Here is a 115,343-nt window from a genome sequence, read left to right as displayed (position 1 = left end):
GATTATAATGAAAATAAAGAAAAAGATAAAGGAATAGAAATAATAGTGGCTATGCATGGGGAAGGAACAGCAAGTAGTATGGTAAGAGCTGTTAAAGATATTTTAGGAGAAGGGAATATATATGCCTTTGATATGAAGCTTAATAAAAGCTATAAGGAGTGTGTAGAAGAATTCAAGGAAACTATAAAAGATATAAGTAATAAGGAAGGAATACTTCTCTTTACTGATATGGGATCTCTTAATTCCTTTGATAAAATAGTTAAGGAAACTCTTAATATAACAGTTAAATCCATATCTATGGTTACTACATTAATGGTACTTGAGGCGGTTCAAAAGATAAATATTGGATTCTCTCTTATAGAAGTATATAATTCCATAATGGATATGAGCTCCTATAATTTTAAAAGAAGTGGAACTGAAAGTATTAATAAAATCAATAATGCAATAATAGTTGGAACTGGTTATAATGAAGGCACTGATAAGAGCAGTAAAAGATTAATAAAAGATAAATTATCTTCCTATATAGAAGATATAGAACTTATATTCCTTCCATATAAGACAAAGGAAGACTTAACCATGAATGTAAAGGGGCTTAATAAGGACAATAATATTATAGCTTTAGTAAATGATTTTCCATTAGAATCAGAAGAAAGTATAGATTATATAAATAAAAATGAGTTAGTATCTTCTGAAAAAATGGAAAAATTAAAAACCTTAATAAGAATAAATAAGGGCTATTATGATATGTTAGATGGGTTAAGATCTTCATTAAAATATACTAGCTGTTATGAGGTATTAGAAGATACTAAGAAGGTAATAGATAAAATACTTAGGAGACTTAATATACAAAAGCAATATGATATGTATATAGGTTTTACTATGCATATGGCATTTATGATAGATGGACTTGTGGGGAATATTAGAAAAAGTGAAGTTTTTAAAAACCATAAGTTAAAAAACTTTAGTAAGGAAGTAACTATAATAGCAGAAGAACTAAAAGGTTTAGAAAGAAAATATAGTATAACAATAGACATAAATGAATGTTACGGAATCTTATATATTCTTTATGATGATATTTAGAATTGTGTTTTAATAGAGGGTAATATTTGTAGAAGCTGTACTAAAAGATAAGTGGACATATCTTTTAGTACAGCTTTTTATATTTATATATATTTTTTACTAAGATATGTTTTATATATCTTTTGTGTAAATACGTATATTTTTCTTTGTTTATTAGTTTATCTGTTTTATAAAAAACTATTTTTTTATAAATACTAGTAGCTATAATATTGTCATAAGAACCTATGAGTTTTATTGAGTAGGCTTCTCTAATGGTTTAGATTCAATATATCAAACTTAACTTTATTTAGAATTTTATATAAAGATGAATACAAGAGATGATACTCAGTATTTTGATTTAATTGCATTATCATATTCATATTTAAAAGCTATTTAAACACATAGGATAAAGTGTTTAAATAGCTTTTGAATAGGTTAAACACATTGAAATTAATTAAACAGATTTTTAGTATTAAATATTAAGTCCAGGAAGCATAAGGGTTAGAAGGGTTAAAATAAACTTGGCACAGTAGTTGCTATATATATTATCAAAAGAGAGGGGGAGCTAATATGAATATACTTTTAGTTTGTGCAAATGGAGCATCTACAGGGGTTTTAGTGAGAAAGATGAAAACATTTACTGAGGAGCATGAAAAGCTAAAACATAAGGAAATAAATATAGATGCAACATCTATTGAAAGTTTAAGAAACTATCTTCAATCTCATAAAATAGATGTGGTTTTAGTAGCACCACAAATAAGATTTAAGGAAGATGAAGTTAAGGAAATTTGTTCTGAATATCCTATAGGAGTTGGAGTAATTGATACCCAGCATTATGGAAGAATGGATGCAGCCTCTGTATTAAAACAAGCAATTAATTTATTTAAAAGTAAATAATAAGGAATTAATAGGATAGATATAAAAGAAAATGAGAGGAGAATAACTTATGAAAAACAAATTTATACAAGACCCTTGGGCAAGAATAAAAACTCGTAATGGACTAAATGGAGATGAGGTTATATCTTCCCTTCAAAAATCAATAAGAAGAGGTATGGAAGAAAAGGCATGTGAGTTTGCTTTTGAAATGTATATAACATCCCCAGAGATGGAAGAAAAATTATGGAGAAGATTAATTACTATATCTGTGGAGGATATAGGTATGGGAGACCCTAATGCAGCTATACTTGTTAATAGTTTAAATCAGATGAGAAAAGAATTCCCTTATGCTGATGGAGACAGACCTATATACTTTATACATGCTATTAGATATCTTTGCCAATGTGAAAAGGATAGATCAAGTGATTTATTAAAGAACATTGTTAGTAAAGGATTTGCTATGGGATATGTACCAGAAATACCTGATATAGCATTAGACAAGCATACAGTTAGAGGAGCAGCTATGGGACGTGATTCTTTCCACTTCTTAAATGAGGCAAGTATAGTAGTACCTCAAAAGAACGTAGACAATGATTATAAAGAGCGTTATGGAAAGATTTTAGAGGAATATGATAAGGACAATGTGGCAGAGTCTACCTTTAAATTTAATCCATGGCAGTATTAAAGTCCTATATGATTTTTAATTCTAGGTGGAATATTGAAATTAAAACTTTATTCCACCAAAGGATTACGATAACTATTTCTTAATTATATATAAAACCAAGAGATAGAAAAAATTTTATTTTATAAAGGAGGGAATAACATGAGTAGCAAAAGTAATGGTTTTCAAGAGACGCTTAAAAAATATTTAGTACCAATAGCTAATAAAGTAGAAAGACAGCCTCACCTTCAAGCAATAAAGGAAGGTATGATGAGTATAGTTCCTATAATTATAGTAGGTTCCCTATGTTTACTATCCATAGCTATTATGAATATGTTACCTAATGGGGGAGCCAAGGACTTTATAGGAAGCAATTTAGATAAATTTATGTTACCTTTTAATTTCACCATGGGAATAATATCACTTTATGCAGCATTCTTTATAGCAGAATCCCTGGCTAAAAAATATAAGTTAAATTCTTTAGAGGTAGCTATAACAGCAGTAATTATTCAATTTATATTAGGAGCAGAGGTTGTAGATGGAGCTATTAAAACAGGATATTTAGATGCTCAAGGACTATTTGTAAGTATAATAGTTGCAATTTTAGTAGTAGAAATCACAAGATTTATGAATAGAAAGGGAATTGTATTAAAACTACCTAAGGAAGTTCCAAGTGTGGTAAGTAAGAGTTTTAATAACTTAATTCCAATGATATTTTGTGTAATATTATTTTCAGGGCTAGCAGTACTTGCTAAAGGGGTTACTGGGGATCCAGTTCCTAAAATAATAATGTCAGTACTTGCACCAGCTATAAATAGTTTAGATAGTGTATTTGCAGTAATTATAATATTATTAATAACTCAGTTATTATGGTTCTTTGGATTACATGGAGCTGCAATAACTTCAAGCATATGGATGCCAATTGCAGCAAAATATATTTCAGAAAATGCTTCTAACATAGCTGCAGGAGGACAAGCTACTCATATATTTACCATAGGATTTTATTATAGTTTCCTACAGGTAACAGGATCAGGTATAACCCTAGGTCTTGTAATACTTATGATGAGAAGTAAGTGTAAGAGCTTAAATAGTGTGGGAAAGGTATCTATAATACCATCAATATTTGGGATAAATGAACCAGTTATTTTTGGTGCCCCATTAGTTATGAATCCATATATGTTTATACCATTTGTATTTGGACCAGTACTTGTAGGAGCTTTAGACTTTTTAGCATTCTCCAGTGGACTTGTGGGTAAACCAATCATAGAGCCACCTGGATTTATGCCAGCAGGAGTAGGAGCATTTTTACTTACATTAGATTGGAAGGCAGTAGTTTTATGCCTTGGTAGTATAGTACTTATGACATTAATATACTATCCTTTCTTTAAAATAATGGAGAGAGAAGAACTTAAGAAAGAAGCAGAAGCTTCAGCAGTAATAAATGATGAGGATTTTGATTTTTAATATTATGAGGTGATTGTTATGGAAATAAATAAAGTAATGAATGAAAAATTAGAAGAACAAGTTTTTTCAATAATATCTCAAGCTGGAGACGCCAAAAGTGACGTAATGTATGCTTTAAGAAAAATCAAAAATAGAGATTATAAATCAGCAAGAGACCTTCTAAGTGGAGCATCAAATAAGCTTCAAGAAGCATCAGAAGTGCATATGGAGCTATTAAGTTCAGCTATGTCAGGAGAAGAGTCTACTACTAATTTTTTAGTAGTACATGCTGAAGATCATTTTACTAATGCCTCTTTTGCTCACTCTTTAATTAGTGAGTTAATAGATATATTTGAGGAAATTGATACAAGAAAATAATGGCAAAGGAAGTGGTTTGCAATGAAGAAGTATAATGTAACCATAATAGGAGGAGGAAGTGGATATACTCCAGGAGTAGTAAATAGTCTACTTGAAAAGAGAGAGAGCCTTCCTATAAACAAAATAACTCTTATGGATAACGATGAAAAGAGACTTCACATCATTGGAGACTTCATGGATATCTTGATTAAAGAAAGAGCGCCAGAAGTTCAACTAGTATTAACAACAGACAGGAAAGAAGCTTTTGAAGGTATGGATTTCCTTCTAGCACAGATAAGATCAGGTGGATTAAAAATGAGAAGCCTTGATGAAAAAATACCTATGAAACATGGGGTAGTAGGGCAAGAAACATGTGGACCAGGAGGATTTGCCTTTGCAATGAGGGAAATACCTGAAATGGTGTCTATAGCTAAAGATGTATTAAAATATGCACCAGAGGCTTGGATATTAAACTATAGTAATCCTACTGCAATTATAGCAGAGGCTATAAAAAGAGAGGTGCCAGAAGTTAAAAACATATGTATATGTGATGTTCCACCATGGCAACAAAGAGATATGGCATTTATGCTAGGGGGAGAGCCTAAAGATTTTGAATATAGGTATTTTGGACTTAATCATCTAGGTTGGTTTACCCATATGTATGATAAAGAGGGGAAGAACAGGCTTCCAGAGTTAATTAATATGATAAAGGAAACAGGACTACAATCTAAAACCTATACTGATCCTTATTGGGAAAAAACAGCTAAGAGATTAAGACAATTTGTAGGACATTTTGAAGATTCTCTTCCAACTAACTATCTTCAGTATTATTACTACCCAGATGAGATGTTTAATGAGGAAGATCCTAATTATACAAGGGCTGATTACTGTATTGATCACAGGGAGAAGGAAACTTTTGACCTTTGCATAGAGGGAGTTAAAAAAGGAACTGCCAAGGGAAATGATCTTACAGACACAATACATGGGGATTTTATAGTAGATATTGCGTCAGCTATAGCTAATAATACCAATGAAAAGTTTATACTTAATGTACCCAACAATGGAGTTATAGAGAATTTTTCTAAGGATTCTATAGTTGAATCCATGGCAATTGTTAATGCTACAGGATATGAACCCATATCAGTAGGAGAGATACCAATATTTCAAAAGGGACTTATGGAAGTTGTTAATGCTTACGAGAAGTTAACAGTTGAGGCAGCTTTAGAGGGCTCTTATGAAAAAGCTTTAAAAGCTTTAACCTTGAATCCGATTGTGCCATCTACACATGTGGCTAAGAAAATATTAGATGATTATATTAAAGTAAATGAAGGATATTTTCCAAAGCTAAGTTAATTAATAGTGTAAGAATCTTTATATATTTAAAGATGAAATAAAATATAATAGTAAGAATTAATTTAAAGAATATTCTCTGTTAAGTAAGGTAAAAGGTATACTTGATACTTACTTAATGGGGAATATTTTTTATTAACATACTAATTCTAGGCTTTTAATGAGGTTTTCATATTCATGATAGAGATAAAAATAAGTTAACTAGTAGAATTGAAACCAATATTTTTTTAAAACTTAACTATACTTATAAGATAAAAATTTAGAGGTCTTAAGTATTTAACTTGCATAATTATTTCTTCTTATTTAGATTAATTTTTCATAAGAATTCTTTAGAAAAGACCTTGCCTTAGAATCATAGGAATATATTATAGTGAAGGTAAAAAAAGAAGATAAAAATAAGAAGAGAGAGAAAAATAGATATATTCCCCTAAATACTATCCCTCTATTTTTTGCAAAAACTACGTTCCTAATTTATAATTAATAAGGCTACATATTGGGTGCTTGAAAACAATAACACACAATATATTGTATTAATAACCTTAGGTTATACTATGGTCATTTAGGTATAGTGTTAAAGTATACTTTATGAGTATAGATTTACTTTTTTAATAAAAATTAGAGTCTTTATAAGTTGATATTTACATATTAATTTCTTAGTACATAATATTTTATTTGATGGATAGGAGCTTGTAATATCCACATCCGCGTGTAAGATGGGGGATAATAGTTACTACGCCACTAGATTAAGTAATCTAACCTTCAGTTGATTGAAAGAACATTAGCTTAAGGAAAATTCGTTCCATATAGAGTACTTTAAAAGCGTAGAAATATTTATATAAATGTCTATAGTTCTACAGTAATGACTAAAGGTAAAAATAGAATTAAATAATGAATTAATATTATATAATAAATATCTTAATAAATAGTAAACATAGAATTCATATAAGGGAAAATACATATTAGAGGATAATGAAGGGAGCAATAACTGTGGAAAGCTTAAAGATATCAATGGAAAACTTAATGGAAATATGCCAGTTTGCATGTAATGAAATATATTCAAATAATGAGGATTATAATCCATTAAAATTACATAAAGCTTTAGAAAATATAACTAGAGAATCCATGAATGAAAATGAACTTATAGATGCAGTGATACAAAGTGCTTTAGAACTTACCACAGCAGTAGAACCAAAGTGGGAGTATGCTGCAAGTAAGTTATTTATATATAACCTTTATAAAGAGGTAGGAAAAAATAGAGGTGTAGATAAGAAGGATTATGGATATAGTAGTTTCTATAGCTTAATAAATGAATTAACAGATAAGAATTTATACGGTAAGTATATTCTTGAAAATTATTCAGAAGAAGAAATAGAAGAGTTAAATAGCTACTTAAAGCCAGAGAGAGATTATTTATTTTCTTATAGCGGGATAAATCTTGTATGCAAAAGGTATTTAATACAAAATGGAGATAGAAAAACTTTAGAGCTTCCTCAACAAATGTTTATGGGAATATCCATGCATCTTGCTTTAGCAGAAAAGAAAGAAAATAGATTATACTGGGCAAAGAGATTCTATGATGCCTTAAGTACATTAAAGGCAACTATGGCAACACCAACTATGTCTAATGCAAGAAAACCTTTCTGTCAGCTTAGTTCATGCTTTATAGATACAGTAGGAGATAGTCTACAAGGTATTTATAAGAGTCTTGATAACTTTGCAAAGGTATCAAAATATGGTGGCGGAATGGGAATCTACATGGGAAAGGTTCGTGGACTAGGTTCTGATATAAGAAGCTTTAAGGGAGCCTCAGGTGGAGTTATACCTTGGGTAAAGCTATTTAATGATACAGCTATTGCAGTGGATCAATTAGGAATGAGAACAGGAAGTGTTTCCATATGGCTTGATGCTTGGCATAAGGATTTACCAGAATTCCTTCAATTAAAAACTAATAATGGAGATGACCGTAAGAAGGCTCATGATGTCTTCCCAGGAATATGTTACCCAGATTTATTCTGGAAGATGGCTGAAAATGATATAGAAGGAACATGGAATATGATGTGTCCTCATGAAATTAAGAAGATTAAGGGATATGAGTTATGTGACTTCTACGGAGAAGAATGGGAGAAAAGATATTTTGAGTGTTTAGAAGATCCAAGGATAGAAAAAAGAGAAATGAAGATTAAGGATCTTATAAGACTTATAATAAAGAGTGTAGCAGAAACAGGAACTCCTTTTGCATTTAATAGAGATACAGTAAATAAGACTAATCCTAATAAGCATAAAGGGATGATATACTCTTCTAACCTTTGTACAGAAATCATGCAAAATATGAGTGAAATAGAATTTATACAGGAAGAAATAATAGATGAAAATGGTGATGTTATAATAGTTGAAAAGACAAAGCCAGGAGATTTTGTAGTTTGTAACCTTTCATCTATAGTTCTTGGGCGTGTTAATGTTTTAGATGATGAAGAACTAGAAACCTTAGTTGAAACTCAAATAAGAGCTATGGACAATGTTATAGATTTAAACTTCTATGCTCTTAAGTATTCAGAGCTTACTAACAGAAGATATAGATCCATAGGTCTTGGTACTAGTGGATATCACCATATGTTATATAACAACAATATAGATTGGGAAAGTGAAGAGCATGTAGAGTTTGTTGATAAGCTTTATGAGAGAATAAACTTTTATGCAATAAAGGCTAGTAATAAAATAGCTAAAGAAAAGGGAAGCTATGAATACTTTGAAGGATCAGATTGGGATAATGGAGATTACTTTAATATAAGAGGATATAATTCACCTAAGTGGAATGAACTTAAAAAACAGGTTCATGAAGGTGGAATGAGAAATGCCTATCTTCTAGCTATAGCTCCTAATGGCTCAACAGCAACTATTGCTGGAACTACAGAAGGAATAGATCCTATAATGGAGAGATTCTATTTAGAGGAGAAGAGAGGAATAATTACTCCAAAGACAGCTCCAGATTTATGTTTCGAAAAATATGACCTATATAAATCTGCTTATTCTATAGATCAAAATTGGTCCATAAAAGCAGGTGGAGCTCGTCAAAAGCATATAGATCAAGCTCAATCCTTTAACTTATACATAACCACAGAGTTTACTATGAGACAAATATTAAATCTTTACGTAAACGCATGGAAAAATGGAGTAAAGAGCATTTACTATGTTCGTTCAAAATCTTTAACTGTGGAAGAGTGTGAAAGCTGTTCTATATAGTAATAAAAATAATTGCTATTTTAGGAGGAATAATATGTTAAATAAAAAACCCCTATTTAATGAAAATGGAGATACAGAAATCTCTAAGAAAAAAATGATTAATGGAAATACTACAAATCTTAATGATTTTAATAATATGAAATATTCTTGGGCATCAGATTGGTATAGACAGGCAATGAATAACTTCTGGATACCAGAGGAGATAAACTTATCCCAAGACTTAAAGGATTATAAGGCATTAACAGATGATGAGAGAGTAGCCTATGATAAGATATTATCTTTCTTAATATTCTTAGATAGTATACAAACAGCTAATCTTTCTAATATAAATGATTATATAACTGCTAGTGAGGTTAACCTATGCTTAACCATACAAGCTTATCAAGAAGCTATACACTCTCAATCCTACAGTTATATGCTGGATACTATATGTCCTCCTCATAAGAGAAATGAAATACTATACCAGTGGAAGGATGACAATCTACTTCTTGAGAGAAATAAGTTTATAGGAGACTTATATAATAATTTCCTAGAGGACTCAAATCCTAAGAATTTGCTTAAAACATTAATGGCAAACTACATATTAGAGGGAATATATTTCTACTCAGGATTTATGTTCTTCTATAATCTTGAGAGAAATTCTAAGATGCCAGGTTCAGTTCAAGAGATAAGATATATAAATAGAGATGAAAATACTCATCTATGGCTATTTAGAAGCATAATTAGAGAACTTAGAGTGGAAGAACCAGATCTATTTAAGGGTGATATGATAAAAGAGCTAAGAGAGATGATGAGGGATGGAGTAGAGAACGAGATTAAGTGGGGTCATTATGTAATAGGAGATAAGATCCAAGGGCTTAATAAAAAAGGAATAAGTGATTACATAAAGTATCTTGGAGATTTAAGACTAAAGCATCTTGATATGGAGCCTTTATATGGGGTAACAGAAAACCCTCTTCCATGGGTAGACATATATGCAGATGCTAATCAGGTTAAGACTGATTTCTTTGAGGCAAAATCTACAGCTTATGCTAAATCAGCTATCCTTGTAGATGATCTTTAATTTAATGAAATTTATTATTAGTATTTTTATATAATACTAAAGAGGTATTACAAAGAAGAATGTAGCTTTGTAATACCTCTTTATTTATTATTAATTATATATTTTAATCTGAGAGTTTGTTAACAGTATATATAGGGTTCCTCAATATAAAATTAACTTATACATGTTATTCATTTATTGATAAATCAGCTTTTTAAGGAATGAATAAGTTAAGAATATAGGAGTTTCCTAAATCAAATACAAAGTATTATTTCTATTTATTATATCTATTATTAAAATTAATAGAATACTTCTAACCCTTAGTATAACTGCATAATATATCTATATATTTTAATAATATTAGTTTTTTAAAGTTTAAGATTATATCTTTTTGGTGGATCTTTTTAATCTAACATCTGGCTCAGAAGGTAGCCTAAATAAAGGAACAAATCTATCTAAGCCTGTTAATGTTAAAAATAGTATGGATACCACAGCTATCATTGACATAAAATTAAACTTTACAAGATCTAAAGGAACAAATTTATGAAGAGGATAAACAGCACTGGCAATGCCTGTAAAGAAGGCAACATAAACGTGCCAAGGTATAAGTAGGGCACCGAAGACTCCAAGAGCATCGCTCATAGTTGCGTTTCTAAGTCTTAACTTATATAAATCCTCCTCAGAACCTTCTACATTTTCATCTGTAAGTTCCTTAATTATTGGACCTACAGTTACTATTTGAGCCATTTCATCTGACAGGGCTATATTTCCAAGAAGGCAAAGAATACCATTTAAGAAAGAAAGCTGACGTACATTTCTTGCAAGACCTGAGAAAAACTTAGAAATTGGGGCAAAGGCATTCATCTTAGCCATAATTCCCCCAAAAGCACCAACCCACATCATCATAACGATTACCCAAGAACCAGCATCAGCAAAACCAGTTTGAACTAGAGTTAAAAATGAAGAAAGACTATCAACTGTACCTGCAAATAATCCTAAAATAAAAGAAGAAATGATTCCTACAAGGAGACATAATAGGGTTTGAACACCCCTAAAGGCACATATGATAACTAATATTAATGGAATAACCATATAATAAGGAACACCTGATTTTACTTGATTTAAGAGTTCAATAGCCGCAGGTTTTTCTACTGCTAAGGTTTCAAAGGCTTCTTTAGGAATGGAGTTTATGGCATCAGCAGCATTGCCGACGGTAGTGGGAAGTCCCATATAAAGACTAACAAGATAAAAGGTTATAGCGGATAATACAAGACACATTAAAGACCAAACACCTTGATGGCGTATTCTGTGCATAACTTCTACTTTTTGAATACCAGAGCTTACTATGGTGGTGTCAGAGATAAGTCCTATGTTATCCCCAAAACATGCCCCACCAGCAATGGCAGCAGTAGTTAAAAGAATATTACCATCAACTATGTGATTAAGCCATAAAAAGATAGGAGCACAAGCTGCAAAAGTTCCCCAGCTTGTACCAGTTGCCACAGAAAGAATTCCTGTAACTATTATACCGGTAACTGCAATGGTTCTAGCGCTTAATCCTAGGTTTAAAGAAATATTTATTATGGAGGCTCCAACCCCGGTGGTCATAAAAGCACTAGCCATAGCATAGGCAAGCATTAGAATAAAAAATACTATTTGCATTTCTTTTACATTAGTTATAGCAGCATCAAAAACGTCTTTAGATTTTAACCTATCCAGTACCATTGCAACTAGAGCTGCATATATGGTGGCTATAGGGGCTGCCGTTAAAGCATTAACTTTAAGTATCATTAGTGTTGCCAGTAGCATAACTGGCGAGAGTTTAATGAAACCCTTTACAAAATTCATTATATACCTCCTCAAAATATTTAATATTAAAGAAATTATACACTAAAGATTACATGAATTAAATGAATAATATGTTAAAAATAAACTTATAATAAAGAATATTACTGCTCACATACTTTATTAATATATGCTGCAATAAAGAAGATTTACTTTATAATTCTAGTATATATTAGGATATGATTAATTTATATATTAGGTTAATTTTAACATAATGTAAATTTACTCAAAAATATAAGACAAATTTAGTGATTATATTACATAATTATTAGTGATGAAAAAATATGTTAGAAACTTATAGTAAATAGTTGAAATATATGTATTGATATTACAGGGATTCTGTTTAAAATTTAAAATAATAATATAATATTTATGAAATATAGTAATAGTTAATAAAATTTGTAAAATAATAAATTAATATGATATAATTTACTAATAAGGATACAAAAGAAACAAAATGGATTTAACATGGATTTAAGTTGGAAATAGGATGAAACCTAAATGATAAAAATTTTTACTAATTATAAAGTGTACATAAATTTGGATTAGCTATTTAGAATTAGTATACTAATTTTTAACTTGGCTATGGTTAATAATGGAAAGTTTAAATGAAAATTGAAATTTGATTTATGTGTAATATAAATATTTTAAAATTATTTATAAGAATGGGTTATGGTGAAACTTTTTAATGGGGGAATATAAAAGAAGAGGGAAATAAGATGGAATTATATAAGGAATATATAAACTGCATCCAAGGAAGAGACCTATTTAAGTTATTAAAGGGTGAGAATTTTAATGAAGACTATAATAAAAATAGTAATATTATGTTCTTAGTAAAGAATGTAGAATTCTATGAAGATTTAAACCTTAAGTCAGAAATATATAAAAATACAGTTCATAGGGATGTGTTAAGAAATAGGATAAACTATGATATACTAGGTTCAAATATGAGATACATATTTAAGGAGGTCAATTTATATTTAAATAATAATATATATAAATATAATAATAAGAGGAATTTAAATAGAAGAATTTCAGAAATAGTAGGACACATTATAAAATTAAATGGCTGTGGATTAATTTCACAAATAAGTGGAAAATTTATAGTTAAGTTTTTAAGGGGAATAAAATTAGAATTTGCTTCTTTAGCATTGGCTTATGCAATGATAAAAACAGGAGAAAATATATATTCCTTTGTAAACGGAATTATAGACTACCATTGCTTTGTTGAAAATCTACATAAATATATATTATATGATATAGCTCCTGTTTATATAAAAATAGGTATCAAAATAAATAGGGATTTAGATATAGAGGAGCTTTCCAGTATAATAAGCTATACTATGTACTATTATGTATATGCATGGTGTAAAGAGATGCTAAGAGATGAGAGTATTAGAAGCCATGAGGAAAACATAGTAAGGATAATATATTCAGAGGTAGTAAAGGCCTTGAAAAATCAAAGACAGCTTATGGAGAAAGCATTAAAGGGAAGCAGTGAGCAGTGTGATAATATAATGAAAACTTTTATAATAGATATGGATAAGGCAATTACAAGAAATAATTATGATAAAGCTATAGCTATTCTTGAGAGAATGGCTATGGATATAGCAAGGGATCCAGTTTAATATAGCTGGGTCTTTTAGTTTATAAGTTAAGTTTTTATAGGGTTTTTACATAAACACTTAACTTATCTCTTAAAAATATCCTTGATTTATCTTTCTTTGGATAGATGTATAAATTAAGTTTAAAACTTAAAACCCTATAGAAGACTTAAGTTTTAAAATATTATAGTGACTTTTGGAATAGGTCTAATTTTAAAATTAAACAAAGTTTTTAAAATTATTTAGTAAATATAGTAAGGTTCCGTATAGCTAATAAGTGAAAGGAGTTGATGAATATGGCAAATTCAACAATATCAAAAAGCTTATTAAGTTTAAAGGTGATAGTAGGTAAGGATGAAAAAGGAAAGGATAAGTTTAAAAAGGTAAGGATAGGGTTTTTAGAAGATGGAGCAGATGACAGTAAAATTTATGAGGTTTCTAAGGAAATAGAAAAGTTCCTATCATATCCACTGGGAGAGATAGTAAAAGAGAATACTTATAGTATTGAGAAGTAGGGTTAGGTTAATAGTTATTAAAAAAATATTTAAGGAGGGGTTTTCATGGATAATAGAACTTTAGTTTTAACTTTTATAAATTTATTAGGAAAGAAGGTAAGGGTTAATATATCCCCAGTAAGGGAAAATATTTTAAAAGATGAAGTTACAGCACTTATGGACAAGATAATTACTACTAATGTTTTAACTTTTCAGGGAGTAGGACTTAAGGAAAAGGTTGAGGCACAAATAGTTGATAAATCAGTAGAAAAAATAGATTATAGTTTTTAAAAAGTGATGACTAATTAGTAAAGATCTATTACAGTTGGTGTCTCAACTATAATATTAAATACGGCCCTAAATCCTAAGAATAAAACAGAGGTTTTTAGGGAAAAGACTTTATAGAATTTAAATGAAATATAAGAAAAATAAATATACCTAGGGAATTAACCCTAGGTATATTTTATTTATTAGATTTAGTTTTTTCTTTACTCTTAGTATACTCATCATAAGACTTAACAGTAGATTTATCTATTTTAGGTAATGCTATAGCCTTATCATTATAGTAAATTAAATTAGAATCCATAGTTACCTTCATTTCAAATTTATCGTATGACATAACCACAGAAATATCTGTACTCTTTATTATATCATCCTTGTTAATATAAAAAGTTATATTAACATCACCAAAGGTAAGCTTGGATAAGAAAGAAGCAAGTTCTTCTTTAGTTTTAAAGTCACCTTCTAAGGTTCCCTTAAACATTTCTATTAAGTCATCTCGAGCATCCTTACCAGGAATAGTAACATTTACAGTTTTAAAATTTAACTTTGTATCTTCTATAGATTTTGTTTTATCTTCAAACTTTAAATCTTTACTCTCATTAAGTATAGCATAAGCCTTTTTTATAAGCTTGCTACTAGAAAAAGTACCGTTTCCTGAGTATACATCTCCAACTATTGCTGAATAGTTAGCTGTATTAGTTATATCTAAGAAGTTTTTAGAATCACTAGGCTTAAATAAAAGAGTAGTTTCATCCATATATACTTCAGATTTTAAGGATGGCATATCTTTTGAAGTATTACTAATATATAGGTTCTTTCCTTTATTTGTAGTTGTAAGCTCTGTAGTTAACTTAGTAGTTTTTGGATCTTTATTATCTTTCTTTGTATCCATAGTTATGTAAGTCTTGCTGTAGAAACTCTCTAGAGACCCATTTTTATTTATTATATTCTGAAATGGACCTTTTTCACTTGTGGTAGTTTCAGAAGTTACTACCTTAGGTTCATCCTTTTTATTAGTACATCCAGCAAAAAGAATGACTCCTGCAAGGACAGGTACTGCGAATTTTAAAAGTTTATTCATTTTAGATATTACCTCCTAACCTTATATAAAAATAATATTACAAAATAAAATTAATTTCAACATTATCGTACTTATTTTAAGCTGACTTTATATATAATTCATTAATTTAAGAAATTATGGTAGAGTTTATTGTATTTTTTATGAGAATTCTACACATACTTTACAATAGTAGCCTTATATATTAAAAAGATAAGTATATTTTTATAGGTTTACTAAGAAAATTTTATGTGATAGAATTTTATTAAATTAAGATGAGAATAATTACTACTTAAGGAGAATTATTATGAATGAAACAGTTAAAAGTTTATTAAATCATAGATCTATAAGAAAATATAGCAGTAGGGATATAGAAGAGAAAGAGTTAAATTATATATTAGAAGCAGCTCAGTGGGCACCAAGTTCAATTCATGGTCAAGGGGTATCTATAATTGTTGTAAAAGACAAGGAGAATAAAGATAAGCTAGCCCATTTAGTGGGAGATCAAGGTTATGTAGCTGAGGCCCCAGTATTTTTAATATATTGTATGGACTTTAATAGAGCAGCTAAAGCCTGCGAAAAGAATGGCTTAGAGATAAAAATAATAACTAGTGAGGAAGCTAACTTAGTTGGGGCGGTAGATGTTGGTCTTGCCATGGGTAACTCAATAGTTGCAGCAGAATCTATGGGACTTGGAACAGTTCCTATAGGAGGGATAAGAAAAAATCCAATGGATGTTATAGAGATGCTAAACCTTCCTAAATACGTTTATCCTATATGTGGATTAGTAGTTGGATATCCAGAGGAAAATCCAGATCAAAAACCAAGAATGCCTAAAGAACTTGTTGTTCATAATGAAAAATATAAAGAGATAAAAAAAGAACAACTTGATTCCTATGATGATTTAATAAGTGATTATTTGAAAGAAAGAACAGGAGGAGCTGATAAGAGTCAGTGGTCTCAAAGAATAAGTGGAGTTTATAAGAGTATATACTACCCAAGGGTTAAAGAATCTCTTGAAAATCAAGGGTTTACGGGAAGAGAGTAAAATTAGAATTAATACAATAAAACCCTATGGTATTACTTAAGCTTAGTAATACCATAGGGTTTATTTTATTCTAAATAAAATACTATAGAAATTTATTAATGATAATATCTAGGGTTAAGTAATAGGCAGAAAAATTATTTTTTATTAGAAGTTTTCTATTTTATTAAGAAGTTTTTCTAAATATTAATGAATATTTACATTTGATGTTTACAAAAGAAATGTATCTAAATTATATTTTTAAGGTTGAAAGTAAAAATAATAGGTGTATTATTTTATATAATATACAGCACTTATTGGAAGCTAAATCCATATATATGAATATTATGATAAATAAAATATTACTAGAATAAACATATAGGATAATGGATTATTCTTAGAAATTAAAATTAATTAATTTAAAAAAGGAAGGTGTTAGTAAATGGAAAGTTGGTTATTATATGCTCTATTATCAGCTGTTATGGCAGCTTTAGTTGGGATTTTTGGTAAATTAGGATTGAAAGGAATAGATTCTAATACAGCCACAGCTATTAGAGCGGTTATAATGGCAGTTTTTTTAATGGTGGTGGTATTTGCTCAAGGAAAGTTTAATGAAATATCCACAGTACTTGCAAATAAAAAAGCTATGTCATTTGTTATACTTAGTGGAGTAGCAGGAGCTTTATCATGGCTTTTTTATTTCCTTGCATTAAAAAATGGAAAGGTATCTCAGGTTGCACCAGTGGACAAGCTAAGTGTAGTCTTTGGTATTATCTTAGCATTTATTTTCTTAGGAGAAAGATTAAGTAAAGGTGGTATTCTAGGAGCTATCTTCATATCAGTAGGAGTTCTTTTAATGGCAATATACTCTTAAAAACATAATAGTTTAGAAAAAAGTTATATGCTATATTTTAGTTATATAACTTTTTTTAAAAAAACTATTGAAAACAATATCACTTATTGTTATAATAAAAATACAAACAATGTACAAAAAAACGTACATTCATAGAAAAGAGGGAAATTTATGACCATAAGACAACAATTAATGCAAAAAAATGGACTTATGGCTATGAACCTAGCTAAGGAATTTCTAACCTTAGAAATAGGAGATAGAATAAGTACTGTTGCAAAATTTTCAGAGAAATATTCCAGTGCTAGAGGTACAGTTCAAGTAGCACTTAAAATTTTACAAGATATAGATTGTATAAGGCTTGACCCAAGAGGACACCTTGGAACTTATATTACCTATATAGATTATGTAAAGCTTTTAGAAGTTGCAGATATAAGTAATATAGTTGGGGTTATGCCACTTCCTTATTCAAGGATATATGAAGGCCTTGCTACAGGAATATATAATAGTAAGTTTTCTCAAAAATTTGCTTTGAATCTAGCTTATATGAGAGGGGCTTCTAATAGAATAAAAATGCTTAAGGATGGTAGGTACGACTTTGTTGTTATGTCAAAGCTTGCAGCTGAACATCATATAAAAGAATATAATGATGTGGAGATAGCAGTGGATTTTGGCAACATGAGTTTTGTTAAAGAGCATATTTTAATTTTTAATAGTAAAGAGGCAAAACACATAGAAGATGGAATGAAAGTAGGAATAGATTACTCTTCAATAGATCATAAGATTTTAACATTAAATCAATGTGAAGGGAAGAGAGTGGAGTTTAAGCCAGTACTCTATAGTCAACTATTAAATAATATTTTAAAAGGTGAAATAGATGCAGCAGTTTGGAACATAGATGACATTAAAGATAACAATATAGGTGTTAACTATAAGTCTATAGATAATGATATTTTTAAATATAAAGATACAGAAGCAGTAATTGTTGTAGATAATAAAAGACCTGAAATAGGAAAACTTCTAAAACAATTTATAAATGTTGAAGAAGTATTGAATGTACAAAATTCAGTAGTTCAGGGAAGGCTTATCCCTAACTACTAAAATTTTAGAATTAATGTACAAAATATTGTATATTGTATAATGGAGGGTAACATATGGATTTAAAAATGAGATTGGATATTTTAAAGGAAGCAGGTCAATTGTCGGAAGAGAATTATATAAACATTTTTAAGATAATTGAAGTTGTAGAAAGTGAATATAACACTCATCTCACAGAAGAAAACGGTTCAATGTTTGTAACTCATATGGTTATGGCACTATCTAGAATAGAAAGAGATGAAGCGGTGAGCCCCATGGATGAATTTTTAATAGAGGAAATAGTGAAGAATGAAAACTATGAAAAAGCTAGGGTAATTATTAAGAAAATAGAAGAAATAATAGAAGAAACCCTTCCAGATAATGAAGTGCCTTTTATAGGAATGCATTTATGTACTTTGTTTTCTAAATAATAAAAGCAACAGGTTAAAAGTCTTATAAGAGTTATAATTATTTATTTTAATTAATGATTATTCCATATATAGTTTTAATATTATTAATACTAGTAAGTGGATAAAGAAAAGTCTTATTAAAAGTATTTTAAGTATATAAAATAATAAAAGTTTAAAAATAAATTATTTTAAAGTTATAAGGAGGATATACATAATGGTAAGAATAGTTATTGGTGGACAAATAGATAAGGAAAAGGTAGCAGATATTACAAGAAAAATAGCAGGGGATAGGGCAGTGGTTACAGTTAAATCTGACCTTGAGGCAGCTATGGATGTAAAAACAGGAGCAGCAGATTATTACTTAGGTGCATGTAATACAGGTGGCGGTGGAGCCCTTGCTATGGCAATTGCAATGCTTACCATGAGTTTATGTGCAACTGTATCAATGCCAGGAAATATAAGATCAAATGAGGATATAGAAAAAGAGATAGAAGCAGGAAAGAAGGCCTTTGGATTTACTCCTCAGCATGCAGAACAAGTTATTCCTGTGATTTTAAATAAAATACTTTAAAAATAAAGTTTAGAGGGGATGGATAAAATGAAACTTGTAATAATGGGTCTTTTAGGTGCCCTAGCAGCAATCCTTGCAAATAAAGGAGTTGCAGTATTTAATGATGGTCTTAGACCTATAATTCCAGAATACCTAGAGGGAAGAATGGATAAAAAAGCTTTAGCAGCAACTTCCTTTGCTTTAAGTTTCGGACTTGTTATAGGGTTTGGTATACCAGTTTCTTTAGCGGCAACAATTATATTAGTTCATAGTATATTACTTGGAACTGACATTATAGGAACTTGGTCACCAAAAGGTACAAAAGGTCTTATAGTTGCAGGAGTAGTAGGAGCGGCTTATGGTATAGCTCTTGTCTTAGGACTTCAATTTATAGTAGATTTATTTGCAAAACTTCCAGTAAATTTCTTAGATAGTATGAAGCTTGTTGGATCACCAGTAATAGCAGCCTTTGCTATATTCCCAGCTTTAGTTGTAGCTTATCAATACGGACTTTTAAAAGGAGCTATAACTTTAGTAGTATCTTTTGTAGTTAGACAACTTGTGCTTTATTATGGAAAGTTTAATTTCAATGGAGCAACTATAAAGCTTGATCAAGAAGGTATGGCATTACTTGTAGGTATGATTATTATGTTATTCTTTGCCATAAGAGAAAAGCCAGATGAGAATGCACCTAAGGTAGACTTAGTATCAATCTTTGGAGAAAGAGTTAAAAAGATAAAGAAAAATCTTCCTATACTTGCAGTAATGGGTGGATTAGTGGCAGCAGCTACAAGTCTTTCACTACTTGCAGGAGACCCAATATCATTAAATCTTTTAAAAGAAGGTAAAAATATAGAAGCAGCTATGACAAGCTTTGCAAGAGGAATAGGATTCATTCCATTAGTTGCAACTACAGCAATAACCACAGGAGTATATACTCCAATAGGAATGACATTTATATTCGTAGTAGGATTACTAGTTAAGAGCCCGATTTTAGCCTTTGTTTTAGGAGCAGCAGTTATGTCTTTAGAGATATTACTTTTAGATGTACTTGCTAGAATGCTAGATAAATTCCCAGGAGTGAAAAAGTGTGGAGACAATATAAGAACTGCTATGAGTAGAGTTCTAGAAGTAGCACTTTTAATGGGTGGATTTATGGCAGCTGATGCTATGGCACCAGGACTTGGAATATTTGTAGTAATAGGAATATATGTACTTAACAAAACTTCTAAGAAACCAATAGTTGATATGGCAGTTGGACCAGTTGGAGCAATAGCAGTTGGAATACTTATAAATATACTTTATATTTTAGGATTATACTTACCTCCAAGATAATATAGAAGGAATCTTTCTTCAGATGGTGTTCTTTCCAATATTTGAAGGTTAGATGAGCTAATCTAGGGGCATAGCAACTTGTTATCCCTCACCTTTTAGAGGATGGGGGGTTACATCCCCAAGTCATAAGATAAAAATTAAAATGTTTATTTAATGTAATTTTAAAATAAACATAGATTATTCTTTGTTATACAAAATAACTTAATATTTTAACATATATTAAAAGCCTAAAAGTATGAATTTAAATGTTTAAAAGTTTGTCCCATTACCTTTTAGGTATTGGGACATTATGTTTAAACTTAATTATAAGGTTGAGTGAATAAAACAAAGTATCAGTTTATACTAGTTAATTTAGATAATAAGTTATTTTATGAAAAAGATTTATAAGATAACTTAAAAGGAACATTTTAAAAAGGTATTTGGAGAATATTCAATAGATAAGGTGGGGTAAACCTATTAAGGAGATGGTAATAATGAAGCTTTTAGATGGAATAACTTATTCACACGAACATGTAAAAATAGACCTCTCAGGAATAAAGAAAAACGAAGATTGTAGACTAGATACTTTTAATGAAACCATTGAAGAATTTAAGGAATTAAAATCTAAGGGAGTAGCTAATATTATTGAAGTTACAAATAGAGGAATAGGAAGAGATATAGAATATATAGACAAAGTAGCAAAAGAAAGTGGACTTAACATTCTTTGCTCAACAGGATATTACAAAGAACCTTTTCTTCCAAAGGAAGCTTATGATTTAGATGAAGTAGGTCTTTCAAGGATTATGATAGATGAAATTATAAATGGAATTGAAGGTAGCAATATAAAGGCATCAATTATAGGTGAAGTAGGAACCAGTGTAAATGTAATAACTCCTATGGAGGAGAAAATTTTTAAAGCATCATCAAGGGCTCATGTAGATACAGGGGCACCTATTATAACCCATACTTCTCTTGGAACTATGGGAATAGAGCAGCTTAAGATATTTGAAAGTTATGGTATTGATTTAGATAAGGTTATATTAAGTCATGTAGATCTAACTGGGGACTTAGATTATATATTAAGTCTTATTGATAGAGGATGCAATGTGGCCTTTGACACTATAGGAAAAGAAAATTATCAGCCAGATGGCCTTAGAATAGATTTACTTTATGAATTATGTAAGAGAGGATTAAGTGAAAAAATACTTATGTCCATGGATATAACAAGGAAATCTAACTTAAAGTCTAGAGGGGGTATAGGATATGCTTATGAGCTTGATGTATTCATACCTAGGCTTTTAGAAAGAGGAGTTAAACAGTTACACATAGATAATATGACTAAAAGTAATATAGTAAGAATTTTAAAGTAGTAGGAGTTGAAGAAAATATGAACACATTTCCATTGGAATCAATAAGTATTGAAGAAGCTATGGATTTTCAATTTACCCTTATAGATAAGGTGACGAAACAGTTTAAAGGATCAGATATACTATCCTTAGGTGATTTAGGAGTGGTTAAGGGGTTAAATAAGCCTTTAACTACAAAAAAGGTAGAGAAGGTAATAGCAGAGTTTTTTAATGCAGAAGAAGCAATGCTTGTTAGAGGAGCTGGAACAGGAGCTTTAAGATGGGGAATTATAAGTTTCTTAAAGCCGGGAGACACAATCCTTGTCCATGATGCTCCTATTTATCCAACTACAAAAACTACCTTAGAGACTATGGGTATAAATGTAGTCAATGCAGACTTTAATTCCTTAGATAATATAAAAGAAGTATTAAAAAGTACTAAGGTTCAAGGAGCTTTAGTTCAATATACAAGACAAAAGATAGAAGATAGTTATGATATGACAGAGGTTATAAACATAATAAAAGAATGTGATAAGGATATAAAAATAATAACTGATGATAATTATGCTGTGATGAAGGTTAAAAACATAGGAGTTCAATGTGGAGCAGATCTTTCAGCATTTTCATCCTTTAAGTTACTTGGACCAGAAGGTGTTGGGATTTTAGTTGGGAAAAAAGAATTAATAGATAAGGTTATCTCTTTAAATTATTCAGGAGGAAGCCAAGTACAAGGTTTTGAGGCAATGGAAGCATTAAGAGGTCTTGTTTATGCACCAGTTTCATTAGCAATACAAGCTAAAGTAAATGAGGAGCTAGTTACAAGATTAAATAATAAGGAAGTGGCAGGAGTTAAGAAAGCATTTTTAGCTAATGCACAATCCAAGGTTTTATTAGTGGAATTAGAAGAAGAAATTGCTGATAGAGTTTTAAGTGAAGCAGAAGCTTTAGGAGCGGCACCAAATCCAGTAGGAGCTGAATCAAAATACGAATTTGTACCAATGTTTTATAGGGTTTCTGGAACCTTTAGAGCAGCAGATAAAACTCTAGAAAAGAGAATGATTAGAATAAATCCAATGAGAAGTGGAGCAGATACTGTAATTAGAATATTAAAAGAGGCTATAGATAAAGCAATATAAGAAAGAGGTGAAACCATGTTCTTAGATATAACATTACAGAAAAATCCAAAGCTTATAGATGCAGCTATAAAACTTCATAGAGAAGGTAAGATACTACCTGATACCTATGTTATAGACATGGATGCTTTCTTATATAATGGAAAAATTATTAAAGAAGAAGCTGATAAATATGGAATAAAGCTTTATTTTATGACAAAGCAAGTAGGACGTAATCCTCTTCTTGGAAAAGAACTTATGAAACTTGGTTATGAAGGAGCAGTAGCAGTTGATTATAAAGAAGCTAAGGTTCTTTCAGATAATGGAGTGAAACTTGGTCATGTAGGACATTTAGTACAAATACCAAAGTCATCCTTAAAAGAATTAATTAGAAGAGGAATAGATTATATAACAGTATATTCAGTGGAAAAAGCTAAGGAAATAGATGAAGTAGCAAGGGATTTAAATATTACTCAGAAGATAATCCTTAGAGTAATTGATAGAAATGATATTCTTTATCCAGCACAGTATGGCGGATTTTACTTAGAATATCTTAAAGAAGCAGCAGAAGAAATAAATAAATTACCAAATATAAAAATAGATGGGGTTTGTTCTTTTCCTTGCTTTCTATACGATGAAGAGGCAAAAAGAATTAAGGAAACCCCTAATGTAAAAACAGTTTTAAAAGGAAAGGATATATTAGAAGATTATCTTAAAAGACCTTTAGGAGAAATAAACATGCCTTCTGCAACTTCAGTTGAAAATATGAAGTTAATAAGTGATTTTGGAGGAACTCATGGAGAGCCAGGCCATGGACTTACAGGAACAACGCCTTATGGTGCTTGTAATGATGACTGCGTGGAAATCCCCTCTATGGTTTATGTTACAGAAGTTTCCCATAACTTAGGAGAAGAAAGTTTTGTTTATGGTGGTGGTCATTATAGAAGATCACACATGGAAAATGTTTTAGTGGCTGATAAAAATCACAATAGAAAAAAACTAAAGGTAGAAGAGCCTTCTTTAGAATCTATAGACTATTATTTTACCTTAAAGGGTAACAGTGAAGTATCTAGTACTGCCATAATGGCTTTTAGAACTCAACTTTTTGTAACAAGAAGTAATGTGGCAATAGTAAAAGGAATTAAAGATAACAAACCAGAGTTAGTTGGAATATATGATGTATTTGGAAGGGAAGTATAACCTTTCAAAGAAAGGAGATACCAATGAAAAGATTTATTGTAATTGTACTTGATGGTTTTGGAATAGGATATATGGAGGATGCAAAGGTGGTAAGACCTAGTGATGTAGGTTCTAACACATTAAAACATATATTAGATAAAGTAGGAGGATTAAAACTTCCTAATTTAGAAGCTTTAGGGCTTATGAATGCCCTAGGAGAAGATTATAAGGAGATGAAAAAGTCCACCTTGGGAACCTTTGGTTCAGCTAATTTAACTCATTTTGGAGCTGATACCTTTTATGGTCATCAGGAAATCATGGGAACTAATCCTAAGATGCCAGTAAAGGAGCCTTTTACAAAAAATATAAATAAAGTAAAGGCAGCCTTAGAGGAAAAAGGTTATAAAGCTGAAATTCATAAGGGTAATGAAGCAGAATTTTTAGTTGTTAATGATGTATTAACTGTAGCTGATAATATAGAGGCGGATCTTGGACAAGCTTATAATATTACTTCTGCTTTAGATTATATAGACTTTAAAGAAGTACTTAAAATAGGGAAGATAGTAAGAGCTAATGTAAAAGTATCAAGGGTTATAACCTTTGGTGGAGAGGAGATAGATATAAATAATATCTTAAATGCTGTAGAGGAGAAACCAAATGGATTTATAGGAATAAATGCACCTAAATCAGGGGTATACGACAATGGATATCAATGCATACATCTAGGTTATGGAATAGACCCAGAGGTTCAGGCTCCAACTATTCTTGGAAGAGCAGGTATAGATGTAACTCTTCTTGGAAAGGTTGCAGATATTGTAAGTAATGACTTTGGAAAGAGTATATCCTGTGTAGATACTGAGGAGGTACTAAAGCTTACCTTAAAGGAAATGGATGAAATTAAAGAAGGATTTATATGTACTAACGTCCAAGAAACTGACCTAAGTGGTCATGGAGAAGATGCTTTTAAGTATGCAGAGAAGTTAAAAATTGCAGATAAATATATAGGTGAAATAAAGGACAAACTAAGTGAAGAAGATATACTATTAATTATGGCTGACCACGGTAATGATCCAACCATAGGACATAGTAGACATACTAGAGAAAGGGTTCCTCTTCTTATAACAGGACATAAAATAAAGAGTGGAATAGACCTAGGTACTAGGAGAACTTTATCTGATGTAGGGGCAACTGTACTCAATTACTTTAATAAAGAAGGTAATGAGAATGGAGAGAGTTTCTTAAAAGACATATTAAAGTAGGTATATATTGTAAATGCTCCCATAAAGTAGATAGAACCTAAAAATCTATTTAAATCTACTTTATGGGAGTATTTTATTATAGAAAACTTAAGTTAATTCATTGTGCTAGTTAAGTCTTTAAAGTAGTAAAAAATGTGTTTCTAAATTATAAAGTTCTGAAATTAAGAAACTAAAAGTTACTGGCTTAAAGATAATATGATTAAAGGAAGCTAAAAAGTTTTAAATAGTATATAATATTATTTAGTGAATATTATTCAATAATTATAGGGTTTTAAGTTTTAAACTTAATTTATACATCTATCCAAAGAAAGATAAATCAAGGATATTTTTAAGGGATAAGTTAAGTGTTTATGTAAAAACCCTATAACTTACTTTAACTAAAGATATTTTTGGTGTTAATGATAAAAGAATTTATTAGTACCACTGAAAATTTTAATTATACAAGGAGGCAAAATGACTACTTTATACTTAACAAGACATGGACAAACTATGTGGAATTTAGAGAAAAGACTTCAAGGAACACAAAATTCCCCATTAACTAAGGCGGGAATAATGCAGGCAGAGGATTTAAGAGATAGACTTAAAGATGTAGACATAGATGTAATATATACAAGTCCTTTGGAGAGAGCTTATAAAACTGCAGAGATAATAAGAGGGCATAAGGATATTCCTTTATTAACTCATAATGGCTTAAAGGAAATAAACTTTGGCGCATGGGAGGGGATGACCCTAGAGGAAATAGAAGGAGTAAAGGAATATAAGGAAGAGTATAAAAAGTTCTTTAATACACCTTCTAAATATACCCCTTTTCAAGGAGAAGTGGTGTTAGACTTTGTAAATAGAATACAACATGCAATTATAGATATAATAAATAATAATAAGGATAAAAAGGTATTAATAGTCACCCATGGAATGACATTAAAGTTCTTAATGACATTATTTAAAAATCTTAATATAGATGATATAGTTTCTCTACCAGTTATGGGGCAAGCTACCTTAACTCATATAGAAGTAGATAATAACCAATATAATATACTTCTAGAAGATGATAGGAGTCATTATAGACAAGAGTTTATAACTAAAGGATGGTAGTTACATATTAAGAAGTTCTAATCTTTAAATATTAGATTAGAACTTTTGATTAGTCTATATTATTATATAGAATATTGAGTACAAAATAGGGTAAACCTTAATATATAACATTAAAAATATAAATAATAAAATATAATAAAATGATTTTAATTCAGAATAAAATATAATATAATAAATTTATATGTTTTTAGTGAATGATGGGGATAATTCGACTAAATTATAAAGTTTAAAACATTTTTTACGATTATATGAGTATAAATTTTTTTAGTTTTGGAGTGGGATTTTTCATGGAAATATTAGAAGAGTTTAATAATTCAGACGATTTAGTATTGATTAGGTGTGTAATCAATAAGGATTGTGGTGATCACTTTAAAGGAAAGGATTACAACGGGAAAAATTATATAATAATGAAGACTGAAGCAACAAAAAGGTTCAAAAAAGGAACAGATGATACCTTTTATGCTATAAAAGAAGTTAAGGGATTAGTATTAAAAAAAGAAGTATATCACCCGATAACAACTAAAGAATATGAGAGTATAAGAAAAAATTTAGGAATATAAAAGATATTATACATAAAAATAATGATAAATTTGGTTCAGCTGAGGTATTTACTCCAGCTGAATTTTATTTTAATAATTTTTAATTTAAGATATATTGAGATTTTAGCATATCTATATAAAAATATACGATTATGCTTTCAATAATGTATAAAAACTATTAATTAATAATTTTTATACATTGTTTAAGGCAAGTTTTTTTATTAATAGAAGATAAAATATATAATAAAAACATAGATTATAGAGAATATTAAAATGTATAAACTCACTACATCTTTTAATTAATTTATGATCTATAATAAGACCCTTAATAAAATTAAAACATCCTACATATTAATTAAATACTAAGATCCTATATAGATAAGGCGGCAGATTTGTCGTCTTATTTATATAGGATCTTATAATAATTTTAAGTTTAGCTTATCCTAGGACTACAAGCTGGAATAGCCTATTTTATTAGGAAGCTTATATATGACAGCTGGTAGTCCTAAGATAAGTTCATAGAGGGTTAATTACCAGAAAATCTTGCCTTATCATATAATGATACAAGTTCTTTAAGTTTTCTAACAGACACAAGACATAGATATTTATTATTTATTTCAGCTGTGAAGTTTTTAATATTAATCTTAGATACATGGTCTATGTTAACTACAAAGGATCTATGACATCTAAAAAACTTTTCATCAAGTTTTAAAGAAAGGTTTTTTAAGCTATCATAAACTTCATATTCTTCATAGGGTGTATGTATAATTATTTTATGAGTATTTTCAATAGATTCTATATACAAGATATCTTTCATTTCTAAAGATAGAATTCTTTCCTTGGTACATATGTTTAATAATGACTTAGAAGGAAGAGTATTATAATAGGTGGATAGTTTTCTCTTAACAGAAAATAAACATTTTTTAAGACGATTCTTAACATCCATTTCTATCCCTTTTACTATAAAATCCATTACCTCTAAGTTATATAAAAATACATAATTCATTATTTCAGAATGTCCCGTCAGAAAAATTAAGGTTCCAAAGGGGTCCATATGTCTTATCTTTTCACCTAAATAAAATCCTAACTTTTCACTTTTTATATTTATGTCAATGACATATATGCTTTTAGAGTTTGGATGAATGCTAAGATAATTTTCAATATCCTCAACATCCTCAGTGGATAATTCAAGGTTGAAATCATCATCGAAGTTATTTTCAATTATTAACTCTTTTAAGGTATCTTCTATAAATTTTCTTTGAGTCTTGCTATCTTCAAGTAATATTATGTTATTCAAAACAAAACCTCCCTAGTTTACTTTAACTAAAATATAATATATATAAAAGTAGGAATAATGTCATTAATGATGTATTTTAAAATTATTAACTGATTTAAGGATAGGATACTATATTGTTATTAATATTTTGTAAATATAATATAGTATTAAATATACAGTACAATATTTAATTAATTAGAATAAATCATAACATTACCTATAAAAATATTTCACGGTTATGCAATCTTAAGTGTATAAGTATTATCATATATAGAAAAAATTACGACTAATATGTCGAAAATAAAATATATATAACTGGAGTGTTTATAATAAAAAATGTAAGTTAAAGGCTACCCACCACAACAGAATAAGTATTTTTTTATATCAGTTATGTATTTAAAATTCATTAACTGTAGTAATTAATAGTGATTTATTCAAAGCTTATAACTTATAAAAATCCTTATGTAATAAACAACCCAAATAACTTTTTTAGTAGTTTTATTAAACCATTTAATCAAACCCAAAAGTAATATTAAATAAATAGCATGGCATGTGCCATGCTATTTATTTTTGAAAAACTTTATATTTTATTATATACTATTAATGGGGATTTTTAAATAATAAAGATTATTAGTAAGTAAAATAATATATTTAAGTTTATAATATATTTGTGAGGTGAAGATTATGATAGCTATAATTTCTCCAGCTAAGACCTTGGAGTATGATAAAAAAGTATATACAGATATTTCTTTGGAACCACATTTTAAAAAGGAAAGTGAAGAGATTGCTCATATATTAAAGGGGTATAGCCCAGAGGATATAAGTAGCCTTATGAAGCTTAGTGAAAAACTTTCAGAACTTAATTTTTATAGGTTTCAAAAGTTTGGAATGAATGATAATGAAAGAAGACAAAGTCTTATTGTATTTTCAGGGGATGTTTATAAAGGTATTAATGTTATGGATTTTAAAGAAGAGGATTTTATTTTTGCAAAAGACCATTTAAGAATTCTTTCAGGAATATATGGGATACTAAATCCCTTAGATAATATAGAACCCTATAGGCTAGAAATGGGAACCAAGCTTAAAAACCCTAAAGGAAAAGATTTGTATGATTTTTGGAAAGAAAAATCTACAGCTTTTATGAGGGAGGAACTTAAGAATCATAAGGAAAAGATACTTTTAAATTTAGCTTCTGAAGAATACAGTAAATCCATAGATTTTAATAACTTAGGAAAAGATACTAAGGTTGTAAATGTTGCTTTTAAAGAGTTTAGAAATGGAAGTTATAAAATAATAGCCTTATATGCTAAAAGAGCAAGGGGACTTATGAGTAGATATATAATTAAGAATAAAATAGATAAGTTAGAGGACATAAAAGGCTTCAATGAGGAAGACTATAAGTTTAATGAAGAGCTTTCTTCAAAAAATACTTTAGTATTTACAAGATAAGTTTAACATTAAATATAGGACGTAATTATAAGGGTTAAAAAAGCTTTAAAACAATATTTAGAACATATTTAATAAAAATTAAATATTTAATTTTATATTATTATAAAGGCACCATGAATTTAATATTAAAATTCATGGTGCCTTTAAGCATATATATATATATTAGGATAAGGATTTGTGTACTTCTACTATTAATGATTTATAATTAAAGACAGATAATATAAAAATTCATTATAATTACATAATTTAGATTTAAGATATACATATTAAAAATAAGGACTAAAATTTATACATTAACTTTTGCTTTAGTTAACTTAAAGTCTTTAAGTCGGTGGATATTAGATTCTTGATTCTAAAACTCTATACTTTAAGAGCATAAATTTTTACTACTTTAAAGACTTAACTAATACTGTAGATTACAGTATTAAATGTAGCATAATTCCCTAATAGATAATTAAAAAACAATAATTATAAAGAAAAATATAAAAAACTATTGATATAAATTATCATTAGTGTTATATTATAAATATAAAGCACCCCCCAGGGGGGAGGAGGTAATAAAATGAGCGATGAAAGAAAAAAAGCTCTTCAAGCATTAAAGACTGCTAGAGGACAGATAGATGGAATAGTAAAAATGTTAGAGGATGATAGATATTGTATAGATGTATCAAATCAAATTATTGCAGCAGGGGCTCAGCTTAAAAGAGCAAATATGATAATTTTAGAAAATCATATGAATCATTGTGTTAAGGAAGCTTTTTTACATGAAAGTGGAGAGGAAAAGGTAAAAGAGCTTATGCAAGTATTAGACAAATTGATTTATAAGTAAATTAATAAATTCATAAGGGTTAAGGAGGTTTTTAGATGATTACAAGTACTTTTAAGATAGAAGGAATGACTTGTGCAGCTTGTGCTAAGGCAGTGGAACGTGTTAGTAAAAAGCTAGATGGGGTAGACAGTGCATCAGTAAATATAGCCACAGAAAAATTAACTATATCTTATGATGAAAAGAAGGTTAAAAAATTAGATATAGAAAAGGCTATAGAGAAAGGTGGATATAAGGCTATCTCAAATGATTTAACAAAAGTATTTAAAATAGAGGGTATGACCTGTGCAGCATGTACTCGTGCAGTAGAGAGGGCAGTTAAAAAATTAGAAGGGGTAAGTGAAGCTAGTGTTAATATAGCTACAGAAAAGCTTACTATAAGCTATGATCCTTCCAAGTTAACTGAGGTAAATATTAAGGAGTCAGTAGAAAAGGCTGGATATAAAGCTTTAACTGATGATATAACAAGGACTTTTAAGATAGAAGGAATGACATGTGCTTCTTGTGCTAAGGCAGTAGAAAGAGCAGTTAAGAAATTAGAAGGAGTAAGTGAGGCCAGTGTTAATATAGCCACAGAAAAGCTTACTATGTCCTATGATGGAAGTGTTTTAAGAGGGGCCGATATAAAAGCAGCAGTAGAAAAGGCAGGATATAAGGCTATAGAGAACACTAAAGAAGTCAATGATTCTCACCAAGATAAAAAGGCGGAAGAAAGTAGAGAACTTTGGAGACGATTTATTGTATCACTTATTTTTTCAGTACCATTATTGTATATAGCTATGGGTTCTATGATGGGACTTAGTGTACCAAGTTTTATAGACCCTAAGGTTAATGCTTTTAACTTTGCGATAGTACAAGTTATACTAACAATACCAGTAATGTATGAGGGAAGAAAATTCTTCAAGAGTGGATTTAAGGCCTTGATTGGAAAGAGCCCTAATATGGATTCCTTAGTATCTATAGGATCTATAGCAGCTTTTTTATATGGAATTTTTGCAATTGTTCAAATAGGAAAGGGATATCATCATTATACTCATGAACTATATTTTGAATCTGCAGCTACAATTCTTACATTAATAACCCTTGGTAAGTATTTAGAAAGTGTAACTAAGGGAAAAACTTCAGAGGCAATTAAAAAACTTATGGGGCTGGCACCTAAAAATGCCATAATAATAAAAGATGGTAAGGAAATATCTATACCTATAGATGAAGTTATGGTAGGAGATATTATAGTTGTAAAACCAGGAGAAAAGCTTCCAGTAGATGGAGAAATAGTTGAGGGACAAACTTCTATTGATGAATCTATGCTTACAGGAGAAAGTATTCCTGTAGATAAGAAGGCGGGAGATAAGGTAATAGGAGCTTCTATAAATAAAAATGGATATATAAAATATAAGGCAACAAAGGTAGGGGCCGATACAGCTCTTGCACAAATAATAAAACTTGTTGAAGAAGCGCAAGGGTCAAAGGCACCAATTGCAAAATTAGCAGATGTTATTTCAGGATATTTTGTGCCAGTAGTTATTGCTTTATCTATAATATCTTCTTTAGCTTGGTTTATAAGCGGTAAAGATCTAGTCTTTACATTAACTATATTTATTTCTGTTCTTGTTATAGCTTGTCCATGTGCATTAGGACTTGCTACTCCTACAGCTATAATGGTTGGTACAGGAAAGGGAGCAGAAAATGGAGTGCTTATTAAGAGCGGAGAAGCTTTAGAAACTGCTCATAAAATAGATACTATTATCTTTGATAAAACAGGTACTATAACAGAAGGTAAACCAAAGGTAACTAATATTATATCCCTAAAGGATGGAGAAAATGATGATATTTTACTTTCTTTATCAGCTAGTTTAGAGAAGGCTTCAGAGCATCCTCTTGGAGAGGCTATAGTAAAAGAAGCTGAAAATAGAAATATAGAATTTAAGAAGGTTGAAAGCTTCAACTCTATATCTGGTAAAGGTATAGAAGGAGTTATTGAAGGAAAGAACATTCTAATAGGTAACTTAAAGCTTATGGCAGAAAATAATATAGATATAGAAAAGGCTAAGGCTTTAAGTGATGAACTTGCATTAGAAGGTAAAACTCCAATGTTTATGGCAGTTAATGGAGAGTTATATGGAGTTATAGCAGTAGCTGATACTGTTAAAGCTAGCAGTAAAAAAGCTATTGATGCTCTTCATGGTATGGGAATTAAAGTAGTTATGCTTACAGGAGATAATAAGAATACAGCTAGAGCTATAGCAAAGGAAGTAGGAATTGATAAAGTTGTAGCTGAAGTTCTTCCAGAGAATAAGGCTGAAGAAGTTAAGGCTCTTCAAAATGAAGGAAGAATGGTTGCTATGGTAGGAGATGGAATAAATGATGCTCCAGCACTTGCAGCTTCCCACATAGGAATTGCCATAGGTTCAGGTACAGATGTTGCCATTGAATCAGCAGATATTGTTCTTATGAGAAGTGATTTGATGGATGTACCAACAGCTATAAAGCTAAGTAAGAAAACCATATTAAATATAAAGGAAAATCTGTTCTGGGCATTTGCTTATAATACCCTTGGAATACCAGTAGCTATGGGAGTATGGTATGCATTTGGTGGTAAGCTTTTAAATCCTATGATAGCAGCCCTTGCCATGAGTTTTAGTTCAGTATCAGTTCTTTTAAATGCTTTAAGACTTAAGAGATTTAAGGCATATAAATAGAAGGAATCTTCTTTCAGGCGGTGTTCTTTCCACCAACTGAAGGTTAGATAAGCTCATCTAGGGTTGAGGCAACTGTTATCCTACAGCTTCTATCCATCAGATAAAATATTAAAAATGTGCCATGACAAGGGGCATTGTACCTTGTACAGTATATATTTAAAGGAGAGATATTTATGAAAAAGGTAGTAATAGAAGGAATGAGCTGTAACCATTGTGTAGGACACGTTAAAAATGGTTTAATGGAAGTTGAAGGAGTAACTTCAGTAGAGGTGGATTTAGCTTCTAAGACAGCTACAATAGAGGGAGAAATCTCTGATGAAAAGATAAAAGAAGTTATAGATGAAGTAGGATATGAAGTTGTATCTATAAATTAATATAAAATTGTGGCTGTGGCACTAAAGAATCTACATACAATATATTGATTTGCAAATTTAAAATTAGCACAATATATTGTAATATTTATTCTTAGTGCCACAGCCCTAAAATTTTATCATAATGAGCTATGATAATTAATGATTTTAAAATTTTATAATCTAATAAAGATTATAAAAAAGAAATAGGGAACTATTGAGTTCCCTATTTCTTTTTATATACTCACTGAAACAGCGAGAGAATAATTAAATTTTAGGGGCGATGTATAATGCTATTATAGATTTTTATGTGTATTATACATCTACTTTTCCGTATAAAGAAGCTATGGTATCAAATTCTTCTCCATCTGTAATTTCACCATAATCATCTTCAGATATTCCAGGGTAATAATGAAGTATATATTTATCACTGTTATCCATAACATTTTGTATTACTATATACCTTTTTTCATCTACACAGTCTTCCATAGTAGCCATAACCTTATATCTATCTGTACGACCAGTTCTATTATTAGTAAGTTCTATATTAAAGTTTCCATGCTTTGTAACATTATATCTTTCATGGTCACAGTAGGCTATAAATGAACCAGGTCTACAGCCTTCACAAGAGGCAAAATTACATTGAGCAGTGCAGTTTAAACAGGTACATTTACTACAATTCTCTAACTGAATTAAGCTATCCTTATTATCTCTTTTAAAGCTTTCAACTAGGGGAGTAACCTTATCCCCTTTAAACATTGACATAAAGCCAGAGGATTTTTTTGCTTCTGATTCAGCTCCCTCTAAAACATCAATATATTTTTTTATTACAGGAAGTTTTACTGTGTATTTCCTGTTTTCTAAAACATCTTTATCTAGAAAAGGGCTTACATTATCTATAGCATAGCTTACATCTACAAATATTTTGCCATAATGGCTTTTTTCACTATTTATGAACTCTAAAGCTTTAGACATTACATATCACCTATTTATTTTCTTTATATTTTTCAAGCTCACTATCTAGCTGAGAAGCTGGTTTTTCACCGCCATTTTTATATTTTTCAAGTTCTGATTCTAAATCAAGATTATTTAATGCCTCAAATTCTTTCTCTAGGCTGTTATCTTCCCTAAGATCAGCAAGACCTTCAGCGGTAGATTCTTTTCTTTGAATCTTTCTTTCTATATCATCTATATTTATCTTATTAGATGAGGTCTGCACGTTAGCAAGAATTTCATTAACTTTCTTTGATGCTTCAGCGTTGTTATATCTAGCAGCAGCTTCATCTCTATAGGATCTAGTCTTTTCTATTTCTTCTTCAAGAGATCTTAGGTTTTTCTTTATGATTTCAGCCTTTTCTTTAGCCTCACCATGACTCTTATTTAAGCTTTCATAAGTTTTATCTGCCTCAAGCTTCTTAGCAAGAGCTTTTTTAGCTAAGTCTTCATTTCCTTTAGATAATGCAAACTTTACCTTTGAATCAAAGTCTTCTGATTCTTTCTTAGCAGCAGCCATTTTCTTCTCTATTTCATGAACATTACCAAGAATTTGTGCTGATGAAAGTTTCGCTTTACTTAAGCTATCTTCCATATCTCTTATCTTTTGATCAAGTAGTTCTATTGGATTCTCCATTTCATCTAAACTAGTGTTTACCTTTGCTCTAAACATATTTGATATTCTATTAAATACTCCCATTTTAAAATCCTCCTTAAATTTTGGCTATTTATATTTTCTATCTATAAATTTTTTTATAAGTTTTATTATTATAATGATTATTATTAATGTAATAATGAACCCGAAGATTCCACCTAAGAAGCTAGAAGATCCACGAGATGATCTAGGTCCTCCAAAGAGTCCTCCACCTCCACCAAAAGGAATTGGTATTGGTATAAAAGAGCGTTTCTCTTTCTTTTCGCTACTGGATGAGGATGAACCACTGGATCCGTTATTTTCAGTAGGCTTTGAGAAGCTACCTGACTTTGTTCCACCAGAAGATGAATCTCCTCCAGAAGGTTTATTAAAAGACCCTGATTTAAAACCACCACTGGATGATTTACTACTTGAATTATTAGTAGAAGACTTACTGCTGGATGATCCAGAAGAAGATTTACTACTAGATGAATTACTAAAAGATCCCGATTTAAAACCACTACTAGATGATTTACTTGAAGAAGATTTACTAGAGGAGCTGGATTTTGAGCTTCCAGAACTTTTAGCTCCTTTTGCCATAGCTACTTCAGTATTATTAATGTTTAGCGGAAAAAATTCTAAATCAATATAACTAGTTAAAGTAAAGATAAAGACTAAGAATAAGCTAAATAAAAAGCGCTTTTTATTTTTTATTATCATCACCCCCTAAAATATTAAATTAAAAATCAAATTAATATTACAGATAAGTTATCCATGAATTAATTATATGGTATATAACACCATTTATCAAAGTCTAAAATAAGCTGAATTAGCCTAAAAAGCATTATATTATTATAAATACCTCAATAGATAGTTTAATATCTCTCATTTACTAGATATATTAAACTTTTTAAACGGTATTAGATAACCTTTAATCCTGTATCTTGTTTTTACAACAATATAGACTAATAGTTCTAATATATACTTGTATTTATTTCTTAGCTTTCATTTATAGCTTTATTACCTTACTATAGAAGTTAAAGGCATATTTTACTCTAGACAAATAATAATATGTTATATATATAATATATTATTATGTTATATATATAAACATAAAAAGAGGTTATTTAAGAAAAACTTAAAGAACTAAGGAATTAAGTTGAAATTACTTAAGAGTCTTTTGTAAAATGAAAGTATAAAGTATTAAGGAGTGATATTATGACTAATGAAATGTCTATGGAAGAGCTTTTAAAAGATTATGATTTAAAAACTCTAAGGGAAGGAGAAATAATAAAGGGAAAGATTTTAAGTGTTACTTCAAATGAAGTAATAGTAAATATAAATTACATGAAAGATGGAATAATTCCAAAGAATGAGTATGTATATAATGAAGAGGAAGACCTTCAAAATATAGCTAAGGTGGATGATTCCATAGAAGTTATGATACTTAAACTAAATGATGGAGAAGGAAATTTAATACTCTCTAAGAAAAGAGTAGATGTTATAAATTCTTGGAAGGACTTAGGAAAGAACTTTAAAAGTAAGGAAACTTTAAAGGTAACTCCAAAGGAGGAAGTAAAGGGTGGCCTTATATTTTACATAGATAATATAAGGGTGTTCATACCTGCTTCTCAATGTTTTAATGAAAGAGGTAAGGATATTAAAACTCTTATAGGAAATGAAATAGAAGTTAGGATAATAGAATTTAATGAAAAAGACAAGAAGGTTGTGGCGTCTAGAAGAGTACTTTTAGAGGAAGAAAGAAAAGATAAAATAGAAGAGGTTTGGAAATCTTTAAATAAAGGTGAAAAGGTAAGGGGAAGAGTAAGTCGTCTTGTAAACTTTGGAGCTTTTGTAGATATTGGAGGATTAGAAGGACTTGTACACTTAAATGACTTAAGTTGGAAGAGGGTTGTAAAGCCTGAACAAGTGGTTAATCTAGGTGATGAGGTAGAAGTTTATATATTAGATTTTGATAAAGAAAAGAATAGAATATCTTTAGCTTTAAAGGATATATTAAATGATCCTTGGAATACTGCACAAGAAGATTTAAAAGTTAATGATGTAGTTGAGGGAACTATAGTTAAATTCATATCTGTTGGTGCTATTGTAGAGGTAAAGGATGGAATAGAAGGATTAGTTCACTTATCTGAAATAAGTGAAGAAAGAGTAGTTAAGCCTTCAGATGTTTTATCATTAAACCAAAAGGTAAATGTAAAGATATTAGACATAAATAAAGAAAATAAGAGGGTATCTTTAAGTATAAAGGATGCTATAGAAAGACCTAAGGAAGATTACTCAGAGTTCTTAGATAAAGAAGATGGAGTAGCACTTGGAGATATTTTTGGAGATAAATTAAAAAATCTATTTAAATAGACTTATGGGGATTTAATATAACTTTTTAACGTATACATGTGATTTATTCATTAATAAATCAGACTTTTAAGGTATGTATAAGTTAAGAACTCAAATAATAATCCTATAATATAGGGTTTTAAGTTTTAAAGTTAATTTATCCATCTGGCTAAAGCAAGACAAGTCAATGATATTTTTAATGGATAAGTTAAGAACTAAGATTAAAAGACTTTACTTGAAAATTAAGTAAAGTCTTTTGATTTTTTTAATTTATTTATAGATATATTTAATAAATTATTTATATCTATAGGAATAATCTATGGAAGTCTAGTAAAATCCATCTTAAATTGCTTTTATTTCCTAAAAAAAATGGTAAAATATATTTGTTAGACAATAAACGACATAGAGATGTGTTGTGAATAAAGGAGGGTGTCTATGGGGGCTTTAGAGATACCTGTTTTAATTTCTATTTGGAGTTCAGTTTTAATGTATTTAGTATTTATATACATAAATATGATAAAGAAGGATAAGTTCCTGGAATGGGGTAAAAAAATAATAATTTTTAGGATACTTGCTCATTTTATAACCATAGCTATTGTTTATGGATGGATAGAGGAAAACTCTACTTTTGTTTTCTTTAGAGGGGCTTTTAATATAGTTAGCTATAATATTCTTATATACTTAATTAATGAATTTTTTTATAAGGCTTTTCCAACATGGAAAAAAAATATCTTTTATATAATGTATATTTTGGCTTTTATGGCTTTAATAGTTCAAAGCAAGACACAGTGTTTAATAGATATAACTGTATTTATTATGGGAGTATTATTTTTATATGAAGGGCTTAGGTTAAGGAGAAGAAAAATAAGTTCTAATATAATTAAGAATTTTATAATAACACTTATTTTTGGAGGATTCTATTTTATAATATTTTCAATATTTGCATTGAATAAGAAATATTTACCCGTGCTTTATATATTAAGTATATCTTGTCAGGTTAAGTTTTTTATAGAGCTTGGGCTTTTAAGCTTAGAAAAAATGTACATAGATATTTTAGATTTAGAACAATCAGTTAAGCACAAGGAGTCTAGACTTCAGGATATAATATCAAGTCAGAGAGATATTATTTTTGAAGTAGATAGGTATGGAAAGTTTACCTTTGTTAGTGAAGCAGCAATTGAGATTTTAGGGTATAAGTCAGAAGATATGAGAGGAGAGCATATTGAAAACTTTATAGATATAGATTTTCAAAAGTATTTTTTTGCTGGAGATGAAAGATATTTTGATGTTGAGGTTATAGGAAAGTCTTGTAATAATGATAACATTAATCTTAGAATGAGTTTTAAAAATAAAATTGGGTATTATAATAGTTTTAATGGTGCAATAGGATCTATTAAGGATATAACTGAAAAGAATAGAATGGAAAAGGTAATTGAGGATGAAAAATATAAAATAGAGTTTTTCACAAATGTGTCTCATGATATTAAGACTCCATTAAATGTAATAAATAGCTCTATTCAAATGTTAGAGCAGAAAAACATCAAGGAGAGTAAGAGAGAAGAATATATAGGAATCATAAAAAATAATACTTTTAGACTTATTAAGCTTTTAAATAATCTTATAGATTTATCTAAAATAGAAAGTGGATACTATGATTTAAATAAACAACAAGGAAATATAGTTTATACTGTAGAAAATATTTGTGATTCTCTGATTCCATATATAAAGTCTAAAAATATAGATTTTATATTTGATACAGAGGAAGAAGAAATTATTACGATTTTTGATGAGGATGTTATAGAGAGGGTAATGCTAAACCTAATCTCTAATGCAGTTAAGTTTACAAATAATAACGGAAAGATAAAAGTTTATATAAAAAAGAAGAAAGAAAATGTGATAATAAGTGTAAAGGATAATGGTATTGGTATATCAGAAAGTAAGTTGGATACAATATTTGATAGATATGTTAAGGCTCATAACACTTGTGGACATTATGGAAATGGTGTAGGGTTATCTATAGTTAAATCCTTTGTAGAACTTCATAATGGAAGTATAAAGGTTAGTAGTAAAGAGAATAAAGGAACAAAATTTATTATAACTTTACCCATAATCCTAAGTTAGAATTATGGGTAAAGTTATTTTCTAATTATAATACTATAGGACTTATTTATCCTTGAATTCTTTAAATTCAGTTTTAAGGTGAAGAAATAAAGTTTTTAATTTTTAAATATAAAATTCTAAACCTATATTTATAGAATATCTATTTAATAGTTATATTTTATGTAATAAAAGTTAATTTATAAAATATTATATAGAGTGAAGGTCATATTTTATATTTTATAAATTTAATTATAATATCTTAAGAAAATGTTTACATAAATTTGATGCAAGTGATATAATTAGTTAGAGTTAAGAATAAAATAACACTATAAATGATGAAACACATATTAATATGTGTTATATTATTTGTTTAATTCTATATACTAATTGGGGTTTTTCTGTTATAATAAACTTGATTTAGAAGATAAACAGAATTTGATTATATATTATCATTTATTATTTAAGGAGTGAGAGGTATGGAAAATAGAATATTAGATAAAGTGAGTAGCCTTGAAGTTTTTAAGTATTTTGAGGATATCTCAAGAATCCCAAGGGGATCAGGAAATGAAAAAGAAATAAGTGATTATATGGTGAGCTTTGCTAAGGATTTAGGGCTTTTTGTTATCCAGGACGAGGCTTTAAACGTAATCATAAGAAAAGATGGAACTAAAGGATATGAGAATGGTCCAAGAGTCATATTACAAGGACACGTGGATATGGTGTGTGAAAAGAATATGGGGACAGACCATGATTTTCTAAAAGATCCTATAAAGCTTAGAGTTGATGGAGATTATATATATGCTACGGATACAACTTTAGGGGCAGATAATGGTATTGCAGTTGCTTATGCTATGGCAATTCTTGCTTCTAATGAAATTGAGCATCCACCTCTTGAAGTATTATTCACAACAGAAGAAGAAACTGGTATGGGTGGAGCTATAGGATTAAAAAGTGAGGATATAGAAGGTAAAGTTTTAATAAACATAGACTCAGAAGAAGAAGGAAAGCTTTTAGTAAGCTGTGCAGGAGGACTTAGAACCCATGTTAAGCTTCCTATAGAGCACATAGATTCACCTTTAAATGAAGGTACTGATTGCATTATAAAGGTTAGAGGATTAAAGGGCGGACACTCTGGAATGGATATAAACAAAGAAAGAGGAAATGCTAATAAGATAATGGGAAGATTCCTAAATAAATTAAATAGACGTATGGATGTTTATTTATTATCCTTAAATGGTGGAGCTAAAGATAATGCTATACCAAGAGAATGTGATGCAACTATTAAAATATATAGCAGTTCTCTGGAGTTATTAAAAGAGAGAGTTGCAATGTTTAATGAAATAATAAAGAATGAGCTGAACACATCAGACAATGGAGTGTACTTAGAAGTGGAAGTTTTAGATAAGGTAAGTGGTAAGTGTTTATCTAAGACATCTACAGAAAAGGTTATAAAGCTTCTTTATTTAATGCCAAATGGAATAGAAACTATGAGTATGGATATAAAAGATCTTGTTCAAAGTTCAACTAATGTGGGAGTCGTTAGAACTTTTGAAGATTATATAGAAATTAGTAGTGCAGTTAGAAGTTCTGTAGAGTCTTTAAAAAGAGATATAGTAGATAAAACAAAGGCTTTAGTAAGTCTTTTAGGAGCTACTGTTGAAGAAGTATCTGATTATCCAGAATGGCAATATGATAAGGACTCACAAATAAGAGATGTATTCATAAAGGTATATGAAGATATGCATGGAAAGAAACCAGAAATAGCGGCACTTCATGCAGGTCTTGAGTGTGGATTATTTAAGAAGAAGTTAGAAGATGTAGATATGATATCCTTTGGACCTAATCTTTATGATGTTCATACACCAAATGAGCATATGAGTATAGGATCAGTGGAAAGATGCTTTGAATATTTAGTTAATGTATTAAAAGAAATAAAGTAAGCTTCTTAATAGAGGATTACAATGTGTATATTATTCTTTTAATGACTTTAATATAAAGTTCTAAAGAGGATTAAAATTTAGATTAAGTATTAGAAGTAGTAGCTATTTCATAGTTATAGGAATAGTCAGATGAGATAAAAGGAAGGACGTATAATAGTTCTTCCTTTTATATTTATAAATAAATTAAGTTTTGCAATTAAGATTTAAATATAGGGTATTAAGTTTTAAACTTAATTTATACATCTACCCAAAGAAAGATAAATCAAGTATATTTTTAATGAATAAGTTAAGTGCTTATGTAAAAATTCTATATTATAATGGTTAAATTTATGTAAGAGAAAATATAGGTTTTATATGATTAATTTACAATAAGTAAAATTTTACTTATAATATACATAATAGACTCTTTGGAAGGAGGGAAATTATGAATTTATTAGATAAGCTTGAAAAAAAGTTTGGTAAGTTAGCTATAAAAAATCTTATGAGTTATATTATAGCTGCTAATGCCGTAATATATTTTCTAGTAGTATTTATGAATAGACAGGATATATTGAATTTACTATATTTAGATTGGAACTTAGTTATGAAAGGACAGGTTTGGAGATTAATTACCTTTGTGTTTATACCCAAATTCACAAGCCCGTTTTTTTATATAATTTCTCTTTATTTTTACTACTTAGCAGGTAATGGATTAGAGCAGTATTGGGGTTCTTTTAAATTTAACTTATTTTATTTTTGTGGAATTGTAGGCATAATGATATCTACATATTTAACTAATGGGGTGGGAGATTCTACATTTTTAAATTTATCTCTATTTTTAGCCTTTGCTAAAGTATATCCAGATTATAGTATACTGTTATTCTTTGTCCTTCCTATTAAGGTTAAATATATAGCTATATTTAATTGGGTGGTCATAGGATATAATTTTATATTTTTAACTAATCAGTATAGGGTATTAATAGTCTTCTGTCTTCTAAACTATTTTATATTCTTTGGACGTGGAATTATATATGGAATGAAGAATAAAAAGAGAAGATATGAATATAAGGCTAAGACTATTGAGGTGAATTTTAAGAATCATGTTCATAAATGTGAGATTTGTGGAATAACAGAAAAAGAAGATGAGTATATGGAATTCAGGTATTGTTCAAAATGTGAGGGATTACATGAGTATTGTATGAACCATATAAACAATCATGAACATAAAAATGAGGAATAGATAGTAGATTAATAGAAATATATTAATGATGTTTGAGAAAAAAGCTATGAGATTTATTGTTATAAATAAATTTCATAGCTTTTTTCTTAACACTAGAGTGTTTATGGAAAAATATTAATTTCATATTATTATATATTAAATTAGAAATATAGATAGTAAGTATAAATTTAATATACTTTATTGTAATAAATTAAAATCAGGTTAAATTAAATTTAAGTTAAAATTAATTTTATAGAAGAAAAAGCATTTGGGTTAAATTACCACTATTTTACTCATAGAAATTTAGGGTAAAATAATGAAATGTTTTACAATTTGTAATAAAATAAGGAAGGGGGAGATTAAGTATGGAAAATTTTACTGAAAGATTTAAGAATAGCTTAACTTTAAAGTTAATACTTACTATTTCAACAATACTTGTATTTTTATATAGTAATCTTATTAATCCTAAAGATATACATATAATTTTAGAGGGATTCACTTTAGTTGTAGGTGTAAGTGCTTTAATTATATGTATTAATACATATAAAATATCAAGTAATGAATTTTTTACATTTTTAGGATTTGGATATGGATGTGTTGTTATCTTTGAATTTTTCCACCTAATAACATTTAATGAAAATTCAATTATATTTACAATAGATGGAGATATAGCCTTAAGTTTTTGGTGTTCTGCCAGATATTTAGAAGCACTAACATTTATTTATGCTTTTAAGTTTATAGGAAGAAAAATTAATTGTAACAAGATTTTTGTAATATATTATGGAATTATTCTAGTAGACATATATTTGACTTTCAAAGGCATGTCTTTTTATTATATTTCAAAGAAAATCTTAAAAAATAATGTGTTTCAAGTCAATCAGTTAATTATATTTATATTATTTTTAATAGGTTTAATTTATATTATTAAGAATAGTAAGTTTTTTGATAAAAAGGATCTTATAATGATTAACATCTATATGATTACAAATATAATCTCTCAACTAATCCTTGTTTTAGGTAGTAAAAGGTTTGGAATCATAAATGATATACTTAATTTAATATCCACTATGTCTATTTATTATGTGATAATCAATCATTCCCTTACTAATCCTTTTAAAAATATTTTTAAAGGATTAAATGACAAGAATACAATGATGGCTTTAATAAATAAAGAACTTTATAGTAGAAATGAAGAGCTTAAAAAAGCAAAAAAGGACTTAGAAGAGAGTGCTGATAGATATAAGGAACTTTTAGGTTGTCTTCCAAATGCAGTTATAAGAATTAAGAATAATAATATAAATTATGTTAATAAACAAGCTTTAAATCTATTTGAAGCAAGCAGTTATGATGAAATTGTGGGTAAGCATATACATAATATAATTCACGAAGATTTTAAGGATATAGTGGATAAAAGAATGGAGATGTTAAATAAGGGACATGAATATCTTCCAATAGTTGAAGAGAAGATGGTTACCTTAAGAGGAAAGTCTATAGATGTAGAAGTTACATCTATAAAACATATTTATAATAATGAAATTTATATAATAGGGGTACTTAGAGATTTAACTTTTAGGAAGAGGATGGAAGAAACCCAGGGGAAGTTACTTAAAAGTCTTGCAGAGGAAAGAGTTAGACTTGAACTTTTTTCAAATATTTCTCACGAGATTAAAACGCCCATAAATGTTATATATAGTGCTCTTCAGCTTCAAAATATATATACAGATAATGAAGATACAGCTCAAATGAGAAAATACAATGGAGTAGTTAAGGTAAACTGTTTAAGACTTCTTAGGATGGTGGATAATCTTCTTGATAAAACCACCATAGAAACTAGATGTTATAAGCCTATAATAAGAAACTATGATATAGTTCCATTAGTTGAAGATATAGTTATGGAAGTATCTAATTATTTGAAGAAGTATAATATAGAAGTTATTTTTGATACTGAGGTAGAAGAAATAATAGTACCTTGCGATAAACATATGGTTGAGAGAATAATATTGAACTTATTATCTAATGCAGTAAAGTTTAATAAGGACAAGAGTAGGATAAAGGTAAATATTAAGAATAATGAAGATTCAATAAAGATATATGTAAAGGACAAGGGGATAGGTATACCAGTTGATAAGAGAAAAGAGATATTTAAAAATTTTAATAGGGTAGATAAATCTTTAAGAAGGAATGTAGAAGGAAATGGCATGGGACTTTCAATTGTTAAGGGTTTTGTGGAACTCTTAAATGGAAGGATAGAAGTTTCAAGTAATAAAAGCCTAGGAAGTGATTTTATAGTTACATTTTATAAAAATTATTTCTATGAAAGTATAGAAGGTAAAGTAGCTGTTATTGAAGATAGAAATCTTAAGGAAAAGGTAGAAATAGAGTTTTCTGATATATATCTTTAAGGAGTAGTATTAGTAAGTTATTTTATAATTCTAATATACATTTTTTAAGGAAAGATAATAGTTTTAAATTAATAAAAATTACTTTATCTATGGCTTCGATTAGATAAAAATTTTATTGACGAAATGTAATTAAGCTCATATTTATTTTATTAAAGATGAGTATCCTAAGTAGCATAGTTAAAATATATTAAAAGCCCTATGTAAATTAAATTACATAGGGCTTTTGTAAATCATAAGTTTTAATTCATTGAAATGTTAAAGGTACTTCAATAAATAGATTTTTCCCATTCTTTTAATAGGAGTATTTTTAAATTTTAGGATATATTACTCATATCTAAGAGATTCCACAGGATCAAGTTTTGCAGCCTTAGATGCAGGAAGTATTCCAGCTAATATAGATATAAGTACTGCAAAGCCTATGGTTCCAGCTATAAGCCAGATTGGAGTTGAGAACACTTGAGGTACATCAGTTATACCTTTAGAATTTAAATATATTTTAAGTACTACTTTTATTATTCCAACATTTATAGTACTAAAGAGTAATCCAAGAAGTCCACCTAAAAATCCTATAGCACCAGATTCAGTTAAGAATAATAGCTTTATATCAGTTTTAGAGGCACCTAAGGCTTTCATTATTCCTATAGAACGGGTTCTTTCATAGATTGCCATAGTCATTGTATTAATAACTCCAAGGGATGCAACAAAGATAATTATAACTCCAACCACTGAAAGAACACCTTGTATTACAGAGAATGTAGTTTTTATACCACTTATAAAACTTTGAATATTAGAAGTAGCATACCCCATATCCTCTATGGATTTAGACACATCTGTAACATCAGTAATGTTTTTAACATCTACATTTAAGGCTTCTACACCTTTTTCTTCAAAGTACTTATCATTTGCATTTAAGTAGTTTAAAAAGTCAGCAGCTACATCTAAAGAAACAATAATTTTATCCTTAAGAGGGAATTTTTCATCTATAACTCCAACTATAGTTACAGTTTTGTTTAGAGGATTAGCTTTAGGGGTATTATTATTTGTAACTACTTTAACAGAGTTCATAGGGATTTCAGAGTTATTATTAGGGCTCACAGGTTGAGCTGTAGCACCTAACTTAAGTTCCTTACCTATGGCATCCTTAGGATTTTCAACTCCTAGCTTTTTAAGATATTCAGCACCTATTATAGCTGAGTTTTTATCTTCTTTATTAAAGGCTCTACCTTCTTTTATTAACTTTAAAGAAGAATCCTTTTCTTTTAATTGTATGGATTCTATTTCTCCCTTAGTTAAAATTGAATATCTTGTATCTATACCTGTTAGAGTTGGATTTTTTCTAGTTTTGTCTCCAAGAGATATTGTATTTATTTTTACACTAGATTTTAATGAAATATCACTAACCTCATTCATTTTAGTAATCTTATCTACATTTTCATCACTTATTTTAGTAAATTTAGTCTTTGAAAGAGAAAATACACCATCCATTGCAGGGGCATCATCATCATCATCATTCTTAGCTTTTTTTTCTACTTCTTCTTTAGAGGAAGTATCTACCTTATTAGGGGATACAGATATTAGAGTTGCAGAAGTGCTCTCTTTTATAGTATTTATAATAAGATCACGAACTCCGACTCCAAGGCTTACCATAAGTATAATAAGCATAGTACCTATAGACACTGCAAAGGAAGTTAAAAAAGTTCTCATCTTCCTTCTTCTAAGATTTCCAAAAGCTGTTTTTATATAATCAATAAATCTCATTATACTTCCTCCTCTATAGCACCATCTTGAATTTCAATGACCCTATCTGCATAGGAGGCTTCCTCTGGATTATGGGTTACCATAACTATAGTATACCCTTGGCTTTTAAATCCCTGAAGTATGTCCATTATATTTTTACCACTTTTAGAATCTAGATTCCCAGTAGGCTCATCTGCAAGAATTATTTTAGGATTAGTAACTAGTGCTCTTGCAATACTAACTCTTTGGCGCTGTCCACCAGATAACTCAGTTGGTTTGTGTTTTCCTCTATCTGAAAGTTCCACAAGGGATAAGGAGTTTATCGCACGTTCTTTTCTTTCTTTTTCTGATGTACCAGAAAACATAAGAGGTAGCATAACATTTTCAAGGGCTGTAAGAGTAGGTTCTAAATTAAATGATTGAAATACAAATCCTATTTTATTATTTCTAAACCTAGACATTTGTTTATCATTATATTTACTAATATTCTCCCCATCTATAAAAACCTCTCCCTTTGTAGGGGTATCTAGTCCACCTATTATATTCATAAGAGTAGATTTACCTGAACCAGAAGGGCCAACTATGGCTACAAATTCACCCTTCTTTATGTTGACAGAAACATCATCAAGAACCTTAAGTTTTTCAGTTCCCATCTTATAAACTTTAAAAACATTTTTAATATCTATCATAATTCTTCCTCCTAAAAAATTGAACATAATATAAAGCCTTGAGAAAATTAACTCAAGACTTTATACATAACTCTTTAAATAAGTCCGTAGATGTTAATATATAAATATTAACATACTTAACTTAACTCATTCTTATAATATACTTAAAATAATCTTAAAAATATAAAAATTAGAAATAGATGGTTAAATTAAACCTATATAATTGAAAAATATATGGTGAATTCAGAACCTTTGTTAGTATCACAATTAAGTCCTATGGTTCCATTATGCTTTTCTATTATATCCTTAGTAATGGTAAGACCGAGACCGCTTCCTCCACTTTTAGAATTTCTAGATGAATCAACTCTTGTAAATGGTTGAAATATATCTTCTTTAAGTTCCTTTGGTATTCCTATACCATTATCTTTTATTTTAACTAAGAATTTATTTTCAGACTTATATGCTCTAATTAGTAAAGAGGTTCCAGGAGGGTTGTATTTTAATGAGTTTGATATTATATTACGAAAAGCTCTCATAAGGTGCTTTTCATCCACTTGTAAGTAAACGGACTCCTCAGGAATATCAAAATCATAAGTAAATCCTTTCTCCTCAAGTTCAGGTATATATTCCGCTATAATTTCTCTTAAAAACTCACACATATCTACTTTATTAAAAGTTAGCTTAAAATCATTGCTTTGAAGCTTTGAGAAATCAAATAAGTCTTGTATAAGACCATTAGCTCTTATACTATTGTTATTTATTATTAGAAGATACCTATCTATTTCTTCACTGCTTAAGTCATTTTGTTTAAGCAAAAGATCAGAATAACCAAGAATGCTAGAGAGAGGATTCTTTAAATCATGAGATATATCAAGGATGAGCCTTCTTCTCATCTCTTCAGATTTTATATTTAATCTTTCTTGTTCTTCAATTTTCTCTGCCATAGTGTTAAATGCATCCCTAAGCTCTCCAAATTCATTATTAGATTTTAAATAAATTCTAGTGGAATAATCTCCGTTAGATACCCTTTTTACACCCTCCATAAGAGCCTTTAAAGGTTTAATAAAAGCTCTAGAAGAAGTTTTAGAATAGATTATAAAAGATATTAAAAATACCAGTAAAGAAAGTGTAAGAGAGAAAATAACAAAGCTACGAGGCTTCATTCTTCTTTTAGGTTTTATTATAGGGCTTTGTTGATCCTTAGGTATACCTATAACTAGTAAGAAGTTTTTATCCTCATTATACTCAGTTTTATAAATATATTTAGAATCAAAACCATCATAATAATTACTTGAAAATACAATACTAAAGTCTTTAGTACTGTAGTTAGTTTTATCATTAGGCCTACTTCCTTTAGAATAAATAACATCACCTTTATCGTTTACTATATCCATGTAGCCACCTTTTTCAACAAGCTTAGATATGTCTATCTGTGTGTAATCATCCTTCATATAGGTAGAGGCATTGTCAACTAAATACTCATCATCCATATAAAGATAAGCTGCAATTATTATCAAAATAAAGGCCGTTATCATAAGGATAAATGTAGTTATTAAATAAGATAGAATATAGTTTCTAAATAGGAGATTTGATAACTTGCTTTTTTTATTTCTATTAAAGATAGACATATTAAGCCTTCTCCAATTTATATCCAATGCCTCTTATAGTTTTTAAGTATTTAGGGCTTCTTGGATTTTCTTCAATTTTATCTCTTAAGTGACTTATATGAACCATTATGGTATTATCATCTCCATAGTATGTATCCTGCCAAACAGTTTCATAAAGCTGTTTTTTAGTATATACCTTACCAGGGTTATCCATAAGGAGTTCTATTATCCTATATTCTTTTGCATTTAACTCAAGTGAATTATGATTTTTATAAACACTACAGCTATCTTTGTGTAATACTAAATCCCCTACAGTTATTTCAGAAGAGGTTTTAGCATTGCTATATTTATAATATCTCCTTAGTTGAGCTTGGACTCTAGCCATTAATTCTATTGGAGAAAATGGTTTTACTACATAATCATCAGCCCCAAGGCCAAGACCTAAGATTTTATCCCTATCCTCACCTCGAGCAGTAACAAATATTACTGGGATTTCAGAAACTTCTCTAATATGTTTTAATATTTGAAACCCATCCATATAAGGCATCATTACATCTAATATGGCAAGGTCAATATTATTATTCTGAAATAAATCTAAGGCTTCGGCACCATTAGATGCACTGAGAACATTGAAGCCTTCTTTTGAAAGATGAAGCTTAACTAAATCTCTTAAATCTTGTTCATCTTCTGCTATTAAAATATTCATGAAATAATCAGCCCCTTATTTATAAAATCAATTAAAATTATCATATCTTATTATATTATCACATAAAAACTTAATTAATATATATGATTAAAGAAACTTTTTTTATTTAGAGTAATTTATCTTTAAATGAGAAATTAATACATAGTGTAGCTTTAGTAATAAAATATAGGGATATTTAAAACATATTATTTCCATTAAAATTATAAAAATGAAGTTATTAAGTATTAAAAACCCAAAAATAAAAAAGAAATAACTAACAACACATAAATATGCATTATTAGTCATTTCTTTTTTACTTATAAGTAAGATTCTTAGTTTAAAGATTTAATCCAACATAAGATATCATTTATAACTTCAGTTTTATTTATTTCATTTAACATTTCATGTCTACCATCTTTATATAATTTGTAGTTTACATTTTTTATTTTAAGGTCCTTATACATATTGTATAAATTAATTATTCCTTTTCCCTCATAACCAACAGGATCTTTATCACCAGCAAATATAAATATAGGTAAATCCTTAGGTATGGTTTCTAAGGTTTCTTTTTTATGAATATCCTTAAGACCTCTCATAAAGTCATAGAAATAAGAAGAGGTAAAGGTTACTCCGCAATAAGGGTTAGCTAAATATTTATCAACTTCATGTTCATTCCTTGATAACCAATCAAAATTAGTACGAACAGGATCAAATTTTTTATTAAAACTGCCAAAGGATAATTTATCTATCATAGAGCTTCTATGAGTTCTTCCTTTAATTTTCATCTCTATATAGGAAAGAACTATACCAAAGTTAACAATTGAACTTTGTTTTCCATTAGTTCCGGATAAAATAACTCCATGAAGCTCATTTCCGTACATACTTATATACTTTTGGGATATAAAAGATCCCATGCTATGACCAAATAAAATTATAGGTAAATTAGGATGATTTGTCTTTATATATTCATTTACCTCTCTTAAGTTTTTAACCATAGCCTTAAAGTTATCATCATCATGCATATATCCTATATCATCTAAGGTTTCAGCAGTTTCACCATGACCTCTATGATCATGTCCATATACAATATAGCCGTTTTCTGCAAGGATTTTAGCAAATTCATCATATCTAAATATGTTTTCTGACATACCGTGAGAAAGCTGAATAATTCCTTTAGAATCTGTATGTTCTTTTTCCCATCTATAACAATTTAAGCTTACGCCTTCACTATCTGTAAATTTAAAGTTTTCGGTTTTAACCATAATGTCCTCCTCATGATATCTCTTATTTCATAATATTAACTTAAGTTAATTATAAAATTCATATGGATATAAAGCAAGAAAATTTATACTCGTTAGTATAAGTGTTGTAAGCTACAATATTTAATAATAGAAGAATTAATAAATAAAAGAACATAAGAAAACATCTATAAAAATATAATTATAGATGTTTTTTATTCTTTTAGTTAAGATAAAAGTTTAATTATATTATTCTTAATTTCTAAAGGTATGGAAGAAGTCAAAGCTTTTTCAAAGATATCTTTATTTTTAATACCATATCTTAAAAGTCCGTTTTCTACAATAGCCACCTTTTTTTCTCTATTATCCATTAAGCTATATAATATATACCAATCCTCTAAACTGGTTAAAGGGATTTTACAGTTATCAATGACTTTAAAATCTCTTATAGATGATTTATTAAACTTATATTCATAAGAAACTTTATCATAATTTATTATAAAACCTGACATTAAGTCTATATCGATTCCATGAACCATGTACTCATAGAAGTATTTAGTAGAATACTCCTTAATCCTAGGTCTTTCTATTTTATCCCCTAAGGATCTTAGTATAGAGTCAGCTTTTTCAGCATCTTTTAAATCTACAATTATATCAATATCATTGGGATTTTCAACTAAATTATAATGGTTTAACATCATAGAGGCTCCTAATGCCCAGATAATATTTTCCTCATTTAATTTTTCTCCAATAAGTTTTAGTGTTTTAAATAACATGAATAATCCCTCCAAAGCACAAGAAATTATAGAACTATAGATTTAATTTTATCATAAAAGAAACTTAGTTAATATGAACTTCTCTGCAATATATATTATTTATAGTTAAAGTATGTGGTTAAACTAGTTATGACTTTATAGATATTATTTTTAAAAGAATAATGGAGATGTAGTATAGGTATTATCATTAAAGATTTCAGTATAAAGGTTTTTATAAAAGCATAGTATTAATATGAATAAACTTAAAATCAATATTGCCTAGGAAATGAGGAGGATGGAAATGAAAAATATTTTTAAGGTAGATGGAAAATTTAATTTAGGAAGTCTTATAATAAGTATATTAATAGCAGAGGCTGTAGGTATTATTGCAGCATTTTTTACAAGAACAATGATACCTAAGTATATGGAACTAAGTAAGCCGTGGTTTTCTCCACCCCCATATGTATTTACAATAGTTTGGCCTATTTTATATCTTCTTATGGGAATAGCAGCATACAGAATATATCTTAAATATAAGGAAGGAGAAGGAGATAGGAGAGCATTAACTTTTTATGGAGTTCAGCTTTTACTTAATTTACTTTGGCCATTTCTTTTCTTTACATTTAGGCTATATGGACTTTCTTTTATTGAAATTATAGTATTACTTATTTTCATAATATTAACTACAATAGCATTCTTTAAAAAGGATAAGATAGCAGGTTTTTTAATGATACCATATATTTTGTGGGTATCCTTTGCTTCAGTAATAAACTTCTTTATATGGATGTTAAATGAGATGTAATATGATAAAAAAGGTACATATATTGCTATATATGTACCTTAATTAGAGAATATATAGATTTATTTCATATATTTAATAGAGCATAAATGTACCTTAATTAAAGCATATATATACTTGTCCCATATCTTTAAAAGAATATATAATTATATACATTGAGAGTATTATTTCAATAATAACTCATGAATGAAGGAATGTTTAAATTTTAGGAGAGATAGTAATATATTATAAGTGAAAAAAGCTTATATAAAATTATAGATAATAAATAAGACATACCTAAAATATAAGGTAATATTCTAAAAGATATGTTAAAGAAATGAGGATATAGTATGATTAAATCTATGGGGATAACAAAGGAAAATTGGGAACAATGTATAATGTTAAATCCAAATAAAATGGGTAAAGTTAATGTGGTTAATAAATTTGTTGATTCTGTAGCTTATTCTTTGGTTTGGGGTTTTATGGAAGGTCTCACGGCTAGAGCTATATATGATGATGAAATTCTTGTAGGATTCACAATGTATGGATTTTGTGAAGAAGTTTCAGATTATAAGATATATAGCGTATTAATAGATAAAAACCATCAAGGAAAAGGATATGGAAGAAGGGTTTTGGAACATTTAATAAATGATATTAAAAAAATTCCTGGTTGTAATGATATTTACTTAACCTTTAACCCAGAAAATCTAAGAGCAAAAGGGTTATATGAATCCCTAGGGTTTAAAAATACAGGAAAGAAATTTAGGCTTCCAGAGTTAGTTAGGAAAGATATATATGGAGAAGAGTATGATGATAAAAATGATGAATATCTATACTCATTAAATATTAGGTAGAGATATTATGATAGAATAAAAAGTCCAGAAACAAATGTTTCTGGACTTTAGCTCGTAATAGTTTAAAATTATTCATGTTATTTAAATATAAATTTTAAGATTAATTTGAATTTGTTAACTTAGAATTATTATTACTTTTTTGTTGCTTTTTTAGAATAATATAACTAAAAATCAAAGCAATCATATATAAAACAATAAAAATTCCAATGGCATAAATACTTGTAGGATAAGGAGAAATCACTTGTCTACATAATAAGGAACTTACAATAGAAGTTGGCATAAATAGTCCAATAGCTAAATTAGCGAAGCTTATTCCAAATGGTATTTTTGATTGAGAATATATCTTTCCAATAAAATAACCTGTAACACCAACAACTTGTATAATCATTCCACCAAAAATAGTTTCAGCAGATTGTTCTACATACCAACCACCAAATGAGCAAAATAAACCTATTGCTAAAAATGCAACAGAAGATATTAATAAAATTTGTGCAGTGAAAGGATTTTTGTTATTTTGAAGTGGAGTTTTATTTATACTACTATTTTGTTCATCTTTCAAAAGGTAATCTGTTGTTACATTAAAAACGTTACTTATTTGTACAATTTTTTCTAGCTCAGGGTTTGATTCTCCGAGCTCCCATTTTGAAACAGATTGTCTTGATACATTAATTTGTGTGGCAAGCTGTTCTTGTGACATAGATTTAGATTTTCTTAATAATTGTAGTTTTTCTCCAAGTGTCATAAAGACCACCTCCTGTTTTCTTGTTTTTAGTTTAGCATTTTCATCAGTTGCATTCTACCAATAGTATATTGAACTTTCGCAACTGACAGTTGCAGGTCTTATTTAAAGCTATTTTCGGATAATTATTATGCAAAAAATCTATTTGTATGACTACTCCATAAATTTTTATTTTTATATACTAAAGGTGCAGTATTAGGAAAAATAGATGAATATGCTTATTATAAAGATATTGAAGATAGAGATGAGGTTCAACTTATATGGTATTTAGATTTATAAAATTATATTAAATATAATATACAACATTTTTAAAGTATAAATTAAGGGAAGTCTCTGAAAAGAGGCTTCCCTTAATATTAGTTATATTATCAACATTATTCTAAAACATAGTCTAATTTTTTTTATTTCTTCTATATATAGCATTTTTATTATATTAACTATAATGAATTTCTTAAGCTTATTATGTTGCTACGGTACAGAAAAGTTAAGTTTTGCAAGGATAATTACTAGATATCATAGAATAATCTTTTATTAAGGAAGTAATCTTATTTAAATATTATAATTGATATTACAAATGTTTAGTAAAAAGGGGGATAAGTATGTTAATTAAAAATGGAAAAATCTATACCATGGCTGGAAAGGTCTATGAAAAGGGAGACATATTAATTGAGGATGGGAAGATAAAGGAGATTAGGGAAGAGATAAAGGGAAATTATGAAAAGGTTATAGATGCTAAGGGTGCAACTATAATTCCAGGTATGATAGATGCTCATTGTCATTTAGGATTATTTGAGGGAGGAAAAGGATTTGAAGGAAGCGATGGAAATGAGATGACAGATCCTATAACTCCTCATGTAAGAGCAATAGATGGAATTTATCCAATGGATGAATACTTTGAAAAGGCAGTAGAAGCAGGGGTAACCACTGTTATGACAGGACCAGGAAGTGCAAATGTTATAGGTGGACAATTCTTAGCTATGAAAACCTATGGAAGATCTGTAGATGATATGGCACTTTTAGAAGTAGGTGCAATGAAAATAGCCTTTGGAGAAAATCCAAAGAGGGTTTATAATAGCAAGGGAAAAATGCCTATGACAAGAATGGCAACAGCAGCTCTTTTAAGACAAACCTTAATAGAAGCTAAAAACTATAAGGCTAAAAAGGAAGCAGCAGAGAAAAAAGAAGAAGCTTTTGATATTAATATAAAGATGGAATCTCTAATTCCAGTTTTAGATAAAAAAATACCACTAAAGGCTCACTGTCATAGGGCCGATGATATATTAACAGCCATAAGAATAGCTAAGGAATTTGATTTGAAATTAACATTAGATCATTGTACAGAAGGACATTTAATACCAGAGTATGTAAAAGAGTCTAAGGCGCCTGCAATAGTTGGGCCAACTATGAGCTTTAATTCAAAGATAGAGCTTAATAATAAATCCTTTGAAACCCCAGCTGTTTTAATGAGAGAGGGAGTAAAGGTAGCCATAATGACAGATCACCCAGTTATAGAGATTCAATATCTTCCTATATGTGCAGGTCTTGCGGCTAAAAATGGGAATTTAACCTTTGAAGAGGCTCTATCTACTATAACTATAAACGCAGCAGAGATATTAGGTCTTTCTCATAGAGTAGGATCCCTTGAAGTAGGAAAAGATGCCGATATTGTAATAATAGATGGTAATCCTTTTGATTTATACAGAAATACATTATATACAATAATAAACGGAGAAGTGGTTTATAAAGGATAAGAGAGAAGTTTTGAAATACTTATTATAAAAAAGTATTTATCTGATGGCTATAAGCTTTAACACACCCATCTTCTAAAGATGGGGAATAACAGTTGCTACAACACTAGATGAGCTTATCTAACCTTCAGATGGTGGAAATAACACCATCTGAAGGAAGATTCGTTTTATAATTATACAAGGTTATAATAGATGGTCTCAACATATAGATTAAAAATATATTTGATCTATATGTATTTAGGAAGAGGTACAAATTAGTTTTAAGACTTGAGACTCTATAATAAGTTTTAGTAGGATGATGTTACTCTAGGGCTTGGAATACTTTTGGTTTCCCTGACTTAGGGTCTTTTAGTTTAAAGAGGTTATTTATAAAATAGGGTTTAACTATATAGGGTTCAAAGTTTAAAAATTAATTTATAAACCAGCTTAAAGAGATATAAATTAAGGATATTTTTAATGAATAATCTAATGCTTTATATTAAAACCCTATAACTGTTTATTAACATAAGCTTTTACTTTAGATAGATGTAAAAACATAAATTGTATTTTTATAATAAGGTAAAGTTAACTTAATTTTTTATAAGAACAAATATTTTAAAAGAATAGACTTAAAAAAGACTAAAATAAAAACAGCTTACAAATACTGAAACCATTGGGGATAGGTTTCCTATTATGAAAGCTGTTTATTATATGGAATTAAAAAAAATTAATTAGGGCCTCATTATAATTAAGCAAAACATAGTTTATATATTTATTTAAAATCAAAGTAAATACACCTACAGCAACAGCAAGAAGTCCAGAACCCATAAGAGCCTTGAAGTATACTTTGTATTTTGTGTTTTTTTGTATTTTCATAGCTTTTATAATATTAATTATTCCAAGACTTAAAAGTGCAGTAGCAGTGGAATAAGATGTAGCATTCCCGTTAAAAATATTAAAAACTATAAGGGCAGATAAGAATAAAATAGATGTTGAGAATAAAAGATTTAGAGTTTGATAAATGTAATTACTTTTACAACTTAAATTCATTTTTTAATACCTCCTTAAAAATCAAATAATATAATCCATATACTGGATTATATTATATATATTCTTCATTTTTATGTAAAATCCTCCTTTTTAATAAAAGAATTTATATTTAATAAAAAACAATAGTAATTAATAATGATTTTAAGTTAAATTAATTGTATAAGTGATAAAATGCCATATTTTTTTAGTAGCTATAATAATCATTAGATAGAAATTTTTGTGTTATATTTATCCTATGGATATTAACATTATTAATTTTTTTATGAAGATTGGAATAAAATTAGGGTTATTATAAAGTAAAACTTGAATTAGGTAAGGAAACATGGATATAATTATCTTTGAGAAAGTTTAGAAAAGGTGAGTGTATGAAAACTTTAATTTTAGCAGAAAAGCCATCTGTAGGTAGAAATATCGGTGACGCATTAAAGTGTAAAATTAGAAAAGATGGCTACTTAGAGGGGGAGGATTATATAATAACCTGGGCATTTGGTCATCTTCTTACCCTTTATGATTGTAAGGATTATGATAAAGTAATGGAAAAATGGGATATGAATAATTTTCCTTACATACCTAAGGAGTTTAAGTACAAGGTAAAGACTGTTTCAGGATACAATTCTAAGGCTGATACTGGAGCTAAAAAACAACTTAATATAATAAAGGCTTTAGTTGAGAGAAATGATGTGGAAAAGATAATAACAGCCACAGACTATGATAGAGAAGGGGAACTTATTTCCACTATAATATATAAATATATTAAGGTTAATAAACCTATATATAGAATACTTATAAATGAGTGGACGGAGGATGAAATAAAAAGAGGGTTAAATAATCTAAAGACTGATAAAGATATGGAGAATCTTCAATATGCTGGAGTTTCAAGACAATGGCTTGATTGGGTTATAGGTATAAACTTTACCACAGTGTCTACCCTTAAATATGCAAGGGGGAAGGGCAATGTTTTGAATATAGGTAGAGTTGTAATGCCGACCCTTAAAATGGTTTATGATAGGGAAAAGGAAATTGAAAAATTTAAATCAGAAAGATATTTCGAGCTTTATGTAACATTTAAAAGTCCTAATGGTAAATATAAGGGGAAGTTTTTTCATGAAAAATTAGAAAAGTTTCCGAAAAAGGAAAGTGTAGAAAAGCTTAAGGAAGAGATAGAAGGAAAGGAAGGGATTGTATTATCAGTTACGGAAGAATTAAAAAAAGAAGTTCCTCCAGTACTTTTTAATATGACTAACCTTCAAGGATATATGACTTCAAAACATAAAGGATGGACTGCTGATAAGGCATTAAAGGTAGCCCAAAGTCTTTATGAGAAAAAGCTTATAACCTACCCAAGAACCTCAAGTACTGCTCTTGAGGAGAGTTTAAAGGATAAGGCAAAAAAGGTTTTAGATGTACATAAGAAGGGATTAGATTGTGAAGAGGATATAAAGTTTTCAACTAGTAAAAGGATATTTAATAATGATAAGGTTGAAAGCCATAGTGCTATAATACCAACTTATATAATACCTAAAGCGTTAAATTTAGATGAAGTAAAGCTTTATGAGGCAATAAAAGAAAGATTTCTTGTTCAATTTATGGAGGCTGCTGAATTTAACATAACAGAGGTTATAACTAAAATACAGGGGGCGAACTTCCCAAGATTATTCAAGACTAAAGGTAAGGTAATGGTAAAAGAGGGATATCTTAAGCTTTCTTCAGAAAAGAAAAAGAAGGATGAGATACTTATACCTCTTGAGAAAGATATGGTAGTTAAAAATATTTCTTCTAAAATAGAAGAAAAGTCAACAAAGCCACCAGCCCATCACACAGAGAAAACTCTTCTTAAAGCAATGGAAACCTGTGGAAAGAACAGAACCTCAAAAGATGAGGATGATAAGGAAGAAGAGGCTACATTAGAAGTGCTTAAGGGGTACTCAATAGGTACAGCTGCTACAAGAGCAGAGATCATAAAGAAGTTAAAGGATGCTAAATATATAAAAAGTCAGGGTAAGTCATTGCTTATAACAGAAAAAGGTAATAAAATCATTGAGATTTTTCCAATAAAAGAGCTCTTAGACACAGACTATACAGGAAGAATGGAAAAAGCTTTATATGATATTGAGAAGGGTGAAATGGATAAAGATGTATTCCTAAATTATATATTCAAATTTACAAGAGGTGGAGTTGAAAAAATAAAAAGGGATAGATTTGTAACCATAGGAGTATCAGAGACTCAAAAGTTTTAAAGATATATAGGGTTTTAACATAAGTTATTAACTTATTATTTAAGAATATCCTTAATTTATCTCATGGCTAGGAGCTGTAACACCCCCATCCTCTAAAGGTTGGGGATAACAGTTGCAACAACCCTAAATGAGCTTATCTAACCTTCAGATGGCGGAAAGAACATCATCTTAAGGAAGATTCCTTCTATTTTGTTTTAGAGAGGAATAATTAATCTTTAAATCTAAAATCCTATATTATAGATATAGTGCTCCATGGCTATAAAGGAAAAAAATAATATTCCTTTATAGCCATGGTTTTTGTTTATAATATATTCCTTATATAGGGTTTTAAGTTTTAAAGCTGATCTATCCATCTAGGTAAATCAAGACAAGTTAATGATATTTTTAATGGATAAGTTAAGGGATTATATTAAAATCCTATATATAGTTAAAAAAATAATTATTATAAGAGAAAATATTCTAGTGTAGTTCAAATACATGGCATAAATTTTATAAAAATTAACTGATATATATTATAAAAATAGAAAAAATTATTAATATGCTTTAATACTGAGTCATAATAAAGGTTTTAAAATCAAGGGTTTATCTTATTAAGTGGGTTTAAGGTGAAAATATTTATATGATAATAATCTAAGTTTTACAATTGATAAAAATTAGATTATATATTGACAAAGTTTTCAGTAACATATATTATATAAATATGATAAATGATAAAGATTATCATTTTCAATGAAACATTTAAAGGTGTTAAATAAAGTGAAACTTAACTAAAATAGAATTTTTATTTTGGATAAGATGACTTAATTTAAATTAATAACCTTATAACTTCTATATCCAGGTTTAGGATAGGAATATTAGAATTGAAAGATAATTGATTAAGGTTTTAACCTTATTTAACCTACTAAGGATAAGATTTATACATTATGTGAGGAAATAAAGGAGTGAGAAATTCTTACTCTTATAAAAAACTTAACATATGGATAATTAAAAAAAACTAGTACAGTATATAAATAATAGTATTTATTTTATTACTAGAAAGTAAAGTAGGTTAATAGAGCCTCATATTAAATAGATATATTATTAATATATAAAGGAGAAGTAGACATGAGTGAAAAATGTTTTGCTAGTTATTTAAATGGATTAGATGAAAAAGAATATTTAATAAATATGTTAACCTTTAATATTTCTCCTACTATTTATGGGTTAAAGCCATCAACATTAATAACCCTATCTGATAAGAATAAAAATTTATATACTAGTTGGATGAAATATGGAGAAGAATTTCTTGAAAATCTTAGTATAAATGTATTAAAATTAAAACAAGGTGAAGACTATTGTGTTTTACTATTTTATGATAAGATTTTATTAGAAAAATCCATAAGAAATGAAAAAGTTCAAAGGTTTTTATCTACCTTAGGATATGAAGTAAAAGAAAATTTACAAAATATATTGCAATATTTATCTTTTAGATATAATATATATAATTGTCCCCATGAAATTGGAATATTTTTAGGAATTCCAATAGAGGACGTTGAAACCTTTATAAATTGTAAGGATAAGGAATGCTTGGCCTGTGGATATTGGAAGGTATATCATAATAAAGAATTAGCTTTAAAAACCTTCAATATCTATGATGCTTCAAAGCAACATACTGCAACCTTGCTTATGCAGGGTATGGACCTAGGGTCTATATGCAGTACAATAAAAATTTAATTTGTATGCTACTGACCAACCCTTTATATAAAATAAATTCATACTTTAGAAAGGTTCTCATCCTTACTATAAGATTGAATTTATGTGAGCCAAACTAGATATCCCTTATATTTAGTTTTGGGAAAAACCGCTGTTATCCCTTTATAACAGTGGTTTTAATTTTATAACTAAAAAAGGTGGGACTGTGGAACTAAGAATAAATGCTACAATATATTGTATGTAAATTCTTTAGTGCCACAGCCCCTCTTTTTTATTTTCTACCATTGATTTCCTTAATTTTACATGATATAATATGGAAAATGTGAGAGTGTATCTAGGGTTCCAGTGCTAATAAGAATAATATTTTAGCATGATTGGTCCAAGCGATACAGGATTTTAATCTACACTTCTGGGATAAAAGCCCAGAGGAGGAGTCTCTATAAGACTTCTTCTCTGGGCCTTTTTTTATTATTTTTTATAAATTGACCATAGTATTAATAGAAAAGATAAAATTTTAGAGAGTAGGAGGGATTATTATGACAGTTATTTCAGTTAATAATCTATATAAATCTTTTCAAATTAAAACTAAGACCCCAGGACTTAAAGGAAGCATTAAATCCATGATTTCTCCTAGTTATAGGAACATAGAGGCAGTAAAAGATATATCTTTTAAGGTTGATAGGGGAGAAATTTTAGCTTTTATAGGGCCTAATGGAGCTGGTAAGTCTACTACCATAAAAATTCTTACAGGGATACTTTATCCCACCAATGGAGAAGTTTCAGTTCTTGGTTTTAATCCTTTAACCGAAAGGAAAAAGTTATCTTACAAGATAGGAACAGTATTTGGACAGAAGTCTCAACTTTGGTTTCATCTCCCTCCTATAGATAGCTTTAATCTCTTAGGAAAAATATATGATATGGAAGAGAATAAGATTAAGAAGAGAATAGACTTTTTGAAAGAAGTATTTGAAATAGAAGAACTTATGGATGTGCCAGTTAGAAAATTATCCCTTGGTCAAAGGATAAGATGTGAAATAGCAGCATCTTTAATCCATAACCCAGAAATAATATTTTTAGATGAACCTACCATAGGCCTTGATGTTATAGTTAAGCAGAATATAAGAGACCTTATTCTTAGAATTAATAAGGAGGAAAATAGAACTATATTTTTAACCTCCCATGATGCAGGAGATATAGAGCAACTATGCAGACGAGCAATCGTAATAAATCACGGACAAGTAGTCTTAAATGAATCCATAAAAGCTCTTAAGTATAACTATTTAAATAAGAAAATAATAGAAGTTAAATTTAAAGATCAAGTTAATATAAATGAAAATGAGTTTAAGGTTTTAAAAAGTAGTAAATATGGAGGAAAGATAGAAATAGATACAGAGAATGAAAATATAGATGAGGCCTTAGCAAAGCTTATAAGGTATGGAAGTATATTAGATATAAATATTTTAGAACCACCCATGGAAGAAATAATTTCTCATATATATAAGAATAATATGGGAGGGGTTTAAATGAATAAGGGAAGCAAATACATCCATATATTTAAGACAAGTCTTAGTAGCAACCTAGCTTACTTTGGAAGCTTTATAATTAAAAACTTATTTTTGGTTCTTATAATATTTGTATATTTAATGCTTTGGGGAAAAATATATAGCCAAAAAGGAGAGGTGATATCAGGGTTAACCTTAAATAATATTATATGGTATTTAATAGTTACAGAAATTATAGCCCTATCTAGAAGTGATTTCTATCTTAAAGTAAATGATGAGGTTAAAAATGGTGATATAGCTTATGGTATAAATAAACCTTATAACTATGTTCTATATTGCTTTTTTAATTCCTTAGGAGAAATAGTAGTAAAACTAGGCTCTAACATGGTTTTAGGACTGATTATTGGGATAATTTTTATAGGATCTTTAGAAGGTTTTAATATAGTAACTATTCCTTTTATATTGATTTCTATTTTAGTAGGATCATTTATAAATGTTTTCATATACATTAGTTTAGCATTAACATCCTTTTGGGTAGAAGAAAATAAACCCTTCTTTTGGATATATTCAAAGCTTATATTCACCCTAGGAGGGATGTTAGTCCCCTTAGATTTGTTTCCAACATGGCTAAAAGAAATATCAGCTTATCTACCTTTTGCTTATATAACCTATATTCCAGGAAAGTTAGCTGTAGATTTTTCAGTTGAAAAGTTCTATAAGGGATTTGGAATACAGGTAATATATTTAATTTTATTTATGATCATAGCCTTAGCTATTTATAGGAAGGGGGCAGAGAAATTAAATGTTAATGGAGGTTAAAAAAAATATAAAACTCATAGGTTACTATTTTAAATTTAATTTATCAGCAGCTATGGAGTATAGGGTTAGTTTTATTATACAAGTTGTAGGAATGATAATAAATAATGCCTCATTTATATTTTTTTGGTGGATACTTTTTAGTAATGTAGGGGATATAGGAGGCTATGGATTTAAAGATACCTTAATGCTTTTTTCTATTATGTCTACATCCTTTGGATTAGCCTTTATTTTATTTGGAAACATAGGAACAATATCAAAAATGATTATAAATGGAGAGCTAGATTCATATCTTCTTCAACCAAAGGACCCCTTAATGAATATAATTTGTTCTAAAAGTATAGTATCAGCCTTTGGAGATTTTGTTTATGGCATAATATTATTTATTATTTCAAGTGACTATACATTAAAATCTATAGTTTTATTTTTGTTTTTCTCCCTTCTCTCCTGTATTATATTTTCAAGTGTTATGATTCTTGTAAGTTCGTTAAGTTTTTATATAGGAAATGGAGAAGGGGTATCAAATCTTATGGGAGAGTTCATGGTAAACTTTAGTATATATCCAAAGGAAATATTTAAAGGAGGAGTAAAGTTTATAATATATACAATAATACCTGCTGGATTTACTTCTCATATACCAATAGAACTTATAAAAGACTTTAATATTAGGGATTTTCTTATGTTAATTGGGGTTACAATTATTTGGAGTGTATTAGCATATATGATTTTTTATAAGGGACTTAAAAAATATGAATCAGGAAACTTAATTACCACAAAGATTTAGATATTGTATACAAAACTTAAATTAATATTAATATAAACTAAAGTATATTGTGTATAGTGCTGTAAGTAAGTATAATGGGGTAAAAGAATTACATTAGGAGGACACTGAATGAGAATACAGACCAATCCCTTTTTAAAGAAGGGACTAAATAAAGCAAGAGGATATTCAGGGAATAAGGTAATGACAATTTCAGGAGCTTATTTTAAGACCTTTATACTTCTTATGGTACTTTTAGTTGGATTTATATATAGCTGGATAAATACTAAAGAGATTTCTTATATGATAGAAGGAACGGGAAGCTTTTTAATAGTAGCAGGAGTAAGCTTAATAGGGGCATTTATTCTTTCTCTTCTTACTTCATTTATTCCAAGGATAGCATATATAACTGCACCTATATATGCTTTAGCAGAAGGAATTGTTCTTGGTACAATTTCTAAAATAGTTGATTTTCAAAGACCAGGAGTTGTGTTATCAGCAGTGCTTTTAACCTTTGCATTGGCATTAGCTGCACTTTTAGTATATAGGTCTAATCCTTCCATGGGAGCTAAAATAAGAAAGGGAGTATTTATGGCTGTTATGGCTATATTTATGGTACAGCTAGTAGGTTTTGGTTTTAGTTTCTTTGGAATAACTCTTCCAATATATAAAAGTGGAACTATAGGTATAATATTTAGCTTAGTAGTGATTATTATTGCAACCTTAAATCTTATAGTTAGCTATGATACTGTTATAGAACTATCCAATATGGGGGCACCAAAGTATATGGAGTGGTATTCAGCTTTTGGAATAGTTGTAACTTTAGTATGGCTTTACCTAGAGGTTGTTGAGCTTCTTATTAAGATTACAGGGAAAGATGAATAATAATTAAAGTTAAAGGTTAGTTTATTAATATAATTAAGTTAAGCTTGGTAAAATTATTGAAGTTATATAGGGTTTTATTGATTTTAATATTGAAACTTAACTTATTCAGATTTAACTCCTTGGAGTTGGAGATTTTAATTGTTGTATAAAATAAGTTTTAAATAAAAAACTATATAAGAGAAAAAGGGATGAGGGGAAAATATTTTATAAAAAATACTTTCCTCTCATCCCTTTATATATTTTAGGGAATTATAAAGAAATAAATTAATAATAATATATATTGCATAAAAGTTTGTACATTTAAATAATAAAAACAATAATTGTATTTTATCCTTTATTTTTATTCTTTAATTGTAATATTTAAATTGCAACCTATATAATCCATTTAAGTATTGAATATTAGAATCCTAAAATGCCTCCAAGAATTTTTAGTATAAGTGGTGCTAAAAATACTGTGAATAATCCTGCTATACCTATGGAAAGACTACTCATAGCACCCTCTGTTTCTCCAAGTTCTAGAGCTTTTGTAGTACCTACAGCATGGGATGCTGTTCCTATAGAAACACCAACTGATATTTTGTCTTTAATTTTAAATATTTTACATATAGAAGGTCCTATAACAGCTCCAAGTATTCCAGTAACAAGTATTGCCACTACGGTTATGGCAGGTATACCTTGAAGTTGATTTGTTATCTCAACCCCTATTGGTATAGTTACTGATTTTGGAGATAAAGATTTTACAAGAATTATATCTAGTCCAAAAGTATAGGCAAGTAATATAATACTTATAATTCCAACTAAAGAGCCAACAAATATTCCAATAAGTATAGGGAGGGCATTAGATTTTAGTAGGTCCATTTTCTTATATAAAGGAACAGCAAGAATTACTGTAGCTGGTCCTAAGAAAAATGATATAAGTTGTCCACCTTTATTATAATCCTCAAAGCTTATGCCAAATATCATAAGTACAGCAATAATTAAAACCTGGCTAACTAATAGAGGATTTAATATAGGTGTTTTAGCCTTTTTAGATAAAAGTAAGGCAAATTCAAAGGAGAATAAGGATAAAACAATACCAAATAACGGAGACGAAATAACCTGATCCATTTATTTTTCCTCCTTGCTAAATTTTTTTATGAGGTCTATGGTCTTACCAGTTACCACCATAATAATTACCGTAGTTAGAAAACAAACAAGTAGTATCTTATACCAAGTTCCTTTTAAAATATCTAGGGATGTCATAAGACCTACCCCAGCTGGTACAAAGAAAAATGCTAGATGATCCAATAAAAAAGTGCTTATATTCTCTATATGATGAAGTTTTATTACCTCAAAGCATAAGAATAAAAGTAAAATCACCATTCCAAGGATATTTCCTGGAACAGGAAGACTTAGTCCTTTAGATATAACTTCACCTAAAAAGAATATGGCAAGGATTAATAAAAGTTCTCTTAATAGTTTCATGCTCAAACCACCTCTATATAACTTTATCATTAAATTCATCAAAAAACACGTTTGTAAGAAAAAAAAGAAAATTTTAAATTATAGATATAAAGTTTAAAAAGACTATAATTGTTAAAAAAATCTTCGTTAGACAAGGGTTTGTAGCAATGGTATAATATTAAAAAGATTCTAAAAGTTCTAATAAAAGGAGTGGTTTTTACCATGAAAAACTATGGATTTATTAATAGTAGTTTAGATAAATCACCAATGAAATTAAGAAGCGTAGATATAAAAGGAAACATTTGTGGAGAATTTTCTCAATTTACCATAAGTCAAATTTATGAAAATACTGGAGATGACAATATAGAAGGAGTATATACATTTCCAATACCCGATACAGGGATATTAAGTGGGTTTGAGGCAAACATTGGGGGAAGAACTTTAAGAGCTATAATAGAGGATAAATATAAAATAAACAAAATGATAAAAAAACAAAGCTATAAGGCCATGACAAAATTAAGTCTTGAAGAAGATGAAAATATATATAAAATCACCATTGGAAATATAATGCCAAATGAGAGGATTGTAATCAATATATCCTATATAGATCAGCTTGAAAGAGAAAACAATAATCAAGTTCTCACAATTCCATTTATAGAAACTCCAAGGGCAATGAATTATGATGATATAAATGAAGAGGGAGAAGTAAATGAGGAAAGATATGACCTTTCCATGAACTTACTTATAGAGACCTTTAATAATGTTAAGGTTTCTAGTGATACCCATAGGATAAAAGTAGATTATGAGACTCCTACCTTATGTAAGGTATCTCTTCATGAAGAAGAGAACTTAAATAGAGATCTAGATTTAGTTATAAGAGAGGATAAGTCTAAGGGGTTTTATGGAATGTACTACTCTTTTCCAAAGCATGAGAGTGATGAAAGCCTAATATACTTAAAACTATATCCAAAGCTTGAGAAAGTTAAAGAAGATAAGGGTAAAAACTATGTATTTTTACTAGATACTTCTCAATCTATGAGGGGAGAAAAACTAGATGATGCAAAAAGTGCATTAGAGCTTTGTCTTAGAAATTTAGATGAAGGGGATACTTTTAATATAGTGGCATTTCATAAGAGTCTTACTATTTTTAATAATGATGGAAATGTAGCTGTAACTGAGGAGAGTATAAAAAGTGCTTCTAAGTGGCTTAAAGCGTTAAGTTTTGGTAGAGGAGCTAATATATATAAGGCATTAAAGTGGACCTTAGAAAAGTCTATTAAAGAAGATCCTTCTATAATATTATTATTTACTGATGATGAAGTTGAAGAAGAAAATGAAATTTTAAGTTATGTTAAGGAGAATATAGGAGATAATAGAATTTTCCCTATAGGTATAGATACATCTGTTAATAGTTATTTCATAAATTCCCTAGGGATTTTAGGATATGGAAAACCAGAGTTTATTTATCCAGGAGAAATATTAGAAGATATGGTCCTTAGACAGTTTACAAGGATAAACAGTCCAGAAGTGGATGTGAGGGAAATAATTTGGGGTGAAAATAATTCAGTAATAAATACATTCCCAAGAACCATAGAGTATTTATACGATAGGGAAGTGTTTACTGCCTTTTGCAGAATTAAAGGTGATGTTAAAGGGCCAGTTGTTATAAGAGGTTTTGTAGGAGATACACCTTTTGAAAGAGTTATAACTCTTGAAAACTTTGAGCTTAATGATAATGCATATTTAATTGAAAAGGTGTGGAGCAGAAAAAGAATAGAATCCCTTGAAGAAAGAATCCTTGGAGAAAGAGGAGAAGTAAGGGAAGAGCTTAGAAATAAGGTTATAGAACTTTCTAAGGACTTTAATATAATAAGCAGCGAAACAAGTTTTATTATGCTAGAGGAAATGGATGATCCAGTTCTTGGAATGGCTATGAGAAAACTTATACCAATAGAGATGTCAGAAGAAACTATGTTTAATCTAAGCTATGCTTATTTTATGGAATCTCCAGCATTCTTATATAAGGTAAAAGCTAAAAAGGAACTTAAGCAGGGAAATGTAAATAAAGAGAACATAAAGAAGGCAGTAAAATATAATAGAGAAAATTTAGTGAGAATTATAGCTAAATATCAGAATCCTGAGGGAGACTTTAATGGAGATCTGGAAATTACCTTAAAGGCATTAATAGCAATGCTTATAGGAAAGGAAGACATAGATATATATGTAAATCAAATAAATAAGGCTATAAACTATATAGTTAATCGTATAGGTGATGCTAGGGAATTAAATGAAAAGAATACCCTATTATATCTTCTATGTCTTCAACTTGTAGATATAAAAGATGCAGCAACAGAGGCGAATGAATCAAAGGTAAGGCACTCTCTTGAATGTATAAAGGAATTAATTGAAGACAATGAGTATATATCAAGTGCATATTTAAATGAGGAACAAGATTTAAATGATATTAAAGAATCCATTAAGTTTATGTTTAGTTTAACTTGTCCATTGAATATAGAGCCAGAGAAAATTGATAAGTTAGTAGAGGAAGAAAACTTAGATGAAATATTAAATATTGCATTATGCAAAGTTATGTAAGGGGTTTAGATAAAGTAAAACTAATCATAAGTGGGTGAACTTTATTATGAGCTTATGATTAGATTAGTTAGTAGGACTTTTATGGTGAAAATCCCTCAAATACATTGAGTATTTTTCTTTAAACTTTCATGTAAGAGGATTCACGCCAATAGATTGATAATAAACTTTATTTAGTGGTTTAAAATTTTATAAAATAAACTTAGCTTCATATAGGTTTTAGGCTTTTAATGAAGCTAGGTTTTATTTTATATAAAGAATCAATCCATAAGGATCTGAGGTGGAATTATGAAAAAGAATAAAAATAGAATATGGATAATAGGTGGGGGAATATTCATAGCTGTAATTTTATTTTTAATATTTGGAACATCATCTTATAGAGCTATGAAGATTAAAAATATAGATACAACCATGGTAGAGGAGAATTTAAAAAGTATTTCAGAAAAGGATAAAGAAATAAAAATAAGTGATTTTACAGATTTTCAATGGGACAGTGCATATGTATTTCCATCATATTACTCACAAGAAGAAATTTATGAAAAGGTTGGGGTGCAGTGGACAGAGGCTAAAACTTTTTTAGGATATTTATTTTCTAGAGACATAGAAAATGGTGTTTTAAATGAAAATCAGTATAGGATGATTTTTAAAAGAGGAGATAAAATAATTTCATCTAAGGTTTATGACTTAAAAGAAGTTCCAGTGAGTTTTAAATTACCAAACTATGAATTCACCTATGAAAGTTGTAAGTTTCAAATTACCACTAATGAAGAGGGATATAAGGAGCTAACTCTTAAGGACTATAATTAATATAGATTTATCATAACATACTAGAAATTAGATATTTATACTATAGAGGAATATTTCATATTTAGGATTTATTAAGAAACTATTAGAGAATAAGGAGGATTATAAAGTTAAGTTATTAAGGAAATAAAATAAGGATAGGGGTTTAATATTTAAACTATATAAGTTCCAATAAATAAAATTCATTAATATGCCTTAGTGTAATCTAGGATTGTAAGCAAATTTAATGTAGAAACTTTGATAAAACTTATATATATAATTTTTTATAGGATAATTGATAAATTATATAGTTTAATAAGTTAACTTTTTTTGGTGAAACCATATATTGGGTTTATAGCATTTTAATATTAAATATTACTTTATTTATTAAAGGTGTTTTCACTGGTACTGCTCTAGGTATACATAAATTAAATTTAAAAATTTATAAACCTTATAGGGTGTTGATATTAAGTTCTAACTTATTCATTAAAAATATCTTTGATTTATCTTTCTTTTGATAGACGTATAAATTAAGTTTAAAACTTTATAGATTTCTGCATTGAAAACTTTAATTTATAACTTAGTATAACCTAATGTTAAGAATATTAAGGGGGATTAATATGAGACTTCAAGGAATATATGTGCCTCTTATAACACCTTTTAAAGAGGACAATGTTGATTTTATATCTTATAAAAAACTTATTAATAATTATTTAGATAGTGGGATTAATGGGTTTATACCTCTAGGGACTACTGGGGAAAGCCCTACTATTTCAGACTATGAATTTGAAGACGTTATAGAGAAAACTATAGAATACACAAAGGGTAAGCTACCGATTTATATTGGGGTAGGGGGAAATAATACAAAGAAGGTTATAGAGCAAATTAAAATTGTAGAGAAGTATAAGGTAGATGGTATTTTATCAGTGACTCCTTATTATAGTAGACCAGATCAGAGAGGGATATATGAGCACTTTTTAAAAATTTCTGAATCCACACCATTAGATATTATTCTTTATAATATTCCTTATAGGGCAGGAAGAAATATTGAGAATAATACAATATATAAGTTATCAGAACTAAAAAATATCATAGGACTTAAGGATTCTTGTGGAGATATAAAGCAAACCACTGATTTATTATTAAACCATCCAAAGGATTTTTCTATATTAACAGGAGAGGATGCTCTTTTTTATACTACATTAACCTTAGGAGGTCATGGAGGAATATTAGCCTCCTCTCATTTAAAAACAAAAACCTTTGTAGAGGTATTCAATCATATAAAAGATAATAATCATAAATTAGCACTAGAAAAGTGGAAAGAGTTATATAGGTTTATCCCTCTATTATTTCAGGAACCTAATCCAGCTCCTATAAAATATTGTCTAAAGAGGTTAAGTCTTATTGAAAGTGATGAGGTAAGATTACCCTTAATGGATATTACGGAGGATTTAAAAAATAAATTGGAGAGAGTTATATTTTAAGTTAATGAAAGAAGCAGTTATGGGGCTGTGGCATTAAGAAATCTAACTACAATATGGTGTATTAGAATTTTAAATTTAATATACCATATTGTAGTTTTGTTCTTTATGCCACATCACCTTGTTTAAGTCTATAGATTGGACAAATTATAAGGTTTATCTAGGGCTTTATTTGTATATAAAAAGATAAATAGTATTTTTATTATATAAATAGAAGGATTAGAATATATGATATTTTGGATTATAGATTATTTGTAAAAGATAAGGTTTAAATATTTATCAAATGAATTATTTGGAAGTAATAGAAAATAAATGGTATATTTAAGAGGATTATACTTGGGGGTAGGAGGGAAAGCATGTATAAAGTAATGATTATTGAAGATGATATAAAATTAAGTTCCTTCATAAAGGAGAACATAGAAAAATATGATTACTTAGTTTATGAAGCTACAAATTTTAATAACATTGAAGAGGAGTTTCATAATATTAAGCCAGATTTACTTCTTTTAGATATTAATTTACCCTACTATGATGGATTTTATTTTTGCAAAGCTATTAGAAGAAATTCTAATATACCCATAATAATAATTTCAGCCAGAAGTAATGAAATGGACCAAGTCATGGCAATTGAACTTGGAGCAGATGATTATGTGGTGAAGCCTTTTAAATTAGAGATACTTATATCTAAGGTTAAGGCAGCTCTTAGAAGAGCCTATGGAGAGTATTCCACCAAAGAAAATAAGAATTTTAATATAGGTGATATCTGTATAGATGAGGATAATTTTAAGGTTTTATACAAAGATAATCATATAGAACTAAGTAAAAATGAGCTTAAGTTAATGAAAAAGCTTATAGAAAATAGGAATAAAATTGTTTCAAGGGAAGAGCTTTTTCAAGAACTTTGGGATGACTATAATTTTGTAGATGATAATACTTTAACTGTAAATATTACAAGGCTTAGAAATAAGTTTCTAGAATTAGGGGTTGAAAATATAATAAAAACTAAAAGAGGGGTTGGCTATGTTCTTGATTATAGTAGATTAGAGGGAAAGAATAATGATTAAGAATATTATAAAAGACTTCATAAAGGACAGGCTTTTATATATAACTTTTTATATGCTAAATACTTTTATTATAATAGGATTTTTTTATTTAATAGGATTTTCTAAAGGTGAAATAGCTTATCCTATGGTAATATCTATATTTCTCCTTATTATATTTATAACTGTGGAAGGAATTAAATATTATATATTTAATAGTAGTTTACAAGAGGCTTTATTAAAGAAAAGCAAAACATTAAAACCTGTTACTAATGAGGAAATAAATGTGGATAAGCTTATAAGGAAGTTAAAAAGTGATGAGCTTAAAATAAGAAATAATATCATAGGAAACCATGAGGAAAAGAATCATATTATTTCTAACTGGATACATAAGTTAAAAACACCTATATCTATAATAGACTTAATTTTACAGCAGTATAAGGAAGGGAATATAGAGCTATCTAAAGCTATTGAGGATATAGAAAATGAAAATTATAGATTACATTGCAGTACAGAACAGTTATTAAATCTTATAAAACTTGATAGTTTTGAGAAAGACTACAATATAGGTATTGTGGACATACTTTCATCCTTAAGAGAAATTATAAATAGAAATAAAAATCAATTTATATATAATAATGTTTTTCCTGTTATCCAATGTACTACAGAAGAGACTTTTGTTATATCTGATATGAAATGGAACGAACTTATCCTTCAACAAATAATTTCTAATGCCATTAAGTATTCAGTGAAAGGGAAAGAGAGTAAGAAGATATATTTTAATATAAACATACAAGAAGAAACTACGGTTTTATCAATAAGAGATGAAGGCATTGGTATTGAAGAGTATGATTTAAGAAGGATATTTCAGCCTTTCTTTACAGGAGAGAATGGAAGAAGAGTTAGAAATTCTACAGGAATTGGACTTTATATAGTAAAAGAGATTGCAAATAAGCTAGGACATAAAATAGAAATTAAATCAAAGCCTTTTAAAGGAACAGAAGTAATTATTACATACCTTTCAAAACTGTAAGGTTATTTTAAGATAAAAGAATGGTTCATTGAAATTATATATCTTAGAATATAGATGTAAATAAAATACAATTATAAAAATTATTAATACCTAAGGGTTTAGAAAGGATAGGGGTTATGGCTGTTTTAGAAGGGGAGAATATTATTAAGATATATGAAGATATAAGAGGAGGATGTGAAACCAAAGCGCTTAACAGGATAAGCTTTAAGATTGATGAGGGAGAGTTCGTAGGAATAATGGGACCTTCAGGAAGTGGAAAGACAACTTTACTTAATATATTAAGTGGAGTTGATAAAATAACATCTGGAAAAGTGAAGATATGGGGAAAAGACATTAATAATATGAACAAAAGTACCTTAGCTATTTTTAGGAGACAAAATTTAGGTTTTATATTTCAAGAGTTTAATTTATTAGATACTCTTACCATGAAAGAAAACATTATGCTTCCAATGCTTCTAGATAAAAAGGCCAAGGCTTATATGGATAAAAAGGTAAAGGATATTATGGAGGCTTTTAATATTTATGATATAAAAGATAAATATCCTTATAATGTATCTGGAGGTCAACAGCAAAGGGTCGCTATAAGTAGGGCCATTGTTAATGATCCTAAAATAGTGTTTGCAGATGAACCAACAGGTAACTTAGATTCTAAGTCAGCAAAGGATATAATGATGTGTTTTGAAAAGATGAATAAAGAAATGAATAATACCATTTTAGTTGTAACCCATGATGTTTTTGCTGCAAGCTATTGTAATAGAATTATATTTATAAAGGATGGAAGGCTTCATTCTGAAATAGTTAAAAAGTCAGGAAGAAAAGAGTTTTTAGAGGATATAATGAATTCCCTTGCTGTTTTGGGAGGTGATAGATGTGACTTTTAATCATATTGCCATAAAAAATTTTAAGGGAAATATAAAAACTTATATATCTTATTTTCTTTGTAACACCTTTTCTATAACTGTATTTTTTCTATATTCAACCATATTATTTAATCAGGACTTTTATAATTCTACGGAAATTGAAAAAGGTGTTATGAACATAGCTGTTATACCTACAGTAGCTGTTGCAGTATTTTCAATATTTTTTATCATTTATTCTCACTCTACTTTTATAAAAAGAAGAAGAATGGAATTTGGATTATTTATGAACTTAGGAATGGGGCCTCTAGATATAGCTAAACTGGTGGTAGTAGAAAATACCATAGTATTCTTTTTATCTATAACCTTAGGAATTATAACTGGAACCATATTTTCTAGGATATTCTTTCTTTTTATAGTCAACTTACTAGAGGTGACTACAGTTAGTTTTAATCTTACTATGAAGAGCTATATTGTTACTATATTAGTATTTTCATTCATGTTTATTATATCTATTTTAATAAGCATAATTGAAGTTAATAGATTTCAAATTTCTCAGCTCTTAAGGTTACATAGGGTTTCAGAAGAAAATTTAAAGAATAAAGTATGGTTTGGAGCTTTGGGAGGTAGTGTTGTAGTTTTATCTATGATAGTTCTTTATATAAAGTTTGGAGAAAGTGATAGTAAGAATGGTGAACTACTTTTATTTTGTACTCTATTCTTATTTATAGGCTTATATATTGCCTTACATGGATTTGGAGGACTTGTACTTAATATAGTGAAAAAAAGCAAAGAATTATATGGAAGTTTGTTAGTTGTAAGTAATTTAAATCATAAATTTAAGCAAGTAAAGAACATAATATTTATTGTTACAGTACTTGTTATAGTTACCATATGGTATAGTGGCATGTTATTAAGTATGCAATTGACCTTAGAAAAAACAGCAGAAGAGATGAAGCCCTATGATATTACTTTTTTAGAGACATTAGATAACAAAGATATAAACTACATTAATGATATATTATATAGTGAAAATAATCCAGTAACTAAGTATGAAAACCTAGAATTTATGTACTTTAATGTAGAAAATGAGAGGTACGATAGTAATATTATAGGGAGCGACAAATATAGAGAAGTTAGGGTTATATCTAATAAGGAATTTAATAAATTAAACTATAAAACATATAATTTAGATAAAAAAACTTATGTTAGTGTTGTTCAGAAGGTGATAGCAGATAAAGAATTTAAAGAGTCATATGAAAAAAGGCCTTTAATTATAGAGAGAAGTCAATACTCTAGAGAAGAAATTGTTTTTGACATAGTAATTAACACCCTTAGCTACTTAGATGATGATATTATTATATTAAATAATGAAGATTATAATAATATAAAAAATAGTAAATATTATATTGGCAATGAGAGAATGCACGTAGTGAATTTTAAGCACTGGAAGGAAACAAGGAATGTAGTAAATAGGTTAAATGAAATGAAATATAAGATAAATAATAAGGAAGATCATAATCTAAAAGGAAGTTCTAACTATATCTCTTCAAAAATTCAGGTTTATGATTATAATAAACAATCTGGGAGCCTTATTTTATATCTAATAACCTTCATAGGGATTTTATTTTTTATATCTATTTGTGTAGTGTTATTTTTAAAATTATTCTCAGATATTAATAATGATAAGGATAGATATAAAAAGCTATATAAAATAGGAATAACAGAAGAGGAAATAAAAAAATATATTTCTAAAGAAATAAAATTTATATTTTTTATTCCTGTAATAATTGGAATACTTATATCCTTTACTTATACCAGAGTTTTTTATAAAGGTTCAGAGTTATATTTATATGGATTAAAAGGAAACTTAATTATAGGTGGAATTTATATAGGGTTCCAGAGTATTTATTATATTATATGTAAAGGAGTTTATACAAAGGAAGTACTGAGAAGTATATAGTTATTTATAAATTTATTGAGGGATATAATGCTTTAAATATATAAGATATTTATGAATATATGTGATTTATAAATATTATGAGAGATAAAAGGTTTTGCATAGAATTATTTATAGTAATAAGGTAAAAATACTATTAATGGACATTAATGGTGAGTTAAAAAACAGGTATCTATTGAGTCTAAACTAATTCAATAGATAGTTATGAGGCTGTGGCATTAAGAAATCTAACTACAATATATTGTCTTAGAATTTAAAAATCTAATACAATATATTGTAGTTTTTGTTGTTTATGCCACAGCCCCATGGTAATTATATTTATTAGCTTTATATATTAGGCTTCCTCTACATTGCTATCTACTTTTAGGTTGTAAACAAGGCCTAACACAACTAAAGAACCACCTAGGATTTTGCCTAAAGATAAGGATCCTAATGTATAATAATCAATAATAATACCAGAAAAAAGCTGACCAATAAATATGATTAAGGTTAGATAAAAGGCAGATATTTTGTGGTTTATAAAGCTAGACATACCCACTACCATAACTCCAACTATTCCCCCAAGATATGCAAGGGAAGGAATTGAGGAAAGAGTAGAGGAGGATAAAAATAGTTGCTCTTTACTAATTAATAAGAAAAGAAAAGATACTGTGAGTCCTGTAATATAGTTAAAAAATGTACCTTGAAATAAGCCAATTCTATTTGCCAGGTTAGCATTTATTATTCTTGCAATTACAATAGAGGCTCCAGCTAGTACAGCAAGTAATACGTTTACCATAAAAACCTCCTAATAAAAGGTCATTATTAATATACCTATGGATATTAATATAAGACCAAGAATTTTTTTCTTTTTAAATTTAATGGTTTTCATTTCAAGTAAGCCATAATGGTCTATTACTATGGAGGCAAAAGATTGTCCAAGAAGACCTAAGGCAATGGTTAAAGATATTCCAATAGTTTTAAAGGTCATATTATTAGATACTACAGTAAATACCCCTATAGTTCCAGCACTATAAAGATATAATGGAGCTTGTTTTTTTATTGATAGTTTACTTCTTGTAATAATTAAAAGTAGGATAATTCCAACAAGACCAACTCCATGGATAATAACACTTCCTAAATAGTTTCCAGTATATTTAGATAAGGTTCCATTAAAGGCCATCATTATAGATATAAGAACCCCTATAATTCCAGAATATAACTTATACATAGTACACCTCCTAAAATATCTATTTAAATTTATCACATAACTTAGAGGTTGTATTATGACATATGTCATAGTATGATAAATTAATAAATGGAGTGGGAAAAAGGGGAATTTATTATGGAGAAAGTTAAGGATAAGAAGAGGCTGGAAGAATATATTTTAAAATATAATATAAATAAAATCTTTACAAAGGATATGGAGCCTTACATGGAGCTCTTTTTCTTCAAAAAGAATGAATACATATGTAAAACAGATGAAACCATAGAATACCTTTATTTATTTGTGGAAGGTAAAGCAAAGGTATATAATTCTTTAAGCAATGGTAAGTCTATGCTCTTAAGCTTTTATAAGCCTTTTATGGCTATAGGAGATATAGAAGTTATTAAATATGAAAAGGCTCATTCTAATATTCAGACCATAGAGGATAGTTATTGTATTGCCATATCCTTTAAACATATAAGAAAGTATTTATTAAAGGATTGTGAGTTTTTTAAATTTATATGTGATTCCTTAGGGTATAAGCTGAATAAACTAAGCAAGGATAGCTCTATAAATATTCTATATCCCCTTGAGAATAGAATAGCTAGCTATATATTAGCTATTGTTTCTTATAGAAAAATTGAAGAGGAAACAATAATGACTTTTGAGAGTAATCTTACGGAAATGTCAGAGTTATTAGGTTCAAGCTATAGACATCTTTTAAGAACCTTAAATAATCTTTGTTTTAAAGAAATTATAAAAAAGAGAAAGGGATTTTATCAGGTTATTAATATGGAAGTTCTTCAGGAACTAGCAGGAGACCTATATGAGTTTTAAAATAAAAAAGAACTGCCTTAATTTTTAACTTAAGGTAGTTCTTTTTGTTAAAGAATAATAAGTACATTCTTCTTAAAATAGTTTTTATTTCAAGAAGAATATATGAGAATCTATCCGTTAACTACAGCCAGAAGAGTCTCACCTTCAGTTAGAAGTCTAACTCCTTCTGGTAGTTTAATATCTTTAACAAATATTTTGTCATCATAATTGTTTTTCGAAACATCTATTTCTATATATTCAGGTATTTTTTCAACCTGTCCTTGCATTTCTATTTCATTTAAGAATGATTCTAAAACCAATCTTTTAAGTTCTAAGTTTTCAAGACCTATAAAGTTTACAGGGATTTTCATCTTTATAACTTCATTTTCTTTAACATATTGGAAGTCTACGTGGATAACCTTACCTGTTATAATATCCTTTTGTACTTCTTTAACAACGCAATATTTATGAGCGTCATTAAGATCTAATTTTAAGATAGAACCCTTTGAGTTATATCTTAATAACTTATTTAGTACAGAGTTATTAACTTTAATGGGAATAGACTTGTCTAAAAACTCTCCGTATATTATTCCAGGAGTTTCTCCATTTCTTCTTATAGATTTAGAATTTTCATTTATTTCTCTTTCATTTATTTTAACTGCTAATTGTGACATAATAACTACCTCTTTCCTAAAGTTTATATTTAGAAATCTCGAAAAAATAAATATAGACTATTTATTTTCTCTAAGATGCTTTATTAAAAGCCCCTATAGCAATAAAATATGGTTATATTTATACATTAGGAGCTAAAAACCTACTAAGTAATAGATAGGAACTTTCCCCCATATGCATCATCTCCTTTTAACCTTTTACACCATTGTATATCAAATGTTGGAGTATACAAACCATTTATTCAAATATTAACCAATTATTCAACTATTGTTTAATGTGCGTTTACATTGTTTAAGAATATTAACAAAAGTTTAAATTGTGGACAAGTATTTCATAAAACCTATTAACTATTGAAGGTTTATAATGTATAATTTCTTTATGGGGGAATTTGTATAAAAAAATAGAAAAGAATGGAAAAAGAGGGAGGATTAAAATGAATAAAACTAAACTACTACCTATTATAATAGCTAGTTCTATAACTGTTTCTAGTATTGTAATAATAGGGGATACTGCCTATGGTGCTGAGGGTGTGGCATCAAAATCTTATGCAAGTGTAACATATAATAAAAGCAATAATATAATGGGTAATTCAGAAGCTACAAAGGCTCAAATGAAAAAGTATTTTAATGCTTTAAATAAGACAGACTATCAGCTTCAAGTATCACCAGAAGACTTTATAGATATAGCTTATGAAGAGGCAGAACAAGAGGGTGTAAGGGGAGATATTCTTGTTGCTCAGGCTTTTCATGAAACAGGATACTTCACATATGGATATGGAAAAGGAATAGTTAAGGCTGATTATAATAATTTTGGAGGTATTGGAGCAGTTAATGGTGGGACAACTGCTGCTATTTTTAAAGATGTTAGGGAAGGATTAAGAGCTCAAGTACAGCACTTAAAAGCATATGCCTCTACAGAACCTTTAAAAAATGCCAAGGTGGATCCAAGATTCCATCTTGTGGCTAGAGGAAGTGCAAAAACTTTAGAACAGCTTGGTGGTAAATGGGCTTATCCAGGATTTGATAGAAATAAATATCCATCCTTTGAAGAAGCACTTAAGGCTGGGGATACCTATGGCCAAATGATATATTCAATTATAAAGAGAAGTTTGGGGACAAGCAATAATAATGGTGGTAATACAAGTAATCCAGAAGGCAACGATAATGGAGTAAAGCCAGAAAAACCAGTAACTCCAGAAGAAAATAAAGGTCCAAAGGGAAAGGTAATTAATGTAACAAGTAACCTAAGAATAAGACAAGGTGCAGGAACAAATACCTCCGTTGTAGGATATTTAATGAATGGAGAGACCTTTGAAATAAAGGGTAAAAGTGGAGACTGGTATCATATAAATGCAAATGGAAAAGTTGGTTATATTCATAAAGATTATGTAGAAGAAAGTAAGGAAAATAAACCAAGTAAACCAGATGAGAAACCAATAACGCCAGAAGAAAATAAAGGCTTAAAGGGCAAGGTAATTAATGTAACTAGTAACTTAAGGATAAGACAAGGTGCAGGAACAAATACCTCTGTTGTAGGATACTTAATTAATGGTGAAACTTTTGAGATAAAAGGTAGGAGTGGGGATTGGTACCATATAAATGCAAATGGTAAAGTTGGTTATATTCATAAAGACTATGTAGAAGAGAGTAAGGAGAATAAACCAAATAAACCAGAGGAAAAACCAGTAACTCCAGAAGAAAATAAAGGCTTAAAGGGCAAGGTAATTAATGTAACTAGCAACCTAAGAATAAGACAAGGTGCAGGAACAAATACTTCTGTTGTAGGATATTTAATCAATGGAGAAACCTTTGAAATAAAGGGTAAAAGTGGAGACTGGTATCATATAAATGCAAAGGGTAAAGTTGGATATATTCATAAAGATTATGTAAAAGAAATTAAAGAATCTAAGGAAATAGAAACTAAGCCAGAAGTAAAACCAGAGGAACCAAAAACTCCAGATGCCAATACTTTACCTAAAGGAAAAGTAATAAATATAACAAGCAATTTAAGAATAAGACAAGGTGCAGGATTAAATACCTCTGTTGTAGGATATTTAAATAATGGACAAACCTTTAATATAAAAGGTAAAAATGGAGATTGGTATCATATAGAAGTAAGTGGTAAGGTTGGATATATACATAAAGACTATGTACAAGAAATTAAAGAGTCTAATCCAAGTAAACCAGAAGATAATAATAAAGAAAAAACATTAATGGGTAAAGTTGTGAATGTAACTAGTAATCTAAGACTTAGAAAAAATCCAAGCACTGATTCTAGTAGTACAGTTGTAGCTTACTTAATGCCACAAGATACCTTTGAAATCATAAGGGTAACAGGAGATTGGTATAATGTAAAGTATAAAGGAAACCTAGGATATATTCACAAGGACTATGTAAAAGTTATTTAGAAATTATATTTTATAGGTTTAATTAAGGGTAGGATTATCAAAAGGTAATCCTACCCTTTTTGTGAGTAAAACTAGTAAGATAAAAAAAATTTATAAATTCTATTGACATATTTATTAGTTGTAACTATAATGATTACAACAGGAGTGATAAAAATGAAGATAAGCAGTAGATTTTCTGTAGCAGTTCATATTTTATCTATAATATCCATGGAAGATACTAATTTATGTACTTCAGAGTGGATTGCTGGTAGTGTAAACACAAATCCCGTAGTAATTCGTAGGGTTATTGGAATGCTTAAAAAGTCACATTTGGTTGACGTACCTAAAGGGACAGGTGGAGCATATCTTTTAAAATCCATAAAAGATATTACTTTGCTAGAGGTTTATAGAGCAGTAGATGTGGTTGAAGAGGGGGAACTTTTTCAAATCCATGAAAATCCTAATCCTAAGTGTCCAATAGGAGCCAATATCCAAGGAGTTCTTGAGATTATTTTGTTTAAGGCTGAGAAGGCTATGGAAGATGTGTTAAAAAATGTGACTATGGAAGATATAGTTATGGGACTTAAAAGAAAAATTGAGTAATGCCTATTCAATTTTTTTAATAAAGTTGTAACAATTATGGTTACAACATCCTATAAATCTCTATAGGAGTAGTAAATATTTTTTTATACCAGTTGTAACTGAAGGAGTTACATTAATCTATGAACACATTAGAGAAAGTTAAGGGAATCAAATCTAATATTTTTTTACCTTGATTGTAACTTGTATGGTTACAACTGTTCTAAATCACTGTAATAAGAAAATTTAATAGTAATATTTATGGATATAAATATTACATTAGGAGGAGTTAATATGTCATTAAATATAAAAGTATACACAGATTTTGTTTGTCCATTTTGTTATTTAGGAAAAAAGGTTTTGCATGATGCAACTAAGGAAAAGGATGTAACCATAGAGTATATGCCTTTTGAATTAAGACCTATTCCATCACCAAAACTTGATCCTTGGGAGGATAGTATGAAGGTTCAGTCTTGGGAGAAATTTATTAAGCCTATGGCAAATAAGCTTCAGTTAAACATGAACTTACCTCACATTTCTCCTCACCCATATACTAACTTAGCTTTTATAGGATATCACTATGCTAAGGAGAACAATAAAGGAAATGAATATGTGGATAATGTATTTAAAACTTTCTTTGGGGAAGAAAAGGACATTGAAAACACAGAGGTTTTAGTAGAAGTTGCAAAATCAATAGGACTTAATGAAGAAGGGTTTAGGTCAGCCTTAAAGGATGATAAATATAAAAATCTTCAAAATATGGCATTGAAGCATTCTTATGAAGAGGCTGAAATAAGTTCTGTGCCTACCTTTGTAATTGGAGATGAAATTATTTATGGTGTTACTAGTGTAGAGGACATGGAAGCTATAGTGGATAAGGAGTTAGCTAAGAGTGAATAACATATAATCCATTAGAGATTTTTAGTAAATAAAGAAAACTATATAAATTAATAAGAGTAATGATAATTAATTTTAGTGACAAAACAGTATTACTTAAAGTCACATTGATGATGTAGAAATAAATTAAAATATAATAATTTAAAAGAGAGGATGATATATATGAAAATAGCATTAATAGGTGGAAGTGGGAATGTTGGAAGTAATATTTTAGATGAGGCTTTAGAAAGAGGACACGAAGTGGTAGCTCTAGCTCGTGATTTATCTAGAATAACTAAAACTCATAATAATTTAAAAGTGGTTCAAGGAGATGTGTTAAATGAGGAAAGCTTAGCAAAAGCTATTGAAGGTAGTGATGTAGTTATAAGTGCATTTGGACCAAAGGTAGGAGAAGAGGAAACTCTTTTAAAGGCTACTAGTAGCTTAATAAATGCAGTTAAGAAGAAAAGAATCCCTCGTATTATATCTATGGGGGGAGCTGGTAGCTTAAAACTTCCAAGTGGAGAAAGAGTTTTAGACAGTGAAGGATTTCAGGAGGCATGGAAGCCAATAGCTATAGCTCATAGTAAGGCTTTAGACCTTTATAAAGCTGAAAAGGAGATTAAGTGGACAAACTTAAGTCCAGCAGCTCTAATAGAACCAGGAGAGAAGACTTATAAATACCGTGTAGATGAAGAAAATTTAATATTAGATGATAATGGAGCAAGTAGAATATCTTATAAAGATTATGCCTTAGCTATTATTGATGAACTAGAAAATCCTAAGTTTATAAATAAAAGATTTACTGTTGCATACTAAAATTTTATAAAGGAAAAATAATAATTACTAAACTTAAGATATAGGAGGTGAAGCATTATGATACCAAGTATTTTTTTAGGACATGGAGCACCTACTTTAATTCATGAAAATAATGAGTATACAAAATCAATTAAGGATTATTTTAAAAATCGTAAAAATCCTAAATCAATTTTAATTATATCTGCCCATTATGAAAGTCATATGCAAGAGATAGGGGTTATGGATAATTTCACTACAATATATGATTTTTATGGCTTTCCAAGGGAGCTATATGAGGAAAAGATAAAAGCAAAGGGTGATAAGTTATTAGCCTTAAGAGTTAAAGGGCTTTTAGAGGGAATACTAAAACCTAATGGCGTGAATCTTTCTATTAATAATAACAGGGGACTAGATCATGGAAGCTGGTCACTACTAAAACTTATGGACCCAGAAGGAAGTATTCCTGTAGTTCAAATGTCTATAAATAGAAATCTTTCTATGGAAGAGCAATTTAATATAGGGAAAGCACTGGAACCTCTAAAAAATGAGGATGTTCTAATTATAGGAAGTGGTGGAATAGTTCACAATCTTTACTTTACAGAAATGAATTCAGGAATAAATGAGGATATATCTCCTTGGGCTGAGGAATTCCATAATAGTGTTATTAATAATTTAGAGAAGTTTAATATAGAAGGGGTTTTAAATTACAAAGAAGCACCCTATGGAAATAAAGGTGTACCAACCCCAGAGCATTATATACCTTTGGTCATATTAATGGGGACTGGAAGTAAGAATAAAAGGTGTGATATAGTAAAATCTTATTTTCAATTTTCTAATTTAAGTTTAGATCTTATTGAATTTCACTAAAAATTAAATTTGGGCGAGTACTAGCTGTAGAAGATGAAACTAGAAGAAATTATTTAGAAGAAGTTAAAAGTGTTATTAAAGAAAGACTTTAACTCATAATAATCTAAATTATAAAATAAAAATAAACCATAGTGAGTTTTTATGTCACTATGGTTTATTTTATATATTAAGCAGCAGTTTTATTAGATGAGTTATTTGAAACTACTGTTTCTATTGCTGTCTTTTTATTTGATATTAGCTTGTATCCTTGAAGGATTATAAATGGAGCTAAAGATAGTCCATATATAATAAGGAACTCATTACCGCTAAGTTTACTTACTTCAAATATTCCTCTTAGAGGTTCTATAAGTTGAACAGCAGTTAAGAATACAAATCCAAGGAAGAAAGCAATCCAAGAATACTTATTAGAGAATAATCCAATTTTAAATACAGATTCTTTAGATCTACATGTAAACCCATGAACTAATCTTGCAAGACATAGGGTAGAGAAGGCCATAGTACTTCCTAAAAGCTCATCCCCATTATTTAAACCTATGTGGAAGGCAATCATAGTAGCTGTAGCTATAAGAATACCTTCAATTAGAACTCCCATAGTAAAACCTTTATTAAGGATAGGGGAGTGTATATCTCTAGGTCTTTCTGACATAACATTCTTATTATGAGGTTCAAGACCTAAAGCTATAGCAGGTAAGCTATCTGTAAGTAAGTTTATAAATAATAAATGTACAGGTGCAAAAGGTATAGGTAGAGCAGCTAGTGACGCATATAAAACAGATAAAATTCCAGCAGTGTTTCCAGAAAGCAAGAATTTAATAGAGTTTTTAATGTTAGAATAAATGTTTCTACCATTAGCTATAGCTTTTACAATAGTTGCAAAGTTATCATCTGTAAGTACCATAGAAGCAGCATCCTTTGCAACTTCTGTTCCAGTAATACCCATTGCTATTCCTATATCAGCTTGCTTTAAGGCAGGGGCATCATTAACTCCATCACCAGTCATAGCCACAACATTACCTTTTTCTTGCCATGCATTTACTATTCTTATTTTATGTTCAGGAGATACTCTAGCATAAACAGAGTACTTTTCCACAGTGTTTTTAAGTTCTTCATCACTTATATCATCAAGTTTAGCACCTTCAATAGCTTCACTTTCATATTTAAGTATTCCTATTTCACGAGCTATAGCTGCAGCTGTGATTTTATGGTCTCCAGTTATCATAATAGGTTTAATACCAGCTTTTATACAGTCTTCTACAGCTTTTTTTGATTCCTCTCTTGGAGGGTCAATCATAGAAATAAGACCAACAAAGGTTAAGTCATTTTCATCTTCTAAAGTTAAATCTGTGATTTCATTTATTTCTTTATAAGCAAATGATAAAACCCTAAGACCATTTTGAGATAATTTTTTATTAACTTCTTCTATAGATGCTTTATCTTCTTTAGTTAGTTCACGAACTCCATTAGAAGTCTCTATTTTTATAGCTCTATTTAGCATTACATCTAAGGCACCCTTAGTAAACATAAGAGTTTGTCCATTTATTTTGTGAAGGGTACTCATAAGTTTTCTATCAGAGTCAAAAGGTATTTCACTAAATCTCTTATATTCATTTCTTATAAATAATTCATTTAATCCATACTTTTGACCTAAGTTTACAAGGGCAACTTCTGTTGGGTCTCCAAGTTCTGCATCCTGAGAAGATGTAGCATCATTGCAAAGTATACTCATTAAAATTAATTTGTTCTCTAATTTATTATTAGTTTGAATATTGTTTTCTTCTATTAAATTATTATCTACATATATTTTTTTAACAGTCATTTTATTTTGGGTTAGGGTTCCAGTCTTATCAGAACATATTATAGATACACTTCCAAGACTTTCAACAGCTTGTAACTTTCTTATTATGGCATTTTCCTTTGACATCTTCTGAGTACCAAGAGCTAGTACTATGGTAACTATAGAACTTAAGGCCTCAGGAATTGCAGCTACAGCTAATGCTACTGCAAACATAAAGGAATCCATAAGTGTATATCCTCTATACATGTTTAAAGCAAATATAATTGCACATATTATAAGAATTATAACGGCTAATTTTTTACCAAAGTTATCTAAGCTAACTTGAAGAGGAGTCTTCTTTTCCTTAGCTCCTTCTAAAAGCTTTGCAACCTTTCCAAGTTCTGTTTCCATACCTATAGATGTAACTATAACTGTAGCTCTACCATAGGTTACAAGGCTTCCTGCAAAAACCATATTTTTTCTATCACCTATAGGAACATTGTCTTCAGCAATAAGGTCAGGATTTTTTATTACACTTAAAGACTCACCAGTTAATGAACTCTCATTAACTTGAATGCTGTAGTTTTCAATTATTCTACCATCAGCAGATACGAAATCTCCAGCTTCTAAATATAGCATGTCTCCTACAGTAACTTCCTCTGAAGGAATCTCAATTTTCTCACCATTTCTTAAAACCTTAGCCATTGGTGAAGAGAGAGCTTTTAAGCTATTAAGGGATTGTTCTGCTTTAATGTGCTGAACAGTACCTAAAATTGCATTTAGAACTATTACTGCAAAGATAACTATAGCACTTTCAAAGTTTCCTAAAAACATAGATATGGTTGCTGCAATTATTAGTATGATAACTAAAAGGTCTTTAAATTGCTCCATAAATACTGCAAAAATAGATTTTTTACTACCTTCATTAAGCTTATTTAAGCCATAAGTAGTTTTGTTTTTTGTAACCTGATCACTAGTAAGGCCACTAGGACTTAGGTTTAACATGGACATTAATTCTTCTTTTGATTTTTTATAGACTTTTTCCATTTTAATATTACCCCTTTCGAATTTAAGAATAAAAAAAACAAGACCTTTAATATAATTCTAGACACTAGAATCATATTAAAAGTCTTGTAACCAATTAAATTGGTATATAATACCAGGTGATGTTACTCACCGTTCTGTTGATAGTATATTTACTACTACTCCCTTTTAATATCGACCACAAATATTATAATAATTGAAAACCTAGCCAATGTCAATATAATTTATTTACTAATATACAGTAAAACTATGAATTAATTTATAATAATATATGAATCTTTTTTCATACTCTCCACCAAAAGCTATTTTTAATATCACTAATTCATCAAATTAATAATACAGGATCTAGAATAACATTATATATGAGATTTCTTAATATTAAATATTTAAATTAGGAAAAGATTAATTTAAAGAGATAGTCTAAATCCTGTATAAAAAAATAGGTTTATATTTAAACTTCAAACACAGTTTTATTTTTTATATTAGCTATGGCTATAGAATTAGCAGCAGTTCTTGCTGTAGATAAGGCTCCCTGAATCCAACCATGGGTAGGGGATATATGTTCACCAGCAAAGAAGACCCGGTCGTCATATTCTGGCTGGATAATATCATAAGCAAAAAGCTGTTTTTGCCAAGGTGCCATTATGCAAAAGGCTCCCTTAAAGTTTGGAGCTCCATTCCAATTATAGCTTTTATAATCGGTAACTAAATCTTCTAAAAAGCCATAAGGTAGGCTGTGAACTCTTTCCACTGACCTTTTAACAAATTCTATTTCATTATTTGATGTCATATTTCCAACTCTTGTGGAATCTAGTCCAAGATTATAAGCAGCTAGTAATACTCCAGGCTCATCTAAGGAGTAACTCTTTTTATATACGTGATCAGAGGGATATGCTATGGTTTGGATAGCTTCATCAGTAGAAGATATTCCACCTTTTATTCCACCATAGGGCATATCTTCTTCCCAAAATCTTTTCTTGCAGTAAAAATAAACCTTATGAGAGTTTTCATAGGTTACTTCTCTAATAGCTTGCATTTTTTTAGGAGAGAATCCTGGATTTAAGGTTACCTCCCTCAAAATGCTAAATGGAATAGTACAGATTACATAATCAAAGGATTTGAATCCATAACCACTATCATTATTATTTTTATATTCAATTAAAGTTTTATTATCCTCATGGGTCTTATATATTCCAGTAACTCTATGGTTAGCTTTAAACTCACATTTACCTAGGGCATCAGAGGGAATATTTTTATATTCTTTAGGACAATCTGATTTTAGACTATTATAAAAGGCTAATGGAAGGTTGACCATACCACCTTTAATTCTATAAAGGTTAGAAAATTCAAGGGTGTAAGTTCCCTGCATTGTTTCTCCATTTGCTGAGTAGAATAATGCTCCTAAAAATGGATCTATAGAGGAAATAAGCTCTATGGCTGATTCACTTAAATTAAGAGAGGTTAAAGCACATCTAGTATCTAGGGTACTATACTTATTATATAGAGGAGAATATTCTTTAAGTATTCTTAGATTTTCTGTTCTCTCATTAGGTGACATAGTTTTAATGAAATAATTTGAAGCATAAGTAATAAGTGTGTTCCAGGGAGTATTTTTTTCAGTTTCAGATAGGTCAAACAAAGGATATATATATTTTTGTATATCCTTAGGATTATTACGAGTTCTAGTTCTTCGTATCCATAGAAAGGTATTAGGATTAACTTGTACAAATGGCAGGGTTTCTAATTTAAATAGATTAATGTAAAACCAACTAGTCTCATGGGATACAGGTACTCTCATAGCACCAAGTTCCCCATAATGTTTTTTATTTTTATCAAAATAATGGGTGTATATACGTCCACCTATTCTATGATCTTCTGCTTCATATATGGTTATATCTGCTCCTAGTTTTCTAAGTTCAAAGGCTGAGGCAAGGCCAGAAACTCCTCCTCCAATTATTCCAATTTTAACACCTTTTAAAGATCTTAAGGGAGCATATTCGGTAATATCCTTAGAAGGGCCTAAAAGCTTTATTACATTATCAAAATCCTCTAAGCGATTAGTTTTCTTTAGTTCTTTTTTAAACATTGCATATCTTTCTTCATCAGTAGGATTAAGAGGATTAGTACTAACAATAGTATCCATAATAACTACTCCATAAAATTCTTTACTAACATAATATTATAAGGAATATGAAGTGTTACAAAGGGCTAACATAGTTAATGTATCTAATTTAGTGATATTTTTAATATCTAAGACTACCATGGAGGGATATACATATTGAAGAAGATGATAATACTATTATTTAAGAAGGTTAATTAAGAATGGAAAAGTTATAAAAATCTTGTTTAATATATTTTTAACTGATAAGCTATACTTAACCAGTGAAGAGTAAAAGGAGTGAAAGGGATGAAGGTTACCATAAAAGATGTTGCTAAAGAGGCTGATGTGGCACCATCTACGGTATCAAGGGTTTTATCAGATAATCCTAAAATAAGTGAAGAAACAAGAAAAAAAGTTATGAAGGCAATAAAAAAATTACAATATAAACCTAATGCTATTGCAAGAAGTCTTGCTAATAATAAAACTAGAATTTTAGGAGTTGTCCTTCCTAATGAAGCTCAGGATTTATTATCAAATCCATTCTTTGTGCAGGCTATGAAAGGGATGAGTTTATATGCTCAGAGCAAAAATTATTACATAACCTATGCTTTTAGTAAGGATGAGAATAGTGAAAAAGAATATATAAGAGATTTTACCACTAGTAGATTAGTAGATGGAATATGTCTTCTTAGGGCTAAGGAAAAGGATGAGACTATAGAATATTTAAAAGAAATAGATTTTCCTTTTGTTGTCATAGGAAGACCAGAGGATTCTAATAATATACTTTGGGTAGATAATGATAATTTTAAGTCTATGTATGATTTGATAAATAAACTTATAGAAAATGGAAATAGGGATATTGGATTTATAGGAGCAAGGGAACAATGGAACGTATCAAAGGATAGATTAAAAGGATATAAAATGGCGGGAGAAATTAATGCTATAGACTTTTCAAAGGAATATATAATCCATATGAAAGAGTTTAATGAAGAGGAAGGATATAAGGCAACAAAAGAAATATTAAAGATTCCATCAATCTCTGCAATAGTTGCCACTGATGATTTATTAGCTTTTGGTGCTATAAAAGCTCTAAAGGAGAAGGAGATAGGTAATATATCTGTAGTTGGGTTTAATAATACCCCCTTAGCTGAATTCCAAAATCCACCTTTAGCATCAGTGGATATAAATGCAGTGGACCTTGGATACTATGGAATTAAGCTCTTAATAGATAAGTTAGAGGGAGAAGAAATTAAAAGAAATCACTATATTGTAGATACTAAATTTATAGAAAGAGAATCTTTTAAAAGGTAAGAAGTTAAAGAATGCATCTTAATATTATATAAGAAGTAAATAATTATTGCAAATAAATATTTAAAGTAGAGGTAAAGATATATAGGAGAGGAATAATCCTATTCTAATAATTTTTATCATAGGAAAAGTTTATAAAAGTTATTTACTATGATGCATAAGTATCTTCTTTTCTTTTAATAGCCAGGCAAACGGTTGCATAAGAAAAAACTTAAAAATAGAAGATAGAGAAAGAAAGTCTATAAAAAAGCAAAAAATATAATAGAATTTACCTGTTGTAAACTTTTACTTTAGTTGATATACTTAAGGTGTAAAAAATAGAAGGTTATATTTTAAAAATGAAATAAAATTTAATTAATAAATGAATATATATAGTGAATTTAGCTTAAACTAACCATAGAGAATAAACTTATGTTAAAACTAGATTTAATATAGATAAAAAGTACATCTGTAAATTCTATGGGTTAATTATTATAGTTTAAGAAAAATTTTTTAACATTGAGGCAAACGGTTGCACAACTCTAAGGAGGGGTAAGAATGAAAAAGACATGGTGGAAAGAAGCAGTAGCTTATCAGATATATCCAAGAAGCTTTAAAGATTATAATGGAGATGGAATAGGGGATATTAAAGGAGTAATTTCTAAATTAGATTATTTAAAAGATTTAGGAATAGATATAATTTGGCTAAGTCCAATGTATAAATCTCCTAATGATGATAATGGGTATGATATAAGTGATTATAAAGATATAATGGATGACTTTGGAACTATGGAGGACTTTGATAACCTTCTTAGAGAAGTTCATAACAGAGATATGAAGCTTATTATAGATTTAGTTGTAAACCATACAAGTGATGAGCATAAATGGTTTATTGAATCAAAATCCTCAAAGGATAATCCAAAGAGAGATTTTTATATTTGGAGAGAAGGTAAAGAGGGAAAGGAACCTAATAACTGGGAAAGTATTTTTAAAGGTTCAGCATGGAAATATGATGAGGAAACAAAAGAATATTTTCTACATCTTTTTACTGAGAAACAACCAGATTTAAATTGGGAGAATCCAGAGGTTAGAAAAGAAGTTTATGAAATGATTAATTGGTGGCTTGATAAAGGAATCGATGGATTTAGAGTTGATGCTATAAGCCATATTAAAAAAGAGGAAGGCTTAAAGGATATTCCTAATCCAAAGAACTTAAAATATGTTTCTTCCTTTGAAAAGCATATGAATGTTAAAGGTATTCATAAGTATTTAGAGGAACTTAAAGAAAATACTTTTAGTAAATATAACATTGTAACTGTTGGAGAGGCTAATGGAGTAAAGGCAGAAGATGCTGATCTTTGGGTTGGAGAAGAAAAGGGAAAGTTCAATATGGTATTCCAATTTGAACATTTAGATCTTTGGGATTATGAAAAAAATAAAACCTTTAATGTGGTAGAACTGAAAAATATTCTAACTAAGTGGCAAAATAGCTTAGATGAAACAGGCTGGAATGCTTTATTTATAGAAAATCATGATATTCCAAGAGTTACCTCTACCCTAGGTAATACTAATGAGTATTTAAATGAAAGTGCCAAGGCACTAGGACTTATGTATTTTATGCAAAAGGGAACCCCTTTTATATATCAGGGACAAGAAATAGGAATGACTAATGTTAAATTTAACTCCATAGAGGATTATGATGATATTAAAGGGATAAATATATATAAGGAACAAATAGAAAATGGAGCTTCAGAAGAAGAAGCAATGGAGGCTTTATGGAAGGTTTCTAGAGATAATGCACGTACACCTATGCAATGGAGTAGTTCAGAAAATGCTGGTTTTTCTAGTGGCACTCCTTGGATTAAAATTAATCCTAATTACAAAGATATAAATGTAGAGGCTGAAGCTAAAGATGAAAATTCTATATTTAACTTTTATAAGAAAATGATAGATATTAAAAAGAATAATCAGTGTCTTATATATGGCAAATATGAATTAATACTAGAGGAAGATAAAAATATTTATGCCTATACAAGAACCTTAGAGGATGAAAAATTTATAATAATATGTAATCTTACTAATGAAGAGGTAGAGTACAGTTATGAGAATCTAGATTTAAATCATAAGAAATTATTATTATCAAACTATCAGGTTAAGAGTCATGAAATATTAACTAGCTTTAAGTTAAAGCCTTGGGAATCAAGACTTTATAAAATTTAGCTTAGATGTTTGTTTTAGTTAAATATAAAACTACACAAGAATTTATAATTAGAATAAATTAATTAATCTGTAGGTAGAGAGTGAGGTTCAAAATAATCTCTACCTAAGATTAAGATTATCATAGGAAAAATAAAAAATAAAACAGAGGTGATTATATGAAAAATAATAAGATATTTTCTTTTGATTTTTGGCAAAAGTTTGGTAAAGCATTATTAGTGGTTGTAGCTGTTATGCCAGCAGCAGGACTTATGATATCTATTGGTAAACTTATAGGCATGTCCTTTGATGCAGCAATTATTCATACCATAGCAAGGGTTATGGAGGATATTGGTTGGGCTATTATTGGAAACCTTCACATATTATTTGCAGTAGCTATAGGAGGATCTTGGGCTAAAGAAAGAGCTGGAGGAGCCTTCGCAGGATTATTAGCATTTATTTTAACTAATAGGATTACAGGAGCTATATTTGGGGTAAATGGAGCAATGTTTTCAGATCCTTCAGCCACTGTAACATCAATGACAGGAAAAGAACTTGTAGTTAAAGATTATTTCGTATCAATACTTGGAGCACCAACCTTAAATATGGGAGTGTTCATAGGAATAATATCAGGATTTTTAGGAGCCTACTTATATAATAAATATTATAACTTTAATAAATTACCAAAGTCTTTAGCTTTCTTTAATGGAAAACGTTTCGTTCCTTTTGTAGTTATATTAGGATCAACTGTAATGGCAATACTTTTATCTTTAATTTGGCCATTTATCCAAGGACTATTAAATTCCTTTGGACAATGGATAGCAACATCTAAGGATACAGCACCAATAGTTGCACCATTTATATTTGGATCCCTTGAGCGTTTATTACTACCATTTGGTTTACATCATATGTTAACAGTACCTATAAACTATACAGAGCTTGGTGGTGTATATACTATATTAACAGGATCTGGAGCAGGTACAGCAGTTGCAGGACAAGATCCACTATGGCTTGCTTGGGCTAATGACCTTATTAATTTAAAAGATTTAGGAAATATGACAGATTACAATACCTTATTAACAACTATTACACCAGCTAGATTTAAAGTAGGTCAAGTTATTACCTCTTGTGCATCATTAATAGGGGTAGCCTATGCAATGTATAAAAATGTTGATGAAGATAAAAAATCTAAGTACAAGACTATATTCTTATCAGCAGCTTTAGCAGTATTCTTAACAGGGGTTACAGAACCAATAGAATTTATGTTTATGTTCATATCCCCAGTGTTATATGTATGTTATGCATTGCTAACTGGAGTAGCATTTGCTTTAGCTGATATAATAAACTTAAGAGTTCATGCTTTTGGATTTATAGAGCTTTTAACTAGAACACCTATGATGGTTAATGCAGGGATTACAAGAGATCTTATAAACTTCATTATAACATCCTTAGTATTCTTCTTCTTAAACTACGGAGTATTTAGTATATTAATAAAGAAATTTAAGATACCTACTCCAGGACGTCTTGGAAATTACATTGACTCAGAAAATATTGAAGAAGATAAGGGAAACAATAGTAGTAACCATGATATGTTAGCAGTAAAAATAATAACTTTACTTGGAGAAAAAGAAAACATAGTGGATGTAGATGCTTGTATGACTAGACTTCGTGTTACTGTTAAGGATAAAAATTTAGTGGCTGAAGAAAAGTTATGGAAAGAAAATGGAGCACTAGGTCTTATTGTAAAAGATAAGGGAGTGCAGGCAATATATGGACCAAAGGCTGATGTTTTAAAATCTAATATTCAAGATATTTTAGGAGTGTAGTTTTGTGAAATTACTTACTTTAAATTGTCATTCATGGCAGGAAGAAAATCAGCTAGAAAAAATAAAATACTTAGCAGAGGTAATAAAGGAAAGAGACTATGATGTTATAGCTCTTCAAGAGGTTAGTCAGTTAATTAAAGAAGCTAAGGAATTTAAAAACATAAAAAAAGATAATTTTGCCTTATTACTTATAAAAGAACTTAAGAAAATTGGAGTTAATAATTATAGCTTTACATGGGACTATTCCCATGTAGGCTATGATATATATGAAGAAGGGCTTTGCCTTTTAACTAAATGTAATATTATAGAGGAGGATTCCTTTTTTATTTCAAAAGGAGAGGATTTAAACTTTTGGAAAACAAGAAAAATAGTTAAGTTAAAGGTAAACTATAAGAATACTCCTATATCATTATATAGTTGTCATTTAGGATGGTGGAAGGATGAGGAAGAGCCCTTTAAATACCAAGTAGATAAGCTTTTAGAGACTCTAGATAATGATGAGATTTCAATTTTAATGGGAGATTTTAATAATAGTGCCACCATTAAAGGAGAAGGATATGACTATATTATAGAAAAAGGCTTATATGACACTTATTATTTAGCAGAAACAAAAGATAAAGGTATAACTGTAAAAGGAAAAATAGCAGGATGGGAAAAGAACTCTGAGGATTTAAGATTAGATATGATATTTAGCAATAAACCATTAAAGGTTAATTATTCAAATGTAATTTTTAATGGAGAGAAGAAAGAAATAATATCAGATCACTTTGGAGTAGAGGTGGAGCTAGATTTATAATAAGAATAGAAGGAATCTTCCTTCAGATGAGTTAATCTAGGGGCGTACCAACTGTTATCCACTACCTTTTAGAGGAGGAGAGTGTTAAATATCCTAGCCATCAGATAAAATGGTTGATAAATAGTATAATCAAAATATATTTATAAATTCAATAAAAATCATGTATATAAGGAACGAACTTTCCTTTGTACATGGTTTTTATTTTATTAAAGGATTTATAATGGTGAGAAGTAGCCTCTATGTCTCTTCTGTGAATTTGTTGGTATAATAAAATTACAAAGGGAAGATTAAGGCTTAGTATATTTAACATAATATTAAAACTGTAAGTAAATAGTTTTATATGTAAATTAGTTATGTAAATCAATAAGAATGTGGGGGATAAACTATGGATAAAAATCGCTTATGGTATATTGAAAAACAAGTAGAAAGAGTTATTAAGGGATTAAATGGTAATAATATGGATGGATATTTTGTTCAAGATGAGGATGAATTAACTAATAAATTAAAAGAATTTATTAAAGAAGGAGAAACTATAGGGGTAGGAGATTCAGTCACATTGGATGAAACAGGAGTATTAGATTTTTTAAGAAGTGGAAAATACATATTTCTAGATAAATATGATAAGAATCTTACTAAGGAAGAAAAGAAGGAGATTTATATTAAAAATTTTTCTACAGATACCTTTCTTTGTAGTACTAACGCAATAACAGAAAGTGGAGAACTTTATAATATAGATGGGAATGGTAGCAGGGTAGCACCTATTATATATGGACCTAAACAGGTAATTATAGTTACAGGAATAAATAAAATTGTTAAAGATTTAGAAGAGGCAAGTAGGAGAGTAAGAAGCTTTGCAGCACCAATAGATGCTAAAAGGTTAGGGAAAGATACACCTTGTACAAAACTAGGTTATTGTGTAGATTGTAAAAGTAAGGAGAGAATATGCAATAGCTTTGTAACTATTAGTGGACAATTTATTAAAGGAAGGATAAGGGTAATTATAGTTAATAAGGACTTAGGATACTAAAGGATTAATTAAGAGTGGTAGTTAATTTAGGTTCTTTAAATCAGCACCTTTTAGTTAATTAAGTTTATGACTTTACAATTTGAAAGCACAAATTTTCACTAGGTTAAGATTTAACTAAAGCAACAAGTTATAGGGTTCATGATTGATTTCTTAACTTATACTTATTACATTTACTTTGTGAAAAACTGTTTTAATTTATCTATAACTTAAGATTTTACATATAAGGCCTATAATTTAAACATAAAATAGAAAATTATATAATACCAATTATTACATAACAAAAAAGAAAAATAAATTTTAATAGGAGGTTGACAATATTACTAATTAGTAATATTATAATAATATGAAAAACAAAAAATCCTATGGAGAAATAAGTGACTTAAATTTAAAGACTTTAATAGTATTAAGTAGGGCAAAGCAATCTGTTAATAAAAGAGAGCAAAAGATTATTAAAGAGGCTGGATTAACCATATCTCAATTTGGAGTTTTAGAACTTCTCTATCATAAAGGTGATTTTAGAATTAATGAGATAATAGAAAAAACTCTTTCCACGGGAGGAAATATGACTGTGGTAATAGATAATTTAGAGAGGGATGGACTTGTTACTCGTTATAAAGATCCTAAAGATAAGAGAGCTTGTCTTATTAGCCTTACATGCAAAGGAAGAGAAATTATAGAAAGGATATTTCCATTACACGTGGAAAATTTAAATACTGTATTTAATGTCCTAACTAAAGAAGAAAAAGAGATGCTTATAATATTATTAAAGAAACTAGGTGGTGCATAAGCTTACCACCATTTAATTTAAGAATATACTACTAATTAGTACTAAATTACATCATAGTTAACTAGCTTATATTTAATTAAAAAATTTTTTTATTTAAATACTACTAATTAGTATTAATCATATAAGGGTTTAAACAAAGGAGAAAACACATGGTTAAGTTTATAAAAGAATTATTAAAAAATAAATCAAAGAAAGAAGGAACAAATATGAATAAAAATATAGTGCTTTATATAAAAGGAAATCCAAGTGATGAAATGGATTCTTATAGCTTATCAGTAGGAAGAGATTTCATAAATAAATATAAAGAAATAAATCCTAATGATGAAGTTGTTGAAGTAAATGTTTATGAAGATAATATACCTATGATAGATAAAGATGTTTTAAAGGGATGGGGAAAGCTTCAAAGTGGAAAAACAATGGAAGATTTAACTAAGGAAGAAAGAGAAAAAATAGTAAGAATAGATGAACTTACTGAACAGTTCTTAAAGGCTGACAAGTATGTATTCTCAACTCCAATGTGGAACCTAGGATTACCTCCAATGGTAAAAGCTTATATGGATACAGTAATTGTAGCAAGAAAAACATTTAAGTACACAGAAAATGGTCCAGTAGGATTATTACAAGATAAAAAAGCAATCCATATTCATTCTACTGGTGGAGTTTATTCAGAAGGACCAGCAAAAGACTTTGTTCATGCTCATAGTTATATGGAATCAGCTTTATCATTTATGGGAATACAAGATATAAAGAGTATAGTAATAGAGGGTACTGCTTATATGCCAAAGGATGAGCTTAAAAATAAGGCATCACAAGATGTTAAAGAGGTTGTTAAAAACTTCTAAACTATCTTTAAACTATAAAATAATTTAAAAGGGTGAGAATTTATGATAAGAAAAATATATAGAGAAAACATGGGAAAATCAAATCTTGGATGGTTAAAATCTAATTTTCACTTCTCTTTTGCAGAATATTATAATCCAAGTAATATAAATTTTGGTGTTTTAAGAGTATTAAATGATGATGTAATAGATGCAAGAACAGGCTTTGATACCCATCCTCATAAGGATATGGAAATAATAACTTATGTTATCAATGGAGATTTAACACATAAGGATAGTATGGGAAATGAAAAAAGTATTTCTCGTGGTCATGTTCAATATATGAGTGCAGGAAGTGGAGTATTTCATAGTGAGTACAATCTAGGTGAAAAAGAACTTAGACTCCTTCAATTATGGATATTCCCAAATGAGAGGAATCTTACTCCAAACTATGGAGACAATAAGTTTAATTGGGAAGATAGAGAAGGAAAATGGCTTCATATGGTTTCAGGAAAAGAAGGGGATGCTGAAATCAAGATAAATCAAGATGCAAATATATACTCTCTTTTCATAGAAGAAGGAGAAAGTATAGATTTTAAACTAGATAAAAACCGTCAAGGATATTTGGTTCAAATAGAAGGCTCTGCTAATGTAAACAATGAAGTTTTAAATCATGGAGATGCCCTAGAAGTAGTTGAAGAGGATATAAATATAAAGGGCATAACTAAGAGTCATTATTTACTTGTTGAAATGAAAAAACAATATTAATAATAGCAAAACATAGGTATATCTATTAGGAGTAGTTTGTCCCAATGATATACCTATGTTTTCGTAAATATAAAAAGAAATATATCTAATAAGGTTTAGAAAAGGTAGAATTAACGCAATTCTACCTTTTCACTTATAATATTTTTATAAAAGTATATTTGGGATTTACATAGTATAACATTTAATAAATTCGTGGAATAATAGCTAAAGTGTTATAAGAGAAAATCTTTTTTATAATTTGTGATTAGATGTTGTAATACTATATTTATAAAGATGTTCATTCTCTTCCTCATCGAAAATTCTTCCTAATAGTTTTCCATTACTTTTTTCTATAATCTTTTTTGAATATACATTATCTATGTTACAAGTTACTATTACCTCTTGTATCCCTAGGTTAATAGCCTCTTTTAATGCTAATTGAAGAATTGCAGAACCATAGCCCTTATTCCTATAAAATGGAGATATGTCATAGCCTATATGGCCAGAATACTCTACTTCTTCATGTCTAATTCGTAATACTCCTACTACTTTATTATTATCAATTAACCAAAATGTTGAGGTTATAACTTCTCCTTGAGATAAATCTATTCCTTTAGAATAGTTATATAAGTCTTTTAAATATTCATTAAAACTGTCCAGTCCCTTTTTATATTTATTAAAATAATATTCATCATTTGATTCCTTATAGGCTAACACATAATCTTTAAAACTCTTTTCATAATCACTATTTGGACTAGATAAAAATAAATTTTTCATAAGTTATCCCCCATTCTTATATATAGGAAGTAGAATATTTATATACATTCCTATCCTCCATAATATTATGACTAATATTAACATTATATAGGAACATTGACAATATATATCAATATAAAACTTGAATTATGTTTATATACCTTACTTAAAAATTTGTCTAACTATTATGATATAATTACCTATATAACCAAAGAAATGAAGTCTTGTAAAGAGGATATACAATACTAATATTTTATATGTATTAAGAATTAAAAATAGTTATAAAGTTTACATATTCTAAGCTAGGAATGATTTAATGGAAACTTTAAAAATTAATTTTTATCTTAATTTTAGGAGGATGAACATGGATAAATTTACTGTTCTTATGTATCATGAAATTATAAAGAAAGAGGATTATAAAGAAGATAATAATTCAGAGTTATTAGTAGGGGATGGGTATAGTGATATACTTCCTAAGCCTTTATTTGTATTTCTTAATGAATTTGAAAACCAAATGAAGTATTTATATGATAATAATTACTCAATCATAACATTAAAAGATGTAATAGATTTTTATTATAATAATAAACCATTAAAAGAAAAGTCGGTGCTTATAACCTTTGATGACACCTATAAGTCTTCTTATATATATGCTTACCCTATATTAAAAAAATATGGATTCTCGGCAGTAGGATTTATGGTGCTAAACTGGGTATTTGAAGATAAACAAGAATATAATCCTTTAAAAAGTGTATGTGCTTCAAAAGAAGAACTTGAAGAAATGAAGGATGTATTTACCTATGCTAACCATACAAAATCATTACATAAAAGAGCAGATGGGATTACTGATCTTCTAAAAGTGGACAAAGACACCTTTATTAAGGATATAAGAGAATGTGAAAGCTTTGTAATGGCGAAAAAGGTATTTGCTTATCCTTTTGGAGTATTTAAAGAGGAAATAGTAAATTGGCTTTATGATGAAAAGTTTTTATTGGCCTTTACCACAGCACCAGGAATTAATACAAAGGAAGATAATCCATTAAAGTTAAAAAGAAATGCAGTAGATTTAAATTGTAATCTGGAAAAGTTTAAAAGCTTATTGACTTAACTACCTTTATTGAAATAACCATATTTCATAAATAAAGATTTTTTATTTTCTAAGTTAAGACTAAAGCCTATGATTACTTTGATTTTTAAAGAGAGTAAGAGGAGAAGAAGAAAATTACATTAATTGTAACTTAATAAAATCCACATTCATATATTACTAGGGGAGGTAGGGATATATGAATGTGGATTTAGTTTTTGAAGGTGGTGGGGTATTAGGAGTAAGCCATGCTGGAGCTTATAAGGCTATTGTAGATGGAGGATATAATATTCAAAGATGTGCAGGAACTTCAGCAGGAGCAGTGATGGCAACACTTATAGTGGCAGGTTACTCTAGTGAGGAGATAATAAAAATTCTTTATAGTATAGATTTTAAAACCTTTATGAAAAAGACTAAAACTAGTAAAATATTTGGCATAGGAAAGCCATTATCTCTTATTTTCAATAAGGGAGTATTTGATAGTACCATTGTAGAAACCTGGATGGCTGCTTTACTTAAGGATAAAGGTATTAGAACCTTTAGGGACATAATGAATAATGGAGAAAGCAGGGTTAAAATAATAGCTGCAGACATAACAAGAAAAAAGATGATTATACTTCCAGAAGATCTAAAGGATTATGGAATAGATCCTCTTAGTTTTAGTGTGGCAAAGGCTGTAAGAATGAGTTGTTCTATACCATTTTATTTTACTCCTGTATTATTAAAGGATAAGGAAGATAAGGAATATTTTATAGTTGATGGAGGGCTTTTAAGTAACTTTCCTGTATGGATATTTGATAGGGAAGGGATACCTAGGTGGCCTACCTTTGGTATTAGGGTGAAGGATTTAGAAAGTGAGACAGAGAAGGGAAAGAAGGGGATATTGTCCTATACTAAGGACGTATTATCAGCACCCTTAAATCAAAGTGAGGACAATTTTATAAGACATAGGGATTTTATAAGAACTATTATCTTAGACAATGATAACAGCATCAAATCTACAGACTTTAATGAAGCTAATAAATATATAAATCATTTGTTTACTATTGGATATAAAAGCACTATAAAGTTTATTGAAAGCTGGGATTTTCAAAGATATAGAAGAGTTTTTAAGAGTATATAATAAAATTTTTTATTATATATAAATATATATTCTAAGATATGAACATTATTAAAGAGAGTGTTAATAATTAAGTTATTTTAAGGTGGAAATCAATTTAGATTTCCACCTTAAAATATTTATATATTCTTTTTCATATAATAACGTTTATGTTCTGTTGGACAATTATCTAATACACCAAAGATTTCATATCCATGGTTCAAATAAAAATCTTTTGATTGAAAATCAAAGGCTTCATAGTAAAATATAAACTTTGATTATTTACTGTATATATAAGGGGTTTTGTTGAGTTAGTATAATTTATGTAAAATTTAGAGGGGGTTTACTATAAACAATAATAATAGATAAACGAAATTATATTGATATTATCTATAACGGCTATAATATATATTTGATATAATTAATAGTGGTTTATGGAAGTTTAAAGTGAATTAAGGAGAAAAATAAATATAATTGGAGGAAAAATTATGAATAAGAACATAAGAAAATTTACTATTATAGTATCTTCTTTAATTATAAGTGCATCATTATTTGCAGCTTGCGGTAATAAAAATCAAATAAAGGAAAATAATAAAACAACTAAAACAGAATATAAGTCTGAGGGTAATGAGTATTTTACAGATATTAAATGGCTTGAAGAGAATATAGATAATGAAAAGTTAGTTTTATTAGATGCAAGGAATAATAAAGATTATGATAAAGGTCATATTAAGGGAGCAATAAATGCACCATGGCAAGGGTTTGCTAATATGACTGGTAAATCAGGAGATAAGGGCTGGGGTGTATTACAGGATGAGAAAGCCCTTTCAGAAAAATTCTCTAAGTTAGGAATAGATAAAACAAAAAACGTTGTTGTTTACGGAAACAAAGATGGTTGGGGCGAAGATGGAAGACTTGTATGGATGTTTAAAATGGCTGGAATAGATGCAAAAATGTTAAACGGAGGTTTTGATCTATGGAAGGCAGAGAAAAAAGAAACAACTAATGAAATTAAGGAGCCAAAATCTACTAACTATAAGGTAGAGAAGTTAAATAATGATTTTACTATAACTACTGAAGAGCTAAAGAGTAAGGCAGATAAGGTTAAAATAATAGATACAAGAACTAAAGAAGAGTATGAAGGAGCTACTAAATTTGGAGAGGCTAGAGGAGGACATCTTCCAAAAGCCATATCATTACCATTTACTGAAGTTTATAATGGGGATGGAACAATCAAAACAAAGGAAGAACTAGAAAAAATATTTAAAGATGCAGGACTTAAGAAAGAAGATGAAATAGTTACTTATTGTACAGCAGGTATACGTTCAGCACATTTTGCATTAATTTTAAAAGACAATGGATATGATAAGGTTAAAAACTATGATGCTTCTTTCTATGAGTGGGCAGGAGATAGTAGTAATCCATTAGAAAAATAATTTAAGGAGTGTGGGGAAAATAATTAAGTTTAGTAAATCCTTTTTAATAAAGTTATTAGTATTATTAACAATAGTGGGAGTATATTTATTTGTACCACCTGTTAATAAAACCATAAATCAGATGGTATTTTACTTAGGAATGTTAGACTTAGAAGCTTTAAAGAAATATATATTATCCTTTGGGGTATGGGCACCAATAATATCTTTTACATTAATGATATTACAATCTATTGCGGCACCATTACCAGCTTTTATGATAACTTTTTCTAATGCCGCATTATTTGGATGGTGGAAGGGAGCAATCCTTTCTTGGGTGAGCTCTATGGCAGGGGCAGCTCTTTGCTTTTACATAGCTAAATTATTAGGAAGAAACACTGCAGAAAAACTTACCAGTAAGTTTGCCTTAGATAGTATAGATGACTTTTTTAAAAAGTATGGAAAACATACAATACTTATAGCAAGATTATTGCCATTTATATCCTTTGATGTAGTGAGTTATGCAGCAGGACTTACCTCTATGAGTTTTATATCATTTTTTATAGCAACAGGTATTGGACAACTTCCGGCTACTATAATATATTCTTATGTTGGAGGTATGCTAGTTGGAGGAGCGAAGATGATGGTCTTTGGACTACTAACACTCTTTGCTTTATCAGTTTTAATATTTGTGGTTAAAAAGGTTTGGACTGAAAGACAAAAAAGTAAATAACTTAAGAATATGGGTTGCTTCAAAAAGGCAATCCATGTTGTTTTGTAGATATATAAGGGGGATATGGTGTGGATAAGATTAAATTAAGTAAGGATTTAATAGAGAGCATAAATTATAGTGAAAAGCAATGTATAGATTGTAAGAAGTGCATGAAGGTATGCCCAATGATGAAGGACTTTATAGAATCCCCTAAAGACTTTTTAGGTAAGGTTATAAAGGAAAATACAATAGATAAAAACATGGCTTTTTCTTGTATGCTTTGTAATAGATGTACCATGGAATGTCCTAAGGACATAGATTTTAAGGATATATTCTTTAATTCAAGAGAGGATATATTTAAGAATAATAAAGAGGCACTTAAAGAGTTAGGATATAATACTGTTAGATTTCATCAGAAGAACAGTTTTTCACCTTTATTCACCTCCGAGATTAAAGAAAAAAACATAAAAAGAATCTTTATACCAGGATGTAGTTTAAGTTCCTATGATCCTAATATAATTTTAGAAACTTATAGATATTTAGAAAAGGTAACAGAGAATATTTCTATATTATTTCAGTGTTGTGGAAAACCAACCTTAGACATGGGAGATATAGAGGGGTTTAAAAATTACTATTCAGGACTCAATAAAATCATAGAAGATAATAACATAGAAGAGGTAATTGTAGCCTGTGAAAATTGTTATAAAACTATTAAAAGTAATAGTAATGTTAAGGTAACCTCTTTGTGGGAAGTTATAGGGGAAAATGGAGTTCCAGAAGAAGTTAAGGGGAAATATAAAAATATAAAGGAAACCTTTGCCCTTCATGATCCTTGCCCAATTAGAGAGGAAAAAGTAATACATGAAAGTGTACGAAAAATATTAAGGGAGCTTGGAGTAAATATAATAGAGTTTGAAAAAAATAGAGACAAAACACAGTGCTGTGGAGCTGGTGGTATGGTATGTGTAACTAACAATAAGCTAGCGTTAAGAGAGATGAATAATAGGGCAGAAGAAACAGAGGCTGACTATATAGTTTCTTATTGTGAGTCATGTGTTGAGTCTATGATAAGAGGTGGAAAGAGTTCTCTTCATATATTAGATTTTTTATTTAATCCTAAGGTTATAAATGGAGAAAAGTTAACTCAGGATATTGAGGGAACTATAAAAAAATGGACTAATAGGTATAATGTAAAAAGAAAAGTTAGATGAGTTAATTTAGGGGCGTAGCAACTTTAACACCCCCACCTTGTACGAGGATGAGGGTGTTAAAGCTTATAGCCATCAGATAAAAGGAGGAAATATGAAGGAAAGAAATTTAAAAATATTAAAGGGGTTACTGAGTGTTCTGATTTTAGTAGGTATTATATTTATTATAAAGAAGCTTAATATATTTTCAGGAAATTCTACAAAAAACATAGAGGATTTTGTTAAGTCCTATGGATCATTAGCACCTATTATATATATAATAATGTTTGCTTTAGTACCTTTAACCCTTTTTCCAGATTCTATTCTTGCAATAACAGGAGGGATATTATTTGGACTTTTAGAAGGGTATATATACACAACTATTGGAGCTATGATAGGTGGGAGCATATCTTTTTATATATCTAAAATTTTAGGGCGAGATTTTATAAAAAACATAGCAAAGAATAAATTAGATAAATTAGAAAAAATTATAGAAGATAAAGGCTTTGTTATAGTAATTTTATTGAGACTTATACCACTATTTCCTTTTGATGTTATAAGTTATGGGGCAGGACTTACTAGTATAAAGTATAAGGATTTTATATTAGCAACTTTAATAGGAACTATACCAGGAATACTAGTGTTTACAAATATAGGAGCTCAATGGGTAAATGTAGGTAAAAGTAGCTTCTACTTATCTATAGCTATGCTAATAGGACTTATTGTAATATCTATATTTATGAAAAAAAGATTCTTAAGTAAGGACTTAAGAGAGGAATAAAAGCTTTGTATAAGAAATAAGTAAGGAAAGTAAGCGGTGTAAAAGTAAGATCCCATCTTATTGTAGTAGTGAAGCCTTATTTATAAGGAGAAAATATATTCATTTTCATGTATACACTATTCTGAAACATGTGCTATTATATACCATATATAGGAAGTGGATTTCTAATAAGAACCTATAAAATATGGTGAAATAGAAAGGGGATTATTGTATTATGAATTACCCAGTTCATATTGTTGCTGTTGGTGGACTAATAGAAAATGAAGAGGGAAAAATACTTATGATGAGAAATCCAGATAGAGGATGGGAGATCCCAGGGGGACAAGTGGAGCCTGGAGAGACTCTTACTGATGCATTAAAGAGAGAAGTAAAAGAAGAAACTGGAATAGATATTCAGGTTGGGGAGTTAAGAGCAGTTCATTCAAATATAGCAAAGAGGCTTCAACCTGATGGAGTTAGTCCTATTGGTTCAATTGTAAGCTTTGGATTTACTGGGAAAGCAGTTTCAGGTGAGCTTACAACAAGTGATGAAAGTCTTGAAGTAAAGTGGGTCCATAGAGAGAATATATTAGATATAATAAATGAAGAATTTATGAAAGATAAGGTTGATATATGCTAAATTATAATGGGAAAGTTCCCTATGTTGTGTTTTCACGTGATCCATATATTCTTTATGAAGTACAGTATCTTTAATATTTACTTCTTAAGTACCTAGAAACAAAGTGTGGGAAGTTAAAATGGCTTCCTTAAAATTTACATAGAAAATATAAATACCTTATGAGGGGACGGAGATTTTAAGTATTATTCTAATATAAAAACAAATTCAAAGGAGGAAAAAATGCTAGATACATATGGAAGAAAATACGTGAATCCACTAATAGAGGTGGGGGCAAAGTTTTTTCTTAAAATGAGACTTAAAGCAAATCATATAACTTTCCTTGCACTGTTAATAGGAATATTAACATTTATATTTATATATTTTGATATGAAGTACTTGGCTGTTATAGTGCTTTGGATATCTGGGTATTTAGATGCTGTAGATGGTGCTATGGCAAGAAAAAGCAAAAATACTACTGACTTTGGTACTTTAATGGATATAACTTTTGATAGGATAGTTGAAATATCAGTTATACTAGCTTTAGCTTTTAAGTTTGAAGGTATAAGGATGAATCTTATAGTATTAACTATGTGTATATTAATATCCATGACTATATTTTTAACAGTAGGTGCCTTAAGTGAGAAAAAGGGAATTAAATCTTTTTATTACCAGGCTGGGGTTGCAGAAAGAACAGAAGGCTTTATATTATTTTCCTTTATGATAATATTTACCAACTATGTGGGATATATAACCAATATATTTTCTTTAATGATAATAGTAACGGTAATTCAAAGGATGTTAGAGGCAAAGAAAATCTTAGATAAATAGGTATAAAGTAAAAATAAACACTATGAATTTATTGGGTTTCAATAAAGTTTCATAGTGTTTATTTTTGAATTACCATAATTAAGAAGTTCTTCTTTTATTATAGTAATTATTTTAATATAACATATCATAGTTATACAACTTTTCTTAATTATTAGTTTTACTTTTTAGAGAGAAAAAATCTTTTATCCTACATGTTAGCGAAGAATTCTCTACTTTCTCACTACTTTTTAATTCTTTTAAGAAAGCTACAAGATTAGCAAGCATAATTATTGAAAATGGTAATGCCATAATTATAGAGGCTGTTTGAATCATTTTAAGACCACCAGCAAATAATAAGGCTATGGTAAGTAAAGATTGGATAACCCCTAAAATAATTTTCTTACTAGTTGAAGGTTTATTATCACCATTACTTGCTATCATAGCTAGAACAAAGGTAGCAGAGTCAGCACTAGTTATAAAGAATGTAAATAGAAGGAGTATAGCTAGTACAGAAAGAATAGAACCTAGATGATACTGATTAAATATCACAAACAATGCAGTTTCTACTTCTTTAATAGCTTCCATAGCAACAGCAGAATCCACATTAAAGCCTAGGGTACCAAATACTGAGAACCAAATAAGACAGAATCCAGCAGGAACAAATAATACTCCGAGTATAAATTCTCTAATGGTACGTCCTTTAGAAACCCTAGCTATAAAGATAGCTACAAAAGGAGCCCAAGCTATCCACCAACCCCAGTAGAATAATGTCCATTGTTCATACCAAGAACCACTTACAAATATATTTATTTGTGATAGTAGGGCACCAGGATAAGCCTTTAATCCTGTAAATAAATTTAGGATCATATCCTTTGTTGGGCCAATAACTATTGCAGCTAGAAGTAGTAATACTGCAAGTAACATATTACCATTAGAAAGTATTTTTATACCCTTTTTAACTCCAGTAGATGCTGATATTAAAAATAGTACAGTAATTATAGCTATAATTACTACTTGAACAATTTTTGAGTTTGGAATATTAAATAGATAGTTTAATCCACTATTTATTTGAAGGGTTCCAAGTCCAAGAGATGTTACAATTCCAGCTATAGTTGCGAAGATAGTAAGTATATCTACAACTTTACCTATTATGCCTTTGGCAGCTTTTTCTCCTATTAAAGGGATTAAAAGTGAACTTATTAAAGCAGGCTTTCCCTTTCTAAAATGCATGTAAGCTATGGAAAGAGCAAGGGATGCATAACAAGCCCAAGCTGATATTCCCCAATGTAGGAAAGATTTTTTTAAAGCAAAAATTTTAGCAGAAGCTGTGCCTCCATCTTCTCCTAATGGACTCATAAAGTGAGTTAAAGGTTCAGCAACTCCCCAGAATACAAGACCTATACCAATACCAGCACTAAATAACATGGCGAACCAAGATAGGTTAGAGAATTCAGGTTTTGAGTCATCTGATCCAAGCTTTATATTTCCATATTTACTAAACAATAAGTATAAACAAAATACAAAAAATCCAATCATAAGAACCATATAAAACCAAGAAAAATTAGAGGTTATAAATGCTAGTGATTTATTTGTTGAACTTTCAAAGGCATCTTTAAAAAAGAAACCCCAGATAAATAGTATTACAGAAATAACCATTGAACTAAAATATATAATATTTTTATTTATATTTTCTTTACGTAAAAATTTAATCATCTAAGTCCTCCTTTACTACCAACTTTTCATTTGAAATAAGTTGTCAGTTTTGCGAAAATAAAAGATGAAATAAGTTTTTCTTATTTTCATCTGCCAACTTATTATAACATAAGAGTTGGCAAAAAGAAAGATGTATTAACTATGTTTAAAAATTATAAACTTTATGATAAAATTCAACTTAGGTGTTACAGTAAAGGAGAAGATGGTAATGGCTAAAAGAATCAGCATGCCAAGCTATATAAAAATAGCTGTGGATGTAGCTTACAGAATATCTATTGGAGAGTTTCGTGAAGGGGAAAGGATAAGTGGTAGATCTACCCTTGTTAGTATATATAACGTATCTCCAGAAACTATAAGAAGAGCAGTTGCTCTTTTAAAGGATACAGAAGTAGTAGAAGTAACAGAAAAAAGTGGAATAATCATTAGAAGTAAAGAAAAAGCAAAAGAATTTCTAGGTAAATTTAAAACTAAAAGTGATTTTAATAATTTAAAGGTGGATACTTTTAACCTTATTAAAGAAAGAAAACTTATAGATAGTAAGATAGAAGAAAATATAGATAAGTTAATTGAATATTCTTCTAGTGTTAGAAGTAATGGATTTATAGCAACCTTCGAAAGTAAGGTGGAAAATGGTAGTATAATAGTTGGAAATTCCATAGGAGAAATAAACTTTTGGCATAACACCAAGGCAACTATAGTGGGAATAAAAAGAGGGGAAGAAATGTTTTTATCTCCAGGACCTTATTTTGTTATAAAAGAAGAAGACATAATAGTGTATGTTGGTAGTGATGAAGTGCTAGAAACAGTAGAAAAATACATAAAATCTAGTAAATAAACATAGGAAAAACCCCTATGTTTATTTACTTTAAGAGTTTCAAAAAATTATAGAATTATAGGTTAAATATAATTTGCATATGGAAAAGTTTCGCTCCTAAAATATAAAATATATGGTGCTAACTATATTTTTCTAGCATAGATTTACTATCTTCAATCATTCCTTTTATAAGAAGGTTTGTTTCATTATCTCCATTCTCATAGGAGGATAGAAATCTTTCGCTCATTTCTATACCTGTTTTAATAGATTTCTTAGCTTCATTTCTTATTTCCTCTGGATTATTACCAAAAATATTTTTTATTTCATAAAAGGTTTCTGTAAGCTTTCCAAATAGTCCAGAGTTATTACTGGTTTCTATACCACTAGAGCCTAACTTATTTTTCAAAGTATTTTTATGACGTTCGTACATTAAAGAAGTTTCAGTTAGTAAAGATTTTAATGATGGATCCTCACATTTTTCAGATAGATTAGAAAAGGTATCTATACCCATATAAATTCCTTTCATAAAATCATTTATATTATTACTCATAAAATCACCTCATTATAGTTTGTGCATAAGTATATAAATTATTATTAATTCAAATTATCATTATCAATTGATAATGAATAATAGTAAAATTTAGTGGAACAAAATGCTTTTAATAGAATATTATAATTATAAATCTTATATATATTAAATAAAATCAATTGATAATGGAGGATTCAATGAGTAAAGAAAAAGCTTTAGGAATAAGAATAAGTTTTGTGACCATAGTCATTAATGTACTCTTATTTTTAATAAAAACCATAATAGGTATCCTAGGAAAAAGTACGGCAATGATAGCTGATGGGGTTCATTCTTTATCAGATGTTCTTACAACAATAGGAGTCATTATAGGTCTTAAGCTTTCTAGTAAACCAGATGATAAATGTCATCCTTATGGTCATGAAAAAATAGAGAGCTTAGCTTCTATTTTTCTTGGGTTTTTATTATTATTAGTTGCATTAGGGATAGGTTACTCTGGAATTAAAACAATAATAAGTGGTAACTATAATGAACCAAAGTCCATAGCTATATTTGGAGCAATTATATCTATATTAGTTAAGGAATGGATGTATTGGTATACCATAAAATATGCTAAGGTCATAAATAGTACTTCTATGAAGGCTGATGCATGGCATCATAGATCAGATGCTATATCGTCAGTTGGTGCTTTAGTAGGGATAATTGGAGCTAGAAGTGGGTTTCCTATTTTAGATCCTATGGTTTCCATAATAATATGTATTGTAATAGTTAAAGTAGCCATATATATATTAAAGCAAAGTACCCATGAGATTATAGATAAGTCAGCAGATGAGAGAGTAATAGAAAAAATAACTAAGGAAATTTTAGAAATTCAAGGTGTGGAAAGGATAGATAGTATAAAAACAAGGATACATGTAAATACCCTCTATGTGGATGTAGAGGTATCAGTAAATAAGGATCTTACAGTGGAAGAATCCCATAATATAGCTATAGAAATTCATAGAGAAATTGAAGATAATAATAACGTTAAGCATTGCATGGTTCACATAAATCCATTTAACCCTAAATAATTTATATAGAATAAAAATTATTATATTTTATAATCATCCTATGTATTTTAGCCTAGAGGATTAATCTTAATTAAGAGGCATTAAGTTATTTATAATATAAGATAAGGGTAATTATATAAACTACTAATGTATTTAGAACAGTTGTATAATTACTCCTATGTATTTATAATGTTAAATATAAATACAAGAAAAGATGAAGAGAATAAAGAGGATAACTATGTGTTATGTATATATATTAGAATGTAATGATAAAACATTATATACAGGGTGGACAACCAACCTAGAAAGACGATTAAAGGTTCATAATGAAGGGAAAGGAGCCAAATACACTAGGGCAAGGCTTCCAGTAAGTATTTTATATTATGAGGAATTTGAAGAAAAAATTGAAGCAATGAAAAGAGAATATGCAATAAAGAAACTAACAAGAGAAAAAAAGATTAAATTAATTAATGAAAGAAAAACATAAAACTTTTTATTGAATTCTTTAATACTTTAGTTTAAGGAGTTTAGTAAAAAGTTTTTTGAATTCATAATAAATATAATTTACATAAGAGGAGGAAAATATGGTTCACTTAATACCACTAAAAACTGCATTTTTACTATTTCCAATTGTTGCATTAATAATAAGCTTACCCTTTATGATATATCAATATAGGAAATATAAATATTTTAATAGAATTAGAGCTCTTGTTATATATAGTTTTATACTATTTTTAATGTCAGCCTTTTTCTTAGTAATTCTGCCATTACCATCTACAAGGGATGTGGCTAGTTTGCAAAAACCAGGAACTCAGCATTATCAGTTAGTACCATTTCAGTTTGTGAAGGATTTTATAAGAGAAACAAAGGTGGAGGTATCACACCCATTAACTTATATAAAAGCATTAAAAGAGCCGGAATTTCTTCAAGCTGCTTTTAATGCCATATTGTTGCTTCCTTTAGGAGTATATCTAAGATATCATTTTAATAAAGGGTTAAAAGCCACAGTTATAATTACTTTCTTAACCTCATTGTTTTTTGAAATAACTCAAGGGACAGCGCTTTATGGATATTATAATGCTCCCTATAGATTATTTGATGTGGATGATTTAATTTTGAATACATTAGGAGGATTTCTAGGATATATTATAGCTCCTTTATTCACTTTTTTCTTGCCAAAGGCAGAAGACATTGATAAGTCTATAAAATTAAATGATCTTAGTGTAAGCTTTATAAGAAGAGGAATTGCCTTTTTTATAGATTGGACTATATTATCAATAATCTTAAATTTTATTAGTGGAGATATAAAGTGGATAGGAAGAATAGTTTTAATATTTATCTACTTTATAGTAGTGCAATCCATAACTAAAGGAAAAACCCTAGGGAAATCAGTAGTTAAAATAAAGGTTAAGGGTAAGGGAAATAATGTTACCTTTAAAGAGCTATTTATAAGATATGGGTTATTATATTATGTTATATTAGGAATACCTAGTATTTTAAATTATTTAATTCAGCTTCAAAATATAGGAGAGATACCTTCCTTTGCGTACTTATATATAGGAATATTTATAATATATGGAGGATATATTATTTTACTTATAATACATTTTATAGCTAATATATTTAGTAAAAATAAGGTTTTAATATATGAAAAGATAAGTAAAACTAAAAATGTAATAGATACTAATTAAATAAATAGCTGTTTCACTTTTATTACCTTAAAAGTCTAATTTATCAATGAATAAATAATATGAATAAGTTAATTTTAGATTGAGGAGACCTGTAAAAATTTACTTGTTAGAATTATGTTAATCTTAGTATTCCTTAGCTAAAAAGAAGAAGGATGTCTAGAAATTATTTTTAGTAATTTCTAGACATCCTTTATTTTATAGTGCTATAGAAAGAATATTATATATATCATCCCTAGTTAGTTTCTTTAATGAGCCTAAAGGACTTTGAATAGAAGCATTATCAGCTATAAAATCTAAGTTTTCCTTTTTCACTCCAACTTCTGTAAGAGTTATAGGAGCTCCCATTGATTTATAATAATTTCTTAAGGCTTCAATACCTTCAAGGGCAATTTTCTCAGGAGATCCTTCAGTTATTCCAAAAATATTTTTTCCCATTTTAGCAAATTTTTCAACGTTTTCTTTATAAAGATATTCCATCCAAGCAGGCATTATTATTGCAAGGCCAGCTCCATGAGAAATATCATTGAACACACTTAAAGAGTGCTCTATATCATGGGAAGCCCAGTCTCCAACTCTTCCATGGAATACTAAACCATTAAGTGCTAATGTAGCAGCCCATGCCATTTCACATCTAGAATCATAATTATTAGGATCATCTATAAGAACCCTTGAATGTTTAATTACAGTTCTTATGATACCTTCTGAAATTTCATCAGCCATATCAGTTTTTGGTGTTCCATCAAAATAAGCTTCAAAAACATGGGTTATAGCATCTACAGCCCCATTTACTGTTTGAGATTTAGGTAAGGTACATTGTACAGAAGGATCAAGAATTGATACCTTTGGATAAAGAAGAGGAGAGCCAAATGCCCACTTTTTACCTTCTTCTTCATTGGTTATAACTCCACCACAATTCATTTCAGAGCCTGTAGCTGAAAGGGTAAGTACTGTAAAGACTGGAATAGCATTATTTAGCTTACCCTTACCCTCAAATAAATCCCATACATCTCCATCGTAAGATGCACCAGCTGCTATGGCTTTAGCAGAATCTAGTACGCTTCCTCCACCAAGGGCAATAACACCTTGAAGGCTATGGTCATGAACTAATTTTATACCTTCCTTTACCTTAGATAATACAGGATTAGGTTTAACTCCAGAAAGTTCGATGAATTCAATACCATTAGCTTTTAAAGACTCTGTAGCAGAATCATATACTCCATTTTTAAATATAGAACCTTTCCCATAAAGGATTAAGACTTTAGAAAGTCCTGACTCCTTTACATAATCACCTAATTTACCTATTGTGTCTTTTCCAAAAACTAGTTTTGTAGGGTTTTGGAAAGAGAAATTTAACATAAAAAAACCTCCTTAGAACTATACTATAGTTTGTTTGATAATTTTTCTAAGATTATGATAAGTTATTTTTAAAATATATGTGTTCTAACATTAACCTTAGAATATCCTAGAAAGTCAATGATAACAGCTATATACATCCTTTTATTAAGATATATTATTTGCATTAACATTAACATAAAATCTTATATGTAATTATATCAATAATTACAACTTATAAATATATATGTTTTTAATTATAAAACATGTTCTTTCATAAAAGGTAGTTTAAAAGCTTATAATTAACATTGTTAAGTTATGGTAATATTAATCAGCTATATAAATTTCTATAAGTAGAAATTATAAAGAATTAAAATTTAATTTATAGAACAAAGATTCTTTCAAGTAGTGTTCTTTTCACCACCTGAAAGTTAGATGATTTAATCTAGGGTTGTGGCAACTGTTATCTTCCACCTTACACCAGGATGGGGATGTTACAGCTTATAGCTATCAGATAAATTTAATGCATACAGGGCTAGGAACCCTTAAGGGATCATCAGTAGGAGTTAAACTTCCCTTATTTTTATCTATAGAAAAACAACTTATATTATTAGAATGTTCATTAGCAGCAATAAGGATTTCTCCACTAGGATCTAAGGAAAAGTCACGAGGACCCTTTCCAAGAGTTGAATGATGGGATACTAGTTTTAATTCATAGGATAAGGAATCTATAGAAAATACACCTATGGAATCATGTCCTCTATTAGATACATATAAGTAAGTTCCTAGTTTATCTATGTGAATAGCAGCTGGATAGTTTTCACCACTATAATCCTTAGGAAGGGTGGAGATAGCTTGAACAAATTCAAATGAGCCACTAGAACTTGAATAATTTAATACTATTACTTCAGAAGATAGCTCTGTTACTATATATGCAAATTTACCATTAGGATGAAAAATCATGTGTCTTGGACCAGAACCTTTAGGAAAGTCAAA

The 115,343-nt window shown here is 28.9% G+C and carries 100 protein-coding genes and 1 pseudogene (2 of these 101 cut by a window edge); 74 read left to right on the top strand and 27 right to left on the bottom strand.

The annotated features are described in order from the left end of the window. The 8 genes from BR69_RS0102660 to BR69_RS0102625 form a co-directional block, all read left to right on the top strand. Positions 1–1,080: the 3' portion of a sigma 54-interacting transcriptional regulator gene (locus tag BR69_RS0102660; protein ID WP_027631803.1), read on the top strand. 1,530 nt of this gene lie to the left of the window's left edge; 1,080 of the gene's 2,610 nt are visible here — the last part of the coding sequence; its start codon lies off the left edge, out of view; it ends in the stop codon at positions 1,078–1,080. A 549-nt stretch (positions 1,081–1,629) separates the two neighbouring features. Next, the gene (locus BR69_RS0102655; RefSeq protein ID WP_027631802.1) at positions 1,630–1,956 is read left to right on the top strand and encodes a PTS sugar transporter subunit IIB; all 327 of its coding nucleotides are present in this window, start codon (positions 1,630–1,632) and stop codon (positions 1,954–1,956) included. Between the two features lie 49 nt (positions 1,957–2,005). Next, on the top strand, positions 2,006–2,620 hold the full coding sequence (locus BR69_RS0102650; RefSeq protein ID WP_027631801.1) for an AAA family ATPase: 615 nt from the start codon (positions 2,006–2,008) through the stop codon (positions 2,618–2,620). A gap of 138 nt (positions 2,621–2,758) precedes the next feature. Next, a complete protein-coding gene (locus BR69_RS0102645; RefSeq protein WP_027631800.1) occupies positions 2,759–4,060 on the top strand; it encodes a PTS sugar transporter subunit IIC in 1,302 nt (433 codons plus the stop codon). A gap of 18 nt (positions 4,061–4,078) precedes the next feature. Then, complete coding sequence (locus tag BR69_RS0102640) at positions 4,079–4,417, top strand: PTS lactose/cellobiose transporter subunit IIA (RefSeq protein WP_242840638.1); 339 nt, start codon at positions 4,079–4,081, stop codon at positions 4,415–4,417. A gap of 21 nt (positions 4,418–4,438) precedes the next feature. After that, positions 4,439–5,749, top strand: coding sequence for a family 4 glycosyl hydrolase (locus tag BR69_RS0102635; RefSeq protein WP_027631798.1), 1,311 nt, complete (start codon positions 4,439–4,441; stop codon positions 5,747–5,749). Between the two features lie 1,005 nt (positions 5,750–6,754). Then, positions 6,755–8,986 (top strand): ribonucleoside-diphosphate reductase subunit alpha, encoded by a 2,232-nt coding sequence (locus tag BR69_RS0102630; RefSeq protein WP_027631797.1) that lies wholly within the window; start codon positions 6,755–6,757, stop codon positions 8,984–8,986. A 34-nt stretch (positions 8,987–9,020) separates the two neighbouring features. Beyond that, positions 9,021–10,049, top strand: coding sequence for a ribonucleotide-diphosphate reductase subunit beta (locus BR69_RS0102625; protein WP_027631796.1), 1,029 nt, complete (start codon positions 9,021–9,023; stop codon positions 10,047–10,049). A 360-nt stretch (positions 10,050–10,409) separates the two neighbouring features. On the opposite strand, the gene BR69_RS0102620 is transcribed toward BR69_RS0102625, so the two are convergent. Continuing rightward, entirely contained in the window at positions 10,410–11,876 is a 1,467-nt protein-coding gene (locus tag BR69_RS0102620) for a Na+/H+ antiporter NhaC family protein (RefSeq protein WP_027631795.1), read from the bottom strand. A 716-nt stretch (positions 11,877–12,592) separates the two neighbouring features. On the opposite strand from BR69_RS0102620, the gene BR69_RS0102615 reads away from it, so the two are divergent. The 3 genes from BR69_RS0102615 (at position 12,593) to BR69_RS0102605 (ending at position 14,262) form a co-directional block, all read left to right on the top strand. Beyond that, positions 12,593–13,501, top strand: a complete 909-nt coding sequence (locus BR69_RS0102615; protein ID WP_027631794.1) for a hypothetical protein — start codon at positions 12,593–12,595, stop codon at positions 13,499–13,501. Between the two features lie 272 nt (positions 13,502–13,773). Continuing rightward, positions 13,774–13,992 carry a DUF1659 domain-containing protein gene (locus BR69_RS19740; protein WP_034849118.1) on the top strand — a complete coding sequence of 73 codons (219 nt, stop codon included), beginning with the start codon at positions 13,774–13,776 and terminating at the stop codon, positions 13,990–13,992. A gap of 45 nt (positions 13,993–14,037) precedes the next feature. Next, positions 14,038–14,262, top strand: a complete 225-nt coding sequence (locus BR69_RS0102605; RefSeq protein WP_027631793.1) for a DUF2922 domain-containing protein — start codon at positions 14,038–14,040, stop codon at positions 14,260–14,262. Between the two features lie 172 nt (positions 14,263–14,434). On the opposite strand, the gene BR69_RS0102600 is transcribed toward BR69_RS0102605, so the two are convergent. Continuing rightward, complete coding sequence (locus BR69_RS0102600) at positions 14,435–15,334, bottom strand: hypothetical protein (protein ID WP_027631792.1); 900 nt, start codon at positions 15,332–15,334, stop codon at positions 14,435–14,437. A gap of 283 nt (positions 15,335–15,617) precedes the next feature. On the opposite strand from BR69_RS0102600, the gene nfsA reads away from it, so the two are divergent. The 12 genes from nfsA (at position 15,618) to BR69_RS0102540 (ending at position 27,083) form a co-directional block, all read left to right on the top strand. After that, on the top strand, positions 15,618–16,358 hold the full coding sequence (gene nfsA / locus BR69_RS0102595; RefSeq protein ID WP_027631791.1) for an oxygen-insensitive NADPH nitroreductase: 741 nt from the start codon (positions 15,618–15,620) through the stop codon (positions 16,356–16,358). Between the two features lie 418 nt (positions 16,359–16,776). Next, a complete protein-coding gene (locus BR69_RS0102590; protein WP_027631790.1) occupies positions 16,777–17,208 on the top strand; it encodes an EamA family transporter in 432 nt (143 codons plus the stop codon). A gap of 150 nt (positions 17,209–17,358) precedes the next feature. Beyond that, positions 17,359–18,285, top strand: a complete 927-nt coding sequence (gene yhfZ / locus BR69_RS0102585; RefSeq protein ID WP_034849115.1) for a GntR family transcriptional regulator YhfZ — start codon at positions 17,359–17,361, stop codon at positions 18,283–18,285. 53 nt (positions 18,286–18,338) lie between these two features. Next, on the top strand, positions 18,339–18,692 hold the full coding sequence (locus BR69_RS0102580) for a PRD domain-containing protein (protein WP_027631788.1): 354 nt from the start codon (positions 18,339–18,341) through the stop codon (positions 18,690–18,692). Positions 18,693–18,885: 193 nt separating this feature from the next. After that, positions 18,886–19,242: a DUF2620 domain-containing protein gene (locus BR69_RS0102575; protein ID WP_027631787.1), complete on the top strand. Its 357-nt coding sequence runs from the start codon at positions 18,886–18,888 to the stop codon at positions 19,240–19,242. A gap of 27 nt (positions 19,243–19,269) precedes the next feature. Continuing rightward, positions 19,270–20,556, top strand: coding sequence for a YhfT family protein (locus BR69_RS0102570; RefSeq protein ID WP_027631786.1), 1,287 nt, complete (start codon positions 19,270–19,272; stop codon positions 20,554–20,556). Between the two features lie 473 nt (positions 20,557–21,029). Beyond that, a complete protein-coding gene (locus BR69_RS0102565; RefSeq protein ID WP_027631785.1) occupies positions 21,030–21,905 on the top strand; it encodes a phosphotriesterase family protein in 876 nt (291 codons plus the stop codon). A gap of 17 nt (positions 21,906–21,922) precedes the next feature. Continuing rightward, positions 21,923–23,017, top strand: coding sequence for an aminotransferase class V-fold PLP-dependent enzyme (locus tag BR69_RS0102560; protein ID WP_027631784.1), 1,095 nt, complete (start codon positions 21,923–21,925; stop codon positions 23,015–23,017). Between the two features lie 15 nt (positions 23,018–23,032). Next, complete coding sequence (locus BR69_RS0102555) at positions 23,033–24,193, top strand: YhfX family PLP-dependent enzyme (protein ID WP_027631783.1); 1,161 nt, start codon at positions 23,033–23,035, stop codon at positions 24,191–24,193. A gap of 23 nt (positions 24,194–24,216) precedes the next feature. Continuing rightward, positions 24,217–25,431, top strand: coding sequence for a phosphopentomutase (locus tag BR69_RS0102550; RefSeq protein ID WP_027631782.1), 1,215 nt, complete (start codon positions 24,217–24,219; stop codon positions 25,429–25,431). 453 nt (positions 25,432–25,884) lie between these two features. Next, positions 25,885–26,523 (top strand): histidine phosphatase family protein, encoded by a 639-nt coding sequence (locus BR69_RS0102545; protein ID WP_027631781.1) that lies wholly within the window; start codon positions 25,885–25,887, stop codon positions 26,521–26,523. Positions 26,524–26,810: 287 nt separating this feature from the next. After that, entirely contained in the window at positions 26,811–27,083 is a 273-nt protein-coding gene (locus BR69_RS0102540) for a hypothetical protein (protein ID WP_027631780.1), read from the top strand. 505 nt (positions 27,084–27,588) lie between these two features. Here BR69_RS0102540 and BR69_RS0102535 read toward each other — a convergent pair. Then, positions 27,589–28,359, bottom strand: coding sequence for a LytR/AlgR family response regulator transcription factor (locus BR69_RS0102535; protein WP_027631779.1), 771 nt, complete (start codon positions 28,357–28,359; stop codon positions 27,589–27,591). 663 nt (positions 28,360–29,022) lie between these two features. Here BR69_RS0102535 and yaaA point away from each other — a divergent pair. The 4 genes from yaaA (at position 29,023) to BR69_RS0102515 (ending at position 33,686) form a co-directional block, all read left to right on the top strand. Continuing rightward, the gene (gene yaaA / locus BR69_RS0102530; protein ID WP_027631778.1) at positions 29,023–29,787 is read left to right on the top strand and encodes a peroxide stress protein YaaA; all 765 of its coding nucleotides are present in this window, start codon (positions 29,023–29,025) and stop codon (positions 29,785–29,787) included. Positions 29,788–30,349: 562 nt separating this feature from the next. After that, positions 30,350–30,616, top strand: coding sequence for a metal-sensing transcriptional repressor (locus BR69_RS0102525; protein WP_027631777.1), 267 nt, complete (start codon positions 30,350–30,352; stop codon positions 30,614–30,616). A 35-nt stretch (positions 30,617–30,651) separates the two neighbouring features. Then, complete coding sequence (locus tag BR69_RS0102520) at positions 30,652–33,312, top strand: heavy metal translocating P-type ATPase (RefSeq protein WP_034849108.1); 2,661 nt, start codon at positions 30,652–30,654, stop codon at positions 33,310–33,312. Between the two features lie 173 nt (positions 33,313–33,485). Then, the gene (locus BR69_RS0102515) at positions 33,486–33,686 is read left to right on the top strand and encodes a heavy-metal-associated domain-containing protein (RefSeq protein ID WP_027631775.1); all 201 of its coding nucleotides are present in this window, start codon (positions 33,486–33,488) and stop codon (positions 33,684–33,686) included. 291 nt (positions 33,687–33,977) lie between these two features. Here the strand turns inward: BR69_RS0102515 and BR69_RS0102510 are convergent, their stop codons facing one another. Genes BR69_RS0102510 through BR69_RS21370 form a run of 3 tightly spaced genes read right to left on the bottom strand, consistent with a single transcriptional unit; the run spans position 33,978 to position 36,009 of the window. Beyond that, positions 33,978–34,637 carry a hypothetical protein gene (locus BR69_RS0102510; protein ID WP_027631774.1) on the bottom strand — a complete coding sequence of 220 codons (660 nt, stop codon included), beginning with the start codon at positions 34,635–34,637 and terminating at the stop codon, positions 33,978–33,980. A gap of 10 nt (positions 34,638–34,647) precedes the next feature. Next, positions 34,648–35,355, bottom strand: a complete 708-nt coding sequence (locus tag BR69_RS0102505; RefSeq protein ID WP_027631773.1) for a PspA/IM30 family protein — start codon at positions 35,353–35,355, stop codon at positions 34,648–34,650. A gap of 24 nt (positions 35,356–35,379) precedes the next feature. Next, positions 35,380–36,009, bottom strand: a complete 630-nt coding sequence (locus BR69_RS21370) for a hypothetical protein (protein ID WP_084315189.1) — start codon at positions 36,007–36,009, stop codon at positions 35,380–35,382. Positions 36,010–36,507: 498 nt separating this feature from the next. Here BR69_RS21370 and rpsA point away from each other — a divergent pair, with 498 nt between their 5' ends. From rpsA to BR69_RS0102475, 5 genes are all read left to right on the top strand, one after another. Then, on the top strand, positions 36,508–37,665 hold the full coding sequence (gene rpsA, locus BR69_RS0102495; RefSeq protein WP_027631771.1) for a 30S ribosomal protein S1: 1,158 nt from the start codon (positions 36,508–36,510) through the stop codon (positions 37,663–37,665). Positions 37,666–38,079: 414 nt separating this feature from the next. Next, entirely contained in the window at positions 38,080–39,765 is a 1,686-nt protein-coding gene (locus tag BR69_RS21005) for a PAS domain-containing sensor histidine kinase (RefSeq protein ID WP_051623456.1), read from the top strand. A gap of 455 nt (positions 39,766–40,220) precedes the next feature. Then, a complete protein-coding gene (locus BR69_RS0102485; RefSeq protein ID WP_051623455.1) occupies positions 40,221–41,684 on the top strand; it encodes an aminoacyl-histidine dipeptidase in 1,464 nt (487 codons plus the stop codon). Positions 41,685–42,108: 424 nt separating this feature from the next. Then, positions 42,109–42,903, top strand: a complete 795-nt coding sequence (locus BR69_RS0102480) for a rhomboid family intramembrane serine protease (RefSeq protein ID WP_027631769.1) — start codon at positions 42,109–42,111, stop codon at positions 42,901–42,903. 344 nt (positions 42,904–43,247) lie between these two features. Next, positions 43,248–45,284, top strand: coding sequence for an MASE3 domain-containing sensor histidine kinase (locus BR69_RS0102475; RefSeq protein WP_027631768.1), 2,037 nt, complete (start codon positions 43,248–43,250; stop codon positions 45,282–45,284). Between the two features lie 324 nt (positions 45,285–45,608). Here BR69_RS0102475 and BR69_RS21000 read toward each other — a convergent pair whose 3' ends face one another. From BR69_RS21000 to BR69_RS0102445, 6 genes are all read right to left on the bottom strand, one after another. Next, entirely contained in the window at positions 45,609–47,042 is a 1,434-nt protein-coding gene (locus tag BR69_RS21000; protein ID WP_027631767.1) for an ABC transporter permease, read from the bottom strand. Further along, positions 47,042–47,710 carry an ABC transporter ATP-binding protein gene (locus BR69_RS0102465; protein ID WP_027631766.1) on the bottom strand — a complete coding sequence of 223 codons (669 nt, stop codon included), beginning with the start codon at positions 47,708–47,710 and terminating at the stop codon, positions 47,042–47,044. The genes BR69_RS21000 and BR69_RS0102465 overlap by 1 nt, the downstream gene beginning before the upstream one ends. Before the next feature lie 194 nt (positions 47,711–47,904). Next, a complete protein-coding gene (locus BR69_RS19725; protein ID WP_051623454.1) occupies positions 47,905–49,317 on the bottom strand; it encodes a HAMP domain-containing sensor histidine kinase in 1,413 nt (470 codons plus the stop codon). Between the two features lies 1 nt (position 49,318). Continuing rightward, positions 49,319–50,002 (bottom strand): response regulator transcription factor, encoded by a 684-nt coding sequence (locus tag BR69_RS0102455; protein WP_027631765.1) that lies wholly within the window; start codon positions 50,000–50,002, stop codon positions 49,319–49,321. 311 nt (positions 50,003–50,313) lie between these two features. Further along, positions 50,314–51,243 (bottom strand): alpha/beta hydrolase, encoded by a 930-nt coding sequence (locus tag BR69_RS0102450; RefSeq protein WP_027631764.1) that lies wholly within the window; start codon positions 51,241–51,243, stop codon positions 50,314–50,316. Positions 51,244–51,446: 203 nt separating this feature from the next. After that, the gene (locus BR69_RS0102445) at positions 51,447–51,995 is read right to left on the bottom strand and encodes a nucleotidyltransferase family protein (protein WP_027631763.1); all 549 of its coding nucleotides are present in this window, start codon (positions 51,993–51,995) and stop codon (positions 51,447–51,449) included. 280 nt (positions 51,996–52,275) lie between these two features. On the opposite strand from BR69_RS0102445, the gene BR69_RS0102440 reads away from it, so the two are divergent. Both BR69_RS0102440 and BR69_RS0102435 read left to right on the top strand, forming a co-directional pair. Continuing rightward, positions 52,276–52,776: a TspO/MBR family protein gene (locus tag BR69_RS0102440; RefSeq protein ID WP_027631762.1), complete on the top strand. Its 501-nt coding sequence runs from the start codon at positions 52,276–52,278 to the stop codon at positions 52,774–52,776. A gap of 326 nt (positions 52,777–53,102) precedes the next feature. After that, complete coding sequence (locus BR69_RS0102435) at positions 53,103–53,606, top strand: GNAT family N-acetyltransferase (RefSeq protein ID WP_034849104.1); 504 nt, start codon at positions 53,103–53,105, stop codon at positions 53,604–53,606. Between the two features lie 100 nt (positions 53,607–53,706). Here the strand turns inward: BR69_RS0102435 and BR69_RS0102430 are convergent, their stop codons facing one another. After that, positions 53,707–54,348 carry a helix-turn-helix domain-containing protein gene (locus BR69_RS0102430; protein WP_027631760.1) on the bottom strand — a complete coding sequence of 214 codons (642 nt, stop codon included), beginning with the start codon at positions 54,346–54,348 and terminating at the stop codon, positions 53,707–53,709. 596 nt (positions 54,349–54,944) lie between these two features. On the opposite strand from BR69_RS0102430, the gene BR69_RS0102425 reads away from it, so the two are divergent. Then, the gene (locus tag BR69_RS0102425) at positions 54,945–56,096 is read left to right on the top strand and encodes an amidohydrolase (protein WP_027631759.1); all 1,152 of its coding nucleotides are present in this window, start codon (positions 54,945–54,947) and stop codon (positions 56,094–56,096) included. A gap of 693 nt (positions 56,097–56,789) precedes the next feature. On the opposite strand, the gene BR69_RS0102420 is transcribed toward BR69_RS0102425, so the two are convergent. Then, positions 56,790–57,122, bottom strand: coding sequence for a hypothetical protein (locus BR69_RS0102420; protein WP_027631758.1), 333 nt, complete (start codon positions 57,120–57,122; stop codon positions 56,790–56,792). A 365-nt stretch (positions 57,123–57,487) separates the two neighbouring features. On the opposite strand from BR69_RS0102420, the gene BR69_RS19720 reads away from it, so the two are divergent. The 6 genes from BR69_RS19720 to BR69_RS0102385 all read left to right on the top strand — a co-directional run bounded on the left by BR69_RS19720 (position 57,488) and on the right by BR69_RS0102385 (position 65,014). Then, positions 57,488–59,359, top strand: a complete 1,872-nt coding sequence (locus tag BR69_RS19720) for a type IA DNA topoisomerase (protein ID WP_051623453.1) — start codon at positions 57,488–57,490, stop codon at positions 59,357–59,359. A 1,104-nt stretch (positions 59,360–60,463) separates the two neighbouring features. Next, entirely contained in the window at positions 60,464–61,072 is a 609-nt protein-coding gene (locus BR69_RS0102405; RefSeq protein WP_027631757.1) for a DUF3793 family protein, read from the top strand. A gap of 515 nt (positions 61,073–61,587) precedes the next feature. Then, positions 61,588–62,574, top strand: coding sequence for an ABC transporter ATP-binding protein (locus tag BR69_RS0102400; RefSeq protein ID WP_027631756.1), 987 nt, complete (start codon positions 61,588–61,590; stop codon positions 62,572–62,574). Continuing rightward, positions 62,575–63,372: an ABC transporter permease gene (locus BR69_RS0102395; protein ID WP_027631755.1), complete on the top strand. Its 798-nt coding sequence runs from the start codon at positions 62,575–62,577 to the stop codon at positions 63,370–63,372. It abuts the gene before it with no gap. Beyond that, a complete protein-coding gene (locus BR69_RS0102390; protein WP_027631754.1) occupies positions 63,356–64,153 on the top strand; it encodes an ABC transporter permease in 798 nt (265 codons plus the stop codon). Before BR69_RS0102395 ends, BR69_RS0102390 begins: the two co-directional genes overlap by 17 nt. 108 nt (positions 64,154–64,261) lie before the next feature. Next, on the top strand, positions 64,262–65,014 hold the full coding sequence (locus tag BR69_RS0102385) for a Bax inhibitor-1/YccA family protein (protein ID WP_027631753.1): 753 nt from the start codon (positions 64,262–64,264) through the stop codon (positions 65,012–65,014). A 399-nt stretch (positions 65,015–65,413) separates the two neighbouring features. On the opposite strand, the gene BR69_RS0102380 is transcribed toward BR69_RS0102385, so the two are convergent. Beyond that, the gene (locus tag BR69_RS0102380; protein ID WP_027631752.1) at positions 65,414–66,121 is read right to left on the bottom strand and encodes an LrgB family protein; all 708 of its coding nucleotides are present in this window, start codon (positions 66,119–66,121) and stop codon (positions 65,414–65,416) included. Beyond that, positions 66,122–66,478, bottom strand: a complete 357-nt coding sequence (locus BR69_RS0102375; protein ID WP_027631751.1) for a CidA/LrgA family protein — start codon at positions 66,476–66,478, stop codon at positions 66,122–66,124. It abuts the gene before it with no gap. A 201-nt stretch (positions 66,479–66,679) separates the two neighbouring features. Here BR69_RS0102375 and BR69_RS0102370 point away from each other — a divergent pair, with 201 nt between their 5' ends. The 7 genes from BR69_RS0102370 (at position 66,680) to BR69_RS0102340 (ending at position 76,206) form a co-directional block, all read left to right on the top strand. Then, complete coding sequence (locus BR69_RS0102370; protein ID WP_027631750.1) at positions 66,680–69,052, top strand: VIT and vWA domain-containing protein; 2,373 nt, start codon at positions 66,680–66,682, stop codon at positions 69,050–69,052. A gap of 285 nt (positions 69,053–69,337) precedes the next feature. After that, positions 69,338–69,856 (top strand): hypothetical protein, encoded by a 519-nt coding sequence (locus tag BR69_RS0102365; protein WP_027631749.1) that lies wholly within the window; start codon positions 69,338–69,340, stop codon positions 69,854–69,856. Positions 69,857–70,452: 596 nt separating this feature from the next. After that, entirely contained in the window at positions 70,453–71,316 is an 864-nt protein-coding gene (dapA, locus tag BR69_RS0102360) for a 4-hydroxy-tetrahydrodipicolinate synthase (RefSeq protein WP_027631748.1), read from the top strand. Positions 71,317–71,669: 353 nt separating this feature from the next. Continuing rightward, a complete protein-coding gene (locus tag BR69_RS0102355; RefSeq protein WP_027631747.1) occupies positions 71,670–72,377 on the top strand; it encodes a response regulator transcription factor in 708 nt (235 codons plus the stop codon). Further along, positions 72,370–73,386, top strand: a complete 1,017-nt coding sequence (locus tag BR69_RS0102350) for a sensor histidine kinase (RefSeq protein WP_027631746.1) — start codon at positions 72,370–72,372, stop codon at positions 73,384–73,386. Before BR69_RS0102355 ends, BR69_RS0102350 begins: the two co-directional genes overlap by 8 nt. A gap of 116 nt (positions 73,387–73,502) precedes the next feature. Next, positions 73,503–74,267, top strand: coding sequence for an ABC transporter ATP-binding protein (locus BR69_RS0102345; RefSeq protein WP_027631745.1), 765 nt, complete (start codon positions 73,503–73,505; stop codon positions 74,265–74,267). Further along, a complete protein-coding gene (locus tag BR69_RS0102340; protein WP_027631744.1) occupies positions 74,257–76,206 on the top strand; it encodes an FtsX-like permease family protein in 1,950 nt (649 codons plus the stop codon). The genes BR69_RS0102345 and BR69_RS0102340 overlap by 11 nt, the downstream gene beginning before the upstream one ends. Positions 76,207–76,537: 331 nt before the next feature. On the opposite strand, the gene BR69_RS0102335 is transcribed toward BR69_RS0102340, so the two are convergent. Both BR69_RS0102335 and BR69_RS0102330 read right to left on the bottom strand, forming a co-directional pair. After that, positions 76,538–76,981, bottom strand: a complete 444-nt coding sequence (locus tag BR69_RS0102335; protein WP_027631743.1) for a DMT family transporter — start codon at positions 76,979–76,981, stop codon at positions 76,538–76,540. Between the two features lie 9 nt (positions 76,982–76,990). Further along, positions 76,991–77,413, bottom strand: a complete 423-nt coding sequence (locus BR69_RS0102330) for a DMT family transporter (protein WP_027631742.1) — start codon at positions 77,411–77,413, stop codon at positions 76,991–76,993. 114 nt (positions 77,414–77,527) lie between these two features. Between BR69_RS0102330 and BR69_RS0102325 the strand changes: the two genes are divergently transcribed. Beyond that, on the top strand, positions 77,528–78,226 hold the full coding sequence (locus BR69_RS0102325; RefSeq protein ID WP_027631741.1) for a cyclic nucleotide-binding domain-containing protein: 699 nt from the start codon (positions 77,528–77,530) through the stop codon (positions 78,224–78,226). A gap of 110 nt (positions 78,227–78,336) precedes the next feature. Here BR69_RS0102325 and BR69_RS0102320 read toward each other — a convergent pair whose 3' ends face one another. Then, entirely contained in the window at positions 78,337–78,879 is a 543-nt protein-coding gene (locus BR69_RS0102320) for a 50S ribosomal protein L25 (RefSeq protein WP_027631740.1), read from the bottom strand. Between the two features lie 431 nt (positions 78,880–79,310). On the opposite strand from BR69_RS0102320, the gene BR69_RS20995 reads away from it, so the two are divergent. From BR69_RS20995 to BR69_RS0102295, 5 genes are all read left to right on the top strand, one after another. Beyond that, on the top strand, positions 79,311–81,284 hold the full coding sequence (locus BR69_RS20995) for an SH3 domain-containing protein (RefSeq protein WP_150112241.1): 1,974 nt from the start codon (positions 79,311–79,313) through the stop codon (positions 81,282–81,284). A 153-nt stretch (positions 81,285–81,437) separates the two neighbouring features. Beyond that, entirely contained in the window at positions 81,438–81,866 is a 429-nt protein-coding gene (locus BR69_RS0102310; protein WP_027631739.1) for an Rrf2 family transcriptional regulator, read from the top strand. Between the two features lie 270 nt (positions 81,867–82,136). Beyond that, on the top strand, positions 82,137–82,742 hold the full coding sequence (locus tag BR69_RS0102305) for a DsbA family oxidoreductase (protein ID WP_027631738.1): 606 nt from the start codon (positions 82,137–82,139) through the stop codon (positions 82,740–82,742). A 159-nt stretch (positions 82,743–82,901) separates the two neighbouring features. Next, positions 82,902–83,537, top strand: coding sequence for an NAD(P)-dependent oxidoreductase (locus BR69_RS0102300; RefSeq protein WP_027631737.1), 636 nt, complete (start codon positions 82,902–82,904; stop codon positions 83,535–83,537). 57 nt (positions 83,538–83,594) lie between these two features. Continuing rightward, entirely contained in the window at positions 83,595–84,383 is a 789-nt protein-coding gene (locus BR69_RS0102295; protein ID WP_027631736.1) for a DODA-type extradiol aromatic ring-opening family dioxygenase, read from the top strand. 166 nt (positions 84,384–84,549) lie between these two features. On the opposite strand, the gene BR69_RS0102290 is transcribed toward BR69_RS0102295, so the two are convergent. Together BR69_RS0102290 and BR69_RS0102285 are read right to left on the bottom strand one after the other, a co-directional pair. Then, the gene (locus BR69_RS0102290) at positions 84,550–87,204 is read right to left on the bottom strand and encodes a cation-translocating P-type ATPase (RefSeq protein WP_027631735.1); all 2,655 of its coding nucleotides are present in this window, start codon (positions 87,202–87,204) and stop codon (positions 84,550–84,552) included. Positions 87,205–87,652: 448 nt separating this feature from the next. After that, on the bottom strand, positions 87,653–89,344 hold the full coding sequence (locus tag BR69_RS0102285) for a flavin monoamine oxidase family protein (RefSeq protein ID WP_027631734.1): 1,692 nt from the start codon (positions 89,342–89,344) through the stop codon (positions 87,653–87,655). A gap of 264 nt (positions 89,345–89,608) precedes the next feature. Between BR69_RS0102285 and BR69_RS0102280 the strand changes: the two genes are divergently transcribed. The 8 genes from BR69_RS0102280 to BR69_RS0102245 all read left to right on the top strand — a co-directional run bounded on the left by BR69_RS0102280 (position 89,609) and on the right by BR69_RS0102245 (position 98,807). Beyond that, positions 89,609–90,613, top strand: coding sequence for a LacI family DNA-binding transcriptional regulator (locus BR69_RS0102280; protein WP_027631733.1), 1,005 nt, complete (start codon positions 89,609–89,611; stop codon positions 90,611–90,613). Between the two features lie 534 nt (positions 90,614–91,147). Next, on the top strand, positions 91,148–92,809 hold the full coding sequence (locus tag BR69_RS0102275) for a glycoside hydrolase family 13 protein (RefSeq protein WP_027631732.1): 1,662 nt from the start codon (positions 91,148–91,150) through the stop codon (positions 92,807–92,809). A gap of 155 nt (positions 92,810–92,964) precedes the next feature. Beyond that, complete coding sequence (locus BR69_RS0102270; protein ID WP_027631731.1) at positions 92,965–94,611, top strand: PTS transporter subunit IIBC; 1,647 nt, start codon at positions 92,965–92,967, stop codon at positions 94,609–94,611. Between the two features lie 4 nt (positions 94,612–94,615). Next, positions 94,616–95,407 (top strand): endonuclease/exonuclease/phosphatase family protein, encoded by a 792-nt coding sequence (locus BR69_RS0102265; protein ID WP_027631730.1) that lies wholly within the window; start codon positions 94,616–94,618, stop codon positions 95,405–95,407. Positions 95,408–95,792: 385 nt separating this feature from the next. Then, positions 95,793–96,434, top strand: a complete 642-nt coding sequence (locus BR69_RS0102260) for a lactate utilization protein (RefSeq protein ID WP_027631729.1) — start codon at positions 95,793–95,795, stop codon at positions 96,432–96,434. A 343-nt stretch (positions 96,435–96,777) separates the two neighbouring features. Further along, complete coding sequence (locus BR69_RS0102255) at positions 96,778–97,221, top strand: MarR family winged helix-turn-helix transcriptional regulator (RefSeq protein ID WP_027631728.1); 444 nt, start codon at positions 96,778–96,780, stop codon at positions 97,219–97,221. Between the two features lie 149 nt (positions 97,222–97,370). Further along, positions 97,371–98,063, top strand: coding sequence for an FMN-dependent NADH-azoreductase (locus BR69_RS0102250; protein WP_278246074.1), 693 nt, complete (start codon positions 97,371–97,373; stop codon positions 98,061–98,063). A gap of 42 nt (positions 98,064–98,105) precedes the next feature. Further along, a complete protein-coding gene (locus BR69_RS0102245) occupies positions 98,106–98,807 on the top strand; it encodes a pirin family protein (protein WP_027631726.1) in 702 nt (233 codons plus the stop codon). Positions 98,808–99,038: 231 nt separating this feature from the next. Here BR69_RS0102245 and BR69_RS0102240 read toward each other — a convergent pair whose 3' ends face one another. Beyond that, entirely contained in the window at positions 99,039–99,563 is a 525-nt protein-coding gene (locus tag BR69_RS0102240) for a GNAT family N-acetyltransferase (RefSeq protein ID WP_027631725.1), read from the bottom strand. A gap of 343 nt (positions 99,564–99,906) precedes the next feature. On the opposite strand from BR69_RS0102240, the gene BR69_RS0102235 reads away from it, so the two are divergent. Further along, positions 99,907–100,650, top strand: coding sequence for a polysaccharide deacetylase family protein (locus tag BR69_RS0102235; protein WP_051623451.1), 744 nt, complete (start codon positions 99,907–99,909; stop codon positions 100,648–100,650). Positions 100,651–100,825: 175 nt separating this feature from the next. Then, complete coding sequence (locus BR69_RS0102230) at positions 100,826–101,749, top strand: patatin-like phospholipase family protein (protein WP_027631723.1); 924 nt, start codon at positions 100,826–100,828, stop codon at positions 101,747–101,749. A 116-nt stretch (positions 101,750–101,865) separates the two neighbouring features. On the opposite strand, the pseudogene BR69_RS22095 reads toward BR69_RS0102230, so the two are convergent. After that, a pseudogene (locus BR69_RS22095) lies at positions 101,866–101,979 on the bottom strand (GNAT family N-acetyltransferase); the annotation flags it as partial. A 234-nt stretch (positions 101,980–102,213) separates the two neighbouring features. On the opposite strand from BR69_RS22095, the gene BR69_RS0102225 reads away from it, so the two are divergent. From BR69_RS0102225 to BR69_RS0102200, 6 genes are all read left to right on the top strand, one after another. Next, positions 102,214–103,161, top strand: coding sequence for a sulfurtransferase (locus tag BR69_RS0102225; protein WP_051623450.1), 948 nt, complete (start codon positions 102,214–102,216; stop codon positions 103,159–103,161). Positions 103,162–103,180: 19 nt separating this feature from the next. Then, positions 103,181–103,870 (top strand): TVP38/TMEM64 family protein, encoded by a 690-nt coding sequence (locus BR69_RS0102220; protein ID WP_027631721.1) that lies wholly within the window; start codon positions 103,181–103,183, stop codon positions 103,868–103,870. 68 nt (positions 103,871–103,938) lie between these two features. Then, complete coding sequence (locus BR69_RS0102215) at positions 103,939–105,060, top strand: (Fe-S)-binding protein (protein ID WP_027631720.1); 1,122 nt, start codon at positions 103,939–103,941, stop codon at positions 105,058–105,060. A gap of 91 nt (positions 105,061–105,151) precedes the next feature. Next, entirely contained in the window at positions 105,152–105,817 is a 666-nt protein-coding gene (locus tag BR69_RS0102210) for a TVP38/TMEM64 family protein (RefSeq protein ID WP_027631719.1), read from the top strand. A gap of 214 nt (positions 105,818–106,031) precedes the next feature. After that, on the top strand, positions 106,032–106,436 hold the full coding sequence (locus BR69_RS19710) for an NUDIX hydrolase (protein ID WP_051623449.1): 405 nt from the start codon (positions 106,032–106,034) through the stop codon (positions 106,434–106,436). A 219-nt stretch (positions 106,437–106,655) separates the two neighbouring features. Further along, on the top strand, positions 106,656–107,243 hold the full coding sequence (locus tag BR69_RS0102200; protein ID WP_027631718.1) for a CDP-alcohol phosphatidyltransferase family protein: 588 nt from the start codon (positions 106,656–106,658) through the stop codon (positions 107,241–107,243). A gap of 144 nt (positions 107,244–107,387) precedes the next feature. Here BR69_RS0102200 and BR69_RS0102195 read toward each other — a convergent pair whose 3' ends face one another. Continuing rightward, positions 107,388–108,935: a BCCT family transporter gene (locus BR69_RS0102195; RefSeq protein ID WP_027631717.1), complete on the bottom strand. Its 1,548-nt coding sequence runs from the start codon at positions 108,933–108,935 to the stop codon at positions 107,388–107,390. Positions 108,936–109,143: 208 nt separating this feature from the next. On the opposite strand from BR69_RS0102195, the gene BR69_RS0102190 reads away from it, so the two are divergent. Next, positions 109,144–109,770 carry a GntR family transcriptional regulator gene (locus tag BR69_RS0102190; protein WP_027631716.1) on the top strand — a complete coding sequence of 209 codons (627 nt, stop codon included), beginning with the start codon at positions 109,144–109,146 and terminating at the stop codon, positions 109,768–109,770. 118 nt (positions 109,771–109,888) lie between these two features. Here the strand turns inward: BR69_RS0102190 and BR69_RS0102185 are convergent, their stop codons facing one another. Next, positions 109,889–110,299: a DUF2383 domain-containing protein gene (locus tag BR69_RS0102185; protein ID WP_027631715.1), complete on the bottom strand. Its 411-nt coding sequence runs from the start codon at positions 110,297–110,299 to the stop codon at positions 109,889–109,891. 176 nt (positions 110,300–110,475) lie between these two features. Here BR69_RS0102185 and BR69_RS0102180 point away from each other — a divergent pair, with 176 nt between their 5' ends. The 3 genes from BR69_RS0102180 (at position 110,476) to BR69_RS0102170 (ending at position 113,015) form a co-directional block, all read left to right on the top strand. After that, entirely contained in the window at positions 110,476–111,345 is an 870-nt protein-coding gene (locus BR69_RS0102180) for a cation diffusion facilitator family transporter (RefSeq protein WP_027631714.1), read from the top strand. Positions 111,346–111,562: 217 nt separating this feature from the next. Beyond that, entirely contained in the window at positions 111,563–111,811 is a 249-nt protein-coding gene (locus BR69_RS0102175) for a GIY-YIG nuclease family protein (protein ID WP_027631713.1), read from the top strand. 97 nt (positions 111,812–111,908) lie between these two features. Next, on the top strand, positions 111,909–113,015 hold the full coding sequence (locus BR69_RS0102170) for a VanZ family protein (RefSeq protein ID WP_027631712.1): 1,107 nt from the start codon (positions 111,909–111,911) through the stop codon (positions 113,013–113,015). Between the two features lie 195 nt (positions 113,016–113,210). Here BR69_RS0102170 and BR69_RS0102165 read toward each other — a convergent pair whose 3' ends face one another. Together BR69_RS0102165 and BR69_RS0102160 are read right to left on the bottom strand one after the other, a co-directional pair. Further along, positions 113,211–114,371, bottom strand: coding sequence for an iron-containing alcohol dehydrogenase (locus tag BR69_RS0102165; protein WP_027631711.1), 1,161 nt, complete (start codon positions 114,369–114,371; stop codon positions 113,211–113,213). A gap of 486 nt (positions 114,372–114,857) precedes the next feature. Further along, positions 114,858–115,343 carry the 3' portion of a lactonase family protein gene (locus tag BR69_RS0102160; protein ID WP_027631710.1) on the bottom strand. The gene runs 564 nt beyond the window's last position, so 486 of the gene's 1,050 nt are visible here — the last part of the coding sequence; the start codon falls outside the window, past its right edge; its stop codon occupies positions 114,858–114,860.

Origin of the sequence: Clostridium hydrogeniformans DSM 21757 (assembly GCF_000686705.1) — a bacterium.
Lineage (GTDB): Bacteria > Bacillota > Clostridia > Clostridiales > Clostridiaceae > Clostridium_Z > Clostridium_Z hydrogeniformans.
The sequence above is the reverse complement of the archived record's forward strand: the minus strand, read 5'-3'. Positions and strand labels throughout refer to the sequence as shown.

What these genes read in the sequence shown, in the direction of transcription:
- BR69_RS0102655 (WP_027631802.1), top strand. Translation starts at nt 1,630, where the DNA reads ATGAATATACTTTTAGTTTGTGCAAATGGAGCATCTACAGGGGTTTTA.
- BR69_RS0102650 (WP_027631801.1), top strand. Translation starts at nt 2,006, where the DNA reads ATGAAAAACAAATTTATACAAGACCCTTGGGCAAGAATAAAAACTCGT.
- BR69_RS0102645 (WP_027631800.1), top strand. Translation starts at nt 2,759, where the DNA reads ATGAGTAGCAAAAGTAATGGTTTTCAAGAGACGCTTAAAAAATATTTA.
- BR69_RS0102640 (WP_242840638.1), top strand. Translation starts at nt 4,079, where the DNA reads ATGGAAATAAATAAAGTAATGAATGAAAAATTAGAAGAACAAGTTTTT.
- BR69_RS0102635 (WP_027631798.1), top strand. Translation starts at nt 4,439, where the DNA reads ATGAAGAAGTATAATGTAACCATAATAGGAGGAGGAAGTGGATATACT.
- BR69_RS0102630 (WP_027631797.1), top strand. Translation starts at nt 6,755, where the DNA reads ATGGAAAACTTAATGGAAATATGCCAGTTTGCATGTAATGAAATATAT.
- BR69_RS0102625 (WP_027631796.1), top strand. Translation starts at nt 9,021, where the DNA reads ATGTTAAATAAAAAACCCCTATTTAATGAAAATGGAGATACAGAAATC.
- BR69_RS0102620 (WP_027631795.1), bottom strand. Translation starts at nt 11,876, where the DNA reads ATGAATTTTGTAAAGGGTTTCATTAAACTCTCGCCAGTTATGCTACTG.
- BR69_RS0102615 (WP_027631794.1), top strand. Translation starts at nt 12,593, where the DNA reads ATGGAATTATATAAGGAATATATAAACTGCATCCAAGGAAGAGACCTA.
- BR69_RS19740 (WP_034849118.1), top strand. Translation starts at nt 13,774, where the DNA reads ATGGCAAATTCAACAATATCAAAAAGCTTATTAAGTTTAAAGGTGATA.
- BR69_RS0102605 (WP_027631793.1), top strand. Translation starts at nt 14,038, where the DNA reads ATGGATAATAGAACTTTAGTTTTAACTTTTATAAATTTATTAGGAAAG.
- BR69_RS0102600 (WP_027631792.1), bottom strand. Translation starts at nt 15,334, where the DNA reads ATGAATAAACTTTTAAAATTCGCAGTACCTGTCCTTGCAGGAGTCATT.
- nfsA (WP_027631791.1), top strand. Translation starts at nt 15,618, where the DNA reads ATGAATGAAACAGTTAAAAGTTTATTAAATCATAGATCTATAAGAAAA.
- BR69_RS0102590 (WP_027631790.1), top strand. Translation starts at nt 16,777, where the DNA reads ATGGAAAGTTGGTTATTATATGCTCTATTATCAGCTGTTATGGCAGCT.
- yhfZ (WP_034849115.1), top strand. Translation starts at nt 17,359, where the DNA reads ATGACCATAAGACAACAATTAATGCAAAAAAATGGACTTATGGCTATG.
- BR69_RS0102580 (WP_027631788.1), top strand. Translation starts at nt 18,339, where the DNA reads ATGGATTTAAAAATGAGATTGGATATTTTAAAGGAAGCAGGTCAATTG.
- BR69_RS0102575 (WP_027631787.1), top strand. Translation starts at nt 18,886, where the DNA reads ATGGTAAGAATAGTTATTGGTGGACAAATAGATAAGGAAAAGGTAGCA.
- BR69_RS0102570 (WP_027631786.1), top strand. Translation starts at nt 19,270, where the DNA reads ATGAAACTTGTAATAATGGGTCTTTTAGGTGCCCTAGCAGCAATCCTT.
- BR69_RS0102565 (WP_027631785.1), top strand. Translation starts at nt 21,030, where the DNA reads ATGAAGCTTTTAGATGGAATAACTTATTCACACGAACATGTAAAAATA.
- BR69_RS0102560 (WP_027631784.1), top strand. Translation starts at nt 21,923, where the DNA reads ATGAACACATTTCCATTGGAATCAATAAGTATTGAAGAAGCTATGGAT.
- BR69_RS0102555 (WP_027631783.1), top strand. Translation starts at nt 23,033, where the DNA reads ATGTTCTTAGATATAACATTACAGAAAAATCCAAAGCTTATAGATGCA.
- BR69_RS0102550 (WP_027631782.1), top strand. Translation starts at nt 24,217, where the DNA reads ATGAAAAGATTTATTGTAATTGTACTTGATGGTTTTGGAATAGGATAT.
- BR69_RS0102545 (WP_027631781.1), top strand. Translation starts at nt 25,885, where the DNA reads ATGACTACTTTATACTTAACAAGACATGGACAAACTATGTGGAATTTA.
- BR69_RS0102540 (WP_027631780.1), top strand. Translation starts at nt 26,811, where the DNA reads ATGGAAATATTAGAAGAGTTTAATAATTCAGACGATTTAGTATTGATT.
- yaaA (WP_027631778.1), top strand. Translation starts at nt 29,023, where the DNA reads ATGATAGCTATAATTTCTCCAGCTAAGACCTTGGAGTATGATAAAAAA.
- BR69_RS0102525 (WP_027631777.1), top strand. Translation starts at nt 30,350, where the DNA reads ATGAGCGATGAAAGAAAAAAAGCTCTTCAAGCATTAAAGACTGCTAGA.
- BR69_RS0102520 (WP_034849108.1), top strand. Translation starts at nt 30,652, where the DNA reads ATGATTACAAGTACTTTTAAGATAGAAGGAATGACTTGTGCAGCTTGT.
- BR69_RS0102515 (WP_027631775.1), top strand. Translation starts at nt 33,486, where the DNA reads ATGAAAAAGGTAGTAATAGAAGGAATGAGCTGTAACCATTGTGTAGGA.
- BR69_RS0102510 (WP_027631774.1), bottom strand. Translation starts at nt 34,637, where the DNA reads ATGTCTAAAGCTTTAGAGTTCATAAATAGTGAAAAAAGCCATTATGGC.
- BR69_RS0102505 (WP_027631773.1), bottom strand. Translation starts at nt 35,355, where the DNA reads ATGGGAGTATTTAATAGAATATCAAATATGTTTAGAGCAAAGGTAAAC.
- BR69_RS21370 (WP_084315189.1), bottom strand. Translation starts at nt 36,009, where the DNA reads ATGATAATAAAAAATAAAAAGCGCTTTTTATTTAGCTTATTCTTAGTC.
- rpsA (WP_027631771.1), top strand. Translation starts at nt 36,508, where the DNA reads ATGACTAATGAAATGTCTATGGAAGAGCTTTTAAAAGATTATGATTTA.
- BR69_RS21005 (WP_051623456.1), top strand. Translation starts at nt 38,080, where the DNA reads ATGGGGGCTTTAGAGATACCTGTTTTAATTTCTATTTGGAGTTCAGTT.
- BR69_RS0102485 (WP_051623455.1), top strand. Translation starts at nt 40,221, where the DNA reads ATGGAAAATAGAATATTAGATAAAGTGAGTAGCCTTGAAGTTTTTAAG.
- BR69_RS0102480 (WP_027631769.1), top strand. Translation starts at nt 42,109, where the DNA reads ATGAATTTATTAGATAAGCTTGAAAAAAAGTTTGGTAAGTTAGCTATA.
- BR69_RS0102475 (WP_027631768.1), top strand. Translation starts at nt 43,248, where the DNA reads ATGGAAAATTTTACTGAAAGATTTAAGAATAGCTTAACTTTAAAGTTA.
- BR69_RS21000 (WP_027631767.1), bottom strand. Translation starts at nt 47,042, where the DNA reads ATGAGATTTATTGATTATATAAAAACAGCTTTTGGAAATCTTAGAAGA.
- BR69_RS0102465 (WP_027631766.1), bottom strand. Translation starts at nt 47,710, where the DNA reads ATGATAGATATTAAAAATGTTTTTAAAGTTTATAAGATGGGAACTGAA.
- BR69_RS19725 (WP_051623454.1), bottom strand. Translation starts at nt 49,317, where the DNA reads ATGTCTATCTTTAATAGAAATAAAAAAAGCAAGTTATCAAATCTCCTA.
- BR69_RS0102455 (WP_027631765.1), bottom strand. Translation starts at nt 50,002, where the DNA reads ATGAATATTTTAATAGCAGAAGATGAACAAGATTTAAGAGATTTAGTT.
- BR69_RS0102450 (WP_027631764.1), bottom strand. Translation starts at nt 51,243, where the DNA reads ATGGTTAAAACCGAAAACTTTAAATTTACAGATAGTGAAGGCGTAAGC.
- BR69_RS0102445 (WP_027631763.1), bottom strand. Translation starts at nt 51,995, where the DNA reads ATGTTATTTAAAACACTAAAACTTATTGGAGAAAAATTAAATGAGGAA.
- BR69_RS0102440 (WP_027631762.1), top strand. Translation starts at nt 52,276, where the DNA reads ATGAAAAATATTTTTAAGGTAGATGGAAAATTTAATTTAGGAAGTCTT.
- BR69_RS0102435 (WP_034849104.1), top strand. Translation starts at nt 53,103, where the DNA reads ATGATTAAATCTATGGGGATAACAAAGGAAAATTGGGAACAATGTATA.
- BR69_RS0102430 (WP_027631760.1), bottom strand. Translation starts at nt 54,348, where the DNA reads ATGACACTTGGAGAAAAACTACAATTATTAAGAAAATCTAAATCTATG.
- BR69_RS0102425 (WP_027631759.1), top strand. Translation starts at nt 54,945, where the DNA reads ATGTTAATTAAAAATGGAAAAATCTATACCATGGCTGGAAAGGTCTAT.
- BR69_RS0102420 (WP_027631758.1), bottom strand. Translation starts at nt 57,122, where the DNA reads ATGAATTTAAGTTGTAAAAGTAATTACATTTATCAAACTCTAAATCTT.
- BR69_RS19720 (WP_051623453.1), top strand. Translation starts at nt 57,488, where the DNA reads ATGAAAACTTTAATTTTAGCAGAAAAGCCATCTGTAGGTAGAAATATC.
- BR69_RS0102405 (WP_027631757.1), top strand. Translation starts at nt 60,464, where the DNA reads ATGAGTGAAAAATGTTTTGCTAGTTATTTAAATGGATTAGATGAAAAA.
- BR69_RS0102400 (WP_027631756.1), top strand. Translation starts at nt 61,588, where the DNA reads ATGACAGTTATTTCAGTTAATAATCTATATAAATCTTTTCAAATTAAA.
- BR69_RS0102395 (WP_027631755.1), top strand. Translation starts at nt 62,575, where the DNA reads ATGAATAAGGGAAGCAAATACATCCATATATTTAAGACAAGTCTTAGT.
- BR69_RS0102390 (WP_027631754.1), top strand. Translation starts at nt 63,356, where the DNA reads ATGTTAATGGAGGTTAAAAAAAATATAAAACTCATAGGTTACTATTTT.
- BR69_RS0102385 (WP_027631753.1), top strand. Translation starts at nt 64,262, where the DNA reads ATGAGAATACAGACCAATCCCTTTTTAAAGAAGGGACTAAATAAAGCA.
- BR69_RS0102380 (WP_027631752.1), bottom strand. Translation starts at nt 66,121, where the DNA reads ATGGATCAGGTTATTTCGTCTCCGTTATTTGGTATTGTTTTATCCTTA.
- BR69_RS0102375 (WP_027631751.1), bottom strand. Translation starts at nt 66,478, where the DNA reads ATGAAACTATTAAGAGAACTTTTATTAATCCTTGCCATATTCTTTTTA.
- BR69_RS0102370 (WP_027631750.1), top strand. Translation starts at nt 66,680, where the DNA reads ATGAAAAACTATGGATTTATTAATAGTAGTTTAGATAAATCACCAATG.
- BR69_RS0102365 (WP_027631749.1), top strand. Translation starts at nt 69,338, where the DNA reads ATGAAAAAGAATAAAAATAGAATATGGATAATAGGTGGGGGAATATTC.
- dapA (WP_027631748.1), top strand. Translation starts at nt 70,453, where the DNA reads ATGAGACTTCAAGGAATATATGTGCCTCTTATAACACCTTTTAAAGAG.
- BR69_RS0102355 (WP_027631747.1), top strand. Translation starts at nt 71,670, where the DNA reads ATGTATAAAGTAATGATTATTGAAGATGATATAAAATTAAGTTCCTTC.
- BR69_RS0102350 (WP_027631746.1), top strand. Translation starts at nt 72,370, where the DNA reads ATGATTAAGAATATTATAAAAGACTTCATAAAGGACAGGCTTTTATAT.
- BR69_RS0102345 (WP_027631745.1), top strand. Translation starts at nt 73,503, where the DNA reads ATGGCTGTTTTAGAAGGGGAGAATATTATTAAGATATATGAAGATATA.
- BR69_RS0102335 (WP_027631743.1), bottom strand. Translation starts at nt 76,981, where the DNA reads ATGGTAAACGTATTACTTGCTGTACTAGCTGGAGCCTCTATTGTAATT.
- BR69_RS0102330 (WP_027631742.1), bottom strand. Translation starts at nt 77,413, where the DNA reads ATGTATAAGTTATATTCTGGAATTATAGGGGTTCTTATATCTATAATG.
- BR69_RS0102325 (WP_027631741.1), top strand. Translation starts at nt 77,528, where the DNA reads ATGGAGAAAGTTAAGGATAAGAAGAGGCTGGAAGAATATATTTTAAAA.
- BR69_RS0102320 (WP_027631740.1), bottom strand. Translation starts at nt 78,879, where the DNA reads ATGTCACAATTAGCAGTTAAAATAAATGAAAGAGAAATAAATGAAAAT.
- BR69_RS20995 (WP_150112241.1), top strand. Translation starts at nt 79,311, where the DNA reads ATGAATAAAACTAAACTACTACCTATTATAATAGCTAGTTCTATAACT.
- BR69_RS0102310 (WP_027631739.1), top strand. Translation starts at nt 81,438, where the DNA reads ATGAAGATAAGCAGTAGATTTTCTGTAGCAGTTCATATTTTATCTATA.
- BR69_RS0102305 (WP_027631738.1), top strand. Translation starts at nt 82,137, where the DNA reads ATGTCATTAAATATAAAAGTATACACAGATTTTGTTTGTCCATTTTGT.
- BR69_RS0102300 (WP_027631737.1), top strand. Translation starts at nt 82,902, where the DNA reads ATGAAAATAGCATTAATAGGTGGAAGTGGGAATGTTGGAAGTAATATT.
- BR69_RS0102295 (WP_027631736.1), top strand. Translation starts at nt 83,595, where the DNA reads ATGATACCAAGTATTTTTTTAGGACATGGAGCACCTACTTTAATTCAT.
- BR69_RS0102290 (WP_027631735.1), bottom strand. Translation starts at nt 87,204, where the DNA reads ATGGAAAAAGTCTATAAAAAATCAAAAGAAGAATTAATGTCCATGTTA.
- BR69_RS0102285 (WP_027631734.1), bottom strand. Translation starts at nt 89,344, where the DNA reads ATGGATACTATTGTTAGTACTAATCCTCTTAATCCTACTGATGAAGAA.
- BR69_RS0102280 (WP_027631733.1), top strand. Translation starts at nt 89,609, where the DNA reads ATGAAGGTTACCATAAAAGATGTTGCTAAAGAGGCTGATGTGGCACCA.
- BR69_RS0102275 (WP_027631732.1), top strand. Translation starts at nt 91,148, where the DNA reads ATGAAAAAGACATGGTGGAAAGAAGCAGTAGCTTATCAGATATATCCA.
- BR69_RS0102270 (WP_027631731.1), top strand. Translation starts at nt 92,965, where the DNA reads ATGAAAAATAATAAGATATTTTCTTTTGATTTTTGGCAAAAGTTTGGT.
- BR69_RS0102260 (WP_027631729.1), top strand. Translation starts at nt 95,793, where the DNA reads ATGGATAAAAATCGCTTATGGTATATTGAAAAACAAGTAGAAAGAGTT.
- BR69_RS0102255 (WP_027631728.1), top strand. Translation starts at nt 96,778, where the DNA reads ATGAAAAACAAAAAATCCTATGGAGAAATAAGTGACTTAAATTTAAAG.
- BR69_RS0102250 (WP_278246074.1), top strand. Translation starts at nt 97,371, where the DNA reads ATGGTTAAGTTTATAAAAGAATTATTAAAAAATAAATCAAAGAAAGAA.
- BR69_RS0102245 (WP_027631726.1), top strand. Translation starts at nt 98,106, where the DNA reads ATGATAAGAAAAATATATAGAGAAAACATGGGAAAATCAAATCTTGGA.
- BR69_RS0102240 (WP_027631725.1), bottom strand. Translation starts at nt 99,563, where the DNA reads ATGAAAAATTTATTTTTATCTAGTCCAAATAGTGATTATGAAAAGAGT.
- BR69_RS0102235 (WP_051623451.1), top strand. Translation starts at nt 99,907, where the DNA reads ATGGATAAATTTACTGTTCTTATGTATCATGAAATTATAAAGAAAGAG.
- BR69_RS0102230 (WP_027631723.1), top strand. Translation starts at nt 100,826, where the DNA reads ATGAATGTGGATTTAGTTTTTGAAGGTGGTGGGGTATTAGGAGTAAGC.
- BR69_RS0102225 (WP_051623450.1), top strand. Translation starts at nt 102,214, where the DNA reads ATGAATAAGAACATAAGAAAATTTACTATTATAGTATCTTCTTTAATT.
- BR69_RS0102210 (WP_027631719.1), top strand. Translation starts at nt 105,152, where the DNA reads ATGAAGGAAAGAAATTTAAAAATATTAAAGGGGTTACTGAGTGTTCTG.
- BR69_RS19710 (WP_051623449.1), top strand. Translation starts at nt 106,032, where the DNA reads ATGAATTACCCAGTTCATATTGTTGCTGTTGGTGGACTAATAGAAAAT.
- BR69_RS0102200 (WP_027631718.1), top strand. Translation starts at nt 106,656, where the DNA reads ATGCTAGATACATATGGAAGAAAATACGTGAATCCACTAATAGAGGTG.
- BR69_RS0102195 (WP_027631717.1), bottom strand. Translation starts at nt 108,935, where the DNA reads ATGATTAAATTTTTACGTAAAGAAAATATAAATAAAAATATTATATAT.
- BR69_RS0102190 (WP_027631716.1), top strand. Translation starts at nt 109,144, where the DNA reads ATGGCTAAAAGAATCAGCATGCCAAGCTATATAAAAATAGCTGTGGAT.
- BR69_RS0102185 (WP_027631715.1), bottom strand. Translation starts at nt 110,299, where the DNA reads ATGAGTAATAATATAAATGATTTTATGAAAGGAATTTATATGGGTATA.
- BR69_RS0102180 (WP_027631714.1), top strand. Translation starts at nt 110,476, where the DNA reads ATGAGTAAAGAAAAAGCTTTAGGAATAAGAATAAGTTTTGTGACCATA.
- BR69_RS0102175 (WP_027631713.1), top strand. Translation starts at nt 111,563, where the DNA reads ATGTGTTATGTATATATATTAGAATGTAATGATAAAACATTATATACA.
- BR69_RS0102170 (WP_027631712.1), top strand. Translation starts at nt 111,909, where the DNA reads ATGGTTCACTTAATACCACTAAAAACTGCATTTTTACTATTTCCAATT.
- BR69_RS0102165 (WP_027631711.1), bottom strand. Translation starts at nt 114,371, where the DNA reads ATGTTAAATTTCTCTTTCCAAAACCCTACAAAACTAGTTTTTGGAAAA.